The organism is Kineococcus sp. NPDC059986, from assembly GCF_040702905.1.
Classification (GTDB): domain Bacteria; phylum Actinomycetota; class Actinomycetes; order Actinomycetales; family Kineococcaceae; genus Kineococcus.
In genome coordinates this window covers 288,358-403,700 of the sequence record NZ_JBFBND010000001.1, presented here as the reverse complement: position 1 = coordinate 403,700, position 115,343 = coordinate 288,358, and the positions used below count along the sequence as shown (strand labels likewise).

Annotated in this window: 104 protein-coding genes and 3 tRNA genes (2 of these 107 only partly in view); 68 read left to right on the top strand and 39 right to left on the bottom strand. The window is 74.6% G+C overall.

Features of this window, described 5'->3' with window-relative positions:
- On the bottom strand, positions 1-834 hold the 5' portion of the coding sequence (locus tag AB0637_RS01820; RefSeq protein WP_366169424.1) for a zinc-dependent metalloprotease. Its footprint begins 744 nt before the window's first position; the window shows 834 of its 1,578 coding nt (coding positions 1-834); its start codon is at positions 832-834; its stop codon lies off the left edge, out of view.
- A gap of 176 nt (positions 835-1,010) precedes the next feature.
- Between AB0637_RS01820 and AB0637_RS01815 the strand changes: the two genes are divergently transcribed.
- Positions 1,011-2,174, top strand: a complete 1,164-nt coding sequence (locus AB0637_RS01815) for a PDZ domain-containing protein (RefSeq protein ID WP_366169422.1) — start codon at positions 1,011-1,013, stop codon at positions 2,172-2,174.
- A gap of 236 nt (positions 2,175-2,410) precedes the next feature.
- Here AB0637_RS01815 and AB0637_RS01810 read toward each other — a convergent pair whose 3' ends face one another.
- A complete protein-coding gene (locus AB0637_RS01810) occupies positions 2,411-2,998 on the bottom strand; it encodes a PPA1309 family protein (RefSeq protein WP_366169421.1) in 588 nt (195 codons plus the stop codon).
- A gap of 160 nt (positions 2,999-3,158) precedes the next feature.
- Here AB0637_RS01810 and AB0637_RS01805 point away from each other — a divergent pair, with 160 nt between their 5' ends.
- The 9 genes from AB0637_RS01805 to AB0637_RS01765 all read left to right on the top strand — a co-directional run bounded on the left by AB0637_RS01805 (position 3,159) and on the right by AB0637_RS01765 (position 14,694).
- Positions 3,159-6,245, top strand: coding sequence for a UPF0182 family protein (locus AB0637_RS01805; RefSeq protein WP_366169420.1), 3,087 nt, complete (start codon positions 3,159-3,161; stop codon positions 6,243-6,245).
- A 65-nt stretch (positions 6,246-6,310) separates the two neighbouring features.
- Positions 6,311-6,384 (top strand) — tRNA-Met (locus AB0637_RS01800).
- 421 nt (positions 6,385-6,805) lie between these two features.
- Positions 6,806-6,879 (top strand) — tRNA-Met (locus AB0637_RS01795).
- 108 nt (positions 6,880-6,987) lie between these two features.
- Positions 6,988-8,421, top strand: a complete 1,434-nt coding sequence (locus AB0637_RS01790) for a 3' terminal RNA ribose 2'-O-methyltransferase Hen1 (RefSeq protein ID WP_366169419.1) — start codon at positions 6,988-6,990, stop codon at positions 8,419-8,421.
- Positions 8,418-10,976, top strand: a complete 2,559-nt coding sequence (locus AB0637_RS01785) for a polynucleotide kinase-phosphatase (RefSeq protein ID WP_366169418.1) — start codon at positions 8,418-8,420, stop codon at positions 10,974-10,976. Before AB0637_RS01790 ends, AB0637_RS01785 begins: the two co-directional genes overlap by 4 nt.
- Positions 10,977-11,035: 59 nt before the next feature.
- Positions 11,036-12,004 carry a PHB depolymerase family esterase gene (locus AB0637_RS01780; protein ID WP_366169417.1) on the top strand — a complete coding sequence of 323 codons (969 nt, stop codon included), beginning with the start codon at positions 11,036-11,038 and terminating at the stop codon, positions 12,002-12,004.
- A 77-nt stretch (positions 12,005-12,081) separates the two neighbouring features.
- On the top strand, positions 12,082-12,747 hold the full coding sequence (locus tag AB0637_RS01775; RefSeq protein WP_366169416.1) for a hypothetical protein: 666 nt from the start codon (positions 12,082-12,084) through the stop codon (positions 12,745-12,747).
- A complete protein-coding gene (locus tag AB0637_RS01770; RefSeq protein WP_366169415.1) occupies positions 12,725-13,993 on the top strand; it encodes a histidine kinase in 1,269 nt (422 codons plus the stop codon). The genes AB0637_RS01775 and AB0637_RS01770 overlap by 23 nt, the downstream gene beginning before the upstream one ends.
- Positions 13,990-14,694, top strand: coding sequence for a response regulator transcription factor (locus AB0637_RS01765; RefSeq protein ID WP_366169414.1), 705 nt, complete (start codon positions 13,990-13,992; stop codon positions 14,692-14,694). Before AB0637_RS01770 ends, AB0637_RS01765 begins: the two co-directional genes overlap by 4 nt.
- Here AB0637_RS01765 and AB0637_RS01760 read toward each other — a convergent pair.
- A complete protein-coding gene (locus AB0637_RS01760; RefSeq protein WP_366169413.1) occupies positions 14,678-16,699 on the bottom strand; it encodes an anthranilate synthase family protein in 2,022 nt (673 codons plus the stop codon). The two genes, AB0637_RS01765 and AB0637_RS01760, sit on opposite strands and share 17 nt — an antisense overlap.
- Positions 16,700-16,983: 284 nt before the next feature.
- On the opposite strand from AB0637_RS01760, the gene AB0637_RS01755 reads away from it, so the two are divergent.
- Both AB0637_RS01755 and AB0637_RS01750 read left to right on the top strand, forming a co-directional pair.
- Positions 16,984-18,792: a glucose-6-phosphate dehydrogenase (NADP(+)) gene (locus tag AB0637_RS01755; RefSeq protein WP_366169412.1), complete on the top strand. Its 1,809-nt coding sequence runs from the start codon at positions 16,984-16,986 to the stop codon at positions 18,790-18,792.
- A gap of 8 nt (positions 18,793-18,800) precedes the next feature.
- On the top strand, positions 18,801-19,295 hold the full coding sequence (locus AB0637_RS01750) for a GNAT family N-acetyltransferase (RefSeq protein ID WP_366169411.1): 495 nt from the start codon (positions 18,801-18,803) through the stop codon (positions 19,293-19,295).
- Here the strand turns inward: AB0637_RS01750 and AB0637_RS01745 are convergent.
- The 4 genes from AB0637_RS01745 to hisN form a co-directional block, all read right to left on the bottom strand.
- Entirely contained in the window at positions 19,279-19,965 is a 687-nt protein-coding gene (locus tag AB0637_RS01745; RefSeq protein WP_366169410.1) for a PQ-loop domain-containing transporter, read from the bottom strand. The genes AB0637_RS01750 and AB0637_RS01745 overlap by 17 nt on opposite strands.
- A 91-nt stretch (positions 19,966-20,056) precedes the next feature.
- Positions 20,057-21,067, bottom strand: coding sequence for a mechanosensitive ion channel domain-containing protein (locus AB0637_RS01740; RefSeq protein ID WP_366169409.1), 1,011 nt, complete (start codon positions 21,065-21,067; stop codon positions 20,057-20,059).
- A 143-nt stretch (positions 21,068-21,210) separates the two neighbouring features.
- Positions 21,211-22,023 (bottom strand): type II CAAX endopeptidase family protein, encoded by an 813-nt coding sequence (locus AB0637_RS01735; protein WP_366169408.1) that lies wholly within the window; start codon positions 22,021-22,023, stop codon positions 21,211-21,213.
- Positions 22,020-22,838 carry a histidinol-phosphatase gene (gene hisN, locus AB0637_RS01730; RefSeq protein WP_366169407.1) on the bottom strand — a complete coding sequence of 273 codons (819 nt, stop codon included), beginning with the start codon at positions 22,836-22,838 and terminating at the stop codon, positions 22,020-22,022. The genes AB0637_RS01735 and hisN overlap by 4 nt, the downstream gene beginning before the upstream one ends.
- Before the next feature lie 192 nt (positions 22,839-23,030).
- Here hisN and AB0637_RS01725 point away from each other — a divergent pair, with 192 nt between their 5' ends.
- Complete coding sequence (locus AB0637_RS01725; protein WP_366169406.1) at positions 23,031-23,720, top strand: vitamin K epoxide reductase family protein; 690 nt, start codon at positions 23,031-23,033, stop codon at positions 23,718-23,720.
- Between the two features lie 186 nt (positions 23,721-23,906).
- Here AB0637_RS01725 and AB0637_RS01720 read toward each other — a convergent pair whose 3' ends face one another.
- From AB0637_RS01720 to AB0637_RS01705, 4 genes are all read right to left on the bottom strand, one after another.
- Positions 23,907-29,504 carry a diguanylate cyclase gene (locus AB0637_RS01720; RefSeq protein ID WP_366169405.1) on the bottom strand — a complete coding sequence of 1,866 codons (5,598 nt, stop codon included), beginning with the start codon at positions 29,502-29,504 and terminating at the stop codon, positions 23,907-23,909.
- Between the two features lie 161 nt (positions 29,505-29,665).
- Entirely contained in the window at positions 29,666-30,715 is a 1,050-nt protein-coding gene (gene rsgA, locus AB0637_RS01715; protein ID WP_366169484.1) for a ribosome small subunit-dependent GTPase A, read from the bottom strand.
- Complete coding sequence (gene aroA, locus AB0637_RS01710; RefSeq protein ID WP_366169483.1) at positions 30,712-32,010, bottom strand: 3-phosphoshikimate 1-carboxyvinyltransferase; 1,299 nt, start codon at positions 32,008-32,010, stop codon at positions 30,712-30,714. The genes rsgA and aroA overlap by 4 nt, the downstream gene beginning before the upstream one ends.
- Before the next feature lie 178 nt (positions 32,011-32,188).
- On the bottom strand, positions 32,189-32,701 hold the full coding sequence (locus AB0637_RS01705) for a DoxX family membrane protein (protein ID WP_366169404.1): 513 nt from the start codon (positions 32,699-32,701) through the stop codon (positions 32,189-32,191).
- Positions 32,702-32,813: 112 nt separating this feature from the next.
- Here AB0637_RS01705 and AB0637_RS01700 point away from each other — a divergent pair, with 112 nt between their 5' ends.
- From AB0637_RS01700 to AB0637_RS01685, 4 genes are all read left to right on the top strand, one after another.
- Positions 32,814-33,629: an SOS response-associated peptidase gene (locus AB0637_RS01700; RefSeq protein WP_366169403.1), complete on the top strand. Its 816-nt coding sequence runs from the start codon at positions 32,814-32,816 to the stop codon at positions 33,627-33,629.
- An 81-nt stretch (positions 33,630-33,710) separates the two neighbouring features.
- The gene (locus AB0637_RS01695; RefSeq protein ID WP_366169401.1) at positions 33,711-34,517 is read left to right on the top strand and encodes a sigma-70 family RNA polymerase sigma factor; all 807 of its coding nucleotides are present in this window, start codon (positions 33,711-33,713) and stop codon (positions 34,515-34,517) included.
- Positions 34,514-34,825 carry a mycothiol system anti-sigma-R factor gene (gene rsrA / locus AB0637_RS01690; RefSeq protein WP_366169400.1) on the top strand — a complete coding sequence of 104 codons (312 nt, stop codon included), beginning with the start codon at positions 34,514-34,516 and terminating at the stop codon, positions 34,823-34,825. Before AB0637_RS01695 ends, rsrA begins: the two co-directional genes overlap by 4 nt.
- A gap of 358 nt (positions 34,826-35,183) precedes the next feature.
- Entirely contained in the window at positions 35,184-36,260 is a 1,077-nt protein-coding gene (locus tag AB0637_RS01685) for a PilT/PilU family type 4a pilus ATPase (protein WP_366169482.1), read from the top strand.
- 10 nt (positions 36,261-36,270) lie between these two features.
- Here AB0637_RS01685 and AB0637_RS01680 read toward each other — a convergent pair whose 3' ends face one another.
- Positions 36,271-36,993, bottom strand: coding sequence for a maleylpyruvate isomerase family mycothiol-dependent enzyme (locus AB0637_RS01680; RefSeq protein WP_366169399.1), 723 nt, complete (start codon positions 36,991-36,993; stop codon positions 36,271-36,273).
- Positions 36,990-37,127, bottom strand: a complete 138-nt coding sequence (locus AB0637_RS01675) for a hypothetical protein (RefSeq protein ID WP_366169398.1) — start codon at positions 37,125-37,127, stop codon at positions 36,990-36,992. The genes AB0637_RS01680 and AB0637_RS01675 overlap by 4 nt, the downstream gene beginning before the upstream one ends.
- 101 nt (positions 37,128-37,228) lie before the next feature.
- On the opposite strand from AB0637_RS01675, the gene AB0637_RS01670 reads away from it, so the two are divergent.
- Together AB0637_RS01670 and AB0637_RS01665 are read left to right on the top strand one after the other, a co-directional pair.
- Complete coding sequence (locus AB0637_RS01670; RefSeq protein ID WP_366169397.1) at positions 37,229-38,230, top strand: helix-turn-helix domain-containing protein; 1,002 nt, start codon at positions 37,229-37,231, stop codon at positions 38,228-38,230.
- The gene (locus tag AB0637_RS01665; RefSeq protein WP_366169396.1) at positions 38,227-39,099 is read left to right on the top strand and encodes a YihY/virulence factor BrkB family protein; all 873 of its coding nucleotides are present in this window, start codon (positions 38,227-38,229) and stop codon (positions 39,097-39,099) included. The genes AB0637_RS01670 and AB0637_RS01665 overlap by 4 nt, the downstream gene beginning before the upstream one ends.
- On the opposite strand, the gene AB0637_RS01660 is transcribed toward AB0637_RS01665, so the two are convergent.
- Complete coding sequence (locus AB0637_RS01660) at positions 39,086-41,218, bottom strand: methyl-accepting chemotaxis protein (protein WP_366169395.1); 2,133 nt, start codon at positions 41,216-41,218, stop codon at positions 39,086-39,088. The two genes, AB0637_RS01665 and AB0637_RS01660, sit on opposite strands and share 14 nt — an antisense overlap.
- A gap of 69 nt (positions 41,219-41,287) precedes the next feature.
- A complete protein-coding gene (locus tag AB0637_RS01655) occupies positions 41,288-41,806 on the bottom strand; it encodes a DinB family protein (RefSeq protein ID WP_366169394.1) in 519 nt (172 codons plus the stop codon).
- Positions 41,807-41,872: 66 nt separating this feature from the next.
- Here AB0637_RS01655 and AB0637_RS01650 point away from each other — a divergent pair, with 66 nt between their 5' ends.
- From AB0637_RS01650 to AB0637_RS01630, 5 genes are all read left to right on the top strand, one after another.
- Positions 41,873-42,742 carry a DUF3626 domain-containing protein gene (locus AB0637_RS01650; protein WP_366169393.1) on the top strand — a complete coding sequence of 290 codons (870 nt, stop codon included), beginning with the start codon at positions 41,873-41,875 and terminating at the stop codon, positions 42,740-42,742.
- A 268-nt stretch (positions 42,743-43,010) separates the two neighbouring features.
- Positions 43,011-43,784: an MOSC domain-containing protein gene (locus AB0637_RS01645; protein ID WP_366169392.1), complete on the top strand. Its 774-nt coding sequence runs from the start codon at positions 43,011-43,013 to the stop codon at positions 43,782-43,784.
- A complete protein-coding gene (locus tag AB0637_RS01640) occupies positions 43,777-44,070 on the top strand; it encodes a hypothetical protein (protein ID WP_366169391.1) in 294 nt (97 codons plus the stop codon). The genes AB0637_RS01645 and AB0637_RS01640 overlap by 8 nt, the downstream gene beginning before the upstream one ends.
- Positions 44,071-44,151: 81 nt before the next feature.
- Positions 44,152-44,724 (top strand): iron-sulfur cluster-binding domain-containing protein, encoded by a 573-nt coding sequence (locus tag AB0637_RS01635; protein WP_366169390.1) that lies wholly within the window; start codon positions 44,152-44,154, stop codon positions 44,722-44,724.
- 57 nt (positions 44,725-44,781) lie between these two features.
- Positions 44,782-45,591, top strand: a complete 810-nt coding sequence (locus AB0637_RS01630) for an alpha/beta hydrolase (RefSeq protein WP_366169389.1) — start codon at positions 44,782-44,784, stop codon at positions 45,589-45,591.
- Positions 45,592-45,613: 22 nt separating this feature from the next.
- On the opposite strand, the gene AB0637_RS01625 is transcribed toward AB0637_RS01630, so the two are convergent.
- From AB0637_RS01625 to AB0637_RS01585, 9 genes are all read right to left on the bottom strand, one after another.
- Positions 45,614-46,402, bottom strand: coding sequence for an amino acid ABC transporter ATP-binding protein (locus AB0637_RS01625; RefSeq protein WP_366169388.1), 789 nt, complete (start codon positions 46,400-46,402; stop codon positions 45,614-45,616).
- Positions 46,399-47,376, bottom strand: a complete 978-nt coding sequence (locus tag AB0637_RS01620; protein ID WP_366169386.1) for an amino acid ABC transporter permease — start codon at positions 47,374-47,376, stop codon at positions 46,399-46,401. Before AB0637_RS01620 ends, AB0637_RS01625 begins: the two co-directional genes overlap by 4 nt.
- On the bottom strand, positions 47,373-48,302 hold the full coding sequence (locus AB0637_RS01615) for an ABC transporter substrate-binding protein (protein WP_366169385.1): 930 nt from the start codon (positions 48,300-48,302) through the stop codon (positions 47,373-47,375). Before AB0637_RS01615 ends, AB0637_RS01620 begins: the two co-directional genes overlap by 4 nt.
- A gap of 74 nt (positions 48,303-48,376) precedes the next feature.
- On the bottom strand, positions 48,377-50,131 hold the full coding sequence (locus tag AB0637_RS01610; RefSeq protein ID WP_366169384.1) for an alkaline phosphatase D family protein: 1,755 nt from the start codon (positions 50,129-50,131) through the stop codon (positions 48,377-48,379).
- Between the two features lie 58 nt (positions 50,132-50,189).
- The gene (locus tag AB0637_RS01605) at positions 50,190-50,867 is read right to left on the bottom strand and encodes a hypothetical protein (RefSeq protein WP_366169383.1); all 678 of its coding nucleotides are present in this window, start codon (positions 50,865-50,867) and stop codon (positions 50,190-50,192) included.
- Between the two features lie 21 nt (positions 50,868-50,888).
- A complete protein-coding gene (locus AB0637_RS01600; RefSeq protein ID WP_366169382.1) occupies positions 50,889-51,491 on the bottom strand; it encodes a GDSL-type esterase/lipase family protein in 603 nt (200 codons plus the stop codon).
- 155 nt (positions 51,492-51,646) lie between these two features.
- Entirely contained in the window at positions 51,647-55,429 is a 3,783-nt protein-coding gene (locus AB0637_RS01595; RefSeq protein ID WP_366169381.1) for a multifunctional oxoglutarate decarboxylase/oxoglutarate dehydrogenase thiamine pyrophosphate-binding subunit/dihydrolipoyllysine-residue succinyltransferase subunit, read from the bottom strand.
- A 100-nt stretch (positions 55,430-55,529) separates the two neighbouring features.
- Positions 55,530-56,702 carry a HAMP domain-containing sensor histidine kinase gene (locus AB0637_RS01590; RefSeq protein WP_366169380.1) on the bottom strand — a complete coding sequence of 391 codons (1,173 nt, stop codon included), beginning with the start codon at positions 56,700-56,702 and terminating at the stop codon, positions 55,530-55,532.
- Positions 56,699-57,472: a response regulator transcription factor gene (locus tag AB0637_RS01585; RefSeq protein ID WP_366169379.1), complete on the bottom strand. Its 774-nt coding sequence runs from the start codon at positions 57,470-57,472 to the stop codon at positions 56,699-56,701. Before AB0637_RS01585 ends, AB0637_RS01590 begins: the two co-directional genes overlap by 4 nt.
- A gap of 117 nt (positions 57,473-57,589) precedes the next feature.
- On the opposite strand from AB0637_RS01585, the gene AB0637_RS01580 reads away from it, so the two are divergent.
- Together AB0637_RS01580 and AB0637_RS01575 are read left to right on the top strand one after the other, a co-directional pair.
- On the top strand, positions 57,590-59,044 hold the full coding sequence (locus AB0637_RS01580) for a GuaB1 family IMP dehydrogenase-related protein (protein ID WP_366169377.1): 1,455 nt from the start codon (positions 57,590-57,592) through the stop codon (positions 59,042-59,044).
- Positions 59,045-59,048: 4 nt separating this feature from the next.
- Complete coding sequence (locus AB0637_RS01575) at positions 59,049-59,873, top strand: alpha/beta fold hydrolase (protein ID WP_366169376.1); 825 nt, start codon at positions 59,049-59,051, stop codon at positions 59,871-59,873.
- A gap of 26 nt (positions 59,874-59,899) precedes the next feature.
- Here AB0637_RS01575 and AB0637_RS01570 read toward each other — a convergent pair whose 3' ends face one another.
- On the bottom strand, positions 59,900-62,002 hold the full coding sequence (locus AB0637_RS01570; protein ID WP_366169375.1) for an HD domain-containing phosphohydrolase: 2,103 nt from the start codon (positions 62,000-62,002) through the stop codon (positions 59,900-59,902).
- Between the two features lie 260 nt (positions 62,003-62,262).
- Between AB0637_RS01570 and AB0637_RS01565 the strand changes: the two genes are divergently transcribed.
- Together AB0637_RS01565 and AB0637_RS01560 are read left to right on the top strand one after the other, a co-directional pair.
- A complete protein-coding gene (locus tag AB0637_RS01565) occupies positions 62,263-63,609 on the top strand; it encodes a hemolysin family protein (protein ID WP_366169374.1) in 1,347 nt (448 codons plus the stop codon).
- Positions 63,606-64,658: a hemolysin family protein gene (locus AB0637_RS01560; RefSeq protein ID WP_366169373.1), complete on the top strand. Its 1,053-nt coding sequence runs from the start codon at positions 63,606-63,608 to the stop codon at positions 64,656-64,658. Before AB0637_RS01565 ends, AB0637_RS01560 begins: the two co-directional genes overlap by 4 nt.
- Positions 64,659-64,688: 30 nt before the next feature.
- On the opposite strand, the gene AB0637_RS01555 is transcribed toward AB0637_RS01560, so the two are convergent.
- A complete protein-coding gene (locus AB0637_RS01555; protein ID WP_366169372.1) occupies positions 64,689-65,051 on the bottom strand; it encodes a PRC-barrel domain-containing protein in 363 nt (120 codons plus the stop codon).
- A 110-nt stretch (positions 65,052-65,161) separates the two neighbouring features.
- Here AB0637_RS01555 and AB0637_RS01550 point away from each other — a divergent pair, with 110 nt between their 5' ends.
- The gene (locus tag AB0637_RS01550; protein ID WP_366169371.1) at positions 65,162-66,052 is read left to right on the top strand and encodes a hypothetical protein; all 891 of its coding nucleotides are present in this window, start codon (positions 65,162-65,164) and stop codon (positions 66,050-66,052) included.
- A 72-nt stretch (positions 66,053-66,124) separates the two neighbouring features.
- Here the strand turns inward: AB0637_RS01550 and AB0637_RS01545 are convergent, their stop codons facing one another.
- The 4 genes from AB0637_RS01545 to AB0637_RS01530 are packed head-to-tail and all read right to left on the bottom strand — an operon-like array spanning position 66,125 to position 70,145.
- On the bottom strand, positions 66,125-67,063 hold the full coding sequence (locus AB0637_RS01545) for an NAD(+)/NADH kinase (protein ID WP_366169370.1): 939 nt from the start codon (positions 67,061-67,063) through the stop codon (positions 66,125-66,127).
- A gap of 52 nt (positions 67,064-67,115) precedes the next feature.
- Positions 67,116-67,976 (bottom strand): ABC transporter ATP-binding protein, encoded by an 861-nt coding sequence (locus tag AB0637_RS01540; RefSeq protein ID WP_366169369.1) that lies wholly within the window; start codon positions 67,974-67,976, stop codon positions 67,116-67,118.
- A 19-nt stretch (positions 67,977-67,995) separates the two neighbouring features.
- On the bottom strand, positions 67,996-69,090 hold the full coding sequence (locus AB0637_RS01535) for an iron chelate uptake ABC transporter family permease subunit (RefSeq protein ID WP_366169368.1): 1,095 nt from the start codon (positions 69,088-69,090) through the stop codon (positions 67,996-67,998).
- Positions 69,087-70,145 (bottom strand): iron chelate uptake ABC transporter family permease subunit, encoded by a 1,059-nt coding sequence (locus AB0637_RS01530; protein ID WP_366169367.1) that lies wholly within the window; start codon positions 70,143-70,145, stop codon positions 69,087-69,089. The genes AB0637_RS01535 and AB0637_RS01530 overlap by 4 nt, the downstream gene beginning before the upstream one ends.
- Positions 70,146-70,419: 274 nt before the next feature.
- Between AB0637_RS01530 and AB0637_RS01525 the strand changes: the two genes are divergently transcribed.
- Genes AB0637_RS01525 through hrpB form a run of 3 tightly spaced genes read left to right on the top strand, consistent with a single transcriptional unit; the run spans position 70,420 to position 75,433 of the window.
- Entirely contained in the window at positions 70,420-72,045 is a 1,626-nt protein-coding gene (locus AB0637_RS01525; RefSeq protein WP_366169366.1) for a DEAD/DEAH box helicase, read from the top strand.
- 24 nt (positions 72,046-72,069) lie between these two features.
- Complete coding sequence (locus AB0637_RS01520; RefSeq protein WP_366169365.1) at positions 72,070-72,897, top strand: hypothetical protein; 828 nt, start codon at positions 72,070-72,072, stop codon at positions 72,895-72,897.
- A 49-nt stretch (positions 72,898-72,946) separates the two neighbouring features.
- A complete protein-coding gene (gene hrpB / locus AB0637_RS01515; RefSeq protein ID WP_366169481.1) occupies positions 72,947-75,433 on the top strand; it encodes an ATP-dependent helicase HrpB in 2,487 nt (828 codons plus the stop codon).
- On the opposite strand, the gene AB0637_RS01510 is transcribed toward hrpB, so the two are convergent.
- A complete protein-coding gene (locus tag AB0637_RS01510) occupies positions 75,425-75,940 on the bottom strand; it encodes a phosphoribosyltransferase family protein (RefSeq protein WP_366169364.1) in 516 nt (171 codons plus the stop codon). The genes hrpB and AB0637_RS01510 overlap by 9 nt on opposite strands.
- A 119-nt stretch (positions 75,941-76,059) precedes the next feature.
- Between AB0637_RS01510 and AB0637_RS01505 the strand changes: the two genes are divergently transcribed.
- Positions 76,060-77,118 carry an FAD-dependent oxidoreductase gene (locus AB0637_RS01505; protein WP_366169363.1) on the top strand — a complete coding sequence of 353 codons (1,059 nt, stop codon included), beginning with the start codon at positions 76,060-76,062 and terminating at the stop codon, positions 77,116-77,118.
- Between the two features lie 25 nt (positions 77,119-77,143).
- Complete coding sequence (locus tag AB0637_RS01500; RefSeq protein WP_366169362.1) at positions 77,144-77,635, top strand: glutathione peroxidase; 492 nt, start codon at positions 77,144-77,146, stop codon at positions 77,633-77,635.
- Positions 77,636-77,648: 13 nt separating this feature from the next.
- On the opposite strand, the gene AB0637_RS01495 is transcribed toward AB0637_RS01500, so the two are convergent.
- Positions 77,649-78,332: a SprT-like domain-containing protein gene (locus AB0637_RS01495; protein ID WP_366169361.1), complete on the bottom strand. Its 684-nt coding sequence runs from the start codon at positions 78,330-78,332 to the stop codon at positions 77,649-77,651.
- 162 nt (positions 78,333-78,494) lie between these two features.
- Positions 78,495-78,569, bottom strand: a tRNA-Arg gene (locus tag AB0637_RS01490).
- A gap of 118 nt (positions 78,570-78,687) precedes the next feature.
- Between AB0637_RS01490 and argS the strand changes: the two genes are divergently transcribed.
- The 24 genes from argS to AB0637_RS01370 all read left to right on the top strand — a co-directional run bounded on the left by argS (position 78,688) and on the right by AB0637_RS01370 (position 102,293).
- A complete protein-coding gene (argS, locus tag AB0637_RS01485) occupies positions 78,688-80,352 on the top strand; it encodes an arginine--tRNA ligase (RefSeq protein ID WP_366169360.1) in 1,665 nt (554 codons plus the stop codon).
- Between the two features lie 14 nt (positions 80,353-80,366).
- Positions 80,367-81,758: a diaminopimelate decarboxylase gene (gene lysA, locus AB0637_RS01480; RefSeq protein ID WP_366169359.1), complete on the top strand. Its 1,392-nt coding sequence runs from the start codon at positions 80,367-80,369 to the stop codon at positions 81,756-81,758.
- 120 nt (positions 81,759-81,878) lie between these two features.
- Positions 81,879-83,177 carry a homoserine dehydrogenase gene (locus AB0637_RS01475; protein ID WP_366169358.1) on the top strand — a complete coding sequence of 433 codons (1,299 nt, stop codon included), beginning with the start codon at positions 81,879-81,881 and terminating at the stop codon, positions 83,175-83,177.
- On the top strand, positions 83,177-84,256 hold the full coding sequence (gene thrC, locus AB0637_RS01470) for a threonine synthase (protein WP_366169357.1): 1,080 nt from the start codon (positions 83,177-83,179) through the stop codon (positions 84,254-84,256). The genes AB0637_RS01475 and thrC overlap by 1 nt, the downstream gene beginning before the upstream one ends.
- 5 nt (positions 84,257-84,261) lie before the next feature.
- Positions 84,262-85,290, top strand: coding sequence for a homoserine kinase (thrB, locus tag AB0637_RS01465; protein ID WP_366169356.1), 1,029 nt, complete (start codon positions 84,262-84,264; stop codon positions 85,288-85,290).
- A 306-nt stretch (positions 85,291-85,596) separates the two neighbouring features.
- Positions 85,597-87,753, top strand: coding sequence for a transcription termination factor Rho (gene rho / locus AB0637_RS01460; RefSeq protein ID WP_366169355.1), 2,157 nt, complete (start codon positions 85,597-85,599; stop codon positions 87,751-87,753).
- 141 nt (positions 87,754-87,894) lie between these two features.
- Complete coding sequence (gene rpmE, locus AB0637_RS01455; RefSeq protein ID WP_366169354.1) at positions 87,895-88,110, top strand: 50S ribosomal protein L31; 216 nt, start codon at positions 87,895-87,897, stop codon at positions 88,108-88,110.
- A 90-nt stretch (positions 88,111-88,200) separates the two neighbouring features.
- Positions 88,201-89,262 carry a peptide chain release factor 1 gene (gene prfA / locus AB0637_RS01450; protein WP_366169353.1) on the top strand — a complete coding sequence of 354 codons (1,062 nt, stop codon included), beginning with the start codon at positions 88,201-88,203 and terminating at the stop codon, positions 89,260-89,262.
- A gap of 145 nt (positions 89,263-89,407) precedes the next feature.
- Positions 89,408-89,893, top strand: coding sequence for a winged helix-turn-helix domain-containing protein (locus AB0637_RS01445; RefSeq protein WP_366169352.1), 486 nt, complete (start codon positions 89,408-89,410; stop codon positions 89,891-89,893).
- A 5-nt stretch (positions 89,894-89,898) separates the two neighbouring features.
- Positions 89,899-91,008 (top strand): serine hydrolase domain-containing protein, encoded by a 1,110-nt coding sequence (locus AB0637_RS01440; protein WP_366169351.1) that lies wholly within the window; start codon positions 89,899-89,901, stop codon positions 91,006-91,008.
- Between the two features lie 9 nt (positions 91,009-91,017).
- Positions 91,018-91,863 carry a peptide chain release factor N(5)-glutamine methyltransferase gene (gene prmC / locus AB0637_RS01435; protein ID WP_366169350.1) on the top strand — a complete coding sequence of 282 codons (846 nt, stop codon included), beginning with the start codon at positions 91,018-91,020 and terminating at the stop codon, positions 91,861-91,863.
- Between the two features lie 57 nt (positions 91,864-91,920).
- Positions 91,921-92,661: an L-threonylcarbamoyladenylate synthase gene (locus AB0637_RS01430; protein ID WP_366169349.1), complete on the top strand. Its 741-nt coding sequence runs from the start codon at positions 91,921-91,923 to the stop codon at positions 92,659-92,661.
- Entirely contained in the window at positions 92,658-93,833 is a 1,176-nt protein-coding gene (locus AB0637_RS01425; RefSeq protein ID WP_366169348.1) for an MraY family glycosyltransferase, read from the top strand. Before AB0637_RS01430 ends, AB0637_RS01425 begins: the two co-directional genes overlap by 4 nt.
- 149 nt (positions 93,834-93,982) lie before the next feature.
- Positions 93,983-94,432, top strand: coding sequence for a hypothetical protein (locus AB0637_RS01420; RefSeq protein WP_366169347.1), 450 nt, complete (start codon positions 93,983-93,985; stop codon positions 94,430-94,432).
- Positions 94,429-94,710, top strand: coding sequence for an AtpZ/AtpI family protein (locus tag AB0637_RS01415; RefSeq protein WP_366169346.1), 282 nt, complete (start codon positions 94,429-94,431; stop codon positions 94,708-94,710). The genes AB0637_RS01420 and AB0637_RS01415 overlap by 4 nt, the downstream gene beginning before the upstream one ends.
- A 91-nt stretch (positions 94,711-94,801) precedes the next feature.
- Complete coding sequence (atpB, locus tag AB0637_RS01410; RefSeq protein ID WP_366169345.1) at positions 94,802-95,602, top strand: F0F1 ATP synthase subunit A; 801 nt, start codon at positions 94,802-94,804, stop codon at positions 95,600-95,602.
- 62 nt (positions 95,603-95,664) lie between these two features.
- Positions 95,665-95,871 (top strand): ATP synthase F0 subunit C, encoded by a 207-nt coding sequence (gene atpE / locus AB0637_RS01405; protein ID WP_366169344.1) that lies wholly within the window; start codon positions 95,665-95,667, stop codon positions 95,869-95,871.
- Positions 95,872-95,917: 46 nt separating this feature from the next.
- A complete protein-coding gene (locus AB0637_RS01400; RefSeq protein ID WP_366169343.1) occupies positions 95,918-96,493 on the top strand; it encodes a F0F1 ATP synthase subunit B in 576 nt (191 codons plus the stop codon).
- Complete coding sequence (locus AB0637_RS01395; protein ID WP_366169342.1) at positions 96,490-97,317, top strand: F0F1 ATP synthase subunit delta; 828 nt, start codon at positions 96,490-96,492, stop codon at positions 97,315-97,317. The genes AB0637_RS01400 and AB0637_RS01395 overlap by 4 nt, the downstream gene beginning before the upstream one ends.
- Positions 97,318-97,406: 89 nt before the next feature.
- Positions 97,407-99,044: a F0F1 ATP synthase subunit alpha gene (gene atpA / locus AB0637_RS01390; protein ID WP_366169341.1), complete on the top strand. Its 1,638-nt coding sequence runs from the start codon at positions 97,407-97,409 to the stop codon at positions 99,042-99,044.
- 69 nt (positions 99,045-99,113) lie between these two features.
- Entirely contained in the window at positions 99,114-100,022 is a 909-nt protein-coding gene (locus AB0637_RS01385) for a F0F1 ATP synthase subunit gamma (protein ID WP_366169340.1), read from the top strand.
- A gap of 65 nt (positions 100,023-100,087) precedes the next feature.
- On the top strand, positions 100,088-101,545 hold the full coding sequence (gene atpD, locus AB0637_RS01380; protein WP_366169339.1) for a F0F1 ATP synthase subunit beta: 1,458 nt from the start codon (positions 100,088-100,090) through the stop codon (positions 101,543-101,545).
- A gap of 3 nt (positions 101,546-101,548) precedes the next feature.
- Complete coding sequence (locus AB0637_RS01375) at positions 101,549-101,824, top strand: F0F1 ATP synthase subunit epsilon (RefSeq protein ID WP_366169338.1); 276 nt, start codon at positions 101,549-101,551, stop codon at positions 101,822-101,824.
- Between the two features lie 16 nt (positions 101,825-101,840).
- On the top strand, positions 101,841-102,293 hold the full coding sequence (locus AB0637_RS01370; RefSeq protein ID WP_366169337.1) for a DUF2550 domain-containing protein: 453 nt from the start codon (positions 101,841-101,843) through the stop codon (positions 102,291-102,293).
- A gap of 9 nt (positions 102,294-102,302) precedes the next feature.
- On the opposite strand, the gene AB0637_RS01365 is transcribed toward AB0637_RS01370, so the two are convergent.
- A complete protein-coding gene (locus AB0637_RS01365; protein WP_366169336.1) occupies positions 102,303-102,632 on the bottom strand; it encodes a hypothetical protein in 330 nt (109 codons plus the stop codon).
- 216 nt (positions 102,633-102,848) lie between these two features.
- Between AB0637_RS01365 and AB0637_RS01360 the strand changes: the two genes are divergently transcribed.
- On the top strand, positions 102,849-103,424 hold the full coding sequence (locus AB0637_RS01360) for an STAS domain-containing protein (RefSeq protein ID WP_366169334.1): 576 nt from the start codon (positions 102,849-102,851) through the stop codon (positions 103,422-103,424).
- On the opposite strand, the gene nucS is transcribed toward AB0637_RS01360, so the two are convergent.
- Positions 103,376-104,071 carry an endonuclease NucS gene (gene nucS, locus AB0637_RS01355; protein WP_366169333.1) on the bottom strand — a complete coding sequence of 232 codons (696 nt, stop codon included), beginning with the start codon at positions 104,069-104,071 and terminating at the stop codon, positions 103,376-103,378. The two genes, AB0637_RS01360 and nucS, sit on opposite strands and share 49 nt — an antisense overlap.
- Positions 104,072-104,225: 154 nt before the next feature.
- On the opposite strand from nucS, the gene AB0637_RS01350 reads away from it, so the two are divergent.
- The 3 genes from AB0637_RS01350 to AB0637_RS01340 are packed head-to-tail and all read left to right on the top strand — an operon-like array spanning position 104,226 to position 106,333.
- Positions 104,226-104,522 carry a hypothetical protein gene (locus AB0637_RS01350; protein ID WP_366169332.1) on the top strand — a complete coding sequence of 99 codons (297 nt, stop codon included), beginning with the start codon at positions 104,226-104,228 and terminating at the stop codon, positions 104,520-104,522.
- A gap of 22 nt (positions 104,523-104,544) precedes the next feature.
- Positions 104,545-105,621, top strand: a complete 1,077-nt coding sequence (locus AB0637_RS01345) for an aminotransferase class I/II-fold pyridoxal phosphate-dependent enzyme (RefSeq protein WP_366169331.1) — start codon at positions 104,545-104,547, stop codon at positions 105,619-105,621.
- A complete protein-coding gene (locus AB0637_RS01340) occupies positions 105,614-106,333 on the top strand; it encodes an alpha/beta hydrolase (RefSeq protein ID WP_366169330.1) in 720 nt (239 codons plus the stop codon). Before AB0637_RS01345 ends, AB0637_RS01340 begins: the two co-directional genes overlap by 8 nt.
- A gap of 19 nt (positions 106,334-106,352) precedes the next feature.
- Here AB0637_RS01340 and AB0637_RS01335 read toward each other — a convergent pair whose 3' ends face one another.
- The gene (locus AB0637_RS01335) at positions 106,353-107,459 is read right to left on the bottom strand and encodes a hypothetical protein (protein ID WP_366169329.1); all 1,107 of its coding nucleotides are present in this window, start codon (positions 107,457-107,459) and stop codon (positions 106,353-106,355) included.
- A 109-nt stretch (positions 107,460-107,568) separates the two neighbouring features.
- Here AB0637_RS01335 and AB0637_RS01330 point away from each other — a divergent pair, with 109 nt between their 5' ends.
- Positions 107,569-107,910, top strand: coding sequence for a thiamine-binding protein (locus tag AB0637_RS01330; RefSeq protein WP_366169328.1), 342 nt, complete (start codon positions 107,569-107,571; stop codon positions 107,908-107,910).
- A 32-nt stretch (positions 107,911-107,942) separates the two neighbouring features.
- On the opposite strand, the gene AB0637_RS01325 is transcribed toward AB0637_RS01330, so the two are convergent.
- Positions 107,943-108,425 (bottom strand): DoxX family protein, encoded by a 483-nt coding sequence (locus tag AB0637_RS01325; protein WP_366169327.1) that lies wholly within the window; start codon positions 108,423-108,425, stop codon positions 107,943-107,945.
- A gap of 331 nt (positions 108,426-108,756) precedes the next feature.
- Between AB0637_RS01325 and AB0637_RS01320 the strand changes: the two genes are divergently transcribed.
- Genes AB0637_RS01320 through AB0637_RS01310 form a run of 3 tightly spaced genes read left to right on the top strand, consistent with a single transcriptional unit; the run spans position 108,757 to position 111,434 of the window.
- A complete protein-coding gene (locus AB0637_RS01320; protein ID WP_366169326.1) occupies positions 108,757-109,413 on the top strand; it encodes a hypothetical protein in 657 nt (218 codons plus the stop codon).
- Complete coding sequence (locus AB0637_RS01315) at positions 109,410-110,462, top strand: hypothetical protein (RefSeq protein ID WP_366169325.1); 1,053 nt, start codon at positions 109,410-109,412, stop codon at positions 110,460-110,462. Before AB0637_RS01320 ends, AB0637_RS01315 begins: the two co-directional genes overlap by 4 nt.
- A 24-nt stretch (positions 110,463-110,486) precedes the next feature.
- Entirely contained in the window at positions 110,487-111,434 is a 948-nt protein-coding gene (locus tag AB0637_RS01310; RefSeq protein WP_366169324.1) for a tetratricopeptide repeat protein, read from the top strand.
- Here the strand turns inward: AB0637_RS01310 and AB0637_RS01305 are convergent.
- Both AB0637_RS01305 and AB0637_RS01300 read right to left on the bottom strand, forming a co-directional pair.
- On the bottom strand, positions 111,415-111,999 hold the full coding sequence (locus tag AB0637_RS01305) for a hypothetical protein (RefSeq protein ID WP_366169323.1): 585 nt from the start codon (positions 111,997-111,999) through the stop codon (positions 111,415-111,417). The genes AB0637_RS01310 and AB0637_RS01305 overlap by 20 nt on opposite strands.
- The gene (locus AB0637_RS01300; protein WP_366169322.1) at positions 111,984-113,648 is read right to left on the bottom strand and encodes an ABC-F family ATP-binding cassette domain-containing protein; all 1,665 of its coding nucleotides are present in this window, start codon (positions 113,646-113,648) and stop codon (positions 111,984-111,986) included. The genes AB0637_RS01305 and AB0637_RS01300 overlap by 16 nt, the downstream gene beginning before the upstream one ends.
- A 188-nt stretch (positions 113,649-113,836) precedes the next feature.
- Here AB0637_RS01300 and AB0637_RS01295 point away from each other — a divergent pair, with 188 nt between their 5' ends.
- Positions 113,837-115,246, top strand: coding sequence for a serine hydrolase (locus AB0637_RS01295; RefSeq protein ID WP_366169321.1), 1,410 nt, complete (start codon positions 113,837-113,839; stop codon positions 115,244-115,246).
- Between the two features lies 1 nt (position 115,247).
- Positions 115,248-115,343: the 5' end (the start) of an aromatic amino acid ammonia-lyase gene (locus AB0637_RS01290; RefSeq protein ID WP_366169320.1), read on the top strand. 1,335 nt of this gene lie beyond the right edge of the window; 96 of the gene's 1,431 nt are visible here — the first part of the coding sequence; it begins with the start codon at positions 115,248-115,250; its stop codon lies off the right edge, out of view.

The window sequence follows — 115,343 nt, the reverse complement described above, 5'->3', positions numbered from 1 at the left end:
CAGCAGGGCGGCACGTCCGGTGGGGGACAGGGGGAGCCCCACGTCGGTCGTCGAGAGCACCTCGCCCGCCAGCTGGCCGATGGCCTGCCCGACCTGCATGCCGAACACACCGCCGCCCACCTGGCGCAGCATGGCGCCGGCCGAACCGAGCATCGCGGCCATCTCCGGCGGGGCCTGCGAGGCCATCGCCTCACCCATCGCCGAGGCCACGTTGGCGGCGATCGGCTCCACGAGCTGGCGCCACACGGGCATGGTCTTCTCGACCCACTCGGCGCGGCTCCACGCCTCCAGGGACGTCGCCGCCTGCGCGAGGTCGGTCACCCCGTCGAGCCACAGGTCCGCGACGTGCAGGGCGTCGTCGACCTCGCGGCGGTCCACCGCGTGCGGGGTCGGGTCGCCGTTGGCGGCCGCGGCCTGCCGGGCGAGGTCGTGCGCGACCTCCCAGTTCACCGGGTCGTCGGAGGGGTTGGCCAGGAACTTCTGCAGCTGGGCCAGGATCTGGCCCATCATCGCCGGGTCGAACCCGGCGTCGCCGAAGCCCGGGATGCCCTGCGGCAGAGCGCCACCGGGGAACCCGGGGATCTGACCGCCGGGGAATTGCCCGCCGGGGAACTGCCCGCCGAAGAGGGGGCCGAGGAGCTCCTCGAGGGGGTTGGTCGGACCGCCGGCGTCCCCACTGCGCGGTTCGGGCTTCTTCCCGGGCGCGCCGGAGGGCCGGAAACCGGGCTGGCCGCCGCGCTCCTCGCGCTCGCCGGAGCCCTCCTGCCCGTCCTCGGGGCGCTCGTGCCCCTCGTCGGGTTCCTCGCCCGGCGTCACGTCGTCTCGCTGGCCCACCGTGTCCTCCGCTCGTCGACCTGCGGCTCCATCATGGCCTCCCGCCCCTGGCCCGACGAGTGGCGGGTGGCGCCCGTTCCGCCCGTGGGGCCGTTGCGCCGAGGGCGAACGGCCCGCGCAGCGCGGGTGCCGCGGACGGTCAGGCCCCTCGCAGGGCGCGACCGTAGAGTGCCGGGGTGTCGAGCGAGCCCGCCCCGGACGCCACCGGAGACCCCGCGGGGACGTCCCCCGACCTCCCGCCCACCAGCGAGGAGGTCGCCGAGGCCGCGGGCCGCGCCGGCGCCCTGGGGGCGAGCAGCACGTTGCTGTCGCTGTCGGCCTTCGTCGTCGTCGCCCTGGCCGCCGTCTTCGGCATCGTGCACACGCCCTACGTGGCGCTGAGCCCCGGTCCGGTGACGGACGTGCTGGGCAGCTCGCCCGGGCAGAAGGGGCTCGTGGAGGTCTCCGGCCGGCAGACCTACCCGACGAACGGTCAGCTGGACCTGACGACGGTGTCCCTGCGCGGCGGCCCCGGCCTGGAGATGGGGCTGGGGGAGACGCTGCTGGACTGGCTCGACCCGTCCGTCAACGTCGTGCCGCGCGAGCTGTACTTCCCCCCGGACCAGTCCGAGAAGGAGGCCGACGTGGCGTCGGCCGCGGAGATGACGGGGTCTCAGACGAACGCCAAGGTGGCCGCGCTCACCGAGCTCGGCATCGACGTGCCGAGCACCGTGACGACCCAGGTCGAGGAGGTCGCGGCGGGGGTGCCGGCCGCGGACGTGCTGCGGCCCGGGGACGTCGTCACGAGCGTTGACGGCCGCACCGTTGCGGACTTCCCGGCGCTGCAGGCCGACGTGCGGGCGCTGACGGCCGGCGCGGAGGTCCGCCTCGGCATCACGCGGGGCGGTGCGGCGCAGACCGTGACGACGCGGACCGTGGCCTCGAACGGGGCGACGCTGCTGGGGATCACCCCGCACGTCGACTACCGCTTCCCCTTCACCATCGACATCGCCATCGACGACGTCGGCGGTCCGAGCGCCGGGACGATGTTCGCCCTCGCGATCGTCGACGAGCTCACGCCGGGGGCCATGACGGGCGGTCAGCACATCGCCGGGACGGGCGCCATCGCCGCCGACGGGACCGTGCAGCAGATCGGTGGCCTGCGGCAGAAGGTGATCGGCGCCCACGACGCGGGGGCACGGTGGTTCCTCGCCCCCCGCGCCGAGTGCGACCAGGTCGCCGGGGCGACGCCGGACGGGATCACGGTCGTGCCGATCTCGACGCTGCACGAGGCGCGGCTCGCCGTCGAGGCGATCGGTCAGGGCAAGGGGTCGACGCTCGCGACGTGCGACGCGCCCTGACCTCGTGCCCTGACCTCGTGCCTGACCCCGTGCTCGACCCCGTGCCGCTGACCCGGCCCTGACCTCGGCGCAGCCGGTCCCACGGCCGGTCCCACGTCGGACCGGGTGTGGGAACGGCGCCGACGTCGCCCCCACGACCGCCGCGCCGGTCCCACGGCTGCACCCACGGTGGACCGGGCTTCGGGCCGGGTGTGGGGCCGGCTGTGGGACCGGGCCGGCCAGCCGACCCGGCGGTCTCAGTCCTGGAGCGTGGCCTGCAGCGCGCCCACGAGACCCGGGACGAGGTCGGCGCCGGTCCGGACCTCCCCGTCGGAGTCCTTCGAGCGGGACCGCACGGCGCACTCGTGGCGGCCGTCGCGCAGGACACCGACGGCGATCCGGACGTCCTCGGCGAGGGGGTGGGCGGCCAGCGCGCGGGCGCGACCGGCCTCGTCGTCGGCGGCGGTGGCGGCGCGCACCTCGGCCTCGGCGTCCGGCGGCACGAGGATCTTCTCGACGACGAGCGCGGCGCCGTCGACCCCGGCCGGCCAGGCCAGCTGACCCAGCAGGTCGTCGAGGTCGGCGTCGGTGGGCACGCCCTCCTGCTCGACGGAGGTGAGGTGGTCGGCGTCGGCGCGCGCCTCGTCGAGGACGTGGGCGGGGAGGCGGTGGGCCAGCCCCGGGTCGCGGTCGAGGGCGTCGGCCGTGCGCACGAGGGCGAAGAGGCGCAGCGGCGCCCCCCACCCGTCCGCCGCCACGTAGCGCTCGATCTCGGCGACCGTCCGCCACAGCCCGGAAGGGCGCGGGGTGGAGGGGGCGGAGCGGGGGCTGACGTCGGAACTCACGGCCCCGATGGTCCCACGGACCGATCGGTGGCCGGTTCCCCGTCCGGCCCCGCTCCCGCTCTGAGGACGGCACCCGGTGTCGGAGGTGACGATCAGGTCACGATCGCCGGGGAGCGCTCGACGTGGGGCACCCGGACGGGGGCTTGTAAGTTGCCTGGTCGTGAGCTTTCCCCCACGCCGTCCGTCCCGGCCGGTGCTCCGGCGCCGTCGCCGGGGCGCCGCCCTGCCCACCGTCCTCATCCTCGTGGCGCTGCTCGTCGCGGTGGTCGTCGGCACCCGCATCACGGCCGACGTGTGGTGGTTCGGCGAACTGGGCTTCCTGTCGACCTTCACGACGAAGCTGTGGCTGCAGCTCGGCCTCTTCGTCGTCGGCGGTGGCCTGCTCGCCGCCGCCGTCGGGGTCTCGCTGACCATCGGGTACCGCAGCCGGCCGGTCTACGCGCCGTTGTCGACCGAGCAGGCGGGGCTGGACCGTTACCGGGAGTCCCTCGAACCACTGCGCCGCGTCGTCGTCGTCACCCTGTCGCTGGCGGCCGGGCTGTTCGGCGGGTCGGTGGCGATGGCCCGCTGGGACACGGTCCTGCTGTGGATCAACCGGACGAGCTTCGGCACGAAGGACGCACAGTTCGGGATCGACCAGGGGTTCTACGTCTTCACGCTGCCGTGGCTGAGCTTCCTCGTGAGCTTCCTCACCGCGGCCGTCGTCCTCGGCGGCATCGCCGCGCTCGCCGCGCACTACCTGTACGGCGGGCTGCGCCTGTCCGGCGGCGGGCAGCGGACGACGCGCGCGGCGCGCATCCACCTCGCCTCCCTCGCGGCGGCCTTCCTGCTGCTGCGGGCCGTCGGGTACTGGCTCGACCGGTACGAGACGCTCGTCAACCCCTCGGGCCACGTCAACGGGGTCGTCGGCCCGACGTACACCATCGACCACGCGGTCCTGCCGTCCAAGGCGATCCTGGCGATCATCGCCGTCGTCGTGGCGCTGCTGTTCATCGCGGCGGCCGCCGGAATGTCGTGGCGGTTGCCGGCGATCGGGACAGGTCTGCTCGTCGTGAGCGCCGTCGCCATCGGCGGGATCTACCCGTGGGCCGTGCAGAAGTTCCAGGTCAATCCGAACCGCCAAGCTCTTGAAGCTCCGTTTGTCAAGAAGAACATCGACGCGACGCGGTCGGCGTACGACCTGTCCGACGTCGACGTGCAGCCGTACCAGGCGGACACCACGGCCGACCCCGGCCAGTTGAGCGAGGACGCCCAGACCATCCCCAGCGTCCGGCTGCTCGACCCCGCCGTCGTCGGGGCCGCGTTCCAGCAGACGCAGGGCCAGCGCGGGTACTACAAGTTCCCCGAGACGCTCGACGTCGACCGCTACCCGACCGGGCCGAACAAGACCGAGCAGGACACCGTCGTGGCGGCCCGCGAGCTCAACCTCGCCGGCCTGGCGCCGAACCAGCGGACGTGGGTCAACGAGCACACGATCTACACCCACGGCTACGGCGTCGTCATCGCCCAGGGCAACTCCCGGGCGCCCGACGGCAGCCCGAGCTACCTGGAGTCGAACGTCCCGACGTCGGGAGAGATCCCCATCGAGCAGCCGCGGATCTACTTCGGCGAGGGGACGACGGACTACTCGATCGTCGGCGGCCGCGACAGCGAGATCGACTACCCCGACCAGTCGCCCGGCGGGTTCGCCACGACCCAGTACGACGGGTCCGGCGGGGTGGCCGTCGGCAACGTGTTCGAGAAGCTCGTCTACGCGCTGAAGTTCGGCGACCAGAACCTCCTGCTGTCCGGGTCGGTGAACCCGGACTCCAAGATCCTCTACGACCGCACGCCGCGCGAGCGCGTGGAGAAGGTCGCCCCCTGGCTGACCATGGACGGCGACGCCTACCCCTCCGTCGTCGACGGCCGTGTCGTCTGGATCCTCGACGGGTACACGACCTCCTCGTCCTTCCCGTACGCGGCGCAGACCGAACTCGGCGAGGCCACGACGGACCGGCTCACGACGACCCAGGGCGGCAGCGTCCAGGCCCTGCAGGACCGCACCGTGAACTACGTGCGGAACTCGGTGAAGGCCACGGTCGACGCCTACTCCGGCAAGGTGACGCTCTACGAGTGGGACGAGACCGACCCCGTCCTGAAGTCCTGGATGAAGGCGTTCCCGGGCACCGTGAAGCCGCTCGCGGACATCGACTCCTCGCTCATGGCGCACCTGCGCTACCCGCAGGACATGTTCAAGGTGCAGCGCGAGGTCCTCTCCAGCTACCACGTGACCGACCCGGCCTCGTTCCTCACCGGCCAGGACTTCTGGAACGTCCCCGCGGACCCGACCGCTCCGGAGGGCCCGAACGACGCCCGGCCCGCGCAGCCGCCGTACTACCTCTCGTTGCGGATGCCCGACCAGGAGGCCGCCCGGTTCAGCCTCACGACGACGTACGTGCCCGCCTCGACGCAGAACCAGTCGGGGTCGCAGGTGCTGCGCGGGTTCGCGGCCGTCGACTCCGACGCCGGTGACGAGAAGGGTCGCCGCAGCGACGACTACGGCAAGATCCGGTTGCTGGAACTGCCGCAGTCGACGACCGTCAACGGGCCGGCGCAGATCCAGAACAACATCCGGTCCGACACCGAAGTCGCCGAGCAGGTCCGTCTGCTGAGCGTCGGCGGGGGGTCGGAGGTCATCTACGGCAACCTCCTGTCGCTGCCCGTCGGTGGCGGGATGCTGTACGTCGAACCCATCTACGCGCGCAGCACCGGCGACAACGCCTACCCGCGCCTGAGCCGGGTGGTCGCGGTGTTCGGCGACAACATCGCCATCGCGAACACCCTCGACGACGCCCTCAAGGACGTCTTCGGCGGCGACCCCGGGGCCACCGCGGGCGACGCCGGCGGCGGGTCCACGGACGGGTCGGGCACCCCGACGCAGTCGCCGACCCAGAGCGCCTCGCCCACGGCCACGGCCACACCCACGGACGGGGCGACCGCGGCGCCGTCCGGTTCGCCGCAGCAGCAGCTGCAGCAGGCGCTCTCCGAGGCCAAGCGGGCCATCAACGACTCCTCGGCGGCGTTGTCGCGTGGTGACTTCACCGCGTACGGCGAGGCCCAGGCCCGCCTGCGCACGGCCGTCGACAACGCGACCAGCGCGGAGGCCCGGCTCGAGGAGGGGCAGACGCCCGCCTCGACGTCGAACCCGTCGGCCAGCAGCGCCCCGCCCACCGGCGGGGACACCCCCACCGGGACGCCCACACCCTGACGGACGGGGGACGGGAGACCGCGATTTGGTCTCCCGTCCACCGGCGCGTAAGGTGGTGAACACGACGCGGGGTGGAGCAGCTCGGTAGCTCGCTGGGCTCATAACCCAGAGGTCGCAGGTTCAAATCCTGTCCCCGCTACTCGGTGAGACGAAGGCCCGGACCACACGGTCCGGGCCTTCGTCGTTCCCGGGGGTGGATGCGGCCGCGATCGGCCTCGTCGTCCAGCGCTGGCTCGTTGACTCGTCGTCCAGCGCTGGCTCGTTGACTCGTTGTCCAGCGCTGGCGCGCTGGCTCCAGCATCCGGCTCGCCCTACGAGCCCGTCGTGACGACGAGCCCCCCGCCGACGGTCGCCCGTGCCCGCGGGTTCGGGCTCGTTGTCCAGCGCTGGCGCGCTGGCTCCAGCATCCGGCTCGCCCTACGAGCCCGTCGTGACGACGAGCCCCCCCGGGCGCGAGCGGCCACCCACACCGCGCAGGCGCTGGCCGCGCAGAGGCGGAGGGGTTGCGCAGCAGCCGATTTGCATCGCCGTGGACCGGCGCGTAGTGTTCAACTCATCGACGCGGGGTGGAGCAGCTCGGTAGCTCGCTGGGCTCATAACCCAGAGGTCGCAGGTTCAAATCCTGTCCCCGCTACTCAGAAGGCGAAGGCCCGGACCACACGGTCCGGGCCTTCGTCGTTCCCGCACCCTCCCGCTCCGGAAACCGCCTGCGTCGTGGGGGCGCGGCGTGATCAGCTGGGGCGTGATCCTCACCCTGACCGCCGGGCGTCCGGCGTCCGGGGTCCCCGCGGGGGACCTCGGGTTCCTGCTGCACAAGCACCCCGACCGCGTCCACGTCGCCGAGCACGGCGCGGTGACGACCCACGTCCTGGCCCCGGTGAGCACGCCGGAGCAGCACGAGGTCGCGGTCGTGCTCGACGTCGACCCGGTGGCGCTGGCCCGGGCGGGGTCGGGTGCCCTCGCGGGCGACCACGTCAACGACCGGCCCTACGCCGCCTCCAGCCTGCTCGCCGTCGCGCTGGGTCGGGCGTTCTCCACCGCGCTGGCCGGTCGCTGCACGGCGCGGCCCGACCTGGTGGACGTGCGCTGGCCGCTGACGGTCCGGCTGCCCGCGGTCCCCTGCGTGGGGGACCGTGGGGCGACCGGGGAGGAGCTCGTGCGACGGCTGTTCACGCCGCTGGGGTGGGACGTCGAGGCGACCGCGCTGCCGCTCGACGAGACCGTGCCTGCGTGGGGCGACTCGCCCTACCTCGACCTCGTGCTGCGCGGGGAGTTCCGCCTCGCGGACGCGCTCGCCCAGCTGTACGTCCTGCTGCCCGTCCTCGACGACGGCAAGCACTACTGGGTCGGGCAGGCCGAGGTCGACAAGCTCCTGCGCCGCGGGGGGACCTGGCTCGGTGAGCACCCCGACCGCGACCTCGTGACGCGCCGGTACCTGCGGCACTCCCGCCCGCTCGTCGACGACGCCCTCGACCGGCTCCGCGAGGCCGAAGGCGCCGAACCGGAGACGCCCCTGGACGGGAACGACGACGGGAACGACGACGGGAACGACGTCCCCGCCCCTCGGACCCCGCTGGCCGTCCTGCGCCGTGAGGCGGTGCTCGAGGTCCTGGGCGAGGTCGGGGCCGCCCGCGTCGCCGACCTCGGCTGCGGACAGGGCCACCTGCTCGCGGTCCTGCTGAGCGACCCCCGCTTCACGGCGCTCACGGGCACCGACGTCTCGGTGCGGGCGCTGCAGCAGACCGCCCGCCGCCTGCACCTCGACGAACGGCACGACGACCGGGTGACCCTGTTCCAGAGTTCCCTGACCTACCGCGACGACCGGTTGCGCGGTCACGACGCCGCCGTCCTCACGGAGGTCGTCGAACACGTCGACCCGCCGCGCCTGCCCGCCCTGGAACGGGTGGTGTTCGGCGAGGCCGCCCCCACCCACGTCCTCGTCACCACCCCGAACGCGGAGTTCAACGTGCACTACCCCTTCCTGCCGGCGGGCCGTTTCCGCCACCCCGACCACCGGTTCGAGTGGACCCGGGCGCAGTTCGCCGACTGGGCCGGGCGCGTCGGGCAGCGGTACGGCTACACCGTCCGCTTCCTCGGTGTCGGCGAGTCCGACCCCGCGACCGGGGCCCCCACCCAGCTCGCCGTGTTCTCCCGGTCCTCGGAGGTGTCGGCATGAGCGAGCTGCGGATCCCCCGGACGAGCCTCGTCGTCCTCGTCGGCACGAGCGGGTCGGGCAAGTCGACGTTCGCGCGCACCCACTTCGCCCCCACCGAGGTGCTGTCCAGCGACGTCTGCCGCGGCCTGGTCGCCGACGACGAGAACGACCAGTCGGCGACGGCCGACGCGTTCGACGTGCTCGGGTACATCGCCGGCAAACGGCTCGCCGCGGGCCGGCTCACCGTCGTCGACGCCACGAACGTGCAGCCGTCGGCCCGTCGTTCGCTCGTCGAACTGGCCCGTGCGCACGACGTCCTGCCCGTCGCGGTCGTCCTCGACGTCCCGCTCGACGTCTGCCGCTCCCGGAACGCGGCCCGCACCGACCGCAGCTTCGGGTTGCACGTCCTGCGCCGCCAGCGAGCCGACCTCGAGCGCGGGCTGAAGAGCCTGCAGCGCGAGGGTTTCCGGGGCGTCCACGTCCTGCGCGGGGTCGAGGAGGTGCAGGCCGCGACGATCGTGCGCACCCGCCTGTTCACCGACCTGAGCGAGGAGACGGGTCCGTTCGACGTCGTCGGCGACGTCCACGGCTGCCGCGAGGAACTCGTGGACCTGCTGACGACCCTCGGCTACGACCTCGGGCACGACGCGCAGGGCCGGGCCGTCGACGCCGTGCCCCCGGCCGGCCGGAAGGCCGTGTTCGTCGGCGACCTCGTCGACCGCGGACCCGACACCCCCGGTGTGCTGCGTCTGGTGATGGGGATGGTCGCGGCCGGGCACGCGCTCGCCGTGCCCGGGAACCACGAGGACAAGCTGTTGCGAGCCCTGCGGGGACGCAAGGTCCAGGTCAGCCACGGGCTCGCGGAGTCCCTCGCGCAGCTCGCCGCCGAACCCGAGGAGTTCCGCGTTCAGGTCGAGCGGTTCCTCGACGGCCTCGTCTCGCACTACGTCCTCGACGGGGGCCGGCTCGTCGTCGCGCACGCGGGTGTCCTGGAGCGCTACCAGGGGCGCGCCTCGGGGCGCGTGCGGGCGTTCTGCCTCTACGGGCAGACGACGGGGGAGACCGACGAGTTCGGCCTGCCCGTCCGCTACCCGTGGGCGCAGGAGTACCGGGGGTCGGCCACCGTCGTCTACGGGCACACGCCCGTCCCGACGCCGGAGTGGGTGAACGGGACGATCTGCGTCGACACCGGCTGCGTGTTCGGCGGGCACCTCACGGCGTTGCGCTACCCCGAGCGCGAGCTCGTCGCCGTCCCCGCGCGGGCCGTGCACCACGAACCCGCGCGCCCCTTCCCGACGGCCGGCGAGCAGGCCACCGCCGGGCGGGCGACCGTGCGCGACCCCGACGTCCTCGACGTCACCGACGTCCTCGGCAAGCGCGTCGTCGAGACGGCCGACCACGGCCGGGTCACCGTCCGCGAGGAGAACGCGGCCGCGGCCCTGGAGGTCGTGTCCCGCTTCGCCGTCGACCCGCGCTGGCTGCTGCTCCTGCCCCCGACGACGGCCCCCGTCCCGACCTCGCGCCGCCAGGGGGTGCTGGAGCACCCCGACGAGGCGTTCGCGGCCTACGCCGCCGACGGTGTCACCGACGTGCTGTGCGAGGAGAAGCACATGGGCTCGCGGGCCCTCGCGCTCGTCTGCCGCGACGAGCGGGTGGCGCGCGAGCGGTTCGGTGCGCCCGGCGGTGCCTCGGGGGCCGTGTGGACGCGGACCGGCCGCAGCTTCTTCGACCCGGCCACGACGGCCGTCCTCGTGCAGGAGGTCCGCGGCGCGCTGGAGGCCGCCGGGGTGTTCGACGAGCTCGGCGACTGGGTGCTGCTCGACGGGGAACTGCTGCCGTGGGACGCCAAGGCGCGCGAGCTCCTGCGCGGCCGCTTCGCCGCCGTCGGGGCCGCGGGCCGGGCGGCCCTGCCGGTGGCCGCCGACGCCCTCGAACGCGCCGCCGGTCGGGGTCTCGACGTCGCGGACCTGCTGTCCCGCACGCGGTCCCGCGTCGAGAACGTCGAGCGGTTCACCGCGGCGTACCGGCGGTACTGCTGGCCCACCGACGGTCTCGACGGTGTCCGGTTCGCGCCGTTCGCGGTCCCCGCCGCGAGCAGCGCGACGTTCGCCGACCGCCCGCACGACTGGCACCTCGGGATCGCCGACCGCCTCGTCGCCGCCTCGAGCCGGTTCGCCCCCACGCGCCGCCTGCGGGTGGACGTCACCGACGAGGCGTCCCGCGCGGCCGGGGTGGCCTGGTGGGAGGACCTCACCGCGGGCGGCGGGGAGGGCATGGTCGTCAAACCGCTCGCGAACCGGGTGCGGACCGGCAAGGGCATGGTGCAGCCGGCCCTGAAGGTCCGCGGCCCGGAGTACCTGCGGCTCGTCTACGGCCCCGACTGCACCGAACCGCGGCACCTGGAGCGGTTGCGGCAGCGCAGCCTGGGTCGCAAGCGGTCCCTCGCGCTGCGCGAGCACGCCCTGGGCCTGGAGGGGCTCGAGCGGGCCGTGCGCGGGGAGCCGCTGTGGCGGGTCCACGAGTGCGTCGTCGGCGTGCTCGCGCTGGAGTCCGAACCGGTGGACCCCCGGCTCTGAGCGGGTGGTCCTCCGGCCGGAGGATCCCGCCGCACGGGGGAGTGTGCTGCCCTGGGCGGGTGGCTCCCGCCGAGCGCCTCCCGTCCCGCGCACGCCCGTCCTCCTCCCGAGCGGCGCTGCGCCTCCCCGCACTGCTGGGCGTGCTCCTCCTCGGGGTGCTGGGCCCGCTCACCGGCTGCGGGGGCGCCGCCCGCGGGGGACCGGACTCCCTGCGCGCCGGGACGACCACCGTGCACCTGACGTCGGGCGGGCACGACCGCACGGCGCACGTGCACCTGCCCCGGTCGGCGGGGCGCGACGCCCCGCTCGTCCTCGTCCTGCACGGTGGCTACGGGGCCGGCGCGCAGGCCGAACGCTCCTACGGCTGGGACGCGCTCGCCGACGAGCAGGGGTTCGTCGTGGCCTACCCCGACGGCCTCGACCGGGCGTGGAACTCCGGCGGTGGGTGCTGCGGCCCGTCGGCCCGCGACGACGTCGACGACGTCACCTTCCTCACGTCCCTGGTCGCGGACCTGCAGCGCCGGACCTCCCTGGACCCACGCCGGGTCTTCGTGGCCGGCATGTCGAACGGCGCGATGATGGCCTACCGCCTGGCGTGCCAGAGCGACGTCGTCGCCGCCGTGGGGGCCGTGGCCGGGACGATCTCCCCGCAGACCGACTGCCCGGACCCCGCGCCGGTGTCCGTGCTGGCCGTCCACGGCACCGCCGACACCCGCGTCCTCTACGACGGCGGCAGCTCGACGGTGGGCAGCGCGCGCGTCGACGCCCGGGCGGCACCGGAGGTCTCGGCGTTCTGGCGGGGCGTCGACGGCTGCGCCGCACCGGTCGTCAGCACCGCCCCACCGCTGACGACGGCCACCGCGACCTGCCCGCAGGGCCGGTCCGTCGAGCTCGTCAGCGTCGCCCGCTACGGGCACGAGTGGCCCTCCCCGGCCGGGTCGCAGACCCCGCACGGCGAACCCGTCTACACCGGCTGGGACGCGACGGCCGCCCTGTGGGACTTCTTCGCCGCCCACCCGCGGCCCTGACCCCCTACCGGGGAGCTACTCCGGGACGCCGCCCGCGGGTGACGCCCCGGGGCACCCCCGTGCGGTGGACTGGGGTCATGGACGGTGGGGTTGTGACGGGGACGGGACTGCTGCACGGGCCCTACGCGGCGCTGCTGCCGGCGCTGCTGGCCGAGGGGCCCGTCGCGACCGTGGCGGGCGGTGCCCTCGTCGGCGCCGGGCACGCCGCGTTCGTGGCGGTCTGGCTGCTGGCCTTCGGGACCGACCTCGTCCTGGACTCCGGGCTCTTCCTGCTCGGCCGCCTCACCCGCCGCGCGGGCCGGGTCGGACGGCTCGGCCGGGGCGCCGCGGCGCTCGCTGGCCGCCTCGGGCTGACGGCCGACCGGCGCGAGGCGCTCGCGGCCCGGGCCACCGACCACCTGCCGGCCCTCGTGGCCGGCGCCAAGCTCGTCGACGTCGGCGCGGTGCCCGCGTTCCTGGCCGCCGGCTGGTCCGGCGTCCCGTACCGCCGGTTCGCGGGCTGGGTGGCCGCGTGCACGGCCCTGCGCGTCAGCGTCCTGCTCGGGCTGGGGCTGCTCGCGGGTGACCGGCTCGCGGCGACCGGCCCCGGGCTCGTCGCCGACGTCCTGGCCACGCCCTGGCTGACCGTGCTCGTCGGGGTGGCCGTCGGCGTCCTGGTGCTGGCCGGGCGGACGGTCGTCCGGGCGGCCCTGCGCAGCGTGCGCGAGGGGGGTGGGCTCCTTGCGGCGTCGTTCGCGCTCTGAGCAGCCGGGGCCGGCGTCCCCGCGGGCGTTCCGCGGACCGCGGGCCGCTCGCGTCGGGACGGCGCTGGCGCCGTGGGCCACGGGCCGCACCCTCGTCGTCCTGCTCGCCGTCACCCTGTACGCCGTCGGCGCCCCCGTCAGCGTCGCCGTGCACGGCGTCCCGGCCGAACTCGCCCTCGTCGCGGTCCTGCTGCAGTGCGGGGGCCTGGTCACCGCGATGTGGCGCGCGGAGCTGGGCGCCGGGGCCGCGCTGGCCGGGGTGGTCCTCGTGGCCCTCGGCGCGGACCCCGCCCGCGGGCCGTGGCCGTGGACGGTGCCCAGCCTGCTGACGTTCGCGCTCGTGCTCGGGGTCCTCGGCGCACGGCGGCTGTTCCGGCCCGCCGTCACGGCGTGGCTGGGCAGCCTGCTCGTGACGATCGTCCTCGCGTGGGTGCTCGACAACCAGGACACCGACGTCTCCAACCTCGTCGTCTACACGTCGAACTCGGCTCTCGTCCTGGGCGCGGGCTGCGTCGTCGGGGCGCGCCGCCGGGTGCGCGAGGAACTGGCCCGCTCGCGGCGCGACACCGAACTCGAGCAGGCGCGCCGCGTCGTGGTGGAGGAGCGCAACCGGATCGCCCGCGAACTGCACGACGTGGTGGCGCACAGCATGTCCGTCATCGGTGTGCAGGCCACGACGGCGCCGTACCGCATCCCCGACCTGTCCCCGCAGGCCCGCGCGGAGTTCGACGACATCGCCGCCCAGTCGCGCACCGCGATGGCCGAGATGCGCACGCTGCTGGGGGTCCTGCGCAACTCCGCCGACGGGGCGGAACTCAGCCCCCGCGCGGGGCTCGACGGGCTCGGCGACCTCGCCGAGGGGGCCCGGCGCGCCGGGTCGAGCGTGGCCCTGCACGTCGCGGAGACGTTGCAGCGCAGACCGGTCCCGAGCGCCGTGGGGGTCGTCGTGCACCGCATCGTGCAGGAGGGCCTGTCGAACGTCGTCCGGCACGCGACGGGGGCCGACGTCGTGGTCGACGTCGCCGTGCAGGTCGCGGGGGAGGGACCCGTCCTCGTCGTGGAGGTCCGCAACGGGCCGGCCCCGCAGACCGGGGGGACCGCCTCCGTCCCCGCCGACTCCGGCGGGCACGGCCTCGTCGGCGTGCGGGAGCGCGCGTCCCTGCTCGGCGGGTCCGTGGCGGCCGCCCCGACGGACGACGGGGGTTTCGCGCTGCGGGTGGAGCTGCCGTGGGAGGGTGGAGCGTGAGCGACGAGAACCCCCGCGGACCGGCCCCCGTGCGCACACCCGTCCGTGCGGTCGTCGTCGACGACCAGGCCATGATCCGCGCCGGGTTCTCCGCGCTCCTGTCCGCCCAGGCCGGGATCGACGTCGTCGGCCAGGCGGCCGACGGCGAGGAGGCCGTGCGCGTCGTGACGCGCGAACTGCCCGACGTCGTCCTCATGGACGTGCGGATGCCCGTCCTCGACGGTCTCGAGGCCACGCGCCGGATCGTCGCCGCCGGCCTGGACCCCGCACCGCGGGTCCTCGTCCTCACGACGTTCGACGTGGACGACTACGTGTTCTCGGCCCTGCAGGCCGGTGCCAGCGGGTTCCTGCTCAAGGACGCGACGCCGGAGGCCCTCGTCGACGCCGTCCGCGCGGTGGCCGCGGGGGATTCCCTGCTGTCCCCGGGCATCACGCGCCGCCTCATCGAGCACTTCGTCTCCACCCGGCAGCGGGCCGCGCACGCCCCCGACGCCGTGGCCGACCTGACCCCACGCGAACGCGAGGTGCTCGTGTGCATCGCCCGGGGCCTGTCGAACTCCGAGATCGCCGCGGAACTCTTCATCGCCGAGCAGACGACCAAGACGCACGTCAGCCGCATCCTCACCAAACTCGGGCTGCGCGACCGCGTCCAGGCCGTCGTGCTCGGCTACGAGATCGGGCTGGTCAGCCCCGGCGCGTGAGCAGGGGTTCGACGAGCCCGCGCAGCACCCCGGGTCCGCCGAGGGTCAGGACCGACTCGGGGTGGAACTGGATCCCCGCGAAACCCTGCCCGCGCACGGCCACGACCTCCTCGGCAGGACCCGTCGCCACCTCGACGCCCTCGGCCGCCAGCCGCTGCGCGGCCGCCGCGTCGAGGCGCGCGGTGAACGAGTTGTAGAAACCGACGGTCACGGGGGCCCCGAACAGGTCCACCTCGAGCTGCGTCCCCTGGTGCGGGGCGTCCTTGCGGCGCAACGGCAGCCCGAGGGTCCCGGACAGCAGCTGGTGCCCGAGGCAGACCCCCAGCAACGGGTTGCCGCCCGAGCGCGCCGCGGCCGACAGGTCGCGGGCGAGGCCCTGCAGCCGGGCGATCCGCGGGTCGGAGGAGTCCTCGGGGTCACCGGGGCCCGGCCCCAGCAGCACGAGCCCGTCGTGCGCGGCGAGCGCCGCGTCGAGGGTGGGGTCGTCGTAGCGCAGGACGCGTGCGCGCAGACCGGCCGCGGCGAGCAGGTGGACGAGCATCGCCGTGAACGTGTCCTCGGCGTCGACGACGAGCGCCTCACCGAGGACCGGCCCGGTGGGCGCGGCCTGGGGTTCCAGCCAGAACGTCGCGAGCCGGTCGCGGCGGGAGGCCAGCAGCGTCGCGATCCGCGGGTCCGAGGCGAGCGGGACGCGACGGACCGGCGCGCCGTCGGTGCCCGTGCGCGGCGGCAGCGGCGGCAGGGCGCCGAGGGCCCGCAGGACCCCGGCGGCCTTGGCGTGGGTCTCGGCGACCTCGCCCTCGGGGGTGGAACCGCGCACGAGGGTCGCGCCGACGGACACGCGCACCGTCGCGGGGGCGTCGCCACCGGGGCTGCGCACGTCGGCCGTGCGGATGAGGATGGGGGAGTCGAGGGTCTGCGCGCCCTCGCCGTCGTGCCCGAGCAGGGCGAGCGCCCCGGCGTAGTACGCCCGTCCCGACGGTTCGAAGCGGCGGATGACGCGGCACGCGCTCTGCACGGGACTGCCCGTGACGGTGGCCGCGAACATGGTCTGCCGCAGCACCTCCCGCGCGTCCAGGGTCGACTGCCCGCGCAGTTCGAACTCCGTGTGGGCCAGGTTGGCCATCTCCCGCAGGTACGGGCCGTGGACGACGCCGCCGAGGTCGCCGACGGAGCACATCATCTTCAGCTCCTCGTCCACGACCATGAACAGTTCCTCGACCTCCTTGGGGTCGGTGAGGAACTCGACGAGGCCGTCGGGGTCGGGGCCGGTCGCGGGGTAGCGGTACGTGCCGGAGATCGGGTTCATGACGACCTCGCCGCGCGCCATCCGGACGTGGACCTCCGGGGAGGCGCCGACGAGGGTCCGGGAGGACCCGTCCCCGGCGCCGGAGTCCGCGGGGACGTGGACGACGAACGTCCAGTAGGCGCCCTGCTCGGCGACGAGGAGCCGGCGGAACAGGCTGAGGGCGGTGCGGGCGGAGTACCCGTCGATGACGCCGTCGACGTCGCGGCGGATGACGAAGTTCGCACCGTTGCCCTCGGCGATCTCGGCGTCGATGATCCGGCGCACGACGTCGGCGTAGTCCTCGTCGGACAGGTCCGGGGCGACGTCGCGCAACGCCACCTCGTCGTCGGGCAGCGCGCGCAGGGCGTCCTCGAGGGCGAGGTCCGCGGCGTCGACGACGCGCAGCACCTGCAGCGGCGTGCCGTCGTCGTGGACGTCGAAACCCCGTTCGCGCAGCTGGCGGAACGGCACGAGCGCGAGGGCGTCGCGGCCGACGTGCTCGCCGGCCGGACGCAGCGGGACGTCCGCGAGACGGTCGACGACGTCGACGGGCCCGCGCAGGACCTCCACCGGGCCGGGCAGCCCGGTGCGCGGGTCGAGGCGGCGCAGCAGCGCGAAGGGGCCGGCCCCGGGGGCCGAGAGCGCCGCGATGAGCGCGTCGGGGCCCTCGTGCGTGCTCTCGCGGGGGTCCTGCGGGTGGGTCTCGCCGGGTGTCATGGGTTCTCCTCGAAGGGGCTGGGGGAGCCGTCCGCCGAGGGGTCGTCCGGTGTCCGGCCTCCTCGACGAGGGCGGCCACCGGGACGTGGGAGCGTCAGGCGACCGCCGACACCCACCACCACGCACCGCTGCGCAGCGCGCGGGCGGTTCCCTGACGGGAGGCGGTGGTGGTCACGGGCACACCCTAGCGCCCCCGGTCGTCCGGAGCCGGGTGCCACCGCCGGACTCGGCCAGCGCGCCGGGACGCGCCGCCGACGGCGGCGCACCGACCGGAGGTGACCACCGTGCAACCCCTGCCGTTGCGCCTGGCCGCGGGCGCCCTGCTCGTGGGTGGGTTCGTGCTCGGTGTCGCGCCCACTCCGCCGGCGGACCCCGGCTGCAGGACCGCCTTCGGCGGCGGGGCCGTCGGCTCCTCGGTCGAGGTCCGGACCGCCTGCTCCGACGCGGTGTCGGCGCGGCAGGACGTCGTCGCGGTGCTCCTCACCGCCGGTGTCGCGGTGCTCGGCCTCAGCGTGGGCCGGTCCCGTCCCTCCGGGGCCCGGGGCCCGGGGCCCGAGGGCCGCGTCCGCCCGGGACCGCGCGCGGCCGGACCGGGTGCGCGCCGCCTCCGGCCGGGCAATACGGTGCCGAGTGTGAGCGACAGCGCAGCGCAGCCCGCCCAGCAGCCCGCCCAGCAGGCCGGCACGTCCGACCGCCCCACGGTCTTCGTGGTCTACGGGGCCACGGGGGACCTGTCCCGCCGGCTGGTGTCGCCGGCGTTCTTCGAGCTGGCCCGGCTCGGCCGGCTGCCGCAGCAGTGGCGGCTCGTCGGCAGCGGCCGCGGGGAGAAGTCGCACGAGGAGTTCCGCGAGTTCCTCCGCGAGGCGCTGGAGGAGTTCGGCCCGCAGCCCTCCGACGGTCCGTGGGAGGAGTTCTCGCGCAACCTCCTCTTCGCCGGTGGCGGGTTCACGGCCGACGACCCCGGGCAGCTGCTCGACGTCCTGGGCGAGGCGCGCGCGGACCTGGGCGAGGACACCCAGGTCGTGCACTACCTCGCGATCCCGCCGGGGGCGTTCCTCGACACGACGAAGGCGTTCGCGGCCCACGGGCTCGTCGAGGGGTCCCGCGTCGTCTACGAGAAGCCCTACGGCACCTCGCTGGAGACGTTCGAGGAGCTCGACGCCGAGGTCCAGCGCGTCTTCGACGAGGAGCAGGTCTTCCGCATCGACCACTTCCTGGCGTTCGAGGCCCAGCAGGACGTGATCCACGCCCGGTTCGCGAACCCGTGGCTGGCGGCGGTCTGGAACTCCGAGCACGTCGCGCAGGTCCAGGTCGACATCGCCGAGACCCTGGACGTCGCCCAGCGCGCCAGCTTCTACGACGCGACCGGCGCGTTCCTCGACATGATCGTCACGCACCTGTTCCAGATGGCCGCGACCGTCGCGATGGAACCGCCCGCCGACCTCGGCCCGGGGGCGCTGCAGGCCGCGCGGGACGCTGCGCTGCAGGACTTCCGCGAACTCGACCCGGCCGAGGTCGTCCTCGGGCAGTTCGACGGCTACACCGCCATCGACGGGGTTCCGGACGACTCGAGCACCGACACCCTCGCCGCCTGCCGGGTGTGGGTCGACAACGACCGCTGGCGCGGGGTCCCGTTCCTGCTGCGGTCGGGCAAGAAGATGGCCGCCGACGAGCAGCGCGTGACGCTCGTCCTCAAGGAACCCGTCGACGGCCCGTACGCGGGGCAGGGCGTGGAACCCTCGACGATCAGCTTCTCCCTGCTCGAGGGCGGCGCGTTCGACGTCTCCGTCACGGTCCGCCGTCCCGGCGTGGCCGGGGGTCTGGCCCAGGGCACCGCGACCCTGCCGCTGGACTCCTTCGAGGGGACCGGACCCGACAGCGCGCGGCCGGCGTTGCCGTACGTGCACCTCATCGAGCACGTGCTGACGGGGGACCGCTCGTTGTTCACCGGCGTCGAGGGGTTGCGCGCCGCGTGGACGTGCATCGAGCGGTTCTCCCAGGACCGTCCCACGGTGCTGCCCTACGCGGCCGGCACGTGGGGTCCGGCCGCCGTCGACGAGCTCGCGGCGCCGGGGCAGTGGTTCCTGCGCTGACGGAGCACGTGGGGGCGTCCGGCGTGCGGGTGCGGCCCGCGGCGGACGGTGACGCCGGAGAACTGCTCACCGTCCAGCGGGCCGCGTTCGTCGCCGAGGCCCAGCGCTACGGCGACCCGTTCCTGCCGCCGCTGCGCGAGGACCTCGACGGGGTCCGGGCGGCCGTGGCCGCGCCCGACGTGCTGGTCCTCGTCGCCGAGACCGGGTCAGGTCGCATCGTCGGCGGGATCCGGGTCCGGGTCGACGGGGACGCCGGGCACGTCGGACGCCTCGCGGTGGCGCCGGACCGGCAGCGCGAGGGCATCGGGACGGCGCTGCTGACGGCCGTCGAGGGCGCCGTGCCGACCGACGTCCGGCGGTTGGCCCTCTTCACGGGCGGTGAGTCGTCGGCCACGGTCGCCCGCTACGAGCGGGCGGGGTACGTCCGCACCGCGCAGGAGTCCGTGGACGACCGGGGCGTCCCGCTCGTGCACCTGGAGAAGGAGCTCAGGCCGCCAGGGTGAGCGTGGCCCGGCGCGCCAGCACGAAGGGCCGCACGAGCAGCTGCCCGGGCAGTCCGAACCGTCCGGCGTGCAGCGCCCGGGCCACGGCGACCGGGGGGCAGCGGCGGGACAGCACGATCCCGGCGAGGACCACGGTGACCGCGGAGCACACGACGACGGACGCCTGGCCGGTCGCGAGCCCGTAGCCGGTCCACAGGGACGCCGACACCTGCGTCAGGACGAACGTCGAGGGCGCGAGCCCGTGCAGCGGAGCACGGCGCAGCACCGTGACGATCTGCGGCAGCATCTTGACGAGCGAGACGGTCGTGCCGAGGACCCCCACGACGACGACCCCGCCGACGACGAACGCCGCCGCGACCAGGGGGGCCCAGGCCGCGAGCGCCACGACGGCGTGCCGCAGCGGCACCGCGAGGCGGCGGCTGGCGAGGACGACCGTCACCACGGCGCAGACGACACCGGGGACGTTGGCCAGGAGCTGGGCCGGGTCGAGCAGAGCGACGCCGTAGCTGAGCCAGGTCCCCGACGCGAGGGCGCCGAGGACGGCCGAGGAGTACGACAGGCCGGTCGCGTCGGGGTCGCGCAGCAGGCGCAGGACCTGGGGGACTCCGGTGAGGACGCCGAGACCGGCGGCGAGCAGACCGAGCAGGGGGACGAAGGACGCGACAGGCACGTGCCTCTGCATCGACCGGAACCGGGTGCCGCCTTGAGCGGCGCGTCCGGCCACCGGGGTGAGAGCTGGCTCACACCCCGGCGCCGGGGCGTCAGGACCGGTGCGCGGACCCCTGGCTCGGCACCCGGACGGCGGTCTCGGGACCGGGGGAGACGAGCCGCAGCTTGGGCAGCGCGTCGGGGTGCTCGCGCTGCAGGAAACCCACGAGGTCCTCGCGCACGGCGCACCGCAGGTCGAACAGGTCACCGCCGGAGTCGGCGCTCACGAGGATCCGCAGCGTCACGCCCTGCGGCGAGGTCTCGGTGACGGCGACGGAGAACGTCTCCCCGTTGAACAGCCCGTGCTCGCGCACGAAACGCTCTGCGCGGGAACGGACCTCCTCGACCGGGACGGTCCAGTCGACCTGGAGTTCCACCGCGCCGATGATGTCGGCGGAGTTCCGCGTCCAGTTCACGAACGGGGTCGTCGTGAAGTACGTGGAGGGCAGGATCAGCCGGCGCTGGTCCCACAGCCGGACGACGACGTACGTCAGCGTGATGTCCTCGATGTTCCCGTACTCGTCCTCGATGACGACGACGTCGTCGACGCGCACGGCGTCGGTGAACGCGATCTGCAGCCCCGCGAACACGTTGGCGAGCGACGTCTGCGCGGCCAGACCGGCGACGACGGACAGCAGCCCGGCCGAGGCCAGCACGCTCGTCCCGATCCCGCGCGCGCCGGGGATCGTCAGGAGCATGACCGCGACGGCTACCACGATGAGGAGCGCGACGACGAGGCGCTTGACGAGCTGCACCTGGGTCCGGCGCTGCCGCTGCCGCCGGTTGTCGGCGACGTCGATCCGGTAGCGCAGCAGCAGCACGTCCTGGACCACGTTCGCGGCGACGATCGCCAGTCCCGCGCCGAAGGCGACGGCCACGAGGCGCAGCACCAGGAAGGTGGGCTCCCGCCAGGCGGCCGTCGAGGTGTAGATCGAGAGCGAGAACATCGCCGCGATCGTGGCGAGGAACCCGGCCAGCGGTCGGCGGCCGCGCTGGGCCAGCGTGGCGAGGATCTCGTGGTTGCGGCCCAGGCGCCGCACGCCGAGGGCGACGAGCTCGCCCACGGTCGCGGCGAGGGCGGCGGCGACGAGCGCGACGCCGATCGTGAGCCAGACGGACGTGCTGATCGTGAACGGGATGGGGACTCCTGCGGTCGGTCGAGGGTGGACATCGACGTCCTGCGGTCCCGCCCCACCGTAGGTGAGGATCAGCCGGGCAGCCAGCTCACCTTCCCGACGAGGGCCGCGTACCCCACGAACGCGACCACGTCGATGGCCGTGTGGGCGACCACGAGCGGTGTCGTCCGTCCCCACCGCTGGTAGACCCAGCCGAAGACGAGCCCCATGGCGACGTTGCCGACGAACCCGCCCACGCCCTGGTACAGGTGGTAGGACCCGCGCAGCAGGGCGCTGACCAGCAGCGCGGGGAACCAGCGGAAGCCCAGCTGGGACAGGCGGTGCAGCAGGTACCCGGCGACGAGGACCTCCTCGAGGATCCCGTTCTCCGCGGCCGCCATGACCGAGATCGGCACCGCCCACCACCGGTCCGGCAGCGTCGAGGCCGCGACGTTGGTGTTGAGCCCCGCCGACCGGGCGCTCAGGTACAGCACCAGCCCGCAGCCACCGATGACGGCCGCGAGCCCCAGACCGGCGAGCACGTTGCGCCCCAGCCGGTGACCGTCGAACCCGAGGGTCCGCAGGGACGTGCCGTCCCGGGCCAGGAGGTACCCGACGAGGAACACCGGTGCCAGACCCGAGGCGATGGCCACGAGCTGCAGTGCGAGGTCCAACCAGGGCCGTTCGGGGGCGTAGCTGCCGAGGACCGTCGAGGTCTGCGCGTTGATCGCGACGGGCGCGGTGAGGATGCCGATGAAGCTGACGAGGGCGCGGACCCCGCTCATGCCGAGCGAAACCGCGAAGACGGCGACGACCTCCCAGACCAGCAGTCGGCGCGCGCGCGGGTCGGTGACGACCTCCGCGCGCGGCCACGCCGCCGGGACCAGACCCGCGAGCGGACTCACGCCTGGCCCAGGTGCTCCAGGGCCGCCGCGTGCAGCAGCCCGTTCGTGGCCACGGCGTCCCCGCCGTGCGGGCCGTCGACCCCGGCCCGGGAGGTGAAGCGGCCGCCGGCCTCGGTGACGATGGGGACGAGGGCCGCCATGTCGTGCAGCGCCAGCTCCGGTTCGGCGGCGATGTCGACCGCGCCCTCGGCGAGCAGCATGTAGGACCAGAAGTCGCCGTAGCCGCGGGTGCGCCAGACCGTGCGGGTCAGGTCCAGGAAGCGGTCCAGCGCCCCGCTCGCCTCCCAGCCCGACAGGGAGGAGTAGGCGAGGGAGGCGTCGGCGAGCGTGGACACCGAGCTCACGCTCAGGCGCGTCGCCGCGGACAGGCTCCGGCCCGTCCAGGCGCCCGACCCCGTCGCCGCCCACCAGCGCCGCCCGAGCGCCGGGGCCGAGACGAGGCCCACGACGGGCACCCCGTCGTCGAGCAGGGCGATGAGGGTGGCCCACACGGGCACCCCGCGGACGAAGTTCTTCGTGCCGTCGATCGGGTCGACGACCCACTGCCGGGCGCCGTGGCCGACGAGGCCGAACTCCTCGCCGAGGACGGCGTCGCGGGGGCGGGTGCGCTTGAGCTGGGAGCGGATGAGCTCCTCGGCCGTGCGGTCGGCGTCGCTGACCGGCGTCAGGTCCGGCTTCGTCTCCACCTGCAGGTCCTGGGCCTTGAACCGGTCGGTCGTCAGCCCGTCCACCTGGTCGGCGATGACGTGGGCCAGACGCAGGTCGTCGTCGTAGCGTGGGTGGGACGAGGAGTTCGAGGACGTCGGCAGCGGCACGCCGCGAACCTACCGCCCGCGCTCGTCCGGGCTGCGGTCCCGCGCGGGACCCCGGGTGACCTCGGCGGACCGGCGGGGGAGGCACCCGTTCAGGTGGCGCCCAGGGCTGTCGAGGATCCTGGGGAGCAGGTGGACGCGCCCGGTGGACGCGGCCGTGCACGCGAGCGCAGGATCGATCGGGGAGGACGGCGGATGGCCGGCACGACGGACCGGGTGGAGGAACTGCCCGGGGACGACTTCGAGGACCGGTTCGACGACGGGGCCGGGGTGCCCGACGGCCACCTGTCCGCGCTGCCCGTCTCGCCCCGCACCCGTGGTCTGCTGCTGCTCATCGGGGGGATCCTCGGCTTCGTCGCGGCCTTCACGCTGACGGTCGAGAAGATCAAGCTGCTCGAGGACCCGTCGTACGTCCCGAGCTGCAGCCTGAACCCCGTCATCTCCTGCGGCAGCGTCATGCAGACGCACCAGGCGGCCGTGTTCGGCTTCCCCAACCCCCTCATCGGGATCGGCGCGTTCGCCGTCTCGACGTTCCTCGGCGCCCTCGTGCTGTCCCGGGTCGTGCTGCCGCGCTGGGTCGAGCGCGGCTACCTGGTCGGCATCACCCTCGGCATGGTCTTCGTGGGCTGGCTCATCAGCCAGAGCCTGTACTCCATCCACGCCCTGTGCCCGTACTGCATGGTCGTCTGGAGCGTCGTCATCCCGACCTTCTGGACGCACGTCGCGGACGGTCTCGACCGCGGGCTGCTGCCGGTGCCCGCGGGGGCCCGCGGCCTCGCCCGCGTGGTCGTCGACTACCGCCTGCTGCTCATCGTGCTCAGCTACGCCGCCGTGCTCGTCATGGTGGGGACGAAGTTCTGGAGCTACTGGAGCACGCTGCTCTGAGTCCGCCCGCTGAACGGCCGTGACGAGCAGCCGGTCGTCGGCGTCCAGCCGCACCGCGACCGCGGTGGCCGTCTGGAATCAGGTCCAGACCCCACTGCGGCAGGTCCGCGATGCGCAGAGTCCGCAGCACGTCCACGAACCACGGGACGGAACCGTTGCGGCGCAGCTCGTCCGCCACGCGAACCCTCAGGGCGCGACGACGACGACGTCCCGCCCGGCGGCCTTGGCCCGGTACAGCGCGGTGTCGGCCCGGGCCAGCACGTCGGACAGCTGCTCGCCCTCGCGCAGCTCGGCCACGCCCACGCTCACCGTCACCTGCAGCTGCGCACCGCGGACCTCGACGGGCGTCCGGCTGACGCCGAGGCGCAGCCGCTCGGCCACCTCCCGCGCGTCCAGCGGCCCGTGGCCCTCCTCCGGTGCACCCGTCACGACGACGGCGAACTCCTCACCGCCGTAGCGGCCGAGCACGTCGGTCTCGCGCGTCTCGTGCTGCAGCCGGCGCGCCACGGCCGTGAGGACCTCGTCGCCGGCCGCGTGCCCGTAGGTGTCGTTGACGGACTTGAAGTGGTCGACGTCGACCATGACGACGGCGACCGCCCGACCGGGTGCGGCGCGGCGGACGCGCTGCTCGCCGAGGCGCAGCAGGTGCCCGCGGGTCGCCACCCCCGTGAGGGAGTCGGTGCGCGCCAGCTGCTCGACCTGCGCGAAGAGCCGCGCGTTCTCCAGCCCGATGGCGGCGGGGGCGGCGAGCGCCTCGGCGACGTGCGAGCGGGCGGCCGGGCCGTCCGGACCACCCGTGAGGACGAGGGCCTCCGCGACGAGCCCCGTCCGGTCCTTCAACGGCACGACGAGCCACTCCTCGGGCTGCTCACCCGCGCTCGCGCTCGTCCGGTCGGCGGCGGTGGACGCCAGGTCCAGCAGCCCGGCCAGTCGCGAGGGCAGGGTGCGTTCCCCCGTCCCGTCGCCCGTCACGGCCGAGGCGTTCTCCAGCAGCCGCGCGCAGGCCGGTTCGGACTGCCAGTCGCGGCTCCAGGCGACCTCGCGGACGGCGGGGGTCGCCGCGTCGGTGACGAGGGCGGGCGGGTCGGCGTCCAGCGCCGGACGCACGCCGACGGGCACGAGCGCGGCCCGCCGGCCGCCCAGCTCGGTGAGCGCCGCCCGCAGCAGCCGGCGCCGCACGGTGGCCAGGTCCAGGCTCCCCGAGACCTCCTCGGTGACGCGGCGGACGGCCTCGGCGAGGTCGCGCTCGCGCTGGGCACCGTGCACCTCGATCTCCAGCCGGGCGGCGCGGGCGGTCTCCAGCGACGCCGCCACCTGCCCCGCGATGAGCTGCAGCAGCTCGACGTCGCCGCGGCCGAACGCGCCCTGGGCCACCGTGCTCACCGCGGACAGGACACCGGTGCGCCGGCCGCGGACCAGCAGCGGGACGGCGACGACGCTGCGGGCGACCTCGTCGGCGCTGTGCGCACCGCGGGCCGAGGCGGTGGCGGCCGTCTCCAGCGCGCCGCGCACCACGGGCCGTCCGGTCCGGGCGGCGCGGGCCGCGGCCGGGTCGACGGTGCCCTGGGTCGGCAGGTCGGTGCCCGCCCGCGTGCGGCCCGCGAAGACGACGAGCTCGTCCTCGGGGTCCAGGACGGCGAGCACGGCGCGGTCGGCGCCGAGGACCTCGCAGGCCTGGTCCAGCGCCAGCCGCACGACGTCCTGCGGGTCCAGCACCTGCGCGGCGTGGCCCACGTCCCGCATGGCCGACAGCAGGCGGCGGCGTCGGCCCGGGGCCGGGGTCCAGCCGCCACCGGCCGGGGCGCCGGGCCCCGACGGCTGCGTCGGTGCGCGGTCGGCCCGACCGCGCTGCACGAGGTTCACCCAGCCGTGCTTCTCGGCCAGGGCGGTCGCCATCCAGCGCAACCGGTCCGCGTCGGGTTGCGAGCCCGTCTCCTCCAGCAGGTCGGCCCGCAACCGGAGCACGTGGTGGTCCACGAGGGGGGCGTCCAGGCGCGTGGCGCGCACCTCGGCCCGCCGCAGCAGCAACCGCGCCCGCGTGGCCGCACCCAGCCGGTGCAGGGCCGCCGCACGCACGACGTCGACGTGGGCGCCCTGGACGGCGCTGCCGACGCTCGTCCGGGCCAGGGCGCGCAGTGCCTCGCGCAGGTCCTGCTCGCGCTCCTGCACGCGGACCCGGTCGCCCGCGTCGGCCGCGGCGCGCAGCTGCGCCAGCCGGCCGCGCACGACCATCAGCAGGGTCCACCGCACCTCGGTCGCGCCCGGCAGACGGGTGCGCTCGGCCCCGCGCACGGCCTGCCGGGCGACCGCGTCGAACCGGTCGGTGAGGTCGGCCTGCTGGACGAGCCAGTTCGTCGTCGCCAGCAGCAGGTGCCAGGAGTGCAGGGGCGAGGTCCCGAACCCCTCGGGGGCGTCCCGCCGGGGCCGCCCGCCCTCGAAGCCGCCCGCGTCGTCCGACGCTCTGCGCCGCAACGCGTCCAGCACGTCACCGGCCTCACCGGGACGGCCCTTGGCGCTGAGGACGGCGGCCCGCAGGAGCTCCAGCTCGGCCGGGACGGCGGCGTCCTCGCGCACCCGGCGGACGGCCCGCTCGTGCCACGCCGTCGCCGCACCCAGGTGCCCCGCCGCGAGGCGTTCCAGCGCGACGGCGAGGGTCCCCGCGACGTAGGCGGGCAGGTCCAGCCACTGCCCGTCCTCCTCCAGGACGTCGGCCACGTCCCGCCAGCCGCCCTGCCGCCGCAGGCGCCGCAACCCGTCGGCGAGCCGCAGCGAGGCCAGCATCACCGGGTCGGTCTCGGCCCCACCGCGCGGTCCGGCCGGGGTCAGCGGCCGGCCGACGAGGCTGTCCGTGCCGGGCAGCCGGACGGGCAGCAGCGTCAGCCGGCCCGTCGTGGCCTGCAGCAGTGCGGCGCGCAGGGTCCACCGCGCGTCGCGCGCCAGGTCGGCGCGCCGGGCGCGCAGCGCGTGCACCCACGACGCCACGGCGGTCGGGGCGGCCGCCAGCGGGCGACCCAGCTGCAGGTCCGAGGCGGCGGCCTCGCGCAGCAGGACCGCGTGGGCGCCCTCGAGCGTGGCCTGCTCGACCTCCCGGGCCGAGTCGAGCCGGTGCCGGCTGTCGTGCCGGCGGGCGCGGCGCAGCACCGTCGCCAGCAGGACCGCCAGCGAGGCCAGGGCCGAGACGACGCGGGCCGCGGTCCCCGCCGGGCGGGGCGCCCCGAGGGCCGCGAGCCCGGCCGCGGCCGCGCGGGCGGAGCGGACGGGACCGCCCGCCGTCCGCTCGTGCCGGTGCACGGTGGCGACCTCGCCGAGGACGACGGCGCGGTCGACCGGATCCGTGGTGACGGCGCGCAGCTGCTCCAGGTGGGCCCGGGCCTCGGGGTGGCGGCCCTGCCGGGCCAGGCAGGCCGCCAGCACGCGCCGCAGCCGGGGGTCCAGGTCCAGCCCCGTCGCGTCCGCCGTCTGCACGGCCTGCGTGAGCAGCGCGACGGCCGTCTCCGGGGCCGACCGGCGGGCGGCCTCGACCCCGGCGGCCGCGCAGGCGTCGACGACGTCGGCGGGCGCGACGGCGTCCCCGGCCCGCAGGTGCTGGTGGGCGCACGCGAAGAGCGCGTCCCGGCCGTCCGCCCCGCAGCCCGGGCCCGTGGCCGCGCGCGTCTCGGCGCGCGTGTCGAGCCGCAGCACGCGGGCCAGCCGGGCGTGCAGCGCGCGGCGCTCGACCTCCTCGACCCCCTCGAGCACGGCGTCGACGACCTGCTGGTGCCAGAACTCGTGCCGACCCGGCGGCAACGGCCGCAGCAGTCGCGCCGCGACGCCCGCGGCCAGCCCCGCGTGCACGGCGTCCGCGTCGAGCTGCGGCGCCGCGGCCCGCCGGACCAGGTCGTCGTGGACCGAGCGACCGCACGCCGCGGCCAGTCGCAGCACGTGCCGGTGCCCGGCCGGCAGCTCCTCGACGCGGCGCAGGAGCGCGCTCAGCAGGCGGGGCGCGACGGGCACGGCGTCCAGGGCGGCGTGCTCGAGCCGCCAGTGCCCCCAGTCCGGCAGCAGGCCACCCTCGTCGAGCAGCGTGGTGAGCAGCGTGAGCAGCGCGCCGGGGTTGCCCGCGGCCCGCGAGACCAGCGCCGTGGCGACCGAGTCGGTGACGACGGCCCCCGGCAGCCGGCGGCGCACCACGGCGCGGGCGGCCGCGTCCGACAGCGGCGGCACCTCCAGCACGAGCGCTCGTGCGGTGTCGAACCCGGGGATGTCCTCGAGGTCGTCCCCGGAGCGGACGCGGTCGACGAGGACGACGAGCAGCGGCAGGTCCGAGCACTCCCCGGCGACCCAGCGCAGCACCGCCAGCGTCGAGGCGTCGGCGTGCTCGGTGTCGTCGAGGACGACGAGCAGCGGTCCGGTGCGGGCCGCGTGCTGCAGGAGCTCCTCGGCGAGGGCCTGCGGGCGCGGTTCGTCCTCGCCCGTGGCCTCGGTGCCGAGGTCGGCCGTCGACAGGCCGGCGACCGCCATGGCCCGGCGCAGGGCGCTGAGCGGGGAGCTGGGGGACGTCGTGCTGTCGAGCACGACCGCGGCCCCGCCCTGACCGACCACCTTGCGCCGCAACCGGTCGACGAGGACCGACCGACCCGACCCGGCCGCTCCCCGGACCAGGACGAGCCCCCCGGAGCCGGCGCGGGCGTTGTCCCACGCCGCGTCCAGCAGGGCGGTCTGCTGGCCCCGTTCGAGCAGGGCGCCCGCCGCGGGGCTCGTCCAGCTGCGCCGCCCCAGGGCGATGTCCGGGGCCGTGTCGGCGGCGATCCGCGCGAGCTCGTCCGCGACGGCCCCGGCGTCGTCCGGTCGGTCCTGGGGGTCCCGCGCGAGCAGTCGGCGCAGGAGCAGGCCCAGCGGCTGCGGGACGTCCGGGCCCAGGCGGTGCAGGTCCAGCGGGCGCAGGCGGGCCAGTCGCCGCCGCACCTGGTCGGCGTCGGCGCCCTCGACGGGGGTGCGGCCCGTGAGGCACTCCAGCAGCACGGCGCCGACGGAGTAGAGGTCGGAGCGGTGGTCGACCGGGCTGCGCACGACCCCGGCCTGCTCGGGGGAGCGGTAGAGCAGCGCGCCCGCCTCGGCGTCGGAGGCGTCGGCCGTGGCCCCGCCGGGACCGCGCGGCTCCCGCCGGCGGCGTTCGGGACCGTCCCCCGAACCCTCGCGCCGCCCGGGCGCGGGCGCGGGGGAGCCGCTCGTGTCGAGGTGCGCGACACCGAGGTCGACGAGGACGGCCCGGCCGGTCCGCGTGACGAGGACGTTGGCCGGTTTGACGTCGCGGTGGACCAGACCGGTGGTGTGCAGGGCGTGCAGCGCGTCGCACACGTCGACGAGCAGGCGCAGCGTCGTGGGCACCGAGAGCAGGCCCGAGGGCAGGTCCGCCGGGTCGCCGCCCGTCCCCGAGGCCGTGAGCGGCGGGGAGTGCAGCAGGTCGGCCAGCGACGTGCCGTCGTGCGCGTCCATGACCATGGCGAGGCGGCCCTCGACCTCGGTCACGGCGTGGACGCGGGTCAGCCCGGGGTGGTGGACGCTCGCCAGCAGCGCGGCCTCGCGGCGCAGCGTGCGGTCGCCGTCGACGAGGTCGGACGGTTCCCCGCGGCCGCGGCCGGCCGCCGACCCGTGGCGCTGGCGCTTGAGCGCGTACTCCCGGTCGCCGCGCACCGCCAGGTGCACGACCGACCCGGCGCCGCGGCCCAGCTCCCGCAGGACCGTCCACGGCGGGTCCGGGGTCTCCAGGGTCGAGGCGGAGGGGGACGGCGCAGGTCCGGGCACGGCGGGGCGAGCGGGCGCAGCGGGACGACCAGGCGCCGTCGACCCGCGACCGCGGGGCCAGGCTGAACTCGCATCCCCCATGAAGAAGAGCCGCTTCCTCGTCGTCGACCGATCGTCGGTCACCCTAGGGCATCACCCGGAGACGGCGAGTGTGCGGTGGATCATGGAGCGGCGGTGTCGTCCTTCGTGCCGCGCCGGGCGGCCAGCAACCGCCGGAAGGACTGCAGCCGGGCCGGTCCCGCGGCGCCCGCCCGACCCTGCTCCACCCAGGCGTCCAGCGCGCAGTCCGCCTCGTCGTGGGTGCAGCCGCGCGGGCACTGCGCCTCACCCGGCAGCAGGTCGGGGAAGGCGCGCAGCACCGCCTCCGGAGCCACGTGCGCCAGCCCGAACGAGCGGACCCCCGGCGTGTCGACGACCCACCCGCCGTCCGGCAGCGCCAGCGCCGCCATCGACGTGGACGTGTGCCGACCGCGGCCGGTGACCGCGTTGACGTGCCCGGTCGCGCGGGCCGCGTCGGGCACCAGCGCGTTGACGAGGGTCGACTTGCCCACCCCCGAGTGCCCCACGAGGACGCTCACGCGGCCCGCCAGGCGTTCGCGCACGGCGTCCAGCCCCTGCAGGCCGTCGGGGCCGCGGAACGTCACGACGGCGTCGAGCCCGAGGGGGGCCCACGTGTCGAGCACCTCCGAGGCCGGCCGCAGGTCGCCCTTGGTCAGGCACAGCAGCGGCGTCATCCCCGCGTCGTAGGCCGCGACGAGGCAGCGGTCCACGAGGCGCGCCCGTGGTTCGGGGTCGGCCACGGCCGTCACCACGACGAGCTGGTCGGCGTTGGCGACGACGACGCGCTCGATCGGGTCGGTGTCGTCGGCCGAGCGCCGCAGCGAGGTGCGGCGCGCGTCGATGCGGACGATGCGGCACAGGGTGTCCGTCGCCCCCGTCACGTCCCCGACGAGCCCGACGCGGTCACCGACGACGACGCCCTGCCGGCCCAGCTCACGGGCCCGCATGGCCGTCACGAGCCGGGCGTCGGCGCCGCCCTCCCCGACGAGGCACGTCGAGCGGCCGCGGTCGACGGCCACGACGAAGGCGGGGACGGCGTCGGCGTGGGCCGGGCGGTCCTTGGTGCGCGGCCGCGACCCGCGGCGGTTGGGCCGGACGCGGACGTCGTCCTCGTCGAGCCGGCCGACCGGTCCGCGCTGGCGCGGGCTCAGGCGCCGACCCCCGCGAGCATGGCCGCCCACATCCCGGGGAAGTCGGGCAGCGTCTTGCCGGTCGTGGCGATGTCCTCGACGAGGACGCCCTCGACGGCGAGGCCGAGCACCGCCCCCGCCGTCGCCATCCGGTGGTCGGCGTACGTCCGGAACACCCCGCCGTGCAGCGGCGCGGGGTGCAGCAGCAGGCCGTCGGGCGTCTCCTCGGCCCGGCCGCCGAGGGCGTTGACCTCGGTGACGAGGGCCTTGAGCCGGTCGGTCTCGTGCCCGCGCAGGTGCGCGATGCCGCGCAACCGGCTGGGGGAGGTGGCCAGCGCCGCGAGCGCCGTGATGACGGGCGCCAGCTCGCCGGCCTCGTGCAGGTCCAGGTCGAGGCCGTACAGCTCACCGGACCCCTCCACGAGCAGGCCCTCCCGGTCGAGGGTGACGTCGGCGCCCATCTGGTCGAGCACGTCGCGCAGCAGGTCGCCGGCCTGCGTCGTCGACTGCGGCCAGCCGGGGACGCGGACCCGGCCCCCCACGGCGGCGGCCGCGGCCAGGAACGGACCGGCGTTGGACAGGTCCGGCTCGACCTGGACGTCGAGGGCGCTGACCTCGCCGGCCTCGACGAGCCACCGGCCCGGGGTGGCGTCGTCGACGACGACCCCGGCGTCGCGCAGCACCTCGACCGTCATCCGGATGTGGGGCAGGCTCGGGATCGGCGGGCCCTCGTGGACGACCTCCAGGCCCTCGCGGGTGCGGGCGCCCACGAGCAGCAGGGCCGAGACGAACTGGCTCGAGGCCGAGGCGTCGATGCGCACCGTGCCGCCGCGCAGTCCGTCCTGCGGACCCTGGACGGTGAAGGGCAGCGATCCGCGGCCGTCGTCCTCGACCCGTGCACCGAGCTGGCGGACCGCGTCGACCACGGCGCCCATGGGGCGCTCGCGGGCGCGGTCGTCGCCGTCGAACTCGACGGGGGAGGAGGCCAGGGCGGCCACGGGGGGCAGGAAGCGCATGACCGTCCCGGCCAGGCCGCAGTCGACGCGCGTGCCCCCGGTGACGGGGCCGGGGCGCACGACCCAGTCGTGCTCGCCCACGCGTTCACCGCGCAGCCCGCCCTGGGAGATGTCGGTGCCCAGGCCGCGCAGGGCGTCGGCCATGAGCGAGGTGTCCCGCGAGACGAGCGGGTCGCGCAGGATCGAGGGGCGGTCGGCCAGGGCGGCGACCACCAGGTAGCGGTTGGTCAGCGACTTCGAGCCCGGCACCGGGACGACGGCGTCGAGGGGTCCGGCTGCGGTGGGCGCGGCCCACAGCACGCCGTCGCCCGCACCGTCACCGGCGGCCGGGCTCGAGGGTCTGCTGGGGGGATCGTTCGGGGTCACGCGGGCATCCTCGCAGCCGTCCCCGACACGCCGCGAGCCACGCACCGGGCGCGCTGTGGACAACGCGCCCGGGTGCGTGGCCCGGTGCCGTGCTCGGTGTTCGCCAGGGTCGTCAGGTGAGCTTCGCGGCGGCGAGCTGGACGTCCTTCTTGCCCAGTTCGGCCGCGTGCACGGCCTCGTGGGCGGCGAGCCGGGCCAGCCGCTGGGCGTCGCGCCCGGCGCGCTTGCCCCGCCACAGGGCCCCGGGCTTGCCGGCGGTGTCGGCCGCGGCCAGCAGCGCGGCACCGAGCAGGCCGACGTCGACGAGGAAGTCGTGCAGGACCTCCTTGCGCACACCGGAGTCCTTCTCGGACCAGAACGGGTGGTTGACGTAGGCGCTCGGGGCGGCAGTCGCGGCCAGCACCGTGGCCGCGAGGCGCGGGGCCTTGCCCAGGGCGAACAGCACGCCGGCCCCGGCCATCGCGACGCCGTTGAGGCGGACGAGCAGCACCGGGTCGTCGGGCAGCCGCAGCGGACCGGCCGCGCGGTGCACGAGCGGTTCGGCCGAGGGGGCGAGGTCACCGGCGTGCCGGAGCTGGTCGATGCCGTTCTTGATGAAGATGGCGGCCAGCATCGGTCGGGCCACTCGTCGCACCACAGTCATGGGAGTTGCCTACCGCAAACCCGTGATCACCGCGAACGCGGGGCCCTCGCGCCGGTGCCGCGCCCGTGTCGGAAGGGGGTGCCAGAGTGCTCCCATGTGCGGTCGCTACGCCCTCCGGAGAGACGTCGACGACCTCGTCGAGGAGTTCGAGGTCGACGAGGACACCCTGTCGGCGCCCGACGCCGTCGTGACGCTGTCCACCAACGTGGCGCCCACGACGACGCCGCCCGTCGTGCTCGAGCGCTTCCGCAAGGACGAGCCCGACGCGCCGCCCACGCGCTCGCTGCGGGCGCTGCGCTGGGGGCTGGTGCCGAGCTGGTCCAAGGACGCCTCGGGTGCGGCCCGGATGGTCAACGCCCGGGTGGAGTCGCTGCTGGACAAGCCGGCCTTCGCCAAGGCCGCGGTCGCGCGGCGCTGCCTGGTCCCCGTCGACGCCTGGTACGAGTGGCAGACGAGCGCGTCGGCGACGGAGGGCGGCAAACCGCGCAAGCAGCCCTTCGCCGTCTCCGCGGCGGACTCCTCCGTGCTGTCGCTGGCCGGGATCTACGAGTTCTGGAAGGACCCGGCCAAGGCCGAGGACGACCCGTCGCGCTGGCTGGTCTCCTTCGCCGTCGTGACGACGGCCGCCGAACCGGGGCTGGACCGCCTGCACGAGCGGATGCCCGTTGTCGTCCCGCGGGACCTGCGCGACGCCTGGCTCGACCCCTCCCTGGACGACGCCGACGACGTGCGCTCCCTGCTGGACGCCGTCCCGCGCGACCTCTTCCTCGGCGGGGCGCTGACGGCGCACCCGGTCTCGCGCGCCGTCGGCAACGTGCGTAACACCGGCGCGGACCTGCTCGACCCCGTCCCGCTCGACGAGCTCGAGGGCGTCGTGGACCTGCGCACGGGGGAGCTGCTGGGGGCCTGACGGGCGCCCCGCCGATCCGGACCCGGTCCCGGAACGCGGGCGGCGCGGAATGGTGGCGTGGGTCACGGCGTTGACCACGTCATGCCGTTCGCCCCAGCCCTCGAACCCGCTCGCGAGTCCGCGCGCAGGGTCGACCCCCGCAGCCCCTCGCGGGGCGCGGTGGGCCCACCCGGCCGGCGTCCCGGTGCGCGGGGACCGCGCGGGGGCGGTGTCCAGGTGCAGGGCCTAGGCTCGAGCGCGATGACCGAACAGACCGCACGGGTCTCCGCCGAGGACCCGGCCCAGCAGCTGGCCCAGGAAACGGCCGACGAGCGCGCCGCCCGCTTCGAGCGCGACGCCCTGCCCTTCCTCGACCAGCTGTACTCCGCGGCGCTGCGCATGACGCGCAACCCCGCGGACGCCGAGGACCTCGTGCAGGACGCCTTCGCGAAGGCCTACGGCGCGTTCCACCAGTTCACGCCCGGCACCAACCTCAAGGCGTGGCTGTACCGGATCCTGACGAACACGTACATCAACACGTACCGCAAGAAGCAGCGCGAACCGCAGCAGTCGCACTCGGACGAGATCGAGGACTGGCAGCTCGCACGCGCGGAGTCGCACTCCTCCCGCGGGTTGCGCTCGGCCGAGACCGAGGCGCTGGACCACCTGCCGGACTCCGACGTCAAGCGGGCGCTGCAGCAGGTGCCGGAGGACTTCCGGCTCGCGGTGTACCTCGCCGACGTCGAGGGCTTCGCGTACAAGGAGATCGCCGAGATCATGGGCACCCCCATCGGGACGGTGATGTCCCGGTTGCACCGCGGTCGCCGGCAGTTGCGCGAACTCCTGCGCGACTACGCCGTGGACCGCGGCGTGTCGGGCGCCGTGCCCACGCAGGAGGGAGCGTCGTGACCACCCCCGAGAGCAGCCACCGGTCGAGCACCGCGCACGCCGCGCAGCTCGCCCACTGCAGCGAGGTCCTGGACCGCGCCTTCGAGTACCTCGACGGCGAGATGCCGGACTTGGACTGCGAGAAGCTGCGCACCCACCTGGAGGAGTGCGCGAGCTGCCTGGCGCAGTTGGCCGAGGACGAGAAGCTCAAGCAGGTCATCCGCGACGGGTGCCCCTGCGAGGAGGCGCCGCAGACGTTGCGCGCCCGCATCCTCGTCTCCCTCACCGAGGTCAGCACCACGACGGTGACCACGACGACGCTGCGCTGAGCCCAGCACCCCGCACGCGCACGAGCACCACGCACGAGGGCCCCGGATCCGTTGGATCCGGGGCCCTCGTCGTCTCGTGCGCGTGCTCAGGCGTTGGGGCGCTTGCCGTGGTTCGCGGCGTTGCCCTTGCGCGAGCGGCGCTTGCGGCCTCGCTTGCTCATGGCGGTCCTCCTCGTCGTGCGCTCGTGGTCCGGACGCGCGGGCGCTCCGGCTGGTGCAGTCCTGCTCCGCCGACCATCGTCCCACGGGGTGAGGGGTGCTCAAGGTCGGGGCGGCCCGTCCCGATGCCGCAACGGTGACGATCACGCAGGGGACCGACGAGTCGCAGAGCGCCGGGCGCCGGGCCGCGTCGGCCGACATCCTCATCACCCCCTACCTGCGGGCCCTCGTGGACCTGCGCGGGTCCGACCTGCACTGCAAGGCGGGGTCCCCGCCGCGCATCCGGATCGACGGCCGGCTCCGCTCCCTGCAGGCGCCGCCGCTGACCCCGGACGTCACCGAGCGGATGCTCGAGCAGATCCTGCGCGCCGACCTCATCGAGGAGTTCGCCCGCACCAACGAGGCCGACTTCGCCTACAGCCTCCCGCACGGCGCCGGCCGCTTCCGCGTCAACGCGTTCCGCCAGCGCGGGTCCGTCGGCCTCGTCCTGCGCCGCGTCGCCGCGCAGGCCGTCCCGCTGGCCGGGCTCGGCGTCCCGCCCGTCATCGAGCAGCTCGCCCTGGAGCACCGGGGGCTGCTGCTCGTCACCGGTCCGACCGGCTCGGGCAAGACGACGACGCTCGCCGGGATGATCGACCACATCAACAAGGTCCGCGAGTGCCACGTCGTGACCATCGAGGACCCCATCGAGGTCCTGCACACGGACAACCTGTCGATGATCAGCCAGCGCGAGGTGCGGCTGGACACCGCCGACTTCACGACGGCCCTGCGCGCGGCCATGCGTCAGGACCCCGACGTCATCCTCGTCGGTGAGATGCGCGACCAGGAGACCGTGAAGGCGGCCCTGTCGGCCGCCGAGACGGGGCACTTCGTCATGTCGACGCTGCACACCATCGACGCGGCCGAGACGATCTTGCGCATCATCGACTTCTTCCCCCCGCACGAGCAGAAGCAGGTCCGGCTGGCGCTCGCGGGCTCGCTGCGCGGCATCGTCTGCCAGCGGCTGGTCCCGCGCGCCGACGGCGCCGGTCGCTGCGTCGTCATGGAGATCTGCATCAACACCGGCCGCATCGCCGACGCGATCAGCGACCCGGACAAGACGAGCCACATCACCGACCTCATCAAGGAGGGCCAGTACTACGCGATGCAGACGTTCGACCAGCACCTCGTCACGCTGGTCCGCGACGGCGTCGTGACCCTGGAGGACGCCCAGGGGGCGGCGTCCAGCCCGCACGACCTCGCCGTGGAGCTGCGGCGCCTGGGCATCCTGGCCTGACCCCACCCGGTCAGGGGGTGAGCGCCGTCGTCAGCAGCCGCTCGGCGCGGTCGCGGTCTCCCGTCACGACCAGCGTCGCCTCGGCCGTCGTCGCGCGCCGCCACAGCAGCCGCAGCAGGTCCGCGTCCGGCCCGGTGACCGTCGCCACGACGGGTCCGGCCCCCAGCCGCCAGCGGTGCGACCCGACGAGCGCCACCGCCACGTCGGGCGCCGTCGTCCGGCCCAGCCGCACCTGCCGCGGCAGCAGGGTGTCGAGCACCTCCGCGACGGCGTCGGCGACGCGGTCGGCCGGGGCCGCGCGCGGCAGCCCGCCGGCGTCGGCGAGGTCCCACGTGTGCACGAGCGTCTCGTGCGCCTGCCGGCGGTACCAGTCCCCGGCCGTCCCGGGGCCGGCCAGCGTCGTGCACGGGCGGGTCGGGTCCTCGTCGAGCGCGGTGAGCAGCTCCGCCGCCGCGACCGCGTAGGCGGCGACCGGGTCGTCCGCGGGCCGGGGGTCCTCGTCGTGCGGGACGGGACCGCCGGGCGCGGTCCGGCTCAGGGCGGCCGCCCACCGGTGCACGCCCGTGAGGTGGGTGACGACGTCGCGCGCCGTCCAGCCCGGGCAGCCGGGGACGGCAGCGAGGCCCGGCACCGTCAGGGCGAGCGCGTGGAACGCCGTCTGCTGCGCGGCCAGCGCGGCCCGGTGCCCCGCGGTCTCCGGGGTCGTCACGGGCGGGGTCACGGGCGGGGTCACGGGCGGGGACGGGGGACGGGGCCGTCCTGCGACCACTCGCGCGAGACGCGGGTGTCGGCGCCGACGAACGGCGCCGCGAGGGCGAGCACGAGGAGCACGAGGAGCACCGCGAGTGCGGTGAGGTCACTGGACACGTCGTCCAGCGTCGTCGGGCGCGGACCGCCGGACGAGTGGCAGCTCTGCCGACGTTCGCTCACATCCTGCCAAGGTCGCGGATCGCTGGCAGGATGCCGTCATGGCGAGCGGTGACCTGCGGGACGTGGCGGTGGTCGTCGACGACGGGTTCTCGGCCTTCGAGTTCTCCGTGGCCTGCGAGGTGTTCGGCATCGACCGCACCGAGGAGGGCGTCCCGTCGTTCCGGTTCGCGGTCTGCACCCGGCAGGACGGCCCGGTCGCCTCGCGGCAGGGTTTCAGCCTCACGGCCGACCACCGGCTCGACCGCCTCGACGAGGCCGACCTCGTCATCGTCACCCCCGTCAAGACGGGGTTCGGCCCGCCCGAGCCCGAACTCGTCGACCGGTTGCACGCGGCGCTCGACCGCGGGGCGACGGTCGCCAGCTTCTGCAGCGGGTCCTTCACCCTCGCCCACGCCGGGTTGCTCGACGGCCGGCGCGCGACCACCCACTACCTCTACGCCGCCGAACTCGCCCGGCGGTTCCCCCTCGTCGAGGTCGTCCCCGACGTGCTCTACGTCGAGGACGGACCGGTGGCCTCCAGCGCCGGCACCTCGGCCGGCATCGACCTGTCGCTGCACCTGGTCCGCAAGCACCACGGCACGGCCGTCGCGACGGCCATCGCCCGCCGCATGGTCGTCCCGCCCCACCGCGACGGCGGGCAGGCGCAGTACGTCGAGGCCCCCGTGCGCCCCTGCGCGGACGAGTCCCTGGCGGCGGCCCTGGACTGGGCCGCAGGCCACCTGCACACCGAGATCGACGTGGCCGCGTGGGCGCGGGCGGCGTCGATGTCCCCGCGGACCTTCGCCCGCCGGTTCCGCGCCGAGACGGGGGTGACCCCGCACCGGTGGTTGCTGGAACGCCGGGTGGCGGCGGCCCGGCTGCTGCTGGAGGAGGGGGACCAGAGCGTCGACGACGTGGCCCGCCGCTGCGGGTTCGGCTCCGCGGCCATGCTGCGCCAGCACTTCCTGCGGCTCGTGGGGACGACCCCCACGGCTTACCGCCGCGCCTACCGCGGGGCGCGGTCACCGGCTGCGGTGCGGCTCCTGCCGGCCGGCGCATGAGGTTCCTGCGCCGCCTGTTCGCCGACGTCCACACCCGTCTGCAGGGCCACGACCTGTTCCTGGTCTCGGCGGGGGTGACGTTCTACGCCGCGATCGCTCTCGTGCCCTCGCTCGTCGTCGTGGTCCGGTTGCTGGCCGCGGTCATCGGGCCCGACCAGGTGCTGCGGCTCGCCGACGCCGTGGGCCGGGCCCTGCCCTCGGCCCAGGGGGCGGGCGTGGTCGTGCGCGACCTCGCCCGCACGGCCGTCGACGTCGGCTGGCTCGCGGTCGTCGTGGCGCTCGTTCCCGCCACCGTGTACGGGGAGGGGTTGCGACGGGGTTTCGCGCGCGTCAGCGTCCGGCACCCCGAACGTCCGCCCGTCGCCGTGCGCGGACGCATCGGGTCGTGGGCGGTGCGGGCCCGCGCGGTGCCGCTGCTGCTGCTCGCTCCCGTGGGTTTCCTCGCGGTCCTGGAGGTGGCGCCGTTCCTGGTGCGGCTCTTCGGGTCCGGTGCGTTCGGTAGTTCCGCGCTCGCGGTGTACGTCGCGCTGAACGTCGACTGGCTCGTCGTCTCGCCCGTCCTCGTCTACGTCTACAAGGTGCTCGGTCCTGTCAAGACGGGGTGGTGGGCCGCCCTGTGGGGCGGGTACGCCACGGGCGCGTTCGTCTCGGGTTTCCTGCAGGGTTTCGTGCTGTTCCTCGCGATCCCCGTCGACCTCGGCGCACCCTTCGGCGGGTACACCCAGGTCGGGGCGGCGGTCGCGGTCTGCCTGTGGCTGTGGGTGTTCACGGCGCTGACCGTGTACGGCTACGCGGTGACGCTGGAACTCCAGCGCCACCGCGACCGCCGTTCGGACCGGCTGCGGGGCAGCGAGGTCAGCGCAGCGTGAACTGACGCACCTGGTCGTCGAGGGAACCGGCGACAGCGGCGAGTTCGGCGACCGAACCCCGGACCGCGTGGACCTCGTCGGTGGTGCTCTGCACCGCCCCCGCGGTCCCGGCCAGCGCCGAGGCGATGCCCGAGGAGCGGTCCGCCGCCGTGTGCAGGGTTCCGCTGACGGACGTCGTCGTGGCGAGCTGCTCGGCCACGGCCGCCGCGATCGTCGACTGCAGCTCGTCGATGTGCGCGATGGTCTCGGTGATGCGGGCGATGTCGGAGCGGACCGCGGCCGCCTCGGACTGCACCGCCGTCAGGGTCGGGGCGATCTCCTCGGTGGCCTGCGCGGTCTGGCGGGCCAGTTCCTTGACCTCCTCGGCGACGACGGCGAAACCGGCCCCGGCCTCACCGGCCCGGGCGGCCTCGATCGTGGCGTTGAGGGCCAGCAGGTTCGTCTGCGCCGCGATGGCGGTGATGGTCCGCAGGACGTCGGCGATCTGCTGGGAACTGTCGCCGAGGCGTTCGACGGTCCCGGTCGCGGCGTGCGCGAGCTGGACGGCGTCGGCGGCGACGACGGTGACGTTGCTGGCGGTCGCCGAGACCTCGTCGGCCGCCGCGCGCAGCTGCTCGACGGCGGCGGACACCTCGTGGACCCCGTCGGAGACGGTGGTGGCGTCCCCGGTCACCTGGGTGATCTCGGTGGCCGTGGTCTGCGCGGCCCCCGCGAGGCGGTCGCCGGCGCCGTCGAGGGACCCGGCGGCCTGGGTCACGCGGGCCGCGCCGGCGCTCATGGCGGTGAGCGCGTCCCGCACGGCGTGGGTGGCCTCGTCGAGGGCCCGGCCCATGGTGCCGAGCTCGTCGTCGCCGTGCCGTTCGCCCTCGGCCAGCGTGCCGGCGGACAGGTCGCGGGCGGCGACCCGGCGCAGGACGTCGGTGAGCCGGCCGATGCGGCGCACGAGGGTGCGGGCCAGCAGGCCGATGACGACCGCCATGGCCACGGCGATGCCGATCCCCAGCAGCGCCGTGTTCCGCACGAGGGCGGCCCCACCCGCGTCGACGCGGTCGGTGACGGCGGAGGTGTCCGCGTCGGGCAGCCAGCTCGTGACCACCCAGTTGTAGGCCGGGTAGCGGGAGACGCCGACGGTGTAGCTGCCGGAGGCTAACCGCACGTGGACGGTCGTCGTGCCGTCGGCCTCCAGCCCCTTGGCGGCCGCGAGGAGGTCCTTGACGTACGGCGTGCCGTCGGCGTCGGTGGTGTCGAGCATCGGCTGCCCGTCCTGGCCGCCCTCGGGGGCCACGACCGCGGTGCCGGCGCTCGCGGCGGCGTCGGAGAACACCGCGTAGAACCCCTTGCTGCCGAGGGTGGAGGAGGCCAGGGCCTGGCGCAGCGGGTCGGTGACGTCGGCCTGGGGGAGCCCGACGAAGACCGCGCCGACGACCTCGTCGCCGACCGTGAGGGGTTCGTAGACGGTGACGTAGGGCTTGTCGACGACGGTGGCGGTGCCGTGGAAGGTCTTCCCGGCCAGCAGCGAGGCGACGACGGCGTTCTTGGCACCGTCCGCGCCGGTGGCGGGGATGTAGGTGCCGATGGCGCGGGAGCCGCTCGTGCCCACGACGGTGGTGGCCACGCGCAGCATGTCGCCCGCGTCGTTCATCTTCTGGAACACCGTGACGGCGGCACCGGTGAGGCGTGCGGACTCGTCGATGGCCGGGACCGCGGCGGCGGGGTCGGCCTGCTGGCCGAGCCAGGTGCCGCCGAACTCCAGCCGCGGCAGGGTGACGGTGGACTTGTCCTTGGTCGTCTGGTTCGTCGCGGTCCACGTGGCGGTCTGCGCCGGGTCGACGGCGGCCGGCCCGAACTGGTCGAGGCGGTCGGACGTGACGCGCAGGTCGGAGTCCAGCCAGCTCTGCACGGCCGCGGCCTGCGCCGCGACCGTCGACTGCACCTGCGCGCCGGTGTCGGCGAGGGACCGCTCCGACATCGCGCGCACGTCACCGGAGGTGTCGCGGGACAGCGCGTGCACCTGGAGGGCGGACAGCCCGCTCATGAGACCCGCCGTCACGACGACGGCGCCCACACCGGGCAGCAGGAGCTGGGAGCGCAGCGAGCGGGGACGCAGGGAGAACACCACGGGCTCTCGATCGGCTCGATCCCGCGGAACCCGAGTGGAACGTCCCAGGATTTCGGGCCACGGCCCTGATCAGTGGACCGCGGTGCCGTCCTCCCGGTGGTCCCCGGTCCGACCGTCGACGAGCTCGCGCAGGACGTCCACGTGGCCGGCGTGGCGAGCCGTCTCCTCGACCATGTGCAGCAGGACCCACCGCAGCGTCACCGTCGCCCCGTGCCAGGCCGTCCCGCGTTCGGTGACCTTCAGCTCGCGGACGACCTCGTCGGCCGCGGCGCGGGCGCGCTCGTAGTACGCCAGGACGCCCTCGGTCGTCTCCCAGGGGTGGATCCGCCAGTCGGCCTGCGGGTCCTCCTCGAAGGCCGCGGCGGGGATCTCGTCGCTCGGCCGCCCGAAGGTCGTGCAGAACCACCCGTACTCCACGTTGGCCAGGTGCTTGACGGTCCCGAGCAGCGTCGCCTCCGAACCGACGACCCGCCGTCGCAGCTGTTCGTCGTCGAGGCCCTCCAGCTTCCAGAGCACGGCTTCGCGGTGGCGCTGGAGGCTGGCCGCGAGGCTCGGCTTCTCTCCCGCCGTGTACGGAACGAGCGTCATGCCGACGAATCTACGGGGGCTCCCCCCGCGTCGGCCAGACCTGCGGGTGTCGGCCATCCTGGGGCCGTGAGCGGCGCCGGCGACCTCGCGGCGCGGGCCGTGGCGCACGTGGGGGCCCGTGCGCGGGGCGGTCCGCTGCCCGCGGACGTCCGGGTGACGGTGCACTTCCACCCCGACCGGCGGGTGCGGGGGCGCGCGGACGCGACGACGTTGCGAGCCGTCGTCGACGACGGGGTGTACCTCTCGCAGTTCGCGACGGGGACCGGCAACGGCGGCCTCACCGCGCACCGCGGGGGCGACCGGTGGACCTGGGAGAGCCGGTTGTTCGGCGGCGCCTACGACGACGCCCCCGCCCGGTCCCGTCCCGTGTACGGCGCGCTGGACCACCGGCACCGGCCGGCCGGCGGGGCCGTGCGGTTCGGTTCGGCCCACCTGCGGTTGGCCGCGGACGTGCTGTCCCGCAGCACGTTCTGCCACCCCGACTCCGCCGCCCACCCCGTGCACTTCGGGACCGCCGACCGCTGCGACCTCCTCGCCAGGGCCGACGCGGCACCGCCGCCGGACCCGCTCGACGACTACGTCGAGGCCCACGTGCACGGCCCCGTCCTCCTCGCCCGCGACGTCGAGGCCCTCGTGCTCGACCCCTCGTTCCGCGACGGTCCGGTCGGATCCGCCGCCGGGGACTTCACCCGGGGAACCGGCGTCCCCGTCGAGTGGCACGCCGGGTTCCGGTTGCCGCGCAGCGCCTTCAGCCGCCCCGAGGTCGTCGACTACCGCGGTCCCGACGTCGCCGCCGCGGGTGCGGAACTCGCCCGGCGTTCCGGGTCGGTCCTGGATCCCGCGCTGATCGGTGCCGCGGCCCGGGCGGGGGAGTTCGACGAGCAGACGCTGAAACGCGTGTGGCACTGCCTCGCTCGGTTCGGGTTCCAGGGCTGAGCTCGTCGGTCGGGGACACCCGCGCGGACACCCGTCGGTGCACCCACGGGCGCGGGTGTGGGTGCGCCCGTGGGTGTCCCGCGGCGGTGGGGCCGGGCGTGGGAACGGCGCGGCGGTCGTGGGGCCGACGTGCGGGCCGTCCCCACACCCGGTCCGACGTGGGGCCGGGTGCGGGACCGGGTGTGGGACCGGGTGTGGGTGCACCCGTGGGTGTGCGGCGGCGGCGCGGGCCCGGGGACGGGGGCATCCCGGCCCGTAGGCTGCCCCCGTGACCGCGCACGTCGAGGGCCTGTTCGTGTACCCCGTCAAGGGGATGAGCGCCCAACCGCTGGAACGCGTCACCCTCACCGCCGGGCGCGGGGTCCCGCACGACCGCACGATCGCGCTGGCCCGCCCGGGGGGCGCCTACGTCCCGGGGATGCGGCACGGCATCTCCAAGCGCGAGTTCTTCGTCCTCGTCGCCGAGGAACGGCTCGCCGTCCTCACGACGCACCTGGACCCCGCGACGGGGGAGTACACCGTCGACGTCCGGGGCCACCGGGTGCTCACCGTCGACCTGGGCACCGACGCCGGGGTCGCGGAGCTGAAGGCGTTCTACGCCCGCGTCCTCGACCTGCCCCCGGGGTCCGAACCCGTCGTGGCGCGTGACCCCGGTCGTCGCTACACCGACACGGCGCACGACTCCGACGAGGCCATGGAACTCGTCTCGGTGCTCAACCTCGCCTCCGTCCGGGACTTCGCGCAGCGCACCGGCAGCCCCGTCGACCCCGGCCGGTTCCGTGCGAACGTCCACCTCGACGGGCTCGAGGCGTGGAGCGAGCTCGACCTCGTGGGGCGGGAGTTCTCCCTCGGACCGGTCCGCGTCCGCGGCGCCTTCCCGACGGTCCGGTGCGCGGCGACGGAGGTCGACCCCGCCACCGGGCGGCGCGACCTGCCTGTCCCGCAACTGCTCTCACGCACCTACGGCCACGACGTCATGGGGTTCTACGTCCAGGTCGTCGGCGACGGTGACCTCGCGGTGGGGGAGGCCCTCCATGTCTGACGTCCGGACCGACGCGCTGCGCCTCGTCGTCGCCGAGAAGACCGACCTGACGCCCGCGGTCGCGCGCTTCGTCCTGCGCCACCCCGACGGGGCCGCGCTGCCGGCCTACCGCGGCGGGGCGCACGTCACGCTCACGACACCGACGGGGGAACGGCGCAGCTACAGCCTCGTCGAACCCGGCGGCCGCACCCCGCGCGAGTACGTCGTCTGCGTGCGCCGCGAGGCCGGCGGCCGGGGCGGGTCCGTGAGCCTGCACGACGACGTCCGCGCCGGGGACGTCCTCTAGGTCACCTGGCCCGCGAACTCCTTCCCGCTCAAGCGCGCGAAGCGGTACCTGTTCATCGCCGGCGGCATCGGCATCACCCCGGTGCGCGCCCTCGTCGCCGAGGCGCGGGCCCGCGGCGGCGCCGACGTCCAGCTCGTCTACCTGACCCGCAGCCGTGGGGACACCGTCTTCCTCGAGGAGTTCGACGGGGAGGGGACCCTCCTGCACCACAGCGCCGAGCACGGCCGCCTCGACCTGTGGCCGTTCCTCGAGCACCCCGACGACGACACCCGCGTCTACTGCTGCGGCCCCACCGCGCTCGTGGACGAGGTGCTCGCGCTCACGGCGCACTGGCGTCCCAGCCGGGTCCACGTCGAGGACTTCGCGGGCGTCGACCCGCTCGGCGGCCGGCGCACGCCCTTCACCGTCGTCTGGGCCCCCACGGGTGCCCGGGTCGAGGTCCCCGCCGACCGGACGATGCTCGACGCCCTCGGCGCGGCCGGGATCGCCGTGGACTCCTCGTGCCGGTCCGGCACGTGCGGCACGTGCCGGCTCCGGCTCCTGGACGGCGCGGCGGACCACCGCGACCTCGTCCTGGACGCCGATCAGCGGGCCGGCTCCGTCATGCCGTGCGTCTCCCGAGCCCTCGACGGCGAGCTGTCGGTCGGCCCGTGACAGGGAGGACGCCGGGACCCCTGGTCAGCGCCCCCCGCCGGTGAGACGCTGCGGACCGTGGACACAGTCACCACCGACCGCATCGGCGGGCTCGCCGTGCGGCGCAGCGGGACCGGCGAGCCCGTGCTGGCCCTCCACGGTTCCGGCGGGGGCCTGCACTCCCTGGCGCCCCTGGCCGCGCACCTGGACGGTTTCGAGGTGTGGCGGTTCGCCCGCCGCGGGTACCCGCCCAGCCCGAACGGCTACGGCCGCAAGAGCTTCGAGGCCGAGGTGCAGGACGTCCGGACGCTCCTGGAGACGGTGCGCGCCGTCACCGAGTCCGACGTCCACCTCCTCGGCGTGAGCTACGGGGCGACCCTGGCCCTGCACACGGCGCTCGCCGAACCGGCCGGCGTCCGCTCGCTCGCCCTCGTCGAGCCACCCGTCCTGCTCGCCGGCCCGCACCTGGAGGACGTCCTCGTCCGCTACCGCGCGCTCGTCGCGGCCCACGACCACCGCGCCGCCGCGGAGCTCCTCGCGCGCGAGGTGTCCCGCGTCCCCGAACCCCTCCTCGCGGCCCTGTCCACGCTGGGCGACCCCGACCCGCTGCACGCGGCCGGGCTCGCCGAGGGCTGGGCGCACGACGTCGAGGCGCTGGCCACCGACGTCGCGGACGTGACGCGGTGGTCGGCCCTGCGACCGGCGCTGCCCGTCCTGCTGGCCGAGGGCGCGGACACGTGGGAACCGCTGGCGTCGGGGATGGACGCGCTGGCCGCAGCCCTCCCGCACGCCCGTCGGGTCGTGTGGGAGGGCCAGTCGCACCTGGCCGCGAGCGCGGCCCCCGGCGTCGTCGCCGCGAGCCTGCGGGAGTTCTTCGCCCGCGCCTGAGACGAGCCGTCCGAAGACGGCCCTACTGCGGCGTCTCGTCCTGCTCGTGGAGCATCCGGGCCAGGAAGGTCCGGGTGCGCTCCTCGCGCGGGTTCCCGATGACGTCCGCCGGGGTGCCCCGTTCGACGACGACCCCGCCGTCCATGAAGACGACCTGGTCGGCCACGTCCCGCGCGAACGCCACCTCGTGCGTCACGACGACCATCGTCGTGCCGTCGGCCGCGAGTTCGCGCATGACGGCCAGCACCTCGCCCACGAGTTCGGGGTCCAGCGCCGACGTCGGCTCGTCGAACAGCATGAGCTTGGGCTGCATCGCGAGCGCCCGGGCGATGGCGACGCGCTGCTGCTGCCCGCCGGACAACTGGGCGGGGTAGTTCTGCGACCGGTCGGCCAGCCCCACCCGTTCCAGCAGTTCGTGCGCCCGCCGGTGCGCCTCGGCCTTGGAGACCCCGCGCACCCGGATCGGCGCCTCGACGACGTTCTCCAGGGCGCTCATGTGCGGGAACAGGTTGAACCGCTGGAACACCATGCCGATGTCCCGGCGCTGGCGCGCGATCTCGGCGTCGTTCAGCCGGTGCAGTCGGCCGCCGCGCTCGGCCAGCCCGACGAGGTCGCCGTCGACCCAGATCCGGCCCGCGTCGATGCGTTCCAGGGAGTTGATGCAGCGCAGGAACGTCGTCTTGCCCGAGCCCGACGGACCGAGCAGGCAGACGACCTCCCCGGCGTGGACGTCGAGGTCGATGCCCTTGAGGACCTCCACCGAGCCGAAGCTCTTCTGGACGTTCCGCGCCTTCACCAGGGGCTGGTTCACTTCGCACCCCCCGGGCCGAGGGAGACCCCGGCGGCCACGGGACGCCGCGCGGGCGTCCCGCCGTAGCCGCGGCTGAAGCGCTTCTCCAGGAAGTACTGCCCGACCATGAGGATCGAGGTGACGATGAGGTAGTAGAGGACGGCGGCCATGTTCCCGGCCATCACCTGGTAGGTCGTGTTCTTGATCTGGCTCACCCGGAAGAACAGTTCGGTCTGGACGGGGATCGCCGCGAGGAGCGACGTGTCCTTGAGCATGGCGATGACCTCGTTGCCCGTGGGCGGCACGATGACGCGCATCGCCTGCGGCAGGACGATGCGGCGCATCGCCAACCGCTTGGACATGCCGAGCGCCTCGGCCGCCTCGTGCTGGCCCTGGTCGACGCTCAGCAGGCCGGCGCGGGCGATCTCGGCCATGTAGGCCGCCTCGGACATGCCCAGGCCCAGGACCCCGCCGAACACACCGCCGAACAGCGCGTACAGCGTGGTCTGCGAGATCGTCAGCAGCCGCAGGTCCGGGGTCCCGAACCACTGCTGCAGCAGGAAGTCGAACGGCACCCCGACCGACAGGCCCGTCGCGAACAACGCGCCGAGCCCGCCGGTGATGGACAGCAGGACGTACCGGGGGACGGCCCGGAAGAACCAGGTGAACGTCCACGCCGTGCCGGCCAGCACCCGGTTGTCGGACAGGCGCAGGACGGCCAGCAGCACGCCGCCGACGACGCCGATCACCATGGCGCACACGGTCGTGAAGAGCGTCCCGATGAGCAGGCCGCGGATGACGATCGTCTGGTTCATCACCTCGAGGGTGAAGGGCCAGTCGAACGCCGAGTTCGTCACGAGCAGGTGCGCGAGCATCAGCGCGAACACCGCGATGACCGCGAGCGCCACCCACCGCCAGGGGTGGCGCACCTCGACGGCGTCGATGCGCCCGGGTCGTTCCTCCTCCCGGGCGCCCGAGGCGTCCGGGGTCGTCACGAGACGGCGGGGTTGACCGGGAACTCGGTCACGGCCCCGTTGTCCCCGCCCCACGGGGTCAGCGCGGCCTTGTACGCGCCGTCCTTCGCGATCTCACCGAGCGCGGTCGAGATGGCCTGCGCGGCCTGGGTCTCGGCCTTCGGCACGACGATGCCGTAGGGCGCCGCGTCGTAGACGTCCCCGGCGAGCTGGAGCTTGTCCCCGGTCTGCTTCACCGCGTAGGCGGCGATGGGGGAGTCGGCGAGCATGGCCTGCGCACGACCCTGGACGACGGCGGCGGTGGCGTCCTCCTGGGAGTCGAAGGACAGGACCTTGATCTCCGGCTTGCCCTCGGACGTGCACTTCTGCTGGCGCACGGGCAGGTCGTCGTCCGACTGCGTGGTGCCGGTCTGGACCGAGACGGTCTTGCCGCAGGCGGTGTCGGGGTCGATGCCGTCGGGGTTGCCCTTGGCGACGACCCACTGGGTGCCGGCGTTGTAGTACTGGACCATGTTGACGGCCTCGAGCCGCTTGGCGTTGATCGTGAACGAGGAGATCGCCGCGTCGTAGCGGTTGCTCGTGACGCCGGTGATGAGCGAGTCGAAGCTGGCGTTGGAGTACTCGACCTTCACGCCGAGCTTGGCGCCCACGGCGTTCATGATGTCGATGTCCATGCCCTTGATGGTCGTCCCCTCGAGGAACTCGTTGGGGGCGTACTCGGCGTTGGTGCCGACGCGCAGGACACCGCTGTCCTGGACCGTCTTGGGAAGCATCGCCTTCAGCGACGCGTCGGCGCTGCCGGTGGCGGCCGCCGACGTGGTCGAGGAGGAGGAGCCGGACCCCCCGGACAGGGAGTCGGAGCCGCAGCCGGCGGCGGTGAGACCGACCGCGGCGAGGGCACCGACGGTGACCAGCAGGGATCGGCGGGCGGTGGGACGAGCGGGCACGGGTACCTCCGGTGACGGGTGTCGAGCGAGCACAGTGTGGACCAGGTGGGCCCCGGAATGTGCAGGCCGCCCGGTCAAACCCCCGTTCGTAACGCAGTCGTCACACTCGGACCCGACGCGCCACGCAGGGTCGACGGGGCGGACGTGGTGGTGGCGCGGGTCAGGGTGCGGGTCAGGGTGCGGCGCAACCGGGGCACCCCCTGGCACCGCCCGGCGTGCTCGACCTCCACCCCGGCGGTCCCGTCGGCCCCGAGCACGACGGTCATGACGCCGTTGTCGAACCACGGACCGTGCTCGACCTCCCACGCGACGTCCGCCTCCCGCACACCCGCGAGCAGGGCCAGTCCCCGCACCAGTGCCCGCACGGGCCCGCGGTCCAGGACGCGGTTCGCGATCTGCATGCCGCGTTCGAGGGGGTTGCGGAAGGGCGACATGACGAGCTGGTGGACGGCCGTGCGGTGAGGGTCCACCCCGGGGACGTCGACGCGCGCGGTGTAGCTGCAGTGCACGTCGCCGGACAGCACGAGCACGCTCGAGGGGGGTTCCGGTGCGCGCCCGACCTGGCCGAGCAGCGTCACGAAGTCGACGAACGAGGGGTGGAACGCCGCCCAGTGCTCCAGGTCGGCGGCCTGGCGCAGCCGCTCGCCCCACGCGGCGGCGCGGGCGCCGAAGCGACCGTCCGCGACCGCCGCGTCGAACGTCTCGGCGTGGTGGATGCCGTGCAGCAGGAAGGCCGGCAGCGTCGTGGCGAGCAGCAGGTGCCGGGCCCCGGGGGCCAGGGCGCGCTCGCGGATCCACTCCCACTCGGCGGCGTCGGTCATGCGCCGCTCGCCCGGGCTGAGGCGGCGCGAGCAGCGGGAGTCGATTGCCACGAGCCGAGTCGAGCCCAGTTCCCGGGTGAAGCTCCACCGCGCCGTTGTGGGGTCCGCGTCGGCGGTGCGGGCGAACTCGTCGATGACCTCGTCGCGTTCGGCGTCGTCCTCGACGTCGCGCAGGACGGCCAGCAGCCGGTCCTGCGCGAGTTCGGCGGGGGAGAGGTTGCCGAGGTGCTGGTAGATCCAGTAGCTGCTGAACGCGCCCGTCACCCGGTCGCGCCACCACGGCCGTCGGGAGACCTCCGCGCGCCAGACGTCGGAGGTGTTCCAGTCGTCGCGCAGGTCGTGGTCGTCCAGGAGCATGCACGTCGGCACGGTGGACAGCAGCCAGCGCACCGGGTCCGGTCCCCACGTCTCGCGGTAGAGCCAGGTGTACTCCTCGAAGTCCCCGATCTCCTCGCGGACCTCGGGGTCACCGTCGGCGCGACCGGCGTGCCGCTCCCGCAGCCGGTCGACGATGCCGGGGTTGGGGTCGTCGGCGTAGACCTGGTCGCCGGCGAAGAGCAGCAGGTCCGGGTGCGGGGCGAGGGCGTCGTCGCGCAGCCGGTGCGCCAGGGCCGACAGGGCGTCGACGCCGACGAGCCGGGTCGACTCCTCGCCGTCGTCGCCCGCACGGCGGCAGGACCCGAACGCGAGCCGCACCTCGGCCCCCGCCACCGGGGTGCGGATCCGGCTCTCCGGCCACGCCCACGTGCCGGCCGCCGGCGGCCAGACCGCCGTCTCGCCGTGGCGGACCGAGTACGGCAGGGACTCACCGGTCGGCAGGTCCTCGACGACGACGAGCGCGAAGTGGTGCCCGTGCAGGGTCAGGGTCGGGCTCGCCGCCGTGCGCACCGCGCCGTCGGGCAGGTGCACGTCGACGTGGACGGGGCCGGGTTCGTCGACCTCCACCCAGACGGTGGCGCTGGTGGCGTCGACGTGACGCAGGACGGGGCCGAGCAGGGCGACGGGCACCGGGACATCCTGGCCCGTGCGCTGCGCCCGCGCCCACCGTCACCGGGGACGCGGGAGCTCAGCCTGCGGCGGGGCCGGGGCCGACGAGGAACTCGCCCGCGCCCACGGGCCCGGCGTCACCGGCACCCGCGACGACCAGCGCCGCGCGTTCCCACGGCCGCTCGGCGGCCTGGAACGGCACCTCCTCGCGGTCCCACTCGTCCCAGAAGGCCTCCGTCTGGGCCGGGTCGCCGTTCACCCCCGACGCCGTGTCCCGCGCGATGCCCCGCACGCGTGCCCGGTCGACGTCGGACTGCACCCACACGACGGCGTCGAGGAGCTCGCCCACCTCCCGACGGCCCGCCCCCACGCCCTCGACGACGAGCAGCTGCGTCCGGGCGGGCACCTCGACGGCGCCGTCGCGACCGTTCGGCCGCCAGCCCGGCGGGACGTAGGAGACCGCGCCACCGGCGCGGAACGGTCGCAGGACGCCGTCCGCCAGCAGGTGGCCCCAGTCGAAGAACGAGTGGTACCAGGCGATGTCGTCGGTGTGGACGACCGCGGCGGGGACCCCGCGCCGTTCCGCCTCGGCGTGCAGGGCGGCCGTGAGGGTCGTCTTGCCGGCGGCGCTGCGGCCGTCGACGGCGACCACCACCCGGCCCGTGCCGTCCACCCCGGCCAGGAGCACGTCCAGGACCTCACCGGCCGTGGCGCGACGCCACGGTCCGGCGGCGGGTTCCCCGGCGTGCAGCTTCACGGGGTGGTCACGGCTGGCGGGTCACGGCTGGGGGACGCCCAGCCAGTCGTACCAGCCGCTGTGCAGCACCAGCCACGCCAGCAGCCCGTACCCGGCCTGGCCGGGGTGGGTGCCGTCGGAGGCGGCGAGGTCGGCGTACCAGTCCTCGTGCTCCAGCAGCGGGGAGAACGTGTCGACGTAGGCGATCCGGCGGCGGGCGCACACGTCCGCGAACGCGTCGGCGAGGTCGCCGATGCGGTCGTTGCGGTCGGCGTCGGAGACCGGCGTCGGCCCGACGACGAGCGTCGGCAGCCCGCGCGCCTCGCACTCGTCGAGCACGTTGGCCAGGTTGAGGCGGCTGCGCGCCAGCGTGGTGCCCGCGTCGAGGTCGGCGTGGCCCAGACCCACGACGAGGCGGTGCTCGTCGCCGCCGACGAAGCGGCGGGACGTCTCCTCGCGCCAGCGGTTGTTCAACTCGGTCGTCGTCTCGCCCGGCACGCCGAGCGGGAAGAACGTCACGTCGCGGTCCTCGCGCGGGGTGCGGGCCGAGACCCGGCCCACCCAGCCCAGCGCGCGGGGGTCGCCGACCCCCGTGACGAACTCGTCGCCGACGAGGCACACCCGCACGTCGTAGCGGCCGTTCACTGCTGGTCCTCGCTCACGCGGGTCGTGCTCCTCGTCGTCGGAAGGTCGTCAGAAGGTCGTCGGGATCGGGGCGAGGATAGTCGCTCGCACGCAGGGACCCCGCCACCCTCTCGGGTGACGGGGCCCTGGTCGACCGGCAGGTGACCGGCGGACGGTCAGCGCCGGAAGGCGTCCTCGACGATCGCGCGCTGCTCGGCCTGGTGGCGCTTGGCCGACCCCGCGGCGGGGGAGGCCGACGCCGGGCGCGAGACGAGGCGCAGCTTGGCGGCCAGCGACGGGAACAGGCCCATCGCGACGTGCCACCAGCCGCCCTGGTTGGCCGGTTCCTCCTGCACCCACACCGGTTCGGCGCTCGGGAACTGCGACAGCACGGCCAGCACCTGCTGCACCGGCAGCGGCGCGAGCTGCTCGAGCCGCACGATCGCCGTCGTGGTGTCCCCGCGGGCGCTGCGCTCGGCGACGAGGTCCCAGTAGACCTTCCCCGAGCACATCAGGACGCGGTCGACCTTCGCCGGGTCCAGCCCGCCCTGGTCGCCGACGACCTCCTGGAACGTCCCCGTCGTGAAGTCCTCCACGGACGACGTGGCGGCCTTCAGGCGCAGCATCGACTTCGGGGTGAAGACGATGAGCGGTCGGCGCGGACGGGCGTAGGCCTGGCGGCGCAGCAGGTGGAAGTAGCTCGCCGGCGTCGAGGGGACGGCCACCGTCATGTTGTCCTCGGCGCACAGCTGCAGGAACCGCTCGATGCGGCCCGAGGAGTGGTCCGGACCCTGGCCCTCGTAGCCGTGCGGCAGCAGCAGCACGACGGAGGAGCGCTGGCCCCACTTCTGCTCACCGGCGGCGATGAACTCGTCGATGACGGTCTGCGCCCCGTTGAAGAAGTCGCCGAACTGCGCCTCCCACAGGACGAGCGCGTCGGGACGTTCGACCGAGTAGCCGTACTCGAAACCCATCGCCGCGTACTCCGACAGCAGGGAGTCGTAGATCCAGAACTTGCCCTGCTCGGCGCCCTCGCGGCCCAGGTAGAGCAGCGGCGTCCACTCCTGGCCGGTCACCCGGTCGGTGAGGACGGCGTGCCGGGACACGAACGTGCCGCGCCGGGAGTCCTGGCCGGACAGCCGGATCGGCGTGCCCTCCATGAGCAGCGAGCCGAACGCGAGGAGCTCGCCCCAGCCCCAGTCGATGCCGCCCTCGGTGGACATCTGCGCGCGCTTGTCGAGCAGCTGCCGCAGCTTGGGGTGGACGGTGAAACCCTCCGGCGGGTTCGCCTGCACGTCGCCGATGTGCTTGAGCACCGCGGCGTCGACGGCGGTCTCGCGCGCCTGGGCGGGGGTCTGCTCGTCGGCCTCCTGCGCGGACGGCTTCTCGAGCCCACCGCGGCTGTCGCCGTCGCCGGAGCCGCCGGCTTTGGACCCCTTCGTCTCGGCGAACGCGCGCTCGAGCTGGGCCGAGTAGTCGCGCAGCGCCTCCTCGGCCTCCTCCACGGAGATGTCCCCGCGGCCGATGAGGCCCTCGGTGTAGCTCTTGCGCACCGAGCGCTTCTTCTCGATGAGGTTGTACATCAGCGGCTGCGTCATCGAGGGGTCGTCACCCTCGTTGTGACCGCGGCGGCGGTAGCACACCATGTCGATGACGACGTCCTTGTCGAACTCCTGGCGGAACTCGAACGCCAGCTGCGCCACCCGGACGCACGCCTCGGGGTCGTCGCCGTTCACGTGGAAGATCGGCGCCTGGATCATGCGGCCGACGTCGGTGCAGTACACCGACGAGCGCGAGGACGCCGGGGCAGTGGTGAACCCGACCTGGTTGTTGATGACGACGTGGACGGTGCCGCCCGTGCGGTACCCGCGCAGCTGCGACAGGTTCAGCGTCTCGGCGACGACACCCTGGCCCGCGAACGCCGCGTCCCCGTGGATGAGGACCGGCAGGACCGGGAACGACGCGCCGGCGAGGTTGATGCGGTCCTGCTTGGCCCGCGCGACGCCCTCGAGCACCGGGTCGACGGCCTCGAGGTGGGAGGGGTTCGCGGCGACGTAGACCTTCGTCTGCTCGCCGTCCTCACCCGTGAACGTGCCCTCGGTGCCGAGGTGGTACTTCACGTCACCCGAACCCTGGACGGTGCGCGGGTCCTGCATGCCCTCGAACTCGCGGAACACCTGCGAGTAGCTCTTGCCGGCGATGTTCGTCAGCACGTTGAGGCGGCCGCGGTGGGCCATGCCGAGGCAGACCTCGTCCATGCCGTTCGTCGCGGCGCGCGACAGCAGCGCGTCGAGGAGCGCGATGACCGACTCCCCGCCCTCGAGGGAGAACCGCTTCTGCCCCACGTACTTCGTCTGCAGGAACGTCTCGAACGCCTCGGCGGCGTTGAGGCGGCGCAGGATGCGCAGCTGCTCGGCCGCGGTCGGCTTGGCGTACGGGCGCTCCACCCGGTCCTGGATCCACTTGCGCTGGTCCGGTTCCTGGATGTGCATGTACTCGATGCCGACGGTTCGGCAGTAGGAGTCGCGCAGGACGCCGAGGACGTCGCGCAGCTTCATGTGCGCCTTGCCGCCGAAACCCCCGGTCGGGAACTCGCGGTCGAGGTCCCACAGCGTCAGGCCGTGGGTCTCGATCTCGAGGTCGGGGTGCATCCGCTGCTTGTACTCCAGCGGGTCGGTGTCGGCCATCAGGTGGCCCCGCACGCGGAAGGCGTGGATCAGCTCGACGAGGCGGGCCGTCTTGTTGATCTGGTCGTCGTGGCTGATCGAGATGTCCGGCGTCCAGCGGATGGGCTGGTACGGGATGTGCAGCGCCTGGAAGACGCGGTCGTAGAACCCGTCCTCGCCGAGGAGCTTGGAGTGCACGATGCGCAGGAACTCACCGGACCCCGCGCCCTGGATGATGCGGTGGTCGTACGTCGAGGTCAGCGTGATGACCTTGCTGACGGCCAGGCGCGTCAGGGTCTCCTCGCTCGCCCCCTGGTACTCCGCGGGGTACTCCATCGCACCGACGCCGATGATGGCGCCCTGACCCTTGACCAGGCGCGGCACCGAGTGGACGGTCCCGATCGTGCCGGGGTTGGTGAGGGAGATGGTGGTCCCGGCGAAGTCCTCGGTCGTCAGCTTGCCGCCGCGGGCGCGGCGCACGACGTCCTCGTAGGCGGCCCAGAACTCCGAGAAGTCCTTGGTCTCGCACTCCTTGACCGCGGGCACCATGAGCTGGCGCGACCCGTCGGGCTTGGGGAGGTCGATCGCGATGCCGAGGTTGACGTGCGCGGGCTGCAGGACGGCCGGCTTGCCCTTGGCGTCGGTCGTGTAGGCCGCGTTCATCGACGGCATCGCGGCCAGCGCCTCGACGAGGGCGAAGCCGATGAGGTGGGTGAAGGAGACCTTGCCGCCGCGGGCGCGCTTGAGGTGGTTGTTGATGACGATGCGGTTGTCCACCAGCAACTTCGCGGGGACGGCGCGCACGCTCGTCGCGGTGGGGACCTCGAGGGAGTCCTCCATGTTCGTCACGACCCGGGCGGCGGGGCCGCGCAGCGGGGAGACGGTGTCCTGCGCGGGGGTCGCGGGCTGGGCGGCGGGCTTCGCGGGGGCCGCGGGGGCCTTGGCGGGCGCGGCCGCGGTGGTCGTTGCCGGCGTCACGGGCTTCGCCGCCGGCGCGGGGGGCGCGGCCGGGGCCGGCGCCTTCGCGGGCGGCGGAGGAGGCGGCGTGGTCGAGGTGGTCGAGGTGGTGCTGCCGGACCCGTTGGTCACGCCGTTCGTCTCGTTCGCGCCCGCGGACTTCGTCGTGCCCGCCGGGTTCTCGGCGGGGGAGTAGTCCTCGAAGAAGTCCCACCACGCCTTGTCGACGGAGTTCTTGTCGGCCTTGTACTGCTCGAACAGCTCGTCCACGAGCCACTCGTTGGGACCGAAGGTGGCAGCGATCTTGTCCTCGTTGTGCGAGGGCTGTGATGGCACGGCGGTGTCGCCTTCTTCCTGGATGACCGAACGGCTGTTCGTGATCGACTGCGGGCGCCCCGCCACCCTATCCCGGTGTGGTATGCGCCCGCCCGCCCCCCTACGGTCGGACCGCCGCCGACGCTGCGGTCTTCGTCACACCAGGTGCGTCGTCCGTGACCCTTGGCAAGTGCACGTCGATGCGGCAGCCGCCCTCCGGGGGCGTCGGCGCCACGCGGATCGTGCCCCCGTGCAGCTGCACGGCCCACCGGGCGATCGCCAGGCCGAGGCCCGTGCCGCCGTCGGTCCGGGCGCTGCCGCGCTGGAAGCGCTCGAACACCCGCTCGCGGTCGGCGTCGGCGATGCCCGGTCCCTGGTCCTGCACCGTGATCCGCACGACCTGACCGACGGCCACGGCGGACACGAAGACCTTCCCGCCGGGCGGGGAGTGCCGCGAGGCGTTGTCCAGCAGGTTCGCCACGACCTGGTGCAGGCGCGCGGAGTCGACGAAGACGTCGAGGTCCGGCGGGTCGACGTCCATGACGAACTCGACGTCGCGGCCCGTCATCCCCATGGCCCGCGTCGCCTGCGACAGGAAGGGCTCCAGCGCCAGGTACTCCCGGTCCAGCTCGACGGCGCCCGCGTCCAGCCGCGACAGGTCCAGCAGCTGCTCGACGAGCCGGCCGAGCCGCTCGGTCTGCGCCAGCGCCGTGTTGAGCGTGTCCTGGTCGGGTTCGGTCACCCCGTCGACGAGGTTCTCCATCACCGCGTGCAGCGCCGACACCGGCGTCCGCAGCTCGTGGCTCACGTTGGCGACCAGCTCGCGGCGCTCGCGGTCGACGGCCTCGAGGTCCTCGGCCATCCGGTTGAACGCGTCCGCCAGCTCGCCGACCTCGTCGTTGGACGTCGAGCGCACGCGCCGGGAGTAGTCGCCCGTCGCCATCGCCCGCGCCGCCGCCGTCATCTCCCGCAGTGGCGACGTCATGCCGCGCGCGAGGAGCTGGGTGAACACGAGCGTCACGACGATGGAGGCGGGGAGCGTGTAGCGCGGGCCGATGTGGATCTCGGCCAGCCGCAGACCCGCCCAGACCAGCAGGGAGGCCAGCGTCACCGAGGCGGCGACGAGCAGGCCGAGCTTGGTCTTGATCGAGTGCACCGGGTCCAGCGGCCGCACGTCGGGCCACGGCCGGCGGGTGGCGGTCTTCGCGGCGCGGACCCGGGCGTCGTGGGCCGCCCCGCTGATCGGGATGGGGCCGGTCAGCCCCGTGCCCGCGGGATCCGGTGTGCTCGTCACGGGGCCTCCTGACCGCCGGAGGGCTCGAAGGCGTAGCCGACGCCGTGCACGGTGCGCACGAGGTCGGCGCCCAGCTTGCGGCGCAACGCCTTCACGTGGCTGTCGACCGTGCGGGTGCCGGAGGCGTCGACCCAGTCCCAGACCTCCTCCAGCAGCTTCTCGCGCGTCAGGACCGTGCGCGGGGACTCGGCGAGGCAGACGAGCAGGTCGAACTCCGTCGGGGTCAGGTGCACCTCGGCACCGGCCCGCCGCACGCGCCGCTGGGCGCGGTCGATCTCGAGCTCGCCGTCGGAGACCGCGAAGCGCATGGCCTCCGTCGACGGCTGCGGGGCTCCGACGAGGGCGCGGGCCCGCTCGACCCGCCGGACGAGGCCGTTGACGCGGGCCACGAGCTCGCGCATCGAGAACGGCTTGGTCATGTAGTCGTCGGCGCCGACGCCGAGCCCGACGAGCTTGTCGGTCTCGTCGTCGCGCGCGGTGAGCATGAGGACCGGCACCGGTCGGGACGCCTGCACGCGCCGGCAGACCTCCAGGCCGTCGAACCCGGGGAGCATGACGTCCAGCACGACGACGTCCGGCGAGACGCGCTCGCACAGCTCGACCCCCGACGGGCCGTCGCCGGCGGTCTCCACCGTGTAGCCCTCGGCCCGCAGCCGGCGGGCGACGGCGTCGGCGATGGTGGGTTCGTCCTCGACGACGACGGCCGTGCGCGGCGGCTGGCCGTTCTGGTGCCCGCCACCCTGGGGCGCCGACGTGGTTCCGATGCTCATGCCCGTCAGCGTAGGACGGTCCGGGCCCGGCGAACCCGGACGGGAGCCGGACGGCGGCTGTGTGTGCACGAGCCCTGCACAGGCTCTCCTGATCGTGGGGCCGCCTACCCTGGGGCCGTGCACTTCCTCGACGGCCAGCAGCCCCGCCACGACCTCACCTACAACGACGTCTTCCTGGCGCCGTCGCGCTCGGCGGTGACCTCCCGGCTGGACGTCGACCTCTCCACCGGTGACGGCACGGGCACCACCGTGCCGGTCGTCGTCGCCAACATGACGGCGGTCTCGGGCCGGCGGATGGCCGAGACGGTCGCCCGGCGCGGGGGCATGGCCGTCCTGCCGCAGGACCTGCCGCTCGACGTCGTCGCCGAGGTCGTGGCGTGGGTCAAGGAGCGCCACCCCGTCTTCGAGACGCCCGTCGTCCTGCGCGAGCACGACACCGTCGCCGACGCCCTCGCCCTCATCCCCAAGCGCTCGCACGGCGCGGCCGTCGTGCTCGACGAGCAGCGGCACGTGCTGGGCGTCGTCACGCCCGCCGACTGCGCGGACGTCGACCGGTTCACGCAGGTCGGCACCGTCATGAGCCGCGAGCCGGTGACCGTGGACGCCTCCGTCGAGGACGACCTGGAGGCCGCGTTCGGCGTCCTGCACGCCACCCGTCGCCGGTTCGCCCCCGTCGTGCGCGACGAGGGCGACGGGCCGGTCCTCGTCGGTGCGCTGACCCGGACGGGCGCGCTGCGCTCGACCGTGTACTCCCCGGCGCTCGACGCCCGTGGCCGGTTGCGCGTCGCCGCCGCCGTGGGCATCAACGGCGACGTCGCCGCGACCGCGAAGGCGTTGCTGGACACGGAGATCGACACCATCGTCGTCGACACCGCGCACGGGCACCAGGAGAAGATGCTCGAGGCGTTGCGCGCCGTGCGGAGTCTGGACCCGACCGTGCCCGTCGTCGCGGGCAACGTCGTGACGGCCCAGGGCGTGCGCGACCTCGTCGAGGCCGGCGCGGACATCGTCAAGGTCGGCGTGGGCCCGGGCGCGATGTGCACCACCCGGATGATGACCGGCGTCGGACGGCCGCAGTTCTCCGCGGTCCTGGAGTGCGCGGCGGCGGCGCGCGAGCTCGGCGCGCACGTGTGGGCCGACGGCGGCGTCCGCCACCCGCGCGACGTCGCCCTCGCCCTCGCGGCCGGGGCCAGCCAGGTGATGGTCGGGTCCTGGTTCGCCGGGACGCACGAGAGCCCCGGCGACCTCGCCGTCGACGCGGGCGGGCGGGAGTACAAGGAGAGCTTCGGGATGGCCTCGGCGCGCGCGGTCGCCGCCCGCACCCGCGCCGACTCCCCGTTCCAGCGGGCCCGCAAGGGCCTCTTCGAGGAGGGCATCTCCTCCTCGCGCATGCACCTGGACCCGGCCCGCCCCGGGGTGGAGGACCTCCTGGACCAGATCACCTCCGGCGTCCGGTCCTCCTTCACCTACGTCGGCGCCCGCTCGGTGCCCGAGTTCGCCGACCGCGCCGTCGTCGGCCTGCAGTCCTCGGCCGGCTACGACGAGGGCCGCCCGCTCCCCGCCGGCTGGTGAGGCGGTGATCCTCGAGGGCGTGCGGCGCGCGGACGGGGAACCCGTCGACGTCACCACGTCCGGTGCCGGGCCGGGGCTCGTCCTCGTGCACGGCACCCGGCCCGCGGCCGACTACGGCAAGCTCGCCGACCGGCTCGCGGGCCGCTTCACCGTCCACCGCTACGACCGCGAGCAGTCCGGCCGGGACGGGGCCCGGTACGCCGTCGCCGACGACGTCGCCCTCCTCGGCGCCGTCCTCACGCGCACGGGGGCCCGGCTCGTCCTCGGCCACGGGCTCGGGGGACTCGTGGCCCTCCTGGCCACGGCCGGGTTGCTGGACCGGTGCATCGACCGCGTCGCCGTGTACGACGCGGTCCTGCCCATCGACGGCTCCGTCCCGGAGGAGGCGCTCGAGCAGGCCGCCCGCGCGCTCGCGACCGGGTCGCCGGACCTGGCCCTGGCCCACCTCGACCGGCACCTGCGCACGTCGTCGTTGCAGGCCGTCGCCCGCAGCGAGCGCGTCCAGCGCCTCCTCGGCGGGGTGCTCGCGCGCACCGAGTGGGGCCGGTCGACGGCGGCGCGGCTGCCGCAGGTGCTCGCCGAGACGCGGGCCGGTCTGCAGTTCGACGGTCCGGCCGACGTCTACGCCGACCTCCCGGCCCGGGCCCTGCTGCTGACGGGGGAGCGGTCGCCCGCGTTCTTCGGCGAGGCCGCGCACGCCATGGCCGCGGCGGTGCCGGCCGCGACCGCGCTCGTCGCCGGTGGCTGTGGCCACGACTCCCTCCTGCGGGCGGCGCGCCGCTGCGTCACCCCGCTCGAGACGTTCCTCGCGGGGGACACGCTCTTCTGATCCCGTCCGCCGCCCGCCACGGCGGGTCAGGCGAAGGCGACCCCCAGAGCCCCGGTGAACGTGCCCGGGTCGTAGTGGGCGCCGGTGAGCGTCGCCAGGACCAGGACGGCCCCGAGGAAGCTCGCGCCGCGCAGGTCCGCGCCGGTGAGGTCGGTCCCCACCAGTGTCGCCCCGTCCAGCGTCGCGCCCCGCAGGTCGGCCCCGCGCAGGTTCGCCCCGTCCATGACAGCGCCGGTCAGCTTCGCGCCCCGCAGGTCGCGGTTGGCCAGGGAGCGACCGGTCAACGGGCAGCCCTCGAGCCGCGCGCCCCGCAGGTCCCGGTCGCCGGCGACGGCTCGCGCGCAGTCCGACCCGGCGCCCGGGGTCGGGCTGGTGGTCGTGGGGGCGACCGAGGGGCCGGTGGTCGGGCCGGTCGTCGGGCCGGTGGGGGGCCGTGTCGTCGTGGGTGACGTCGACGTCGGCGACCCGGTCCCCGTCGGGGTGGGCGCCCCCGTCGTGGTCGGACTCGTGGTGGGAGCCCCCGTGGGACTCGTGGGACTCGTGGGACTCGTGGTGGGGCCGGTCGTCGGAGAGGGCGCGCCTCCGCCTCCGCTGGGCGTCGGGCTCGCCGTGGGGGCCGTGGTCGTCGACGAGGTGGTCGAGGACGTCGGGGTGGGCTTCGGGACCGCCGGCGTGGACGGGGGCGTGGACGGGGGCGTGGGCGGGGGCGTCGGCGCGGTCGTGAGCGGGGGCGTGGGGACGGAGGACGGGGTGGCCGGGGTGGCCGGGCTGCCCGTCGGGGCACCGCCCGCAGCCCCGACCGTGCCCACCCCGGACCCGGCCCGGGCGGACAGCGGCCGGAACGGGTCGACGCCTCCCGCGAGCGGGGTCCAGGCGACGGTCGGAGTGGCCGGCGCGGACGGCGCCACGGTCACCGGGAGCGCGCTGGGGGACGCGTCGACGGGGGCGTCGACGGGTGTGCCGGCGACCGGGTCGGCCGCCTCCACGGCGGCCTGCGCCACCTGCGCGGGGAGCACGGCGGCGACCGCACCGGTGGCCAGAGCTCCCGAGCCGACGCCGAGGGAGGCCGTCAGGACGGCGCCGAGCAGGTGCCCGCCCGCCGTCTGCGCGGCCGCGGACAGCCCGGAGGCGGCCTGGGCGGGGGCGGAACCGACCCCCGGCAGCGAGGCGAGGAGCGTCGTGGGGCCCGCGACGAAGCGCAACCGGCCGATCCCGACACCCAGCAGGGCGCGGACGACGTCGGGGTCGAACTGCGTTCCGGCGCAACGGGTCAGCTCGACCCTGGCCTGCTCGGCGGTCAGCGGCCGCTTGTAGGAGCGCGCGGAGGTGATGACGTCGTAGGTGTCGGCGACGGCGATGACGCGCGCGGCCAGGGAGATGCCGGTGCCGGCCAGGCCCGCCGGGTAGCCCCGACCGTCCCAGCGCTCGTGGTGCTCCACGACGCCGTCGAGCCAGTCGCCCAGCCAACCCCGCAGAGGCTCGACGAGGTCGTCGCCGTGCGCCGGGTGCTGCTGCAGGCACGCCCACTCCTGCGGGGTGGGCCGGCCGTTCTTGTTGATGACCTCCACGGGCACGTGGACCTTGCCGACGTCGTGCAGGAGGGCGACCCAGCTGAGCCGCTCGACGTCCTGCGCCGGCAGCCCCATCTCGCGTCCGATGAGGGCGGCGTAGGCCTGGACGCGTTCGCCGTGCGCGCGGGTGCGGTCGTCGTGGGCGGCCAGCGTCCCGACGAGGGTCAGCAGCCAGTCGCCCGCGCCGCCGGCCGACTCCCGCGGGAGCGTCGTCGGGGACCACGTGCGACGGGCCACCGCGAAGCGGCTGGGCACCTTGTCCGGTACGACGAGGCTGAGGCGCAGCAGCGCCGACAGCGGCACGAGCCGACGGAACCAGCGCGAGAGCCCGAACAGCACGGCGGTCGAGAGGGCGACGACGAGCAGCAGCCAGGCCAGGCCGGGCAGGCCGAGGCGCTCGGCGGGCAGCCAGTGCGCCGCAGCCGCCCCCAGGGCGAGCGCCACGACGACCGGCCCGAGCGTCGCGCCGGCCCGCACGACCGTCGCGAGGACCGGACGGGCACGCCACTGCACCGACGGCGCCTGCTCGCCGTAGCTCTGGGTGGGTCCTGCGGTCACGGTCCTGTCTCGGCGCGACCGGGCCGCTCCTGAGCGGTGGTGCGCCCCGTTCACCCGCCCGGGCGCGCGACCGGGGGCCCGGTTGGGCCGTCCGGGCCGGGTCGGGACGTGACGAGCTGCACGGGCCCGGTACCGGAAGCTGCCACTACCATCGGGAACGCCATGAGCTCAGATGCACGGGTCGACTCCGACCCTCCCAGCAGCAGCAGTCACCATCCTCGCCCGGCGGTCGCCGGGGAGCTCTCGCCGGGGAACCCCGGGTGCTGACCGAGTGGCTCCTCCTGCTCGTCGGGATCGTCCTCACGCTGGGGACCGCCGTCTTCGTCGCGGCCGAGTTCGCGTTCGTCACCCTGGACCGCTTCACGGTCGAGAAGGCCGTCGAGGACGGTGACCGGCGCGCCGCCGGTGTGCTGCCGGCGCTGCGCACCCTGTCGACCCAGCTGTCCGGGGCCCAGGTCGGGATCACCCTCACGACGCTGCTCGTCGGCTACCTCACCGAACCCTCGCTCGCCTCGCTGCTCGGCGGCCCGCTGTCCTCGCTCGGCCTCGGCGACCGGCTCGCCGACTCCGTGGCGGGGGTGGTCAGCGTCGTCATCGCGGCCGCGTTCTCGATGGTGGTCGGCGAGCTCATCCCGAAGAACCTCGCGCTGTCGGTGCCGCTGCGGACGGCCGGGGTCGTCGCGCCGCTGCAGCGCGGGTTCACCTGGTTCACCGGCCCGCTCCTGACGGTCCTCAACGGCAGCGCCAACCGGTTCCTGCGCCTCATCGGCGTGGAACCGCAGGAGGAGCTGTCCGGGGCCCGCTCGGCGCGCGAGCTCGCCGCCCTGGTCCGCCGCTCGGCGGACATGGGCACCCTGGACGAGGGCACCGCGAACCTCATCAGCCGCTCGCTGCTGTTCGGGGACCAGACGGCCGCCGACGTCATGACGCCCCGCGTGCGGATGGAGGTCGTGCGGCTGGAGGACTCCGCCGCCGACGTCGTCGCGCGCGCCCGGGCCACGGGGCACTCCCGCTTCCCGGTGACCGGGGACGACGACGACGACGTGCGCGGCGTCGTGCACCTCAAGGCCGCCGTGGCTGTCCCGCCGGACCGCCGGCACGACGTGCCCGCGGCCGCGCTCATGACCGACGCGCGCCGCGTGCCGGACTCCCTGACGCTCGAACCGCTGCTGCTCCAGCTGCGGCAGAAGGGGCTGCAGCTCGCCGTGGTGGTGGACGAGTACGGCGGCACGGCCGGTGTCGTGACGCTGGAGGACCTCGTGGAGGAGATCGTCGGCGACGTCTCCGACGAGCACGACCGCGACCGCGGCGGAGTGCGCCAGCACCGCGACGGCACGTGGACCGTCCCCGGGCTCGCGCGCCCGGACGAGGTGCGCGACGCGACCGACGTCGAGGTGCCCGACGACCCCGCCTACGAGACCGTCGGCGGGTTCGTCATGGCCCGGCTCGGCCGCATCCCCGTCGTCGGGGACGAGGTCGAGGTCGACGGCGCCGTCCTGCGGGTGGCGCGGACGGAGGGCCGGCGGGTCGAGCGGCTGCGCCTGAGACCGCGCACCGCCGCCGACGCCGAACCGGCGCAGACCACCCGGGACGGGGGTGCCCGGTGAGCGACCAGGCCTCCCTCGTCCTCGCCGCGCTGCTGATCCTCGGCAACGCGTTCTTCGTCGGCGCCGAGTTCGCCGTCCTGTCCGCGCGCCGCAGCCAGGTCGAGCCGCTGGCCGAGACCAGCGCCCGGGCGCGGTCGGCGCTGGTGGCCATGGAGCACGTCTCGCTCATGCTGGCGACCTGCCAGCTCGGCGTGACGCTGTGCTCCCTCGGCTTGGGCGCCGTCGCCGAACCGGCGATCGCGCACCTGCTGGAGCCGTTGTTCCACGCCGTGCACCTGCCCGAGGTGCTCGTGCACCCCGTCTCCCTCGTCATCGCCCTGTCGATCGTGACGTACCTGCACGTCGTCGTCGGCGAGATGATCCCGAAGAACCTGTCGATCGCCGGGCCGGACCGCGCGGTCCTCCTCCTGGCGCCGCCGCTCGTCGCGATCGGCCGTTTCATCGGCCCGCTCATCCGGACGCTGAACGCCCTCACCAACGCGGCCCTGCGCCTCATGGGCGTCGAACCCAAGGACGAGGTCTCGAGCGCGTTCACCGTCGAGGAGGTCCAGTCGATCGTCGCCGAGTCGCGGCGGGAGGGAACCCTCGACGACTCCGGCGGTCTCGTCACCGGGGCGCTGGAGTTCTCCGACCGGACCGTCGGCGACATCGCAGTGCCCCTGGCCGGTCTGCGGACGCTGCCGGTCGGTTCCTCACCCGCGGACGTGGAGGCGCTCGTGGCCCGGACCGGGTTCAGCCGCTTCCCGCTCGTGGACGCGGCCGGTGACCTTCACGGCTACCTGCACCTGAAGGACATCCTCTACGCCGACCCCGCCGAGCACCCGGACCGCTACGCCGAACCGGTGCCCGAGAAGCGGATCCGGGCCCTGGGAACCCTCGGCGCGGCGGAGGAGGTCGAGGACGCCCTGACGGCCATGCGCCGCACGGGGGCGCACCTGGCCCGCGTCGTCGACGAGGCGGGCGCCGTGACGGGCGTCGTGTTCCTCGAGGACGTCCTGGAGGAACTCGTCGGCGAGGTCAGCGACGCCATGCAGCGCGCCCGCTCCTGACCGCCCGGGGCGGGGGAGCGGGCGCGGGGGTCAGCGGCGCGCGAGCCGCCGGCCGCTGGGGGTGTCCGCGGGGTCGTACTCCATCGCGTAGTGCGCGTAGATGCGGGGTTCGTCGTCCGGACCGAGTTCCTCGTCGGTGCCGAAGGACGGCGCGGCCTTGACGGTCTCCTTGGGGAAGGGGACGCGGATGTCGTGCCGGCCGACGGCCGCGCCGTCCAGCGGCACGAGGACGACCTTCTTGAACCCCATCATCCCCGTCTCGACCGCGGCGAAGAGCCACTCGTCGGTCGCGGCGTCGACGTAGACGGACGCCAGCGTCCCCACCTTGGCGTCGCTCACGTCGAGGACGGGCGCGCCCTTCCACTGGTTCAGGTCCTGCACGAGGATGCTCATGGCCACACTCTGTCGGGACGGTCCCCACCCCGCGAGAGGGGGGCCTTCACAGGACCCGACCGCGCCGTTGCCGGGTCCGCCCCCCGGGGGGTGCCACGATGGGTGGCGGCATGAGCGAGCAGACGACACCCCGGACGACCCTGACCATCAACTGGCTGCAGATCGCGGGCGGAGCCGGCGCGGCCGTGACCTCCGCGGTCCTGCTGGCCGGCCTGAAGACCTTCGGCACCTACGGCACCCTCGTCGGTGCCGCCCTCGGCAGCGTCATCGCCTCCACGGCGGCCGCGATCTACGGGCACTACCTCAACGCGAGCCGCGAGCGGGTCCGCGAGGCGGCCCGCAAGGCCCGCGAACGACGCACCGGCCCCGTGCCGCCCGCCCAGGACGAGCACCCCGACCGGGCCGACCCGCCCGTCGACCCGCCCGCGGACCCGCCCGCGGACCCCGGACCGCCCGTCCCCGGGCCCCCGGTGCCCGGGCCCCGCCAGCGCAAACCCTTCCGGGCCCGGCACGCCGTCCTGCTGGGGGTGGTCGCGTTCGTCCTGAGCGTCGGTGGGATCTTCGTCTACGAGTCGGTGAGCGGGCAGAGCGTGGCCGCCGAACGGCAGGGCGGCACGGGGACCATCAGCCACAGCATCGTCGGGACACCCCTCACGGAGGCGCCGGTCGTCCCCACGCCGACGCCCACCCCGACGGACACCCCCACGGACACGGCGACGGCCACGGACACGGCGACCGCCACGGACACGGCCACGGCGACCTCGACGCAGAGCCCGACGGACTCGGGCACCGCGACGGCCGACCCCACCGCGACGAGCCGGTCCACGGGCACGGCCACGAGCACGGCCACGGGCTCGCCCACGGACACCGCGACGTCGGGGGCCGGCGCCGAGCCCACGGCGAGCGCCGCCGCGTCGGGGAAGGCCGCAACACGGGGCGGGGCGCAGGACGCGGCCCCCGCCTCGGCCCTGCCGACCGCGCAGGCCACCGCGACGCCGTGACCCCGGAGTCGTGACCCCTGAGTCGTGACCCCGGCAGCGTGACGCCCACCGGCCCCGCGGGGCCGGTGGGCGTCAGCGCAAGCGGGTGGTCTCGCTGCGCCGCAGCTCCTTCGGCACGAGTTCGAGCATCTCCTCGGGCAGCAGCGGCAGGTCGAGCAGGCTGAGCTTCACCCTCGCCCGCCGACCGTGGCTGCCCGCGTCGAGCCGGATGACGTGCCCGGCGTCGCGTTCGGCGTGCACCTCGATGACCGACCCCGGCGGCAGTTCCCCGGCCGCGATGCCGTCGACCTCGACGACCGGCGGGCCGGACTTCTCCAGCAGTTCCAGGCGGACGGGTTCGTCGACGCCGAGCACGATGGGCCGCCCGATGCCGGACATGGGCGCGACGGGGGTCACGAGGAGCGCGTCGGCTCCGGGGGAGACGACGGGTCCGCCCGCCGCGTAGCTGTAGGCCGTCGACCCCGTCGGCGTGGCCAGCACGATGGCGTCGCAGCGCAGGTACCCGATGCGCTGGTCGGCCACCGACAGCGCCGCCGTCACCGTGCCGCGGCCCGGGGTGCGGGCCAGGGCGATGTCGTTGAAGGCGACGGCCTCACGCCGTTCGTCGCCCGTGTGCAGCTCGGTCCGCAGCGACAGGTGGGGTTCGACGGTGAAGTCGCCCGCGGAGATGCGTTCGAGCGCCGCCGGCAGCTCGCTCGGCTCGAGCTCGACGAGGAACCCCAGGTGCCCGAGGTTGACGCCCAGCACGGGCACCTTGGAGCTCGCGACGAGGCGCAGGGCCCCCAGCATCGTGCCGTCCCCACCGAGGCTGACGACGGCGTCGACGGTGGCGGCGAACTCCTCGACGCCGACGCGGGTCACGGTGGGCGGCAGCCGGGTGGCGTCGGTGCGCAGCCCGACGACCTCCTTGCCGTGCTCGTGGGCCCAGCGTTCGACGACCCGGGCCTCCTCGACGGTGTCTCGCACGGGGTGCACGACGAGGCCGAGGCGTCCGACGGATCCGGGGTGCACGTGCGACACGCTAAGGGGCCCTGACGACGGCGGGGGACCGGGGGTCGACCGGTCAGGCCGGTTCGTGCGTCGCGGGACGGCCCGCGGGGTGGCCCCCGGCGTGCTGCGGTGCGTCGCGACCGAGGCGGCTCGTGCGGGCGCGGGGGACCACGAGGGGCGTCCCCGTCTCCGGGTCGGGGACGACGACGCACGGGAGGCCGAAGACGGCTTCGACGAGTTCGGCCGTCACGACCTCCGACGGGTCGCCCTGGGCGAGCACGGCCCCGTCCTTCATCGCCACGAGGTGCGTGGCGTACCGGGCGGCGTGGTTGAGGTCGTGCAGGACGGCGACCAGGGTGCGGTCCTGCTCCTCGTGCAGCTGCGCGCAGAGGTTGAGCACCTCGATCTGGTGGGCGATGTCGAGGTACGTCGTCGGTTCGTCGAGCAGCAGGATCGGCGTCTCCTGCGCCAGGGCCATCGCGATCCACACGCGCTGGCGCTGCCCGCCGGACAGCTCGTCGACGGTGCGGTCGGCCAGGTCCTCGACCCGGGTCCACGCCATGGCCGCGTCGACGGCGCGCTCGTCCTCCCGCGTCCACTGCCGCAGCAGCTTCTGGTGCGGGAACCGGCCACGGGCGACGAGGTCGGCGACGGTGATGCCGTCGGGCGCCGTGGCGGTCTGCGGCAGCAGCCCGAGCCGGCGCGCGACCTCCTTGCCGGGCAGGGAGTGGATCTGCTGGCCGTCGAGGAAGACGGCGCCCTTGGCCGGTTTCAGCATGCGGGCCAGCGCGCGCAGCAGGGTCGACTTGCCGCACGCGTTGGGCCCGATGATGACGGTGAAGGACCCGTCGGGGATCTCGACGCCGAGGTCGCGGGCGATGGTGCGGTCGTCGTAGGCCAGGGTGAGGTCGACGCCGCGCAGCCGGGGGTCCATGGGTTCTCCGTTCCGAGGGTCAGCCGCGCCCGCGGCGCCACTGCGAGGCCAGCAGCCAGGCGAGGTAGAGACCGCCCACGGCGCCGGTGACGACGCCGACGGGCAGCTGGGTGGGGGCGAACACGCGCTGGGCGGCGAGGTCGCTGACGAGCAGCAGCAGGGCCCCGGTGAGCCCGGCGGCGACGAGCCCCGCACCGACGGCCCCGGTGAGCTTGCGCGCGACCTGCGGGGCCGCCAGGGCGACGAAGCCGATGGGACCGGCGGCCATGGCGGCCAGCGCGGTGAGCGCGGTGGCGAGGACGAGGACGAGCGCCCGGGTGCGGCCCACGTCGACACCGAGCGCCCGCGCGGCGTCGTCACCGAGGTCGAGCATCGTCAGCGACCGGCCCGCGAGGAGCAGGACGGGCAGCAGGACGGCGAGCCCGATGCCGAGCGGCGTCGCCTGCTCCCAGCCCCGCCCGTTGAGCGAGCCGGTGATCCACGCCGTGGCGCTCTGGGCGTCCTCGACGCGGGAGCGGGTGAGCAGGTAGTTGTTCGCCGCCTGCAGGACCGCGGAGGCCCCGATGCCGACGAGGATCAGCCGGTAGCCCTGGACCCCGCCACGGCTGGACAGCGCGTAGACGAGCACGGCCGTGACGCCGCCGCCGACCAGGGCGCCGAAGGACACCGCCCAGCCGCCGAGCTGCAGCACGAGCAGCACGACGAGGGCGCCGGTGACGGCCCCGGAGGTGAACCCGATGACGTCGGGGGAGCCGAGCGGGTTGCGCGTCACGAGCTGGAAGACGGCGCCGGCCACCCCGAGGGCGAGCCCGACGAACAGACCCGTCACGACGCGGGGCAGCCGCAGACCCGTGACGATGAACTCGTCCGCGCGGTCGCCGCGCCCGACGAGGGTGCGCAGCACGTCGGGCACCGAGATCGGGTAGTCGCCCGTGGTGAGGCTGACCGCCACGACGGCCGCGAGCAGGACGAGCAGCACGACGCAGACCGTGAGCGTGCGCCCCTCGACGCGCACGGACAGCCCGCGGCCCGCGCGGACGGTCCGGCCGGCGCGCGCCCGGTCGGCCACCCGACGGGGCCGGGGGACGGGACCGTGCGCGCTCGCGGCGCTCACAGCTGCGCCACCCGGCGCCGGCGGACCAGGGCGATGAGGACCGGGGCCCCCAGGACGGCGGTGACGATGCTGACCTCCAGCTCACCGGGGCGCACGACGATGCGGCCGAGGACGTCCCCGAACAGCAGCAGCGCGGGGGCCACGACGCAGGACAGGGGCAGGACCCAGCGCTGGTCCGGGCCCGTGAGGGCGCGGACGAGGTGCGGGACGGCCAGCCCGACGAACGCGATCGGCCCGGCGGCGGCGGTCGCCGCCCCGCACAGGAGGGTCACGGCGACGGCGGTGAGGACGCGGGTGCGGCCGACGTGCGCCCCCAGGGCCCGACCGGAGTCCTCCCCGAGCGCGAGGGCGTTGAGCGGCCGGGCCTGGGACAGGGCCAGGACGGTGCCGACGGCGAAGAACGGCAGCAGCTGGACGACGACGGACAGGTCGTGCCCGGCGAGCGTGCCGACCTGCCAGAACCGGAACCGGTCGAAGGTGGTGGTGTCCAGCAGGACCGTGCCGCTGACGTAGGCGTAGAGAGCCGCCGAGATCGCGGTGCCCGCCAGCGCCAACCGCACCGGCGTGGCCCCGCCACGGCCCGTGGCGCCCAGGAGGTAGACGACGACGGAGACGACGGCCGCGCCCGCGACGGCCGCCCAGACGAGCTGCAGGCGCGAGGTGAGGCCGAGGACGCCGACCGCGGTGACCATGGCGGCGGCCGCCCCGGCGTTGACGCCGAGCAGGCCGGGGTCGGCGAGCGGGTTGCGGGTCAGGGCCTGCATGAGGGCGCCGGACAGGCCCAGGGCCACCCCGACGGCGATGCCCACGAGCGTGCGCGGCACCCGGAGCTCGCGGACCACGAGGACGTCCTGCGCGTTGCCGCCGGTGCCGCGCAGCGCGTCGAGCACCGTGCCGAGCGGGATCTCCCGGGAGCCGACGGCGAGGCTGGCCAGCACGGCGACCACGAGCAGCAGGACGGCCACGAGCAGGGCCGCGGGACGGTGCCCGGAGCGCCGCCGCGCCGGCGGGGCGCCGGGGGCCGCGGCGGGCCGCGGCGTCGTCGAGGTGGACACGACAGGTGAGGTTAGCCTCTCCACGCTCAGCGGTGCACGACCGGCCGCGCGGGAGGGTCCGGGGTGGGGTTCGCCTGAGGTTCCGGCGCCGCCCGCCGATGGAGGGGATGCGGTCTCCCCGGCCCCGGCCCACTACAGTGGACGTCGGCGGTCACCTGAGGTGACCGCGGTCGAGTGTTCAGTCCGGGTGAGCCCGGGCGCAGGTCCCCCGTGGTCCACGGGTGCGGTCGGGCACCACGGCCGATCCCCGTGTCCGACCACCGGAAGGCTCTCCGTGACTTCGTCCGCGTCCCGCGGCTCCCGCACGTCCACCTCCAGCACCCCCGGCGCCCAGCGCGCCGCCGCGGCCGACGGCTCCGTGCCGCAGCCGCGCCGCCGGCGCCGGGCCACCGCCCCGGGGACCGCCCCGAGCACCGGGCGGACCCCGCGCGAGCAGGCCGACCGCCATGCGCGGCCCGAGGTCGTCGCCGACACCGTGACCGAGGTCGTCACCGACGACCGGTCCTTCCTCGAGCTCGGCGTCCCGCAGCCCCTCGTCGACGTCCTCGCCGACCGCGGCGTCACCAGTCCGTTCCCGATCCAGACCGCGACGCTCCCGGACTCCCTCGCGGGCCGCGACGTCCTCGGTCGCGGTCGCACCGGAAGCGGCAAGACGATCGCCTTCGCCCTGCCGCTCGTGATCCGGCTCGCGGCCTCCAAGGCCCCGCGCCGCAGCACCCGTCCGCGCTCGCTCGTCCTCGTGCCGACCCGTGAGCTCGCCAACCAGGTCGCGGCGTCGGTGACGCCGCTCGCCCAGGCCGTCGGTCTGCGCACGGCCGTCGTCTTCGGCGGCGTCGGGCAGAACCCGCAGGTCACGGCCCTCGCGCAGGGCGTCGACATCCTCATCGCCTGCCCGGGCCGGCTCGAGGACCTCATCGGCCAGGGCCACTGCCGTCTCGACGCCGTCGAGGTCACCGTGCTCGACGAGGCCGACCACATGGCCGACCTCGGCTTCCTGCCGGGCGTCAAGCGGCTCATGGACGCGACCCCGGTCGTCGGCCAGCGGCTGCTGTTCTCCGCCACGCTGGACAACGGCATCGACGTCCTCGTCAAGCGCTACCTGTCCGAGCCCGTCGTGCACTCCGTCGACCCGGCCGTCGCGCCGGTCTCGACCATGGAGCACCACGTCCTCGAGGTCGCCTCCGACGCCAAGGGCACGCTCGTGCGCGAACTGGCCTCCGGCCAGGGCCGCACCGTCCTGTTCACGCGCACCAAGCACGCGGCCAAGAAGCTGGCCAAGCAGCTCACGGCCGTCGGCATCCCCGCCGTCGACCTGCACGGCAACCTCAGCCAGAACGCCCGGGAGCGCAACCTCGGTGCCTTCTCCGACGGGTCGGTCCGCGTGCTGTGCGCGACCGACATCGCCGCGCGCGGGATCCACGTCGACGAGGTCGGTCTCGTCGTGCACGTCGACCCGCCGACCGAGCACAAGGCGTACCTGCACCGGTCCGGGCGCACGGCCCGCGCCGGCGCCGGCGGTCTCGTCGTCACGGTCGCGACGCCGGACCAGCGCGGTGACGTCCGCACGCTGGCCCGCCAGGCCGGCATCTCCCCGCAGTGGACCCCGGTCAGCGCGGGGCACGCCCTGACCGCCCGGCTGGTCGGTCCCGCGGCCGCCTACGTCGACCCCGCGGACTCGCCGGTGCCCACGGCGCCGGCGCAGCCCCAGCGGGCCGCGAAGCCGCGCACCGCACCGGCCCCCGCGCGCACGGCGTCCACCCGGACCGCCCCGGCGCGGACGGCTTCGACGGGCAGCGCCCGTCGTCCCGCGGCCGCCGGTGAGTCGGCGGCTCCGTCCGGTGGCGCTCGTCGTCGGCGCGGTGGCCGTGGTGGTCGCGGCGCCGGGACCGCAGCGCGCTGAGGCGTCCCGCCCTAGATTGCTGAGGTGGGCGGTCGGCGTCGCTGGTGGGGGTACACCCATCCGCACAGCCGCGCCGCCGTCCACGTCGTCTTCTGGCTGCTCGTCGCCGGCGTCGCCGGCGCCGTGTGGTGGTGGTTCCGCGGGCGGCACGCGCCCCTGCGGCCGGCACCGGTCCGCGTCCTGCAGGGTGTCGTGGCCGGGCTGGCCGTCGGCCTGATACTCGTCGGGACGACGTGGCGCAGCGTCACCGACCTCGGTGACGCCCCCGTCTGTGCGGCCCCGCCGGGGGAGGAGTGGGGCTCCACGACCGAGGTCGGGCCCCTGACGTTGAGCGTCCTCGCGCAGAAGGTCGCCACCTGGCCCGAGACCGGCCTGGCCATGCTCTACGCCGACGCCCGCGGACTCAGCGTGTGCCGGTACGCCGCGGCCGACTACTACGTGGCCGTCGTCCCGGTCGCCGTCGCCGGCAAGCGGACGACCAACTTCGGGGACATGGTCGTCTCGCCGCGCTTCCCGACGGTGCCCTCGCAGGCGGCCGCCCTCGCCCGCCACGAGTCGCGTCACCGTCCGCAGTGGGCCGTCGCCACGGTGCTGGCCGGTCCGGCCGCCTTCCCGGTCGCCTACGGCGTCGACGACTTCTTCTTCCCGGGGGCGCGCAACCACTTCGAGCGGCAGGCGGGCCTGGCCGAGGGCGGTTACGTCCCCGCGGGCGGCGCGCCGGTCCTCGGGCCGCCCCAGGTCGGCGTGCTCGCGGGTGTGCTCGCGGTGGGGGCCGGGCTGGTGGTGCTGCGCCGCCGCACCCGCCGCCGCACCCGCCGCCGTGCCCGGCCGAGCCGCCGCCGGGCAGGATGACCCGGTGCCGCCGGGACCCTCCACCTCGCTCGCGTCCGTCGTCGACACGCTGCTCACCACCCGCCGCGCCGAGCTGCCCGTCGGCGCCGCCGTGCCCGCCCTGCTCGCCGCCCTGGCCGACCGGGGCGCCGCCGTCCTGCAGGCGCCGCCCGGCACGGGCAAGACGACGCTGGTCCCGCTGGTCCTCGCCGCCCTCGGGACGGGGCGGGTCGTCGTCGCCGAACCGCGGCGCGTCGCCGCGCGCGCCGCCGCGGCGCGGATGGCCGCGCTCCTGGGCGAACCCGTCGGCGCGACCGTCGGCTACGCCGTGCGCGGGGAGCGGCGCGTCGGTCCCGGCACCCGCGTCGAGGTCGTGACGACCGGTCTGCTCCTGCGGCGGCTGCTGCGCGACCCCGACCTGCCCGGTGTCGACGCGCTCCTGCTCGACGAGGTGCACGAACGGCAGCTCGACGCCGACCTGGTCCTCGCCTTCGCCCTGCAGACCCGCGAGATCCTGCGCGAGGACCTGCGCCTCGTCGTGGCCTCGGCGACCCTCGACGTCCCGCGCCTGGCCGAGCTCACGGCGGCCCCCGTCGTGACGGCCAGCGCCCCCGTCCACCCGCTCGACGTGCGGTGGTGCCCGCCCCCGCGTCCCGTGCGCCCGCCGGACGGGTTGCGCGTCGACCCCGCGCTGCTCGACCACGTCGCCGGGCTCGTGGGTCGCGCGCTCGCCGAACGCGACGGCGACGTGCTGGTGTTCCTGCCGGGGACCGGGGAGATCGGGGCGGTCCAGCGCCGGCTGGAGGCGGGCGGGTCCCCGGGATGTGACCTGGTTCCCCTGCACGGCAGGCGGTCCGCGTCCGAACAGGACGCCGCCCTGCGTCCCGGACCGCGTCGCCGGGTGGTCCTGTCCACGGCCGTCGCCGAGTCGAGCCTGACGGTTCCGGGGGTGCGCGTCGTCGTCGACGCGGGGCTCGCGCGCGTCCCGCGCTTCGACCACGCCCGCGGGTTCGGCGGCCTCGACACCGTGCGCGTCTCGCGCGCGGCCGCGGACCAGCGCGCCGGTCGCGCCGCGCGGGAGGCGGCGGGCACCGTCTACCGCGCGTGGTCGGCGGCCGACCACGCGCTGCTCACCCCGCACACCGTGCCGGAGGTCCTCACGGCCGACCTCACGGGGTTCGCCCTCCTGTGCGCGGGGTGGGGCGAGGTGGCCGACCTGCCGCTGCTGGACGCCCCGCCGGCCGGTCCCCTCACCGCGGCCCGGGACGTCCTGCACCGGCTCGGCGCCCTGTCGGACGGGACCCTCACCCCGCTCGGGCGGGCCCTGGCCGACGTCGGCCTGCACCCGCGGCTGGCCCGCGCGCTGCTCGTGGGAGCCGAACGGGTCGGAGCGGGCACCGCGACCGAGGTCGTGGCCCTGCTGTCCGAGGACGGCGGTGCCGGTGGCGGTGACGACCTCGTCGCGCGCTGGCGCGCCGCGGACCGCGACCCGCGGCCGGAGTGGCGGCGCGAGGTCGCCCGCCTCCGCGCCGCCCTGCCCGCGGGGCGTGCGGGGGCCCGTCGCGGACCGGGGGTGCCGCGTGACCTCGCGGCCGGCCTCGTCGTCGCGCTCGCCCACCCCGAGCGGGTCGCCCGGCGACGCAGCACGGACGGGACGGCGTACGCGACCGCGGGCGGGACCGGGGTCGAGCTGGCGGAGGGCAGCGGGCTGCGCGGGGCGCCGTGGCTGGCCGTGGCGGTGGCCGACCGGGCCCCGGGGCGGGCCGCCGCCCGGGTGCGGTCCGCGGCGCCCCTGGACGAGGACACCGCCCGCGAGGTCGTCGGGGTGCGGGTGGTCGACGAGGTCGTCTGGGACGGGGACGTGCGGGCCCGCCGCGTCGAACGGCTCGGTGCCCTGGAGCTCTCGGCGCGGCCGCTGGCCCACCCGCCCGCGGACGCCGTGGCCGCTGCGGTCGCCGAGGGCGTCCGGCGGGAGGGGTTGCAGCTGCTGACGTTCGGGACGGCCGCCCGGTCCCTGCGGGCCCGCGTGACGTGCTGCCGTGCAGCGCAAGGGGATCCGTGGCCGGACCTGGGGGACGAGCACCTGCTCGCGACCCTGCCGGAGTGGCTCGGCCCGCAGCTGGCCGGGGTGCGCTCGCGGCGCGACCTGGCGCGGATCGACGTGCTCGCGGCCCTGCGGGCGCTGCTGCCGTGGCCGCAGGCGGGCCGGCTCGACGACCTGGCCCCCGTCGACCTGCCCGTGCCGTCCGGGCGGCGGGTGGCCCTCGACTACGCCGAGCCGGCCGCCCCCGTCCTGGCGCTGAAGCTGCAGGAGGCGTTCGGCTGGACCGCGACGCCCCGGCTGGTCGACGGGCGGGTGCCCGTCGTCCTGCACCTGCTCTCCCCGGCGGGACGGCCGCTGGCGGTCACCGCGGACCTGGAGTCCTTCTGGCGCACGGTTTACCCGGCCGTGCGCGCGGAGAACCGCGGGCGCTACGTCAAGCACCCGTGGCCGGAGGACCCGCTGACGGCCGTTCCCACGGCCAGGACGTCGGTCCGGGCCCGCGGTTCAGGCTGAGGTGACCTCCGGGACGGGGCCCTGTGCCGACCACGGGAAGTCGATCCACCGGTCGGTCTCGCGCCAGGCCCAGTCCGGTTCGCGGGTCGTCGTGGGTTTGCGGTAGACGACGACCGACCGCGCCCGCACCCCGGCGTCGGCGCACAGCCCGACGACGACGCCCAGCGTCCGCCCGGTGTCGGCCACGTCGTCGACGACGAGCACGTCCCGGCCGGCCAGTTCGGTGAGGTCGACCGAGGGCGCGAGGACGACGGGCTCGGGCAGCCGGGAGTCGACCCCCGTGTAGAACTCGACGTTGATCGTCGCCGTCTCCTTGACGTCTAGGGCGTAGGCCAGCCCCGCCGCCAGCGGCAGCCCACCGCGGGCGATGCCGAGGACGACGCCCGGGCGGAACCCGTCCCGGGCGATGGTCGTGGCGAGGTCGCGGACGGCGTCACCGAACGTGGACCACGTGAGCACCTCCCGTCCCTCGTCGCGGGTGTCGGGGTTCGCGGGGGAGTCGGTCACGCGGCGAGGCTAGTGGGGGACGCTGGACGGCGGCGCCGGTCTTTCCCCGACACGCGGGGCCCCGGGACATTACGATCACTCTTCGTGACGACACGTGTGCGCAGGCGACCGTGGTGGGGGTGGACGTGAGTCCGGCCCTGACCACGGTCGACGTCGTCGTCGTGGGGGCCGGGCAGGGGGGCCTGTCCGCCGCCTTCTTCCTCGACCGCGCCGGTCTCGACCCCGGGCGCGGCTACGTCGTGCTCGACGCCGACGACGAACCCGGGGGCGCCTGGCGCCACCGGTGGCCCGGGCTCGTCATGGCGCGCGTCAACGGCGTCCACGACCTGCCCGGCTACCCGCTGGGGCCCGTCGATCCCGCGGCCCCCGCGCGCGAGGTCGTCCCGGCCTACTTCGCCGAGTACGAGCTGCGCCTCGGTCAGCCCGTGCGCCGGCCCGTGGCCGTCGAGGGGGTGCGCCCGGCGGGGGCGCGGTTGCTCGTCTCCTCCACGGCGGGGACCTTCGCGGCGCGCGCGGTCCTCAACGCCACCGGCACGTGGACCCGGCCCTTCTGGCCGTCCTACCCCGGCCGCGGGACGTTCCGGGGCCGGCAGCTGCACACCGCCGACTACGCCGGGCCGCAGGAGTTCGAGGGTCAGCACGTCGTCGTCGTGGGTGGCGGCATCTCGGCCGTGCAGCACCTGGAGGACCTCGCCGCGCACGGCGTCGGGACGACCTGGGTGACACGGCGCGAACCCGTGTTCCGCGAGGACTTCGACGTCGAGGCGCGTCGCGCCGCCGTCGAGGTCGTGGCCCAGCGGGTGGCGGCGGGGGAGCCGCCCGGCAGCGTCGTCTCGGCCACCGGTCTGCTGCTCACCCCCGAGGTCGCGGCGCTGCGCGACCGCGGGGTGCTCAAACGGCACCCGGCGTTCTCGCGCATCACACCCGACGGCGTCGAGTGGGCCGACGGGTCCCGCCAGGGCGCCGACGCGATCCTGTGGGCCACCGGCTTCCGGCCCGCGCTGGACCACCTGCGGGGACTGCACCTGCGCGAACCGGGCGGCGGCATCCTCGTCGACGGCACGCGCGTCGTGCGCGAACAGCGGCTGCACCTCGTCGGCTACGGCCCGTCGGCCAGCACCGTCGGCGCGAGCCGGGCGGCGCGCGAGGCCGTCCACGAGGTGCTCGCGGGACGCTGAGGCGGCGCGGGTACGTTCTGCGCCCATGAGCTCCCCCTGGTCCGTGCCCCTCACTGCCCTCACCGGCGGCCCGCTGCCGACGCAGTCCCTCGACGGTCGCGCCGTGCTCGTCGTCAACGTCGCCTCCCGGTGCGGGCTGACCCCGCAGTACGAGGCGCTGGAGGCCCTGCACCGGGAGTTCTCCGACCGCGGGTTCACCGTCCTCGGCGTGCCCTGCAACCAGTTCAACGGCCAGGAGCCGGGCAGCGACGAGGAGATCGCCGAGTACTGCTCGGCCACCTGGGGCACGACGTTCCCGATGACGACGAAGGCCGACGTCAACGGCCCGGACCGCCACCCGCTGTACGACGTGCTCACCGCGACGCCGGACGCCGACGGCGAGGCCGGCGACGTCGCGTGGAACTTCGAGAAGTTCCTCGTCGCCCCCGACGGGGAGGTCGTCGCGCGGTTCCGCCCCCGCACCACGCCGGAGGACCCCGCGCTGCGGGCGGCGGTGCAGGAGCAGCTGCCCGCCTGACGGGTTCGTGGACTCACTTGCGGCGCAACGGTTCGGCGAGGGCGAACGGTACGGTGAGCACGCCCCGCCGGACCCGCACGTGGTACCGGGACCGGCCGACCTTGACGACCTCCCCGGTCGCGCCGGCGTGCGGTCCGCCGCCGCCCACGCGGACCCGGGTCCCGACGTCGAGGCGGTCCCGGACCACCGGTCCGGTGCGCCCCCCGGTCAGGTGCGCCCAGTCCTCCTGGTAGCTGGCCGGCAGCGCCGACGGCGGCACCGGGCGGCCCTGGAACGACCAGCTCACGACGTTCGCGGGGTCGAAGCCGGGGCCGCAGCGGGCGCACGCGACCACCCGGGTCGGGCGCCGGTGGCGGGTCGCGGTGTGCCCGGCGGGGCAGGTCCCGGTCCACGGACCGGGGGGCCGGGGCGCGCTCGAGGTCCGCTCGGCCGAGCAGCCGATGCGCCGGGCCGTCGCCCGCCAGACCGCGTCGTGCCCGTGGCGGGGGCCGACGAGCGCGTGCGCGATCTCGTGCAGCACGGTGTCGCGCACCTCCGCCTCCTCGTGCAGGGCGGTCAGCGGCCCGCTCAGCCCGATCTCGCGGCGGTCGGCGCGGCAGACCCCGGCCCGGGTCTTGGCCCGGTCCAGCACCACCGTCCAGCCGTCCAGCCCGTGCTCGGCCACCAGCTCCCGCGCCATGACCAGCGCGTCCCGCACGTCCACCCGCACCCCTCGCCTCACCCGGGCCCTCCCCGACGCGCCGCATCGGAGCACAGGCCTCCGACACGGGCCCCCGGCCGGGGCGGGTGGCGCGGAGGGGTGGTGGGGAGGGGGCGGGGACGACGAAGGGCGCCGCACGGTGTGCGGCGCCCTTCGTGGTGGTGCCCCCGGCAGGACTCGAACCTGCGCACACGGCTCCGGAGGCCGATGCTCTATCCGCTGAGCTACGGGGGCCCTGCGGTGCGACGCAGACACTACCAGCGATGACCCGTCGTCCCGACCAGGCCCGCCCCCGTCCGGCCCTGTGGGCGGCGGACGGAGGCGAGGCGCTGCGCCGGTAGGCTTGCCACTCGTGACTCCCGCCGAGCTCTCAGCTGCCCTGAGGGACGCCCTGACCACGGCCGTGACGGCCGGAGAGCTGTCCCTCGACCCCGCCGACGTGCCGGCCGAGGTCCGCGTGGAGCGCCCGAAGAACCGCGAGCACGGTGACTGGGCCACCAGCGTGGCCCTGCAGCTGGCGAAGAAGGCCGGCACCGCGCCGCGCGAGGTCGCGGCCGTCGTGCAGCGCCGGCTCCTGCAGGTCGAGGGCGTCGAGGCCGTCGACATCGCCGGCCCCGGGTTCCTCAACATCACCCTCGACGCGGCGGCCGCCGGCGACCTCGCCCGCGTCGTCGTCGAGGCCGGTGCCGCCTTCGGCCGCGCCGCGGTGCCGAGCGGGGAGAAGGTGAACCTCGAGTTCGTCTCCGCGAACCCCACCGGGCCCATCCACCTCGGCGGCACCCGTTGGGCCGCCGTCGGCGACTCCCTGGCCCGGGTCCTGCAGGCCGGCGGGGCGCACGTGACGCGCGAGTACTACTTCAACGACCACGGCGCCCAGATCGACCGCTTCGCGCGGTCGCTGCTGGCGCGGGCCCACGGAGAGCCGGCCCCCGAGGACGGCTACGGGGGCGACTACGTCGGCGACATCGCCGACGCCGTGCTGGCCCGCGTGCCGGGTCTGCTCGACCTGCCGCGCGAGCAGCAGCAGGAGACGTTCCGCCGCGAGGGCGTCGACCTCATGTTCACCGAGATCAAGCAGTCCCTCGCCGAGTTCGGCGTCGAGTTCGACGTGTACTTCCACGAGGACTCCCTGCACGGCACCGGGGCCGTGGACCGCGCCGTCCAGCGGCTGCGCGACCTCGGCCGGATGTACGAGGCCGACGGGGCGACCTGGTTGCGCACCAGCGACTTCGGTGACGACAAGGACCGCGTCGTCATCAAGAGCGACGGCAACCCGGCCTACATCTCCGGTGACCTCGCGTACTACCTCGACAAGCGTGAGCGCGGGTTCGACCGGTGCGTGATCATGCTCGGCGCGGACCACCACGGGTACGTCGGCCGGATGATGGCCATGTGCGCCGCGTTCGGCGACGAACCGGGCGTGAACCTCGAGATCCTCATCGGCCAGATGGTCAACCTGGTGCGCGAGGGCGTGCCCCTGCGGATGAGCAAGCGCGCCGGCACCGTCGTGACGATGGAGGACCTCGTGGGCGCCGTCGGCGTCGACGCGGCCCGCTACTCCCTCGTGCGCTCCAGCGTGGACTCCAGCATCGACATCGACCTGGACCTGCTGACCAGGCGCACGAACGACAACCCGGTGTTCTACGTCCAGTACGCCCACGCGCGGACGGTGAACGTCGGTGTCAACGCCACGACGGCCGGGGTGCGCCGCGAGGACGCCTTCGACCCCTCGCTGCTCACCGACGAGACCGAGTCGCTGCTGCTCGCCGCCCTCGCGGAGTTCCCCGAGGTCGTGCGCCGCGCCGGGGAGCTGCGTGAACCGCACCGCATCGCGCGCTACCTGGAGGAGCTGGCCGGCCGGTTCCACAAGTTCTACGACGCCTGCCGCGTCACGCCCCGCGCGGGCGAGGACGTGACCGACGTGCACCGCACCCGGTTGTGGCTCAACGACGCCACCCGCCAGGTGCTCGCCAACGGTCTGGCCCTGCTCGGCGTCTCGGCGCCGGAACGCATGTGAGGAGAGGGACACCCGTGGCGGACATCGCCGTCGTCCCCGCGTGGCTCACGCCGCCGGCCGACGTCAACGAACTCCTCCCGCAGTTGTGGGCGCGCACCGTCGCCCGCGCCGCGGACGGGGCCCTGCACGTCGGTGGGGTCGGCGTCGCCGACCTCGCGCGCGAGCACGGCACCCCGCTGTTCGTCGTCGACGAACTGGACTTCCGCTCGCGCGCCGTCGCGTTCCGCGACGCCTTCGCCGACGCCTTCGCCGACCTGTGCGGAGGTGCCGACGTGTACTACGCCTCGAAGGCGTTCCTCGCCACGGGCGTGGCGCGCTGGATCGCCCAGGACGGTCTGCACCTGGACACGGCCTCCGGCGGTGAGTTGGAGCTCGGGCTCCGCGGCGGTGTGCTGCCGGGCCGGATCGCCCTGCACGGCAACAACAAGTCGCGCCGCGAGATCGCGACGGCGCTCGAGGCCGGGGTCGGCCGGATCGTCGTGGACTCCCTCGGGGAGATCGACCTCGTCGCCGACCTCGCCCGCGAGCGCGGTGTCGTGGCGCCCGTCATGCTGCGCGTCACCGTCGGCGTCGAGGCGCACACCCACCAGTACGTCGCGACCGCCCACGAGGACCAGAAGTTCGGGTTGTCGCTGGCCTCCGGTCAGGCCGAGCAGGGCGTCGCCCGCGCCCTGGCCCGCCCCGAGCTGCAGCTGCTCGGTCTGCACAGCCACATCGGCTCGCAGATCTTCGACCTCGGCGGGTTCGAGGTCTCGGCGCGCAGGCTGCTCGAGCTGCACCGCCGGATCGAGCGCGAGCACGGTGTCGAACTGCCCGAGATCGACCTCGGCGGCGGCTACGGCGTGGCCTACACGTCCGAGGACAAGCCGTTGCAGCCCCAGGAGATCGCCGGCCGCCTGGCGGAGATCGTGGCGCGCGAGTGCCTCGTGCAGGGCATCGCGGTGCCTCGGGTGTCGGTCGAACCGGGCCGGGCCATCGCGGCGCCGTCCACGTTCACCCTCTACGAGGTGGGCGCGACGAAGGACGTCCAGCTCGACGGCGGCACGCGCCGGCGCTACGTCTCCGTCGACGGGGGCATGAGCGACAACATCCGCACGGCGCTCTACGACGCGGACTACTCCGCGACGATCGCCTCGCGCGCCTCGGTGGCGACCGGGGTCCTCTCCCGCGTCGTCGGCAAGCACTGCGAGAGCGGGGACGTGGTCGTGCGCGACGAGTTCCTGCCCGACGACGTGGGCGCGGGCGACCTGCTCGCCGTGCCCGGCACGGGTGCCTACTGCCGCAGCATGGCCAGCAACTACAACCAGGTGCCGCGGCCGGCGGTCGTGGCGGTGCGGGACGGGGCCACGTCGCTGCTGGTCCGCCGGGAGACGCCGGAGGACCTGCTCGCGCTCGACGCGGGCTGAAGGGCTCCCGCACCGCGGGTGAGAGGGTTGGCCCGGTTCCCGCCGGACGGGCCGGGTGCACGGCACGGTGGGACGGGACGGCGGGACGACGTTGCTGGACGGAAGTAGGGAGCACACGCGGTGGAGCCGGTGAAGGTCGCGCTGCTCGGGTGCGGTGTCGTGGGCACCGCGGTCGCACGGCTGCTGACGACGCAGGCCGACGAGCTGGCGGCGCGCGTGGGTGCGCCGCTGGAGCTCGTGGGCATCGCCGTGCGGCGCCTGGGGCGGGACCGCGGTCTGGGGGTCGACCCCGCGCTGTTCACGACCGACGCCGAGGAGCTCGTGACGCGCGCGGACGTCGTCGTCGAGGTCATCGGCGGCATCGAGCCGGCGCGCTCGCTCATCCTGCGCGCGGTCGAGCACGGCGCGTCCGTGGTGACGGCCAACAAGGCGCTGCTCGCCGCCGACGGTCCGGTGCTGTACGAGGCGGCCGCCAAGGCCGGTGTCGACCTGTACTACGAGGCGTCGGTCGCCGGGGCGATCCCGCTGCTGCGGCCCCTGCGCGAGTCCCTCGTCGGCGACCGCGTCACGCGCGTGCTCGGCATCGTCAACGGGACGACCAACTACGTCCTGGACCAGATGGACACCACGGGGATGGGCTTCTCCGAGGCCGTCGAGCAGGCGCAGGCGCTCGGCTACGCCGAGGCCGACCCCACGGCCGACGTCGAGGGCTTCGACGCGGCCGCGAAGGCCGCGATCCTCGCCTCCCTGGCGTTCCACACCCGGGTGAGCCTCGACGACGTGCACCGCGAGGGCATCACCGAGGTCAGCGCCGCCGACGTGCGGGCGGCGCAGCTGCAGGGCTGCGTCGTGAAGCTGCTGGCCATCTGCGAGCGCGGGACGGACGCCGACGGCAACGAGGCCGTCTCGGTGCGCGTCCACCCGGCGATGCTGCCGCGCGGGCACCAGCTCGCAGGGGTGCGCGGCGCCTTCAACGCCGTCTACGTCGAGGCCGAGTCGGCCGGCCAGCTGATGTTCTACGGCCCCGGAGCGGGGGGTCAGCCCACCGCCAGCGCCGTCATGGGCGACGTCGTCGCCGTGGCCCGGCACAAGGTCGTCGGCGGTCGCGGGCCGGGGGAGTCGGCGTACGCCGAACTGCCCGTGCAGCCCATGGCCGACACCGTCACGCGCTACCACGTGCGGCTCGACGTCGCGGACAAGCCCGGGGTGCTCGCGCAGGTCGCGGGCGTCTTCGCCGCGCACGGCGTCTCGATCGAGGCCGTGCAGCAGCGCCACGACGACGCCGGTCGCGCCGTCCTCGTCGTGGTGACGCACAGCGCCACCGACGCGGCCCTGTCGGCCACGGTCGACGAACTGGAACAGCTGGACATCGTGGACTCCGTGGCCGGTGTGCTGCGGGTCGAGGGAGGGGACGCCTGATGGCGCACGTGTGGCGAGGTCTCATCGAGGAGTACCGGGACCGGCTGCCCGTGACCGAGGCCACCCCCGTGGTGACGCTGGGGGAGGGCGGCACGCCGCTCGTCCCGGCCCCGCACCTGTCCGCGCTCGTCCGCGGCCGGGTCCTCATCAAGGTCGAGGGGTGCAACCCCACCGCGTCGTTCAAGGACCGCGGCATGACGATGGCGATGAGCAAGGCCAAGGAGAACGGCGCCGAGGTCGTCATCTGCGCCTCGACGGGCAACACGTCGGCGTCGGCCGCCGCGTACGCCACCGCGGCGGGCATCCGCTGCGCGGTCCTCGTGCCGGACGGCAAGATCGCCATGGGCAAGCTGTCCCAGGCCGTCGCGCACGGCGCGACGATCCTGCAGGTCGACGGCAACTTCGACGACTGCCTCAACCAGGCCCGCAAGCTCGCCGAGGCCTACCCGGTCGAGCTCGTGAACTCGGTGAACCCGTACCGCATCGAGGGTCAGAAGACGGGCGCCTTCGAGGTCGTCGACGTCCTCGGCGACGCACCGGACATCCACGCGCTGCCCGTCGGCAACGCGGGCAACATCACGGCGTACTGGAAGGGCTACACCGAGTACGCGAAGGACGGGGTCGCGTCCCGCACGCCGAAGATGTGGGGCTTCCAGGCCGCAGGGGCCGCCCCCATCGTCAAGGGCCACCCCGTCGACGAGCCGGAGACCATCGCGACGGCCATCCGCATCGGCCACCCCGCGTCGTGGACGGGGGCCACCACGGCCCGCGACGACTCCGGCGGTCGCGTCGACGCCGTCACCGACGAGCAGATCCTCGCCGCGCACCGCTGGCTGTCGGCGCGCGAGGGCGTCTTCGTCGAACCCGCGTCCGCCGCCGGGGTGGCGGGGCTGCTCGCCGCGCACGAGGCCGGCGAGGTGGAGCCCGGCCAGACGATCGTCATCACCGTCACCGGCCACGGCCTCAAGGACCCGCAGTGGGCCCTGCAGCTGGCCGCCGGCGCCGAGGGGTCGGTCGAGCCGGTCCGCGTGCAGCCCGACGCCGTGACCATCGCCCGCGCCATCGGCGTGGACGTCTGACCCGCGTGGACCTCCAGTCCGGCTCCGCGTCCAGCTCCGTCGGCGGACTCGTGACGCCGCCGGCGCGGTCCGGGACGCTCGCGTCCCTGCCCACCGGCACGGTCGCGACCGTCCGGGTGCCGGCGACGAGCGCGAACCTCGGACCGGGATTCGACGCCTTCGGACTGGCCCTGGACCTGTGCGACGAGGTCCGGGCCGAGGTCCGGGACGGCGCAGGCCTGTTCGTGCGCGTCGAGGGGCAGGGCGCCGGGGTCGTCCCGACCGACGAGCGCCACCTCGTCGTGCGCGTGCTGCGCGAGGAGCTCGCCGCCGCGGGTTTCGCCGCGCCCGGGCTGGACGTGCTGTGCCGCAACGTCATCCCGCACGGTCGCGGGTTGGGGTCCTCGGCGTCGGCGATCGTGGCGGGGTTGGCGGTGGCGCGCGGCCTGCTGCGTGCGGCCGGGGTCCTGGCCGAGACGGACGAGCAGTCCCGCGCGCGCGTGCTGCTCGAGGCCTCGCGCCGCGAGGGGCACCCCGACAACGCGGCCCCGGCCGTGCACGGCGGGTTCACGATCGCGTGGACGACCGGGGACGACCCGACGCACCCGGACGCCGTCCGGTCGGTGCGGCTGACGGTGCACCCCGACGTGCGCGCCGTCGTCTGCGTCCCGGCCGAGGAGCTCGCGACGTCGCGGGCCCGGGCCCTGCTGCCGGCCACGGTCCCGCACGGCGACGCCGCGCTGACGGCGGGCCGCGCCGGTCTGCTCGTGCACGCGCTCACGGCAGACCCCTCGCTGCTGCTCGACGCCACCGAGGAGCGCCTGCACCAGGCCCAGCGCGCGCCGGCCATGCCCCGTTCGGCCGACCTGTTGCGGGCGTTGCGGTCCGAGGGTCTCGCGGCGGTCGTCTCCGGCGCCGGGCCGAGCGTCCTGACGCTCACCGACGCCGCCGGCGTCGAGCGGGTCCGCGCGGTCGCGGCGGCGCACGGTGCCTGGGACGTGCACGCCCGCCCCGTGCACGCCACGGGCGTGGAGTGGTCCGGCCCGCAGTCCTGATCCACCGGTCCTGCACGCGACGCGCCGTGCGCCGAACGGGGGACCGGGACGGCACGGGTCCGCCCGGGTGTTAGCATCGGAAGCAGCACCCACGGCGGGACACTCACGGTGGGGCTCTCTCGAGCCGAGATCCGTCCCTGCTGCGTCCGTTCCCCGTCTCCGGGTGCGCCTCCACGTTCTCGCCGCGCTTCTGCGCGTGGCCGTGGATTTCCCATCCTGCCCATCGGGCAGTCACCGCGACACCCCCGGACCCGACGAAGCGCCGGATCCACCGGTCAGTCGCACCGACGAGGGGGAAGGACCTTCGTGACCGACACCACCGACATCGCCGCCACCGACGGCTCGCCCGAGGCGCCTGCGCGCCGCACGGGCAGCCTGTCCGCGTTGCGGCTCCCGCAGCTGCAGGCCCTGGCGTCCGAGCTGGGCATCACCGGCACCGGCCGCATGCGCAAGGTGGACCTGCTCGCCGCCATCCGGGAGCACCAGTCCGGCACGGCGCAGCGCGGCGCCCGCACCGAGACCCCCGCGGCCCCCGTGGCCGAGCCGGTTGCCGCGGCCCCCGTGGCCGAGCCGGCCCCTGCGGCTGCCGTCGTCGAGCAGCCCGCTGCGGCTCCCGTCGTCGTCGAGCCCTCCACCGAGCAGGCCCCGCAGCAGGCTCCCCAGCAGACCTCGCGCAGCCGTTCGCGCCGTGCCGGTGCCCCCGCGGGTGCCCCGCCGGCCGCGGTGACCGACGAGCAGCCCGCCGCCCAGGTGCCCGCCGCTCAGGTGCCCGCGCAGCAGGCCTCGCCCGAAGCCGACGCGGCTCCCGCGACGCGCACCGAGCCCACGCTCGACGACTTCACCCGCGGTCGTGGCGACCGCCAGGAGCGCGGGGACCGCGCCGAGCGCTCCGAGCGCCAGGACGACGGCACGCCCCGGCTGTCGCGGCGTGAGCGCGCTCGCCGTGACCGGGTGCGTGAACCCGACCAGCAGGTCGAGCTGCCCAACATGCCGCGTCGCGAGGGCGCCGAGGGCGAGCGCCCCGCCCGTCAGGACCGCGCCGAGCGCCCGGACCGCGCCGAGCGTCAGGAGCGCCCGGACCGTGCGGAGCGTCAGGAACGCACGGAGCGGCCCGAGGCCCGCGCCGACCGCGAGGACCGTGGCGAGCGCGTCGAGCGTGTCGAGCGTCCCCAGGCCGCGCAGAACGGCCCGGACGACTTCGACGGTGACGGTGGCCGTCGTGGCCGCCGGAACCGCTACCGCGACCGCAAGGGCCGTCGCGGGGGCCGCGACGGTGGCGCCGGTGCGCCCGAGGTCGACGAGAACGTCTCCGAGGACGACGTCCTGCTGCCCGTCGCGGGCATCCTCGACGTCCTCGACAACTACGCGTTCATCCGCACCTCCGGCTACCTCGCCGGCGCGAACGACGTGTACGTCTCCCTCGGCCAGGTGAAGAAGAACAACCTGCGTCCCGGCGACGCCGTCACCGGTGCCGTCCGCCAGCCCCGCGAGGGCGAGCAGACCGGCGCGCGGGCCAAGTTCAACGCGCTGGTGCGCGTCGACACCGTCAACGGTGCGCCGCCGGAGAACGCCCGGAACCGTCCGGACTTCACCAAGCTCACGCCGCTCTACCCGCAGGAGCGGCTGCGTCTGGAGACCGAGCCCAACGTCCTGACGACGCGCATCATCGACCTGATGTCGCCGCTCGGGAAGGGCCAGCGCGGTCTCATCGTGGCTCCGCCCAAGGCCGGGAAGACGATGGTCATGCAGGCCATCGCCAACGCGATCACGACGAACAACCCCGAGTGCCACCTCATGGTCGTCCTCGTGGACGAGCGGCCCGAAGAGGTCACCGACATGCAGCGGACGATCAAGGGGGAGGTCATCGCCTCCACCTTCGACCGCCCCGCGTCGGACCACACGGCCGTCGCCGAGCTCGCCATCGAGCGGGCCAAGCGCCTCGTGGAGCTCGGCAACGACGTCGTCGTGCTGCTCGACTCCCTGACCCGCCTGTCGCGCGCCTACAACATCTCGGCGCCGGCCAGCGGCCGGATCCTGTCCGGTGGTGTCGACGCCTCGGCGCTGTACCCGCCGAAGCGGTTCTTCGGTGCGGCCCGCAACGTCGAGAACGGCGGCTCGCTGACGATCCTGGCCTCGGCCCTGGTCGAGACGGGCTCCAAGGCCGACGAGGTCATCTTCGAGGAGTTCAAGGGCACCGGGAACATGGAGGTCCGCCTGTCGCGCCAGCTGGCCGACAAGCGCATCTTCCCCGCCGTCGACGTGCCGGCCTCGGGCACCCGGCGCGAGGAGATCCTCATGTCCCGCGAGGAGCTGCAGACCGTCTGGAAGCTGCGTCGCGTCGTCACCGCGCTCGACGCGCAGGCCTCCATCGAACTGCTGCTCGACCGCCTCAAGAAGACCCGCAGCAACCTCGAGTTCCTGCACCAGGTCCAGACGTCCACCCCGTTGGTCAACAAGGACTGACGGCGGGAATCTCCCGGGGGAGCCGTCGGTTGTGAAGGACCGGCGGCTTCCTGTGGGAGACTGCTTCGACACCGCAGGTACCGGCTCACGCCAGGACGACCAGGCGACCCGGTACCGACTGAGCGCCTTGAGGAGAGAACCATGAAGGCTGGGATCCACCCGGACTACGTCGAGACCCAGGTCACCTGCACCTGCGGAGCGACGTTCACCACTCGCAGCACCGAGAAGAGCGGGGAGATGCGCGCCGACGTGTGCAGCGCCTGCCACCCGTTCTACACCGGCAAGCAGAAGATCCTGGACACCGGTGGCCGCGTGGCCCGCTTCCAGCAGCGCTACGCCAAGAAGACCGCCAAGTAGTCTGCTCACAGCGCCGGTCCCACCGCCCCTCGGGGTGGCGGGGCCGGCGCTGTCGCGTTCCCGCCCCGCGCCGTCCTCCCAGGAGCTCCCGTGTTCGAGACCGTCCAGCCGCTGCTCGACGAGCACGCCGAGCTCGAACGCCGTCTGGGTGATCCCGCCGTGCACGCCGACGCGGGGCTCGCACGGAGCCTGGGCCGGCGGTACGCCGAGCTGCAGCAGGTCGTCGAGGCGCACGCGGCGTGGCGGGCGGCGACCGACGACGCCGGGGCCGCCCGCGAGCTGGCCGCCGAGGACCCCGGGTTCGCCGCCGAGCTGCCGGCGCTGGAGCAGGCCGCGACCGAGGCCGGGGAGCGCCTGCGCCGGGTCCTGCTGCCGCGCGACCCCGACGACGCCCGCGACGTGATCCTCGAGGTGAAGGCGGGGGAGGGCGGGGAGGAGTCCGCCCTGTTCGCCCGGGACCTGCTGCGCATGTACCTGCGGTACGCCGAGCAGCGCGGCTGGACGACGGAGGTCCTCGACGCCACGCCCAGCGACCTCGGCGGCTACAAGGACGTCTCGGTGGCCGTCAAGAGCCGCGGCGCCGCGGCCGAGGGCGTCTGGCACCGCCTGAAGTACGAGGGCGGCGTCCACCGCGTCCAGCGCGTGCCGGCCACGGAGTCCCAGGGCCGCGTGCACACCTCCGCGGTCGGGGTGCTCGTGATGCCCGAGGCCGAGGAGGTCGAGGTCGCCCTCGACCCCAACGACCTGCGGATCGACGTCTTCCGGTCCTCCGGCCCCGGTGGCCAGAGCGTCAACACGACCGACTCCGCCGTGCGCATCACCCACCTGCCGACCGGCATCGTCGCCAGCTGCCAGAACGAGAAGTCGCAGCTGCAGAACAAGGAGTCCGCGCTGCGGATCCTGCGGGCGCGGCTGCACGCCGTCGCCCAGGAGGCCGCCGACGCGGAGGCCTCGGCCGCCCGCCGGTCCCAGGTGCGCACGGTCGACCGGTCCGAGCGGATCCGGACGTACAACTACGGCGAGAACCGGATCGCCGACCACCGCACGGGTTTCAAGGCGTACAACCTCGACGCCGTCCTCGACGGTGAGCTCGACCCCGTCGTGCAGTCGGCCATCGACGCCGACGAGGCCGCCCAGCTCGCCGCCACCTGACCCACCCCGCTTCCCCGCCCCGTCTTCCACGCGGAAAACACTCTTTCCGCCCTTCGAAGCGCGTTCTGAGGGCGGAGGGAGTGTTTTCCGCGCACCCCTGGGTACGGGGATGCGTAAGAACTACGGAAGTGCGTAGGATTGACGGGTGGACGACGAAAGGTGGGCCCTCCTGGAGAAGCGCATCGCCGCGCTGGAGGCCCGCGTCGCGGACGGGGCCGATCCCCGCGACGACGACGCGTTCTGGGCGCTGCGGGAGCTGAAGAGGCAGGCCGAGGGCCGCTCCCACGTGCTCTTCACCGGCAGCGTGACGCTGCCGACGGGGGCGCACTACGAGTGGCAGGAGACCGTCGAGGTCTCCTCGATGCTCGAGGCGGACCCGACCCAGGCCGTCGCGGCGCTGTCCGCCCTGGCCCACCCCGTCCGGCTGCACCTCCTGCACAAGGTGCTGCACGGCCGGCACACCGTGACCGAGCTCTCCGAGGGCCTCGGCACGTCGGGCCAGCTCTACCACCACCTGCGCCAGCTCGTCGCCGAAGGCTGGCTGACCACGTCCGGCCGCGGACGCTACGACGTCCCGGCCGAGCGCGTCGTCCCGCTCGTGACCCTGCTCGCCACCGTCGGACTGAGGTGATCCCGTTGTCCTCCAACCCCTTCCGTTCCGTCCTCCGCACCAGCGGACTGCTGGCCGCCGCCACCGCCGCGGTCGTGGCCCTCACGGCCTCGGCCTCCCCGGCGCCGCCGAGACCGTCGCCCGACAGCACGGGGAACGCCGTGCTCGCCGAGAGGCTGCGGGTGGCGACGGCCGACCTGGCCGGGCAGGGGTTCGCGGTGGCCGCGGGGAACGCCACGGTGAGTGCGTCCGCCGCCATCGGCACGGCGGCGCCCGGTCGGGCCCTCACCGCGGGCACCCCGCAGGAGATCGGGTCGGTGACCAAGGGGCTCACGGGTCTGCTGTTCGCCGACGCCGTCGCCCGCGGGGAGGTCACCCCGACGACGACGCTCGGCGACGTCTACCCGCGCCTCACCGGTCCCCTGGCCGCGACGACGCTCGAGGAGCTCGCCACCCACACGTCCGGCCTCCCGCGGCTCAGCACCCGCGCCGCCCTCGCCGCACCCCTGACGGGCCTCACCTACGGAAATCCGTACCGGTGGGACACCCCGCAGAACCTGCTGCGGGACGCCGCGTGGACGCCCCTGCGCGGTCCGCGCGGGCAGTACCTCTACTCCAACCTCGGCTACGCCCTGCTCGGCAACGCCCTCGCGACCCGGCTGGGCCGCCCCTACCCCGAGCTCCTGCGTGAGCGCGTGCTGCAGCCGCTGGGGATGGACGTCACGCAGGCCGCCCCGGCGCAGCTCCCGCCGGACCGCGCCCGCGAACTCGGCCCCGACGGCCGGCCCAGCACCCCCTGGCGCTCCAGCGGCAGCACGCCGGCGGGGGTGGGCGTCTACTCCACGGCCGACGACCTCGGGCGGTTGGCGCAGGCCGTCGCGCGCGGTGACCTCCCCGGCGCCCGCGCCCTCGACCCGGTCGTGCAGACCCCCGGGGCCGGGGTGGGGTGGGGCTGGTTGTCCGCCGACCTCGGCGGTCGCTCGGTCGTCGGCGTCAACGGCGCCACGACGGGGGTCAGGACGTCCGTCTGGGCCGTCCCGTCCACGGGGGAGTGGGTCGCCGTCACGTCCCCGAGCGGCAGCGCGGACGAGGCCGACACCCAGACCGTCGCCTTCCGGCTGCTCGGGCTGGCCTAACCTGCGCGGGTGGTCACCGCGCGTCAGCTCATCGAGGACGCCGCGCAGCGGCTGGCCGGGGCGGGGGTCCCCACCCCGAGCGCCGACGCCGAGACGCTCCTGGCCCACGCCCTGGGCGTCGACCGGGTTCGGCTCGGCGTCCTGGTCGCGCTGGGCGACGCGGTGGCGGCGGACGGTTTCGACGCCTTGGTCGAGGAGCGCGCCGCCCGCGTCCCCCTGCAGCACCTCACCGGTCGGGCGGGATTCCGCTCCTTGGAGCTGCACGTCGGCCCCGGGGTGTTCGTCCCGCGCCCCGAGACCGAGACGGTCGCCCAGCTCGCGATCGACGAGGCCCTGCGGCACACGGGTCCCGTCGTGGTCGACCTGTGCACCGGATCGGGGGCGATCGCCCTCGCGCTGGCGACGGAGGTCCCCGGCGCGCGGGTGCACGCCGTCGAGCTCGACCCGATGGCGCACGCATGGGCGCGGCGCAACGTCGACGAGCTCGCCCCGGACCTCGACCTGCGGCTCGGCGACGCCGCGAGCGCCTTCGCGGACCTCGACGGCACCGTCGACGTCGTCGTGAGCAACCCGCCGTACGTGCCGCCGGGCGCCGTCCCCGTCGACCCGGAGGTGGCGCAGCACGACCCGGAGGTCGCGCTGTACGGCCTCGGGGACGACGGCCTGCAGGTGCCGCGGCGCGTCGTGGCGGCCGCGGCCCGGTTGCTGAAGCCGGGCGGCTACGTCGTCGTCGAGCACGCCGAGGTGCAGGAGCGGTCGGCGCGCACGATGTTCGCGACGGGGCCGTGGGCGGACGTGGCGAGCCACCGCGACCTCACGGACCGTCCCCGCGCCACCACGGCCCGCCGTCGCTGACGCGCCGACGCACGCCTGCAGTTCCGCGGGGGAGCCGCGGTGGGAGACTCTTGCCCCGTGAGACCGCCGTTCGACTGCGCCGACCCCGTCATCCGCGACCGCGGGCTGTCCGCCGCGCACAACGCCGTCAAGCGCGGTGAGGTCGTCGTGCTGCCGACCGACACCGTCTACGGCATCGGCGCGGACGCCTTCAACCCCGCCGCGGTCACGCGCCTGCTCGAGGCCAAGGGCCGCGGGCGCCAGATGCCGCCGCCCGTCCTCGTCCCCGAGACCCGGACCATCGACGGGCTGGCCAGTTCCATCCCCTTCGCGGTGCGCGAGCTCGTCGACGCGTTCTGGCCCGGCGCGCTCACGATCGTCTGCCGCGCCCAGCCGTCCCTGACGTGGGACCTGGGGGACACGAACGGCACCGTCGCACTGCGGATGCCCCTGCACCCCGTCGCCCTGGAACTGCTGCAGCGCACCGGTCCCATGGCCGTCTCGAGCGCCAACAAGTCCGGGCAGCCCGCGGCCACGCTCGTCGAGCAGGCCGTGGAGCAGCTGGGGGAGTCGGTGCGGGTCTACCTCGACGGCGGGGCCAGCCCCAAGGGCGCGCCGTCCACGATCGTCGACGCCTCCGACGGGCCGCTGCGGATCCTGCGCCTCGGTGCGATCAGCGAGGCGGAGCTGCGCGCGGCCGTCCCTGACGGCTGGGCCGAACCCGAGCGCACCGACGAGCCCACCCGTGAGCCCACCGATGAGCACGCCGGCGACGCACCGGAGCAGGAGTCCGGGACGGCGCCGCTCACCAGCGGATGAGGGCCTACCTCCTCGTCATCGTCGTGGCCGCGGCCGTGACGTACCTGACGACGCCCCTCGTGCGGCGCCTCGCCCAGCGCGTGGGGGCCGTGACGCCGCTGCGGGACCGGGACGTGCACACCGTCCCCATCCCGCGCCTCGGGGGGCTCGCGATGCTCCTCGGGATGGTCGCGGCGCTCGTCGTCGCGAGCCGGATCCCGTTCCTGTCCCGCGTCTTCGACACCGACCCGGGCCCGCTGTGGGTGCTGGTCGGCGCCGCGGTGGTCGTCGCCGTGGGGGTCGCCGACGACATCGTCCAGCTCGACGCCGTCACCAAGCTGGCGGGTCAGGTGCTGGCCGCGGGGATCATGGGCTGGCAGGGCGTGAGCCTCCTGCAGCTGCCCATCGGCGGCGTCACGCTCCTGTCGGGGCGGACGATGATGGTCATCACGATCCTCGTCGTGCTCGTCTCGGTGAACGCCGTGAACTTCGTCGACGGCCTCGACGGGCTCGCCGCCGGCATCGTGGGGATCGGGTCCATCGCCTTCTTCGGCTACTCCTACGCGCTGCAGCGGGGGAGCGTGCCCGACGACTTCTCCTCCCTCGCCACCCTCATCGCCGCGATCACCGTCGGCGTGTGCCTCGGCTTCCTGCCGCACAACTTCCACCCGGCGCGCATCTTCATGGGCGACTCCGGCTCGATGCTGCTGGGTCTGCTCATGGCGACCTCGACGATCGCCGCGACGAGCACCGTGGACCCCGCGACGGTCGAGAGCGAGCAGATCGCGCCCGCGTTCTTCCCGCTGCTGCTGCCGATCGCCGTCCTGCTCGTGCCGTTCATGGACATGGTGCTGGCGGTCGTGCGCCGCACCCGGGCGGGGAAGGCGTTCTGGCACCCCGACAAGAAGCACCTGCACCACCGGCTCCTGCAGCTCGGCCACTCCCACCGCGTCGCCGTCCTCGTCATGTACTCGTGGGCGGCCTTCCTGAGCTTCGGGGCCGCCACGTCGGCGTTCCTGCCGCTGCCCCAGGCCCTCGCCGTGGCCTTCGCCGCCGGCTGCCTCGTGCTCGCGCTGACCTTCCTGCCGCTCTACTGGCGCCGGAAGCGGCCGGTCGTGGACGCGGGCCCGCGTGAGCAGGACACTGCGCAGCGTGACTCGCGGGACGTGCCGACTGAGACGTCGCGCACATGACCTCAGGTGGTCCACGACGCTGCGTAGGAGGTCCCTGAGTTCGTGATAGCTTTCACGAAGTCTTCCCGGGTCCGCCACGCGGCCGGACCGGACCGCCGACGAGCCGAATCCTTCGGACGACCCGCCGACGAGCAGAGAGCAGCCCACCTGTGAGTGACAGTGTCGCCACCGCGCACGTCGAGGACGCCTACCGCGTCCTCCTGCGCCGGTCGCTGACCGTCGGGGCTGCCGTGGCCGTCGTGTGTCTCGTCGTGGCGGCCCTCATGGCTGGGGTTGACGGTCTGTTGTCGGCCCTCATCGGCTCGGCGATGGTGCTCGTCTTCTTCGGCGCACGGCTGGTCGTCATGCGCCGCACGGCCCGGTCGAACCCGCAGCTGGTCCTCGTCGCAGCCCTTGGGGTCTACACGGTCAAGATCGTCCTGCTCGGGGTCGCGATGATCCTGTTGATGGGTGTCTCGTGGATCAACGGCCCCGCGCTCGGGCTGTCCGTCATCGCCTGCGCCGTGGGCTGGTTGGCCGCCGAGATGCACGCGTTCGTCAAGCTGCGCGTCCCCGTCTTCGGGGCGTCCGCGCCGCGCGACCAGGACGGTGGGGCGTGAGCGACCACCCTGCTACCGTTCGCCGCGACATGACCGACGACGGCCACTCCTCCCAACCTGCCCGCTCCGGCGCCGAGCAGGAGCAGGAGCGTGGCCGCCTCGAGGAGTCGCGGGCCTGGAACATCCCCTCGTACCTGCTCGCCGGAGTCCTGGGCTTCGGCGGGATCGGGTACCTGATCGACCGCCTGATCGGCACGAACTTCATCGTGGCCATCGGCATCGTCGGCGGCATGGCGCTGGCGATCTACTACGTGTGGTTCCGGTACGGTAAATCGTGACGGCCACTTGTGAAGTCCCTGTGGTCGTCCTTTCGCGTGTGCTCGCGGAGCCGACCCGTACCCACGACGACGTTCGCACGGAGGAGTTGACGTGAGCCTCGGAATGCTCGCCGCCGCAGGAGGCGAGGAGGGCTTCACCGCCCCGAACCAGGACATCTTCTGGCAGCCCATCTTCGGCACCAGCGGAGCTCTCGCGGTGACGCGCCCGGCCGTGGTCCTCGTGATCTCCGCGGTGATCATCGCCCTCGTCCTGAACTGGGCGACGAAGCGGCTCACGGTCGTCCCGGGCAAGCGCCAGATGGGCATGGAGGCCACCTACGGGTTGGTCCGCAACTCCATCGCCCGGGACATCATCGGTTCGCACGACTTCCTGAAGTTCGTCCCGATGCTGTTCACGATGTTCGTGCTCATCCTCGTGAACAACCTCTTCGGGATCGTCCCGCCGTTCCAGTACCCGACGATGAGCCGCATCGCCTTCCCGCTGGTGCTGGCCCTCGTGGTCTACGGGACCTACCACTTCCTGGGCATCAAGAAGCGCGGGCTGGGCGGCCACATCGGCAGCATGGTGCCGCCGGGTCTTCCCGGCTGGATCAAGCCGCTCGTCTTCCTGCTCGAGCTGATCACCTACTTCGTGACCCGCCCGGTGACGCTCGCGCTGCGACTCTTCGGGAACATGTTCGCCGGTCACATCCTGCTGGTGCTCTTCATCACCGGCGGCGAGTACATGCTCCTGCACTCCGGGAGCCTGGGCCTGCAGCTCTTCTCGATCCCGACCTTCGCGATGGGCATCGTGATGACCCTGTTCGAACTCCTCGTCGAGTTCCTCCAGGCGTACATCTTCACGCTGCTCGCCGCGCTGTACATCGCCGGCTCCCTCGCCGACGAGCACTGACCCACACCACCAGCAGATCGACGCGGTCCGCGCGTCGGCAATGGAAGGAAGTAGAGAGACTGATGAGCGGCAACATCGCAATCCTCGGCTACGGCCTCTCGGCCATCGGCCCCGGTATCGGCGTCGGTCTGATCTTCGCCGCCTACATCAACGGCGTCGCCCGCCAGCCCGAAGCGCGCGGCATGCTGCAGACCATCGCCTTCCTGGGCTTCGCCCTCACCGAGGCGCTGGCGATCTTCGGTCTGGCCCTCGCTTTCGTCTTCCGCTGACAGGCGCTCCCCCGAGTCCACCCAGCGCTGACAGAAGGAGGAACCCGTGCAGCTCGCAGGAGCATTCGTCGCGGCGGAAGCCGGCGAGAAGATCCCCGGCGACCCGATCTACCCGATCCTGCCTCACTGGGGCGAGCTGATCTTCGGGATCATCGTCTTCATCGCGTTGCTGATCTTCGTCCAGAAGAAGATCGTGCCGCGCCTGGAGAAGGTGTACGAGGAGCGGCGCGCCGCGATCGAGGGCAACGTCGAGAAGGCGGAGCGCGCCCAGGAAGAGGCCGCCGCCGCCCTCGCCGAGTACAAGGCCCAGCTCGCGGACGCCCGCGGCGAGGCCAACCGCATCCGTGAGGAAGCGCGCCAGCAGGGTGCGCAGATCCTCGCCGAGATGCGCGAGCAGGCTCAGGCCGAGGCCGAGCGCATCTCGACCGCGGCCCGCGCCACGATCGAGGCCGAGCGCGCGCAGGCCACCGCGCAGCTGCGCGCCGAGGTGGGTCGCCTGGCGACCGACCTGGCGTCGCGCATCGTCGGTGAGTCCCTGCAGGACTCGGCGCGTCAGAGCGGGGTCGTCGACCGCTTCCTGGCCGACCTCGAGCGCAGCGAGTCGGGGGCGACCTCCCGATGAGCGAGCTCGACTCCGGCGTCGCGAAGGCGAGCCTCGCCGCCGCGCAGCAGGTGCTCGACGCTCAGCTCGCCACCGAGGGGGCCGACGCAGGCCGGACGGGCGAGGACCTCTTCGCCGTCACCAGCCTGCTCGACTCCTCGGTGGGGCTGCGCCGGGCGCTCACCGACCCGTCGCGGGAGGGCTCGTCCAAGGCCGAGTTCGTCCGTCGCACCTTCACCGGCAAGATCGGCACGGCCGCCGTCGAGACGGTCGCCTCGCTGGCGTCGTCGCGCTGGACGGCCGGTCGTGACCTGTCGGACGCGACCGAGCGGCTCGCCGTCGTCGCGGTCGTGACGCAGGCGGAGCGGTCGGGGCACCTGGACGCGCTGGAGGACGAGCTCTTCCGGTTCTCCCGCACCATCGCCGGCAACGCGCAGCTGCGGGACGCCCTCGCCGACCGCACCGCGCCGGACGCCAACCGCGCCTCGCTCGTGTCGCGGCTGCTGCTCGACAAGGCGGCGCCCGAGACGGTCCAGCTGGCCCGTCGCGTGGCGGTCTCCCCGCGCGGGATGCGTGCCGAGCGGCTGCTCGAGGAGTGGGTCGAGGTCGTGGCCGCGCGCCGCGAGCAGCTCGTCGCCCACGTCGTGAGCGCCACCCCGCTGAGCGAGACCCAGCGCGAGCGCCTCGCGGCCTCGCTGTCGCGCCAGTACGGCCGGACCATCAGCGTCACGGTCGACGTCGACCCCCACCTCGTGGGTGGTCTGCGCGTGAGCATCGGCGACGACGTCATCGACGGGTCGATCTCGACCCGCATCGACGAGGCGCGTCGCCGCCTGGCCGGCTGAGTGCCCGCCCTGAACACCCCACCCCGCGGGACGCGGGGGATGATGGACTTCGAGAACTGCAGGACCCGAGAAGGAGAGCAGGGCTTCCCATGGCCGAGCTGACCATCCGCCCGGAGGAGATCCGGGACGCTCTCGACGCCTTCGTGGCGTCGTACGACCCCGGCACCGCCGCGCGTGAGGAAGTCGGCCGCGTGACCGACGCGGGCGACGGGATCGCCCACGTCGAGGGCCTGCCCTCGGTCATGGCGAACGAGCTGCTGCGCTTCGAGGACGGAACCCTCGGCCTCGCGCAGAACCTCGACGTCCGCGACATCGGTGTCGTCGTCCTGGGCGACTACGCCGGCATCGAGGAGGGCCAGGAGGTCCACCGCACGGGCGAGGTCCTCTCCGTCCCCGTCGGTGACGACTTCCTCGGCCGCGTCGTCGACCCCCTGGGTGCGCCGATCGACGGCCTCGGCCCGATCGAAGCCGAGGCGCGTCGTGCGCTGGAGCTGCAGGCCCCCTCGGTCGTGCAGCGCCAGGAAGTGCGCGAACCGCTCCAGACCGGCATCAAGGCGATCGACGCGATGATCCCCGTCGGCCGCGGCCAGCGTCAGCTGATCATCGGTGACCGCCAGACCGGCAAGACCGCGATCGCGATCGACACGATCATCAACCAGAAGTCCAACTGGGCCTCGGGCGACCCGAAGCAGCAGGTCCGCTGCATCTACGTCGCGATCGGTCAGAAGGGCTCCACGATCGCTTCCGTGAAGCGTTCGCTGGAGGAGGCCGGCGCGATGGAGTACACGACCATCGTCGCGGCCCCCGCGTCCGACCCGGCCGGCTTCAAGTACCTCGCGCCCTACACCGGTTCGGCCATCGGCCAGCACTGGATGTACGCCGGCAAGCACGTCCTCATCGTCTTCGACGACCTGTCCAAGCAGGCCGAGGCCTACCGCGCCGTGTCGCTGCTGCTGCGTCGTCCGCCGGGCCGCGAGGCCTACCCGGGTGACGTCTTCTACCTGCACTCCCGTCTGCTGGAGCGTTGCGCGAAGCTGTCCGACGAGCTCGGTGCCGGATCGATGACGGGTCTGCCGTTCATCGAGACCAAGGGCAACGACGTCTCGGCGTACATCCCGACCAACGTCATCTCCATCACCGACGGCCAGATCTTCCTGCAGTCGGACCTGTTCAACGCGAACCAGCGTCCGGCCATCGACGTCGGCATCTCGGTGTCCCGCGTCGGCGGTGCCGCGCAGACGAAGGCCATCAAGGGCATCTCCGGGACGCTGAAGCTGGACCTGGCGCAGTTCCGCGCCATGGAGGCGTTCGCGATGTTCGCCTCCGACCTGGACCAGGCCTCGCGCAACCAGCTCGCCCGCGGTGCGCGCCTGGTGGAGCTGCTCAAGCAGCCCCAGTACACGCCGTTTTCCCTCGAGGAGCAGGTCGTCTCGATCTGGGCCGGCACCACCGGTCAGCTCGACTCCGTCGAGGTCTCGGACATCTCCCGCTTCGAGCGCGAGTTCCTCGAGTACGTCAAGCGCAACCACGGCGAGCTCATGCAGGGCATCCGCGAGACGAAGCAGTTCTCCGACGGCGCCAAGGACGAGCTGAAGAAGGCGGTCGACGCCTTCAAGCCCCAGTTCTCCCCGGGCAAGCAGGCTGCGGCCGTCCCCGGTGACGAGGACCACGGCGCGACCGACGCGGACGACATCTCGCAGGAGCGGATCACCACCCAGAAGCGCTGACGCGCTCCCGGAAGATCACGCAGCACGACCCCAGCAGGGACCGAGCGGAGCAAGGAAGAGGAGCAGGACATGGCAGGCCAGTTGAGGGCCTACCGGCGGCAGATCCGCTCGGTCCAGGCGACCAAGAAGATCACGCGCGCGATGGAGCTCATCGCGGCGTCGCGGATCATCAAGGCGCGGGCGAACGTGGCGGCGTCGACGCCCTACGCCCGGGCGTTGACGCGTGCCGTCTCGGCGGCGGCGTCGAACTCCTCCCTGGACCACCCGTTGATCACCGAGAAGACCGAGGTGAAGCGCGCGGCGGTGCTCGTGTGCTCCTCCGACCGCGGTCTCGCCGGTGCCTACTCCTCCAACGTCCTGCGCGAGGGGGAGCGGCTCACCGCGGCCCTGCGGGCCGAGGGCAAGGAGATCTCGCCGTACCTCGTCGGGCGCAAGGCGGCGTCGTTCTACAGCTTCCGCCGCCGCCCGGTCGTCGAGACGTGGGTCGGGTTCACCGACTCGCCCGCCTACGACGACGCGAAGAAGATCGGTGACCGTCTGGTGGCCGACTTCGCGAAGGAGTTCGCCGACGGCGGCGTCGACGAGATCCACGTCGTCTACACGCACTTCGTCAGCATGGTCACGCAGGAGCCCCGGGTCATCCGGCTCCTGCCGCTGGAGGTCGTCGAGGGTGTCGAGGTGCCCTCCGAGGGCGATCTGCAGCCCCTGTACGAGTTCGAGCCCAGCGCGGACGCGGTCCTGGACGCCCTGCTCCCGCAGTACGTCAACAGCCGCATCTACAACTGCCTCCTGCAGGCCGCGGCCTCCGAGCTCGCCGGCCGTCAGCGGGCGATGAAGAGCGCGACCGACAACGCGGACGAGCTCATCAAGAAGTTGACCCGGCTGGCGAACAACGCCCGTCAGGCCGACATCACCCAGGAGATCAGCGAGATCGTCGGCGGTGCCGACGCGTTGGCCTCCTCCGGCTCGCGCGCCTGACCCCGCGCTCTGCCCCCACCCACTTCAGCAAGAACTCACGCGACGAAGGAAGCCCGAGGAGCGACATGACCGCCACCGTCAACGAAGCGCCGAGCAGCACCAGCAAGGGTGCGACAGGTCGCATCGCCCGAGTCATCGGCCCCGTCGTCGACGTCGAGTTCTCGGCCGACACGATGCCCGAGCAGAACAACGCCCTCACCACCGAGGTGAGCATGGGCGGGGAGACCCAGACCGTGACGCTCGAGGTGGCCTCCCACCTCGGCGACAACATGGTCCGGGCCATCTCGCTCAAGCCCACCGACGGCATGGTCCGCGGTGCGGCCGTCGTCGACACCGGCGCCCCGATCTCGGTGCCCGTCGGCAACGTGACCCTCGGCCACGTGTTCAACGCCATCGGCGACTGCCTCAACCTCGAAGAGGGCGAGAAGCTCGAGATCACCGAGCGCTGGCCGATCCACCGCAAGGCCCCGGCCTTCGACCAGCTCGAGTCGAAGACCCAGATGTTCGAGACCGGCATCAAGGTCATCGACCTCCTCACCCCCTACGTGCAGGGCGGGAAGATCGGCCTCTTCGGCGGTGCGGGCGTCGGCAAGACGGTCCTCATCCAGGAGATGATCCAGCGCGTCGCCCAGAACCACGGTGGTGTGTCGGTGTTCGCCGGTGTCGGCGAGCGCACCCGTGAGGGCAACGACCTCATCGGCGAGATGGCCGAGGCCGGCGTCTTCGACAAGACGGCCCTCGTGTTCGGCCAGATGGACGAGCCGCCGGGCACGCGTCTGCGCGTGGCCCTGTCCGCTCTCACGATGGCGGAGTACTTCCGCGACGTGCAGAACCAGGACGTGCTGCTCTTCATCGACAACATCTTCCGGTTCACCCAGGCGGGTTCGGAGGTGTCGACCCTGCTGGGCCGCATGCCCTCCGCCGTCGGGTACCAGCCCACGCTGGCCGACGAGATGGGCACCCTGCAGGAGCGCATCACCTCGACCCGGGGTCACTCGATCACCTCGCTGCAGGCGATCTACGTCCCCGCCGACGACTACACCGACCCGGCGCCGGCCACGACGTTCGCGCACCTGGACGCCACGACCGAGCTCTCCCGTGAGATCGCCTCGCGCGGTCTGTACCCGGCCGTGGACCCGCTGACCTCGACGTCGCGGATCCTGGACCCGCTGTACATCGCGCAGGACCACTACGACACCGCCGTGCGCGTGAAGCAGATCCTGCAGCGCAACAAGGAGCTCCAGGACATCATCGCCATCCTCGGTGTCGACGAGCTGTCGGAGGAGGACAAGCTGACGGTGAGCCGTGCTCGCCGCGTCCAGCAGTTCCTCTCGCAGAACACGTACATGGCCGAGAAGTTCACCGGTGTCGAGGGTTCGACGGTTCCGCTCAAGGACACCGTCGAGAGCTTCAAGCGCATCGCGGACGGCGAGTTCGACCACGTCGCCGAGCAGGCGTTCTTCAACGTCGGTGGCCTCGAGGACGTCGAGCGCAAGTGGGCTCAGATCCAGAAGGAGAACTGACCCGTGGCGCTGCAGGTCGAACTGGTGGCCGCCGACCGCTCCGTGTGGTCGGGGGAGGCGTCGCTGGTCCGCGCCCGCACGGCCGAGGGTGAGATCGGCATCATGGGCGGCCACGAACCGCTCCTCGCCATCCTCGCCCCGGGCGACGTGTCGATCTCGGGCACGGGGTCGGACGGCGTGACGGCCACGGTCAGCGGCGGGTTCTTCTCGGTGGACCACGACAAGGTGACGATCGTCGCCGAGCAGGTCGAGGTCACCGCGGGTTCCGGCACGCGCTGAGAACGGCTGGGCGACGGTGCACGAGGTCCTGCTCTCCCTGGAGATCGCAGGCGCGTGCGCCGTCGCCCTCGTCGTGGTGCTGCTGCTCGTCGTGCTGCGGCGGCGCCGCCTCATGGCCCGGCTCGGCACGTTCGACTGCTCGGTCCGGCAGGCCCGTGGTGGCCGCCGGCGTTGGGCCCTCGGGGTCGCGCAGTACGAGCGCGACCGCCTGGACTGGTACCGCACCTTCTCGCTCTCCCCGCGCCCGACGTGCAGCTACGCACGGCGGGCGTTGGCCGTGACCCTGTTCCGCGACGCCGAGGGTGCCGAGCTGGTCGCCGTGCAGCCCGGTGCGATGGTCGTGGAGTGCCGCCTGGAGGTGGACGGGTCCGGCGAGGAGATCGACTTCGCGATGGGCCGTGACGCCTACACCGGTTTCGCGAGCTGGTTGGAGTCCGCTCCGCCCGGACAGGGCGTCAACGTCGCCTGATCCGCGCGCTCACCCCTTGCGCTGCAGGATCTGCCGCGCCAGCCCGGCCTCGGCCGGGAAGACCATGACCCGCGGCCCCTCGGTGGTGGGGGCCAGCGTCGCCCGGATCCCGGCGTCGACGAGCGTGCGTCGCTGCACCTCGGCCTCGACGAAGGTCGGGGGAGCCGACACCACCTCCAGCAGGCCGTACTCCTCGCTCGACCCTCGCTTCGGGCGGCGTTCCACGACGGACTTGCCGTGCGAGAAGGTCCACCGCAGCAGCAGCACCAGCACGGTGACCGCGACGAGGGCCACAACGGGTCCGAACGCGTACGAGTAGCTGCCCCAGGTGTCCTGCACACCCCCATCCTCCCCCCAGGTCACCGTTGGGCAACGGCTCGGCGCTTCGCCCGGTCGGCGGTGCCGCACGGTGGCAGAGTGTGCCCACAGCGTCACCGTCGGTCTCTGTCGCCCCACCTGTCACTCGTCGGGAACGGGTGCAACCGACCGGCGGTCCGCTGCGTCAGACCGGTGACGATCACACGATCACGACCGGCGTCCTCGGGGGAGGAACAGATGGCGATCGGACTCGCGGCGGTGCCCACCACCGCCCAGCAGGACCTCTCGGCGCCCAGTGCGGTGCCCAGTTCGGTGCCCAGTGCGGCGACCGACGTGGCGGCCCGGCGCGCGGCACGCTCGGCGCCCGGCAGCGGGGCGACCGTGGACGACGTCGTCCCCGGTCAGGTCCTGCACGTCGGCGGGCGCCTCGACGTCCACACGGTCCCGGACGTCCGGGCGGCGCTGCACGCGGCCGTCGACGCGGGCTCGGGTGACCTCGTCGTCGAGGTCGGGGGCATCGTCGTCGCCGACGCGACGGGGCTCGGGGTCTTCGTGGGCGCCCACCGGCGCGCACAGCGCACGGGGCGCCGCCTCGTCCTGCGGAACGTGCCGCTGCCCGCGCTGCGGCTGCTGCGCGTCACCCGGCTCCACCTCGTCCTGCAGGTCGAGGAGCCGGCCGCCCCGCCGGTGGACCGCACGGCCCTGCGGCGGGCCCGCGCCGAGGCCCTGCTGCGCCGCGAACCCGCAGGGCGGGCCCCGGTGGCTCAGAACAACCGCGAGTCCACGTCGTCGATCCCGCGCAAGGCGTCGTAGTCCAGCGTCACGCAGCGGATCCCGCGGTCGGTGGCCAGGGTCCTGGCCTGCGGCTTGATCTCCTGGGCGGCCAGGACGCCGGTCACGGGGGCCAGCAGCGGGTCGCGGTTGAGCAGCTCGAGGTAGCGCGTCAGCTGCTCGACGCCGTCGATCTCGGCCCGCCGCTTGATCTCGATCGCCACAGCCCGGCCGCCGGCGTCGCGGGCCAGGATGTCCACCGGTCCGATCGCCGTCATGTACTCGCGGCGCACCAGTGACCAGCCCTCGCCGAGCGTGCCGATGTGCTCGGCCAGCAGCTTCTGCAGGTGCGCCTCCACGCCGTCCTTGACGAGGCCGGGGTCGACGCCGAGCTCGTGCTCGGAGTCGTGCAGGACCTCGTGGATCGAGACGAGGAGGCGGTCGTCGGTCTTGGTGTGCTGGACCGTCCACGTCTCGACGACCCCGGCCTCGCGCTGGTCCTCCTCCGGCACGCCGACGGTCAACCGGGCGGGCGGGCTCATCCAGTTCAGCGGCTTGTAGCTGCCGCCGTCGGAGTGGACGAGCACGCTGCCGTCCGCCTTGACGAGGAGCAGCCGCGTGGCCAGTGGCAGGTGGGCGGTGAGCCGGCCCGCGTAGTCGACGGAGCAGCGGGCGATGACGAGACGCACGAGGGGCGAGCTTACGAGACGTCCCGGGCCGGGGCGTGTAACGAAACCGGGGCCCGCGACGACTACCGGACGAACCGAGCGTGGCCACGGTGGCGTGGAGGGGACGCCACCGCGGCAGCGCCCGGTCGGGCCGGCCGCCCGGACCCTTGAGAGCATGTCGCCCGTGCCCCGCGCGAACCGCCGCCGCCCCGACCCGCCGCCCCGCGCGCCGCTCGGACGTGGCGTAGACCGCAGCGTCTCCGGCCCCGACGGGGAGTGGGTCGTCCGCGAGCTGCGGGGCACCTCCTCGGAGAAGACCTACACGTGCCCCGGCTGCCGGCAGGAGATCCCCCCGGGCACCCCGCACCTCGTCGTCTGGCCCTCGCGCGGCACGTTCAGTCCCGCCGACGGGGCCACCGAGCGGCGGCACTGGCACCGCGCCTGCTTCGACGCCCGTGGCCGACGGTTCTGAGGGCCGCAGGTAGCGTGCCGGGGTGAGCACCGCCCCCACCACACCCCTGCACGACCCCACCGTCCGCGGCTTCGCCAGCGACAACGCCGCCGGCATGCACCCGGAGGTCCTGCAGGCCCTCGTCGCCGCGAACGGCGGTCACGTCGCCAGCTACGGCGGCGACGCGTACACCGCCGCGCTGCTCGACGCCCTGCACGGGCACTTCGGCCCGGACACCACCGCCGTCCCCGTCCTCACCGGCACGGGGGCGAACGTCGTGGCGCTGCAGGCGGTCACGCACCGCTGGGAGTCGGTGCTCGCCTCCGACCAGGCCCACGTCCTGCACGACGAGGCCGGCGGTCTGGAGCACGTCGGCGGGACGAAGGTCATCGCCCTGCCCACGGTCGACGGTCTCGTCGACCCCGCCGACGTCGAACGCGCGGTGCGGGACGCCGACAGCCCCATGCGCGCGCCCGTGGGGGCACTGACCCTCACCCAGAGCTCCGAGCTGGGGACGGCCTACGGCCTGGACCAGCTGCGCGACCTGGTCCGGGTAGCGCACGGGCTCGGCGTCCGGGTGCACGTCGACGGGGCCCGGCTGTCCAACGCCGCCGTCTCCCTCGGCTGCGGGTTGGGCGAGATGACGACGGCCCTGGGGGTCGACGCGGTCTCCGTGGGCGGGACGAAGAACGGGGCGGCGCTGGCCGAGGCCGTCGTCGTCCGCGGCGACGGGCCCGCGGAGGCGTTGCGGCGCCTGGTGAAACCGACGATGCAGCAGTCCTCGAAGACCCGGTTCGTCGCGGCCCAGCTGCTGGCGCTGTTCGGGGGAGACCTCTGGCAGCGCACCGCCACGGCCGCCAACGACGCCGCGCGGGCCCTCGCCGACGCGGTCCGGTCGGCCGGCGCGACGACCACCCGCCCCGTCCAGGCCAACGCGGTCTTCGCGGCCCTGCCCTCGGGGGTGGCGGAGCGGACCGCGGCCCGCGTCCCGTTCCACGTCTGGGACGAGCGGTGGGCACCCGGGCTCGTCGAGGTCCGCCTCGTCGCGAGCTTCGACACCACGGCCGCGGACGTCGACGGGTTCGCGACCGTGCTGCGCGAGGAGCTCGCCCGTGGGTGAGATCCGCTCCGACACCGTCCTGCCGGCGCGGCGCGAGGACGTCGAACTGCACACGGCGGACGGGGTGACCCTCGTGGGGGAACTCGCCCTGCCCGCGGACCGGGACCCCGTGGCCACGCTCGTGACGCTGCACCCGCTGCCGACGGCGGGTGGGTTCATGGACTCGCACGTGCTGCGCAAGGCCGCGAACCGGCTGCCCGCGCTGGCCGACCTGGCGGTGCTGCGCTTCAACACCCGCGGCACCGAGTCCCCGCGCGGTCGCAGCGGCGGGACCTTCGACGCGGGTGGTGCCGAGCGCTACGACGTCGCGGCGGCGCTGGAGTTCGCCGAGTTCCGCGACCTGCCGCACGTGTGGTTGCTGGGCTGGTCGTTCGGCACCGACCTCGCGCTCGTGCACGGCCGGGACCCGCTCGTGGAGGGGTTGCTCCTGCTGTCGCCGCCGCTGCGGTGGTCGACCGAGGACGACCTGCGGGCGTGGGCTGAGTTCGGCCGTCCGGTGACGGCTCTCGTGCCGGAGTTCGACGACTTCCTGCGCCCCGAGGAGGCCGTGCGCAGGTTCGCCCCGCTCACCCAGGCCGAGGTCGTCCCCGTCGCGGGGGCCCGGCACCTGTGGGTGGGGGAGAGCGCGGTGCGCCGCGTGCTCGACGAGGTGGTCGCGCGGGTCGTCCCCGCGCGCTCACCCCTGCCGACGGAGCACCCCGCCGCCCCCTGAGCCGTCCGAGAGCCGTCCGTCAGCTCGGCTGCTGGACCTGCTCCTCGTCCCGGACGTCCACCTCGTGCCCGTTCTCGTGCCCGTTCTCGCGGGCGGGCAGCTTGGGGGCGAGCCCCAGCAGACCGCGCAGGTCGTCGAGCTGGTCGGTGATCTGGTCGCGCTGGTTCATCAGCTCGTCGACCTCGGACTGGGCGCCGGAGCGGGACCGTTCGGCCTGCTCGCGGGCCGTCTCGACCATGGCCTGGGCGCGTGCCCGGGCGTCGGCGAGCAGTTCGTCGGACTCGCGGCGGGCGGTCTCGGCGCGCACCGCGGCCTGGGCGACGGCGTCCGCGCGGATGGACTCGGCGGCCTCGACCGCCTCGCGGGCGCGCTCCTCGGCCTCGGCCGCACGCTGCTCGGCCTCGGCGATCCGGGCCGCCGTGCGGGCGGCGGCGACCTCGAGCCGCTGCCGGTCCTCCTCGGCCGCCTGCTCGCGGGCGGCGGCCAGGGCCAGCTCCTGCTCGCGCACGCGGGCGTCGGTCGAGGAGCGCAGCTCGATGACCTCGCGGTCGACCGCGGTGCGCAGCGCCGTCACCTGGCGCTCGGTGGCGGCGAGCGTCTCGGCGGCCTCGTGCTGGGCCGACGCCAGGAGCTGGTCGGCCTGCCGGTGGGCGGCGGCCGTCAGCTCGGCGGCCGTGCGCTGGGCCGCGTCGACCATGCCGTCGGCCTGGTGCTTGGCGCGCGAGACGATCTCCTCCGCGTCGCGGCTGGCCTCCCCGGTGCGCCGGCGGGCGTCCTCGTCGGCCTGGGCGCGCGTGCTCGAGGCCTCGGCCCGGGCCTCCTCGCGCAGCCGGTCGGCGTCGCGGCGGGCCGAGCGCAGGATCTCCGAGGACTGGTCCTCGGCGAGCCGCAGCAGCTTCTCCATGCGGGCACCGAGGCCGGCGTACGACGGCTTCTCGTGCTCGCGCAGTTCCTTCTGGGCCTCGGAGAGCTTCTCCTGGGCCTGCATCTTCTCGTGGTCCGCCTGGGCGACCCGGGCGCGCGCCTCGGAGAGGGCGTCGTCGAGGTGCTTCAGCCGGGCGTCGACCTGGCTGCGTTCGTAACCGCGGACGACGATGCTGAACGCGTCGTGGGAGTCGGTGGACACCGGCTGGCCTCCGGCGAGAGCGAGGGCGGAAAGGACCTTCGCAGCGTAGCCGCGACGGTCACCGGAACCGGGCGGGACACGGGCGCGGCGGTCGCGTAGCGTCACGCGCGTGATCGTCGCCTTCTCCGTCGCCCCGTCCGGTGGTCCCGTCCCGGCGGGCGAGGACGCCGACTCCGTCAGCGCCGCCGTGGCCGACGCCGTGCTCGTCGTGCGCGCCAGCGGGCTCCCGCACCGGACCGACTCGATGTTCACGACGCTCGAGGGGTCCTGGGACGAGTGCATGGACGTCGTCAAGCGCGCCACCGAGGCCGTCGGCCGGCACGGGACGCGCGTGTCCCTCGTGCTCAAGGCCGACATCCGGCCCGGCCGCACGGGGGAGATGACGGGCAAGCTCGAACGGCTGGAGGCGGCCGTCGAACGCGCCCAGGGAGAGGCCGGCCGGGGGCAGTGACACCCGGCCGACCCCCGTCCTGAGGGGTCGTCTCAGCGGCGGCGCTTCACCAGCAGTCCGTCGAGGCTGAACAGTCCCGCGCCGGTGAGGGCGAAGGTGAGGCCCAGCACGGCGTAGAGCAGCGCGTTCTCGCCGTTGACCTGACCGTCGACGAGGAAGCCCTGCGGCGCGTGCGCCAGCAGCCACGTCGCCGACATCTGCACGAGCAGGAGCGTGCCCGCGACGCGGGTCGCGAGGCCGAGGACCAGCAGCGTCCCCAGGCCCAGCTCGCCGAGGATCATCAGCCACCCCAGGAACGTGGGGGCCGGCACGCCGAGGGAGGCCGCGTAGCCCGTGGCCATCGCCGGGTCCTCGAGCTTGGGGACGCCGTGGACGAGCAGCAGCACGCCCGCGACGAGCCGCAGGACGAGCAGGCCCGTCGAGGCCAGCGGCGAGGGGGTGCGCGCGAGGCGCAGGGCCCCGGCGCGGTCGGTGGCGGGGGTCGGGTTCTGGGTGCTCGAGTTCTGGGTGTCCATGTCGTCCTCTGCGTCGGGAGGGAGCCGGCGGCTCTTCGGGCGGGCAGGGGTGCCGCGCGAGGGGGATCGCGCGGCGGTCGAGCGGGTGGGGGCACCCGTCCGACGACGGCTCCACGTCCGGCAGACCCACCGGGTTCACCCGAGCGGACGTGGCGTGCGCCACACCGGACAGGGCGTGCGCCGCACCGGAGGGGGTCCAGGGCCCGTCGGCCCACCCCGTGTGCCGCAGTCGGTCACGGAGCGTGACGGAACGGGAGGTCCCGTCACCCGAGGGGCCTAAGGTGTGCCGTCGAACGCCACCCCACGAACCCCCGGGAAGGACCCGCGCACGGTGAGACGACTCGTCGCCTGGCTCCTGCTCGTCGTGGGGTTCGCCTCCGCCGTGACGGGGGTCGCCCTCCTGACCGTCCTGGCTCCGCCCTCGCGCATCGACGTCGTCGAGCGGTCGCAGGACCCGGGGGTCGCCGTGGTGACCAGTCCCGGTCTCGTCGACCTGTCGGGGCCCGACGCCCGCATCAGCGTCGAGGCCGCCGACGGCGCGGACGTCTTCCTCGCCGTCGCGCAGGCGGACGACGCGACGGCCTGGCTGGCCCAGGCCCGGCACACCGAGGTCACCGGGGTCGGCGGGGACCTGTCCGACCCGCGGGCGCGGACCCGCACGACCGGGTCGGGGACGGCGGCCGACCCCCGGCGCGCCGACGTCTGGTTGACGAGCACGACCGGTCGCGGGAGCGCGGAGCTGACCTGGCCCACCGGGTCCGACGCCTCCTACCGCGACGGCGGCGGGATCGTCCTGTTCGCGGCGACCGACGGGGTCGCCGCCGCTCCCGGGACCGTCCGGCTCAGCTGGCACGCCGAGGGACGCTCGGCCAGCCACCCCGCCGGGGTCCCGCTCGTCGTGGCCGGCGGGGTCCTCGCGCTGCTCGGGGCGGTCGGGGTCCTGCTGTCGCCGCGCCGGACCCGACCCGACGCCCGGAGGCGCGCGTGAGCACCCGCCCGACCCCCCGCCCGACGCGCGGCCCGGGTCCCAGCACGGCCACGCGACGGCTCACGGTCCTCGCCTCGCTGGCCACCGCCACCGTCCTGGCCGGGTGCGCGCAGCTGCCGACGACGTCCGCCCCGGCCGACACCGGCCGCGAGCCGCTGGTCGTGCAGCCCGCGCAGGCCGGTCGCGTCGTCGAGGCCGTCACGGCCGTGCTCCAGGCGCAGGCGGACCCGGCGACGGCCGACCCGGCGGCGCTGGCCACCCGCGTCAGCGGCCCCGAGCTGCAGCTGCGGACGGCGGCGCACACCATCGCCGCCGCGGGGGCCGCCCCCGCGGACACGGGCGGCGCCGACGACGTCGTCCCCATCACCTCGATCCTGCCGCGGGAGGGGGACTTCCCGCGCTGGTTCGCCACCGTCACCGCGCCCGGGGCCGACCAGGCGCCCTCCCTCGTCGTCCTGCGCACCGACAGTGCCCGCGACCCCTACACGGTCTGGGCCACGCCCACGCTGCTCCCGGGGGCCTCGCTGCCGACGCTGGCCGCGCCGGCCGACGGGGTCGCCGTCGTCGCGCCCGACGAGTCGACGAACCTGCCCGCCTCGCCGGCCGACCTCGCCGCCCGCTACGGCGACGTGCTGACGAACGGCGCGACGAGCCGGTACTCCGACCAGTTCGGCGCGGACGCCTACCGCTCGGGCGTGGAGTCCGCCACGGCCGCCGAGACCGCCTCGCTGCAGGCCGCGGGAGGCACCTTCACCCAGGAGCGCACGGTCCTGCCGGACGGGGTGCTCGCCGTGCGCACCCGCGACGGCGGGGCCCTCGTCGTCGCCGCCTACAGCTGGTCCACGACGTCGGCCGGTCCGGCCGGTGGTCGTGCCGGGAAGCTCGAACCCGCCCTGGCCGCGCTCGCGGGCACCGAGCAGGCGCTGCGCGCCACCGTGACACGGCAGGAGGTCGTCGTGTTCTCCGTCCCGCCGGGGGCCGGTGGGGGACAGGCGCGGGCGCAGGTGGTGGCGGCCGAGAGCGGTCCCGTCCAGGTGACGACCGGCTGAGGCCCCCGTGAGAAGGTTTGGGCCATGACGACCCCGACTCCCCCCGGCGCCAAGCTCAACCTGCGCGGAGCGGTGGACCTCGGTGCCCTCGCGGCCCGCAACACCCGACGTGAGGAGGTCGCCCGCCGTGCGGCCGACCCCGAGGCCGCGGGTCCGGCGTCCCCCTTCGTCGTGGACGTCACCGAGGAGACGTTCGCCGACCTCGTGCAGAGCTCCGTGCAGGTGCCCCTCGTCCTCGACCTCTGGGCCGAGGGCTACGACACCGGCGCCGAGGCGCTGCAGGCTCTCGCCGAGGAGTACGCGGGCGCCTTCCTGCTCGGCCGCATCGACGCCCAGGCCGAACCCGGCCTGGCGCAGTCGCTCGTGCAGTCGTTGCAGGCCAGGGCCATCCCGCTCGTTGCGGCCATCGTCAAGGGGCAGCCCATCCCGTTGTTCACGGGGTCCTACCCCTCGGCCGAGGAGATCCGCCCCGTCCTGGAGGAGGTGCTGCGCGTCGCCGAGGCCAACGGGGTGACCGGCCGCGTCGAGGGTGCCGTCCAGGGCGAGGCCGAACCGGCCGCCCCGCCGCTGCACGCCGAGGCGCTCGCCGCCGTCGAGGCCGGCGACTTCGACGCCGCGACGGCCGCCTGGAACAAGGCCCTGGCCCAGGACCCCCGGGACGCCGAGGCGACCGAGGGGCTGGCCCGCGTCGGCGTCCTGCGCCGGGTCGCCGGTGTCGACCTGCAGGAGGCACGTGCCGCGGCCGCGGCCGCCCCCGACGACGTCGCGGCCCAGATCGTCGTGGCCGACCTCGACCTCGTCGGCGGCCACGTCGAGGACGCCTTCGGCCGCCTGCTCGGCATCGTGCAGCGCACGGTCGGGGACGACCGCGACGCGGCCCGCACCCACCTCGTCGACCTCTTCGCGGTCGTGGGCGCGAGCGACCCGCGCGTCGTCACGGCGCGGCAGGCCCTCACGCGCGCGCTCTTCTGAGGCAGCGCACCGCCCACGCCTCCACGGCGTCCGCGACGGCGTCGGGCGCCAGGTCGCTCGTGTCGAGCACGACGGGCCGCCACGGCCGGCCCACCAGCCGTTCGGCGGCCAGGCCGTCCCAGCCCGCGGCGGTGAGCACCTCCGAGCGGTGAGCGGCGCCGCGGACGTGCCCACGGAACCACGTCGCGAACGCCACGTGGTGCTCCAGCTCCCCGTCGACGGGCCCCCGTCCCGTGAGCCGGGCCGTCTGCGTGGCCTCGTCGGCGTCCAGGAGAAGGACGTCGAACGGGCCGAGCGCGGGCCCGGACGGGGCGCCGACGACCTCGCCGGGGGCCAGCGGGTCCCCGGCGAACAGCAGGTGCCGTCCCGAGCGCTCCAGGGTCAGCGCGCGCCGCACGACCTCCTCGGCGCTGCGCTGGCGCCAGGCGGTGTCGGGGGCCGCCGGGATCTCGACGAGGTCGGCGAACTCCACGCACTCCACGCCTTCGTCGGCCAGCCTCGGGGCGACCGCGCGCCGCACCGTCGTCTTGCCGAGGCCGCTGGCGCCGGTCACCAGGAGGAGCACGTCGCACCTTCCTCCGGTGCGGTCAGCTCCAGGACGTCCCCCCGGAACGAGCGGCGGAACCGCCGGTCGTGGCTGACGACGACCACGGCCCCCGCGAACGCGTCGACGGCCGCCTCGAGCTCCTCCACCAGGCGCGGCGCGAGGTGGTTGGTGGGTTCGTCGAGCAGCAGGACGTCGTGGCGGTCGGCGAGGAGCCGGGCGAGGTCGAGGCGTCGGCGGCCGCCCGTCGACAGCTTCCGGACGGCGACCCCGAGGCGTTCGGGCTCGAAGAGTCCCATCCGCAGCAACCGCTGGACGTGCTCGTCGGCGCTGCCCGGCCGACCGGTGGCGTAGGTCGCCAGGACCGACCGGTCCAGGCCGTCGGTCGCGGGGTCCTGGCGGAGCAGACCGGTGCGACCGCGTCGCCGCACGGTCCCCGTGTCCGGGGTGAGCGTGCCCGCGAGGACGTCGAAGAGCGTCGACTTCCCGCTGCCGTTGGGGCCGGTGACGAGCAACCGGTCGCCGGGACCCACGTGCAGGTCGACGGGGGCGAGGCGGCCGGCGACCGAGACGCCCTCGGCGTGGACGGACCCGCGCCGCCCCGACGCCCCGAGGGGCGGGGAGAACCGCAGCGGGTCCGGCGGCCGGGGCACCTCGGCCTCCCGCAGCCGGCGCAGCTTCTCGGCGTTGGCCCGGACGCGGGAGGAGAGCGACTCCTCCACCCGGCCCCCCTTGTAGCCGAACTGCATCTTGTCCCCGTCCTTGCGCTCCCGGGCGTGGTTGACGTCGCGGGCCGTCGCGTCGCCCGTCGTGGCGAGCCGGTCCACGGTGGCCTCCCACTCCGCCCGGGCCTGCTCCCACCGGCGTCGTTCGGCCGCCTTGGCCCGCAGGTAGTCCGCGTACGCGCCGGGGTAGCGGGCGACGCCGTGCTCGTGGTGGGGGTCCACCTCGAGGAGTTCGCCGGCCACCGCGTCGAGGAACTCGCGGTCGTGCGAGACGACGACCGTGGTCCCGGTCCGGCTGCGCAGGTGGTCCTCCAGCCAGCGGGCGGCCGTGACGTCGAGGTGGTTCGTCGGCTCGTCGAGCAGCAGCACCTCCGGGCCTGCCGCGAGCAGCGCCGCGAGGTGCAGGCGGGAGCGCTGGCCTCCGGACAGCGTCGAGACGGGACGTCCCCGGTCCAGTCCCGGCAGACCGAGACCGGACAGGGACTGCTCGAGCCGGGTGTCGGCGTCGTAGCCGTGCCGCAGTTCGAACCGCGTCTGCAGGTCCCCGTACTCCTCGAGCGCCGCCGTGAGGTCGGTGTCGGGACCGGCCGCGGCCATGACCTCCTCCAGCTCTCGCAGGCGTGCCCGCAGGGCGGTGAGCTCGGCGGCGGCCGCGTCCAGGACCGCCCCCACGGTCGTGCTCGAGGGGGCCCCGGCGTCCTGCGGCAGGTAGCCGGTCCCACCGTCGGCCGTGGCGACGACGCGGCCCGCGTCGGGGGGCTCGGCCCCGGCGAGCAGGCGCAGCAGGGTCGACTTCCCGCACCCGTTCTCCCCGATGACGCCCGTGACCGCGCCCGGGGCCAGGGCGAGGGTGACGTCGTGCAGGACGACGACGTGGTCGTACCCCTTGGTCACGCCGCGCAGGGAGAGCGTGGTGGTGGTTCCGGTCGTTGCGGTGTCGGGCATGCGGTTCTCCTCGTGACGTACGCCGAGAGGGCCCGCGCGACCGGTGGTCGGCGGGTCCGGGGGATCGGGGCACGTCAGCTGAGCACCGCAGCGGCTCCTCGGGTCGGGACCAGGACCCGACGATGGTGCGCTCGGGCCACGGGACCCCGCAACCGCGTTTCCCGACCGCCCGTCCTAGAGTCGGCGACGTGAGCACCGAAGCCACCCGCAGCGACACCACCAGCGCCTCCACGCGACCCCTCCCGCGCAGCACCCCGTCGGCCCAGGGGGTGGACGCCCGCGGCCTCGCCGCGTTCGTCGACGCCCTCGAGAGCACGGCCGGGGTCGAACCGCACAGCCTGCAGGTCCTGCGTCACGGCCACGTCGTGACCGAGGGCTGGTGGGGGCCGTTCCGCCCGGACCGACCGCACCTGCTGTACTCGCTGTCCAAGAGCTTCACCTCCACGGCCCTCGGGTTCGCCGTGGCCGAGGGGCTCGTGGACCTCGACGCCACCGTCCTGTCGTACTTCCCCGAGTTCGACGCCGACGTCACCGACGAACGGTCGCGCCGCATCCTCGTGCGGCACGTCGCGAACATGGCCAGCGGCCACGCGGCGGAGACGATCGAGCAGGCGGCCGCCGACCCCAGCGGTGATCTCGTGCGGGGTTTCCTGCGCATCCCGCCGGACGCCGAACCGGGCACGCTGTTCTGCTACAACCAGCCCTGCACGTTCTCGGTGTCGGCGATCGTCCAGCGCACCTCGGGCCAGGGACTGCTGGACTTCCTGCAGCCCAGGCTGTTGGACCCCCTCGGGGTGGACCGTGCCGACCTCGGCTGGCTGACCGACGGGCAGGGCCGGGAACTGGGGTTCTCCGGTTTCCACGCCCCGACCGAACTCATTGCCAAGCTCGGCCAGCTGTACCTGCAGCGCGGGGTCTGGGAGGGCGAGCGCCTGCTGCCCGAGAGCTGGGTCGAGGAGGCGACCACCTCCCACGTCGACAACTCCTCGTTCAACGACAACCCCGACTGGCAGCAGGGGTACGGCTACCAGTTCTGGATCGCCCGCCACGGCTTCCGCGGTGACGGCGCCTACGGGCAGTTCTGCGTCGTCCTGCCCGAGCAGGACGTCGTCGTGGCGATCACCTCGCAGAGCCCCGACATGCAGGCCGTGCTCGACGCCGCCTGGGAGCACCTGCTGCCCGCCGTGTCCGACCCGGAACTGCCCGCCGACGCGGCCGCGCACGACGAGGCGCTGGCCCGCCGGACGGCGTCGCTGTCCCTGCCGCCCCTGGAGGGCGCCGACGTCGTCGAGGGTGAGTTCGACGCCGCTCCCGGCAGCCAGCCGTCGACCCTGACGCGGGTGAGCGTCCGCGACGGTGACCTCGTGCTGACGGACTCCGGGCAGGAGCTGCGCGCCGCGATCGGCCGTGGCCGCTGGGCGGACACCGGGCCGCTGTCGGTCTCCGGTGCCGGAGACCGCGTCGACGTCCGGTTCGCCGAGACCCCGCACCTGCTGCACCTGGACCTCGCGGACGGCCGCGTGAGCAGCCGCTGGGAGACCGTGCCGCTGCACGGCCCGGCGCTGTCCGTCCTGCGCAAGCCCGCCCGGCCGGCCTGACGTGATCCTGCACCGGGGCGCCGACCTCGACGCCGACGCCGTGCGGAGCGTGGCCGCCGGCGCCCCGGTGGACCTCGCCCCGGAGCTCCTGGCGCAC

Bases quoted from the DNA above. Each gene is read 5' to 3' on its own strand.
- AB0637_RS01785 (WP_366169418.1), top strand. From the start codon at position 8,418: ATGAGCGAGCTGCGGATCCCCCGGACGAGCCTCGTCGTCCTCGTCGGC.
- AB0637_RS01775 (WP_366169416.1), top strand. From the start codon at position 12,082: ATGGACGGTGGGGTTGTGACGGGGACGGGACTGCTGCACGGGCCCTAC.
- AB0637_RS01760 (WP_366169413.1), bottom strand. From the start codon at position 16,699: ATGACACCCGGCGAGACCCACCCGCAGGACCCCCGCGAGAGCACGCAC.
- AB0637_RS01725 (WP_366169406.1), top strand. From the start codon at position 23,031: ATGGCCGGCACGACGGACCGGGTGGAGGAACTGCCCGGGGACGACTTC.
- AB0637_RS01700 (WP_366169403.1), top strand. From the start codon at position 32,814: ATGTGCGGTCGCTACGCCCTCCGGAGAGACGTCGACGACCTCGTCGAG.
- AB0637_RS01695 (WP_366169401.1), top strand. From the start codon at position 33,711: ATGCCGTTCGCCCCAGCCCTCGAACCCGCTCGCGAGTCCGCGCGCAGG.
- AB0637_RS01670 (WP_366169397.1), top strand. From the start codon at position 37,229: ATGGCGAGCGGTGACCTGCGGGACGTGGCGGTGGTCGTCGACGACGGG.
- AB0637_RS01665 (WP_366169396.1), top strand. From the start codon at position 38,227: ATGAGGTTCCTGCGCCGCCTGTTCGCCGACGTCCACACCCGTCTGCAG.
- AB0637_RS01655 (WP_366169394.1), bottom strand. From the start codon at position 41,806: ATGACGCTCGTTCCGTACACGGCGGGAGAGAAGCCGAGCCTCGCGGCC.
- AB0637_RS01640 (WP_366169391.1), top strand. From the start codon at position 43,777: ATGTCTGACGTCCGGACCGACGCGCTGCGCCTCGTCGTCGCCGAGAAG.
- AB0637_RS01585 (WP_366169379.1), bottom strand. From the start codon at position 57,472: ATGAGCATCGGAACCACGTCGGCGCCCCAGGGTGGCGGGCACCAGAAC.
- AB0637_RS01555 (WP_366169372.1), bottom strand. From the start codon at position 65,051: ATGAGCATCCTCGTGCAGGACCTGAACCAGTGGAAGGGCGCGCCCGTC.
- AB0637_RS01550 (WP_366169371.1), top strand. From the start codon at position 65,162: ATGAGCGAGCAGACGACACCCCGGACGACCCTGACCATCAACTGGCTG.
- AB0637_RS01540 (WP_366169369.1), bottom strand. From the start codon at position 67,976: ATGGACCCCCGGCTGCGCGGCGTCGACCTCACCCTGGCCTACGACGAC.
- AB0637_RS01500 (WP_366169362.1), top strand. From the start codon at position 77,144: ATGAGCTCCCCCTGGTCCGTGCCCCTCACTGCCCTCACCGGCGGCCCG.
- thrC (WP_366169357.1), top strand. From the start codon at position 83,177: ATGGCGCACGTGTGGCGAGGTCTCATCGAGGAGTACCGGGACCGGCTG.
- rpmE (WP_366169354.1), top strand. From the start codon at position 87,895: ATGAAGGCTGGGATCCACCCGGACTACGTCGAGACCCAGGTCACCTGC.
- AB0637_RS01425 (WP_366169348.1), top strand. From the start codon at position 92,658: ATGAGGGCCTACCTCCTCGTCATCGTCGTGGCCGCGGCCGTGACGTAC.
- atpE (WP_366169344.1), top strand. From the start codon at position 95,665: ATGAGCGGCAACATCGCAATCCTCGGCTACGGCCTCTCGGCCATCGGC.
- AB0637_RS01395 (WP_366169342.1), top strand. From the start codon at position 96,490: ATGAGCGAGCTCGACTCCGGCGTCGCGAAGGCGAGCCTCGCCGCCGCG.
- atpA (WP_366169341.1), top strand. From the start codon at position 97,407: ATGGCCGAGCTGACCATCCGCCCGGAGGAGATCCGGGACGCTCTCGAC.
- AB0637_RS01385 (WP_366169340.1), top strand. From the start codon at position 99,114: ATGGCAGGCCAGTTGAGGGCCTACCGGCGGCAGATCCGCTCGGTCCAG.
- atpD (WP_366169339.1), top strand. From the start codon at position 100,088: ATGACCGCCACCGTCAACGAAGCGCCGAGCAGCACCAGCAAGGGTGCG.
- AB0637_RS01360 (WP_366169334.1), top strand. From the start codon at position 102,849: ATGGCGATCGGACTCGCGGCGGTGCCCACCACCGCCCAGCAGGACCTC.
- AB0637_RS01350 (WP_366169332.1), top strand. From the start codon at position 104,226: ATGTCGCCCGTGCCCCGCGCGAACCGCCGCCGCCCCGACCCGCCGCCC.
- AB0637_RS01325 (WP_366169327.1), bottom strand. From the start codon at position 108,425: ATGGACACCCAGAACTCGAGCACCCAGAACCCGACCCCCGCCACCGAC.
- AB0637_RS01310 (WP_366169324.1), top strand. From the start codon at position 110,487: ATGACGACCCCGACTCCCCCCGGCGCCAAGCTCAACCTGCGCGGAGCG.
- AB0637_RS01300 (WP_366169322.1), bottom strand. From the start codon at position 113,648: ATGCCCGACACCGCAACGACCGGAACCACCACCACGCTCTCCCTGCGC.